The organism is Serratia sp. ME47, from assembly GCF_903970925.1.
Taxonomy (GTDB): Bacteria; Pseudomonadota; Gammaproteobacteria; order Enterobacterales; family Enterobacteriaceae; genus Serratia; species Serratia ureilytica.
This window is the reverse complement of sequence record NZ_CAJCKE010000009.1, coordinates 57,672-160,021: the sequence shown is the minus strand read 5'-3', so window position 1 is coordinate 160,021 and position 102,350 is coordinate 57,672. Positions and strand designations below refer to the sequence as shown.

The window sequence follows — 102,350 nt, the reverse complement described above, 5'->3', positions numbered from 1 at the left end:
TAGTGACGAGTCGGGGTGTCATACTCAACGTGAGAGGTGTTGATGGTGATACCACGAGCTTTTTCTTCTGGCGCGTTATCGATCTGGTCGAAAGCACGTGCAGAACCGCCGTAGGTTTTAGCCAGAACGGTGGTGATCGCTGCAGTCAGGGTAGTTTTACCGTGGTCAACGTGGCCGATAGTACCAACGTTAACGTGCGGTTTTGTACGTTCAAATTTTTCTTTAGACACGGCTATATTCCTTACTATAGCGCTCTCCCCTTCTGGAGAGAGCACGGGACTTTGGTTTTAACCCTGCGGCTTATTTGCCACGGGCTTCGATTACGGCCTGAGCGACGTTGTTCGGTGCATCATCATACTTCAGGAATTCCATGGTGTATGATGCACGACCTTTAGTCAGAGAACGCAGCTGAGTTGCGTAGCCGAACATTTCGGACAACGGTACTTCAGCGTGGATCTTAACGCCAGTCACTTCAGATTCCTGACCGCGCAGCATGCCGCGACGACGGCTCAAGTCACCGATAACGTCACCGGTGTTCTCTTCTGGAGTCTCAACTTCAACCTTCATGATAGGCTCAAGCAGAACTGGTTTCGCTTTCTTAAAGCCTTCTTTAAAGGCGATAGATGCGGCCAGTTTAAACGCCAGTTCAGAGGAGTCAACGTCGTGGTAAGAACCGAAGTGCAGACGAATACCCATATCTACTACCGGGTAACCAGCCAACGGACCAGACTTCAGCTGCTCCTGGATGCCTTTATCAACGGCAGGGATGTATTCGCCAGGAATTACGCCGCCTTTGATGTCGTTGATGAACTCGTAACCTTTCGGGTTAGAGCCCGGCTCCAGTGGGTACATGTCGATCACAACGTGACCGTACTGACCGCGACCACCAGACTGCTTGGCGTGCTTACCTTCAACATCGGTAATCTTCGCGCGAATCGCTTCGCGGTAAGCTACCTGAGGTTTGCCCACGTTAGCTTCAACGTTGAATTCACGCTTCATGCGGTCAACGATGATGTCGAGGTGCAGTTCACCCATACCGGCGATGATGGTCTGGTTAGACTCTTCGTCAGTCCATACGCGGAATGACGGGTCTTCTTTAGCCAGACGGCCCAGAGCCAGACCCATTTTCTCTTGGTCAGCTTTGGTTTTTGGTTCAACGGCGATAGAGATTACCGGCTCAGGGAATTCCATACGCTCCAGGATGATTGGAGAGTCTGGATCACACAGGGTGTCCCCGGTGGTCACGTCTTTCAGACCGATCGCAGCGGCGATGTCGCCTGCGCGAACTTCTTTGATCTCTTCACGCTTGTTGGCGTGCATCTGAACGATACGGCCGAAACGCTCGCGCGCAGCCTTAACGGAGTTCAGCACGGTGTCGCCGGAGTTAACAACGCCGGAGTACACGCGGAAGAAGGTCAGGTTACCTACGAACGGGTCGGTAGCGATTTTGAACGCCAGAGCAGAGAACGGCTCATCATCACTTGCGTGACGCTCAGCCGGGGTGTCTTTACCGTCGTCCAGGATACCGTTGATCGCAGGAACGTCAGTTGGCGCCGGCAGGTATTCGATTACCGCATCCAGCATCGCCTGTACGCCCTTGTTCTTGAACGCAGAACCACAGGTAACCAGGATGATTTCGTTGTTCAGCACGCGCTGACGCAGAGCGGATTTGATTTCTGCCTCGGTCAGCTCTTCGCCGCCCAGGTATTTTTCCATCAGCTCTTCGGAAGCTTCCGCAGCGGATTCGATCAGGTTCTGGCGCCATTCTTCAGCCAGTTCCATCATGTCAGCCGGGACGTCTTCGTATTCGAAGGTAACGCCTGCGTCTTCTTCGTTCCAGTTGATCGCCTTCATCTTCACCAGGTCGATAACGCCGGTGAATTTGTCTTCTGCGCCGATAGCCAGCTGCAGAGGAACAGGGTTAGCGCCCAGACGAGTTTTGATCTGGCCAACAACTTTCAGGAAGTTAGCGCCCATACGGTCCATTTTGTTAACGAACGCGATACGTGGCACTTTGTATTTGTTAGCCTGACGCCATACGGTTTCAGACTGTGGCTGAACACCACCAACAGCACAGTAAACCATTACCGCGCCATCCAGCACACGCATGGAACGTTCTACTTCGATGGTGAAGTCAACGTGCCCTGGGGTGTCGATGATGTTTACGCGATGCGGTTCGAACTGCTTGGCCATACCAGACCAGAAGGCAGTCGTCGCTGCAGAAGTGATGGTAATACCACGCTCCTGCTCCTGTTCCATCCAGTCCATGGTGGCAGCGCCGTCATGAACTTCACCGATTTTGTGGTTTACACCGGTGTAGAACAGAATACGTTCGGTAGTGGTGGTTTTACCGGCGTCGATGTGAGCACTGATACCGATGTTACGGTAGCGTGCAATGGGTGTTGTACGAGCCATTTGATTCCTCTATTCCTAGGGCGTTCAAGTTCAGTTAACCCAAGCGGGCCGATTTGACGCGCCCGCTTGGTTAGCATGACTACAGCCAGATGATTACCAGCGGTAGTGGGCGAACGCCTTGTTGGCTTCGGCCATACGGTGAACGTCTTCACGCTTCTTAACAGCAGAACCTTTGTTCTCTGCTGCGTCAGACAGCTCGTTCGCCAGGCGCAGAGCCATGGATTTATCACCGCGTTTACGTGCAGCATCAACGATCCAACGCATTGCCAGAGCATTACGACGAACCGGGCGGACTTCAACTGGTACCTGATAAGTAGAACCGCCAACGCGACGCGACTTAACTTCTACAGTCGGGCGAACGTTGTCGAGAGCGACTTCGAAAGCTTCCAGGTGATCTTTACCAGAACGCTGAGCCAGGGTCTCCAGCGCGGTATAGACGATTGCTTCTGCAGTAGATTTTTTACCGTCTACCATCAGGATATTTACAAATTTGGCCAGCAGCTCAGATCCGAACTTAGGATCTGGCAGGATTTTACGTTGGCCGATTACGCGACGACGTGGCATGGAAATACTCCGTTGTTAATTCAGGATTGTCCAAAACTCTACGAGTTTATTTTGACATTAAAGTTAAAACGTTTGGCCTTACTTAACGGAGAACCATTAAGCCTTTGGCTTCTTCACGCCGTACTTGGAACGAGCTTGCTTACGGTCTTTAACACCGGAGCAGTCAAGTGCACCACGGACGGTGTGGTAACGCACACCTGGCAGGTCTTTTACACGACCGCCACGGATCAGGATTACGGAGTGTTCCTGCAGGTTGTGGCCTTCGCCACCGATGTAGGAAGTCACTTCGAAACCGTTGGTCAAACGCACACGGCAAACTTTACGCAGTGCGGAGTTTGGTTTTTTCGGGGTAGTGGTATATACGCGGGTGCATACGCCACGTTTCTGCGGGCAGGCTTCCAGCGCTGGAACGTTGCTTTTAGCAGCCTTCACAGAGCGTGGTTTGCGAACCAGCTGGTTAATTGTTGCCATTAAAAAAGCTCCTGGTTTTTGCTTCGTACTAGCTTCGTAAACATGTGATAAATCCCCTCGTATGCACTACTGGCAAAGTACGAGGACGCAGAATTTTAGGGCTGACCAGTATGGGTGTCAAGAAATATACAACATCACTCTCATTACCAGGCCATTTGGCTGCGGTGTTGTTCGGTTAATTCAACGAAGTGATTATAGCCGACGACAGTGATTTTGTGCGAAAAATGACCAATCAACCCCCTGGCTTCCAGGTCGTCCTGCAGCGCATAAAGGGATATGGGGGCGGCGAGCAGCGATTCAAGATGGGCGCTGCCAACAAGGCCTGCGAGCACGCCATCCTGCAGCAGCAGCAGCGCGTCGCCCTCCGCGGTCAAGCGCAACAGCGCGGGCAGGTCACATTGGTTTGGCGAATGGCTCAGGGTATACAACATCAGAAGTTCCTAAAACGTCATTACGGCGTCGTAGCCGGCCAATTCACGGCGCAGTTCGTCCGGCGCCAGCACCTCGGCATCCAGCACCCAATCGGTCACCTGACTCAGCCCGCGTTCCTGCAGCGAAGCCTGGCACAGATAACACCGCTCCACGTCATACAGCGGCAGTACGCCGAAAGTGGCGATATAATTGCGCGCCAAAATCTTTTCCGGTTGCTGGCCCGGCAACAGCTGCAACACGCCATCACCGATAAAAAACACCCCCAAATCTTCACTGAGCGCCGACGTGGCGAGCAGCGCATCCAGCCCTTCCCTGCCGCCGGCGCCGCCATGCGGCCCGTGGGTGAAAACAAAAGCGACTCGTTTCATCATTTCCTCAGAACTGCACCAGACGGTCGCAACTCAGCGACGCTTCGGCCAGGGAACCCAGCCCGCTCAGGGTAAAACCGGGCTGCAGGTTGGCACCGGCCAGCCCCTGCTGCTGCGCCTCGTGTTCGTCGGTGACGCCCCGACGCAGCGCGGCGGCCACGCAGACGTTGAGCGCTACGCCGTGTTGCTGCGCGAGCTGCGTCCAGCCGCGCACCAGATCGAATTCGTCGCTGGCGGGCGCGGTTAACCGGTTGGCGTTCAACACCCCTTCACGGTAGAAAAAGACGCTGGAAAGACGATGCCCTTTCGCCAGTAAAGCCTGAGCGAATTGATAGGCGCTGCTGGCCTGCTGCGTGCCATAAGCCGGGCCGGTAACCAACAGACAATAGTCGAGCATCAGCGGTCGCTTCCCACCAGGTCGCCGCTTTTAAACTGGCGAATGTACAGATAGACGGTGTGTTTGGAGATATTCAGACGATCCGCCACCTGATTGATCGCATCCTTGATGTCGAAGATGCCTTTCTCATAGAGATTGAGCACCACCTGTCGATTCTTGGCGTTATTGGACACCGAGCGGTCGGCGTTCACCTCTTCGATGGTGAACTCCAGCGTCTGCGCCACCAGATCGTCGACGGAAGAGGCGAAGTTCACCGACGACGGCACGTCCTGCGCTGTCGGCGGCATAAAGGTTTGCATGATCTGCGAGAACGGCACGTCGAGGTTCATGTTGATGCACAACAAACCAATCACCCGCTGCTCGCGATTGCGAATGGCGATAGTCACCGATTTCATCAATACGCCGCTCTTGGCGCGGGTAAAGTAGGCTTTCGACACGCTGCTGTCGTCGCCGGCCATGTCGTGCAGCATGCGCAGCGCCAGGTCGGTAATCGGCGAGCCGATTTTGCGCCCGGTGTGTTCCCCGTTGGCGATGCGCACCGCCGAGCTGTTCAGGTCTTCCAGCGCGTGCAATACGATTTCGCAGTGGCCGCCGATCAACATCGCCAGCCCGTCGACCACCGCTTCATAGGATTTCAGGATTTCATGATCCGTTTGAGTAAACGGACGTTCATTCAGCAAATCAAGTTCGCTGGCTTCGCTGGATAAAAGCGAATTCGACATCGAAGATACCACCCTCATAGATCGCCTGTGCCAGGGGGCGCAGCTAAAACCGCTCGGGCCGGATCGCTGCCGTCGTCGGCGCGCTGCAGCGCGGCTGGCTGAGAGCGGCATAAAACGGCGCGATGACATCCGCGGGCGAGGCGGCCGGGAACAATTTTAGGTACACGCCCTAAGGGGCAGACGCATGACTGATAAGTCAGAATTATTAGTCTAGCAAAGCGGCCGGAGCAAAGTCCTTGCGTTTGCGCGTGGTATTGACGTTAAGCCCGATGCCCGGCAGGCGTCAAGCGTTCAATGGAGAGAGCGGTAGCGGCTGCCGAAATGAAAACCGCCGCGGAGGGCATCCGCGGCGGTGGCAAACAGAGCGACGAGATTATTTCGCTTTGGCGTCGGCTTTGGCGTCGGCCGGTTTTTCGGCTTTAGCGTCAGCTTTCGGCGCCGCTTTCACATCCAGCAGCTCGACGTCGAAGACCAGCGTGGAGTTAGCCGGGATGCCCGGAACGCCGGTTTTACCGTAGGCCAGCGCCGGTGGAATCACCAGCTTGATTTTGCCGCCTTTCTTGATGTGCTTCAGGCCTTCGGTCCAGCCAGGGATCACACCGTCCAGACGGAATGACAGCGGCTCACCGCGGGTGTAGGAGTTATCGAACTCGGTACCGTCGGTCAGGGTGCCTTTGTAGTTCACTACCACGGTGTCGCTGTCTTTCGGCGCTTCACCCGCGCCCGGTTTCTCTACCTGATACAGCAGGCCGGATTCGGTTTTCTTCACGCCTTTTTCTTTAGCGAAGCTGTCGCGATACTTGGCGCCTTTGGTTTCGTTGTCCTTGGCGTCCTGCTCCATCTTCGCCTGTGCGGAAGCCTTCACGCGCGCTTCAAAGCCCTGCAGAGTCTTTTCGATATCGGCGTCGTTCAGCTTGCTCTTGTTAGCGAAAGCGTCCTGAACGCCGGCGATCAGCTGATCTTTGTCCAGCTTGATGCCCAGCTTCTCTTGCTCTTTCAGAGAGTTGTCCATGTAACGGCCAAGAGAGGCGCCCAGTGCGTAAGCCGCTTGCTCGTCGTCGTTTTTGAACTTGCCGGTGCTTGGCGCTGCTGCCGCGTCTGCCGCCGGTTTAGCGGCATCGGCTGCCATGACCTGGGTCGCATTCAGAGCAAAAGCCATGGTGGTTGCCAGAAGCGTGACTTTAAACAAAGATTTCATCCATTTCTCCAGTGTCTGAAGCAATGCCCCAAACAATCATTAGGTAAGATAACCGGGCTACTATAGCTGCCTGAAACAAAACAAAACAGTCGCACAGGTAACCAATCGAGTCAAAGTGTGACTCCCGCTTTGCCAAGAAGTTTCCCGCTGCGTGCTACTCACATGATAAATCAGATTTTTCTTGCAGAATATTCGGCGAGGTTAGCAAAAAACGGCGAATCAGGCGTGCAGCTTTTCAGCACTTTACACTGCCGATCGCAACGTTGCGCGCCGCCCAAAGAAATAGCGCGGGCAAACCCGACGCCAGCTGTTACCATAGCGCCGAATCAGGATTTTATCGCGTCAGAGGTAGCCTCATGCACAACGCCGACATTCAAAGCCTGCTACAGCGGCTTGAAGAACTGGAAAGCCGTCAGGCTTTTCAAGAGCTCACTATCGAAGAGCTCAACCAGACCGTCACCCAGCATCAGATGGAAATGCTGAAGATGCGCGAGCACCTGCGCATGTTGACCGACAAACTGCGCTCGACCCAAACCTCGATGATCGCCTCGCAATCGGAAGAAACCCCTCCGCCGCACTATTGAGGGGCGCCGCGCATAAAAAAGGGCAGCCAATGGCTGCCCTCTCGTCTCGGGATTGCGTTCTGCTTAGTGGCAGCCGCAACCGCCGTTGCCGCAACCGCCTTTACCGTGGTCGTGACCATGGTCGTGATCGTGGCTATGGCCGTGACCGCCGCAGCAGCCTTCACCGTGCTCGTGGTGATGATCGTGCTCGCCGTGTACGTGACCGTGCGCCAGTTCTTCTGCGGTCGCTTCGCGGATCGCGACAACTTCCACGTTGAAGTTCAGGTTTTGGCCGGCCAGCATGTGGTTGCCGTCAACCACAACGTGGTCGCCGTCAACTTCGGTGATTTCAACCGGTACCGGGCCCTGATCGGTGTCAGCCAGGAAACGCATGCCGACCTGCAGTTCGTCAACGCCCATGAAGACGTCTTTCGGTACGCGCTGCACCAGGTTTTCGTCGTAGTTGCCGTACGCGTCGTTCGCGCCGACGTGAACGTCAAAACGATCGCCAACGTCGTGGCCTTCGAGCGCTTTTTCCAGACCTGCGATCAGAGAACCATGCCCGTGCAGATAGTCCAGCGGTGCGCTCACCGGAGACTCATCAACCAAAACACCGTCTTCTGTACGTACTTGGTAAGCCAGGCTGACCACCAAGTCTTTTGCTACTTTCATGATATCTCCTACCGTTGGCTACTAGGACGCGCACCGTTATCGGGATGCGCGCCTTTTCCGGACAGATTGTAACGGAAATCTGCCTCGCTGTACCCTTCGGGATAAAAAAACGCTACTTCGGCTGAAAAATGCCGATCACCTGCTCTTGCGGTCGAACGTGTTTTTCCACCTGTTGTTCGGTCTGGCGCTGGTGATGGCCGCACTTGACGCACTCCACCACTTCCACCTGATCCTCCCGCCATACCGCCAGCGTATCCATGGCGCTACAGCTCGGGCACACCGCTCCGGCGATAAATCTCTTACGTGTTGCAGACATCGTTATGCTCCCGCTTATTCGTATTCATCCCAGCCGTCAAACTGGCGACTTTCTTTTTGCATTTCGCGATGGAAGAGCTCTTCCAGCTCGCGCCGCGCCTCTTTCACGCGAGAAATTTGCGCCACGTCGCCCTGATGCGGCGGCATCAGCTCACGCAGCATGCGCATATCCAGACGACGGAAATGCTGCTGGGCGCGAAAGGCCTGATGCGGGTGCATGCCCAATTCCATCAGCGCCTTGCGCCCCAGTTCCAGCGCGCTGGAGAAGGTCTCGCGGCTGAACTGTTTTACGCCCGCCTGCAGCAGCTCATGCGCCTCCACGCGGCCGCGCGCGCGCGCCAGGATGCTCAGGTTCGGGAAGTGCTGCTGGCACAGCCGCACGATCGCCATGGTGTCTTCCGGCTCATTGCTGGTGATCACGATCGACTTGGCCTTCTCTGCGCCTGCCGCGCGCAGTAGCTCCAACTCGGTGGCGTCGCCGTAATAGACCTTGTAACCGTAGCGACGCAGCACGCCGACGGCGCTGACGTCGCGTTCCAGTACGGTAATGCGCATTTTGTTGGCCATCAGCAGGCGGCCGATCACCTGGCCAAAACGCCCGAAGCCGACGATGATCACCTGCGGATCGTCATCTTCCACGTACGGCGTCTCCTCGTCTTCGTCTTTGGCGTTATAGCGGCGCGCCAAAATGCGATCGATGGCCTGCATCAACAGCGGCGTGGTCATCATCGACAGCGTCACCACCACCAGCAGCAAAGAGAGTTGATCCGGCTGCAGCACCTTTTGGGCGCCCGCCGCCGAAAACAGCACGAAGGCGAACTCACCGCCCTGGCTGAGCACGCCGGCGAACTGCAGGCGTACCGAACTGCGCAGGCCGAACAGGCGCGATACGCCGTAGAGCACGCCGGATTTCACCGCCACCAACGCCAACACGCCGATCAACACCTCGGCCAGATGGGTGTAGAGCACGCCGATATTCAACACCATGCCCACCGAGATAAAGAACAGCCCCAGCAGCAGCCCTTTAAACGGCTCGATGGAGATCTCCAGTTCGTGGCGGTATTCGCTCTCCGCCAGCAGCACGCCGGCGATGAAGGTGCCGAGCGCCATCGACAGGCCGAGCGTCTCCATAAACAGCGCCGAGCCGAGCACCAGCAGCAGCGCCGCGGCGGTAAAGATCTCGCGCACGCCGGAAGCGGCGATATAGCGGAACAGCGGCCGCAGCAGGAAGCGGCCGCCGATCAGCATGCCGCCGAACGCCGCCACCTTGAGCGCGATCTTCTCCCAGTCGTCGCTGGTGCCGCCGGCGCCGGCCAGAATGGGGATCAACGCCAGCGCCGGGATCACCGCCATATCCTGGAACAGCAGCACCGAGAAACCCAGCTGCCCGCCTTCGTTGCGGTTCATGCCCTTTTCGCGCATCAGCTGCAGCGCCATGGCGGTGGAAGACATCGCCAGGCCAACGCCGCCGATCACCGCCGCCTGCCAGGCGAAGTGCGTCAGGTACAGCAATGCGCCCAGCACCGCCGCGGTGATCAGCACCTGGCCGGCGCCGGCGCCGAAAATCGAGCGCCGCAGCTCCCACAGCTTGCTGGGGTTCAGCTCCAGGCCGATGATGAACATCAGGAACACCACGCCCAGCTCGGAGAAGTGCAGGATCTCGTCAACGTCGCGAATAAAACCCAATCCCCACGGACCGATGGCGATGCCGGCGATCAGATAACCCAGCACCGCGCCGATCCCCAGGCGACGGGCGATCGGCACCGTCACCACCGCGGCGAACAGGAACAGTAAAATGGCGGTCAGTAAGGTCGATCCTTCCATGATCACCGCCCCCCGTGCGGCAGCGGGTGGCTCAGCCACTCCCCGTAGGCGTCTGCGTGGCTGCGCAGCACCTCCGGCTTTTGCCGCCGCGCCCAATAGACCACGAACGGCGTCAACCAATGCATATGGCACATCCCGGCGGTCAACTCGAACGGCCGCAGGATATCTTCCATCGGATAATGGTTATAACCGCCGGTGCGGTAGGCGCCTTCCGGCTCGCCGGTGGTGATCACCGAACGCCAGTATTTGCCCGCCAGCGCATTGCCGCCCACGCCGCTGGCGAAGCCGCGCGCCAGCACGCGATCCAGCCATTCCTTCAGCAGCGCCGGGCAGCTGTAGGTATACAGCGGGTGCTGAAACACGATGACCTGATGCTCACGCAGCAGCTGTTGTTCGTGATGAATATCGATAAAAAAATCAGGGTAGTGCGCGTAGAGATCGTGCACGGTGACATGTTCCAATTGCTGCGCCGGTCGAAGCAAAACCCGGTTCGCCACCGAGTCATGGGATTCCGGATGGGCATACAGCAGCAAGACCTTGGGCGGCTGCGACATCATTCCCCTCCAAAGCGTCGTCAGGGTAGCGGTTTTCCGTTACCATGCATCGCAAAGACAAAAACAGCGCGCGGTGCGCGTTCTGTTACCTTAATGATAATTTAACATACTCTGAACATACGGCGCTTTATGATTGTATTCTCCTCGCTACAAATCCGACGCGGCATCCGCGTCCTGCTGGACAACGCCACGGCGACGGTTAATCCAGGTCAGAAGGTCGGCCTGGTCGGCAAAAACGGCTGCGGCAAATCCACGCTGTTGTCGCTGCTGAAGGGCGAGATCGCGGCGGACGGCGGCAGCTTCACCTTCCCCGGCAACTGGGCGCTGGCCTGGGTCAACCAGGAGACGCCGGCGCTGGACGTGCCGGCGATCGAGTATGTTATCGACGGCGACCGCGAGTTTCGCCAGCTCGAAGCCGAACTGCAGGCCGCCAACGACCGCAACGACGGCCACGCCATCGCCACCCTGCACGGCAAGCTGGACGCCATCGACGCCTGGACCATTCGTTCCCGCGCCGCCAGCCTGCTGCACGGTCTCGGCTTCTCCAACGAACAACTGCAAAGCCCGGTGCGCGACTTTTCCGGCGGCTGGCGCATGCGTCTTAACCTGGCGCAGGCGTTGGTGTGCCGTTCCGATCTGCTGCTGCTCGACGAACCGACCAACCACCTGGATCTCGATGCGGTGATCTGGCTGGAGCGCTGGCTGAAAAGCTATCCCGGCACGCTGGTGCTTATCTCGCACGACCGCGACTTCCTCGATCCGATCGTCGACAAGATCCTGCATATCGAACAGCAGACGATGAACGAGTACACCGGCAACTACTCGTCGTTCGAACGCCAACGCGCCACCAAACTGGCGCAGCAGCAGTCGCTGTATCAGCACCAACAAGAAAAAGTGGCGCACCTGCAAAGCTATATCGACCGTTTCCGCGCGCAGGCGACCAAGGCCAAGCAGGCGCAGAGCCGCATCAAGATGCTGGAGCGCATGGAGCTGATCGCCCCGGCGCACGTCGACAATCCGTTCACCTTCAGCTTCCGGCCGCCGGAAAGCCTGCCGAACCCGCTGCTGCGCATGGAAAAAGTCAGCGCCGGATACGGCGACAAGGTGATCCTGAAGTCCATCAAACTGAACCTGGTGCCCGGCTCACGCATTGGCCTGCTCGGCCGCAACGGCGCCGGTAAATCGACGCTGATCAAACTGCTGGCCGGCACCCTGGAGCCGCTGAGCGGCGAGATCGGCCTGGCGAAAGGCATCAAGCTGGGTTACTTCGCTCAGCACCAGCTGGAATTCCTGCGCGCCGACGAATCGCCGCTGCAGCACCTGAGCCGCATCGCGCCACGGGTGCTGGAGCAGCAGCTGCGCGATTATCTGGGCGGTTTCGGCTTCCAGGGCGACAAGGTCAGTGAAATCACCGAACGCTTCTCCGGCGGCGAGAAGGCGCGGCTGGTGCTGGCGCTGATCGTCTGGCAGCGCCCGAACCTGCTGCTGCTCGATGAACCGACCAACCACCTGGATCTCGACATGCGCCAGGCGCTGACCGAGGCGCTGATCGATTTCGAAGGCGCATTGGTGGTGGTCTCGCACGACCGTCACCTGCTGCGCTCCACCACCGACGATCTGTACCTGGTGCACGATGGCCAGGTCGAGCCTTTCGAAGGCGATCTCGACGATTATCAGCAGTGGCTGATCGATCTGCAGCGCCAGGAAAGCCAACAGGACGCGCCGGAAAAAGAGAGCGGCGGCAACAGCGCGCAGGCGCGCAAGGATCAAAAACGCCGCGAGGCGGAGTTCCGTACGCAAACCCAACCGCTGCGCAAGCAGATCGCCAAGCTGGAACAGCAGATGGAAAAACTGGGCGCCGAACTGGCGGCGGTGGAAGAGCAGTTGGCGGATTCCGCACTGTACGACATCAGCCGCAAGGCCGAACTGACCGACTGCCTGCAAAAGCAAAGCCAGGCCAAATCCGCGCTCGAAGAGACGGAAATGACCTGGCTGGATGCGCAGGAACAGCTGGAGCAGTTAACGCAGGCGTTCGACGCCTAACCGTTGTTACGCCTTGTAAAAGGGCTTGTCCCCCAGAATGGTCGCGCGGTGCATGATGCGCCGCTGCGGCAGATAATCCGCGTTGGCGTAGTGCTGCGTCACGCGGTTATCCCAGATCGCCACGTCATTCTCCTGCCAACGCCAGCGCACCTGAAACTCCGGTTTGGTGATGTGAGCAAACAGGAAATTCAGTAAAGCGTCGCTCTCCTTCGGCGCCACATCCACGATCCGCGTGGTGAACCCTTCATTGACGAACAGCGCCTGCCGGCCGCTGACCGGATGGGTACGCACCACCGGATGCAACAGCGGCGGGTTTTTCTGCACCGCCAGTTGCCAGCGCTGATGCTCTTCTTCACTGCCGCGATGCTTGTGCTCCGGGAACGACTTGGTGAAGTCATGTTCCGCGCGCAGCCCCGCGAGCAGCGTTCTGAACGGCACCGACAGCGCCTCATAGGCGGCGATGCCGCTGGCCCACAGCGTATCGCCGCCGGTGGCAGGCAGCGTCTTGGCCGCCAGGATCGCCCCCAGCGGCGGGTTTTCGATAAAGGTCACGTCGGTGTGCCAGTTGTCGTTGTCCGGCGGGTTGTCGTCGTGGGTATCGAGCACGATGATCTCTTCCACGTCGGTGGCGTGCGGATAGACCGGGTGGATGTGCAGATCGCCGAAGCGGCCGGCCAGATCGCGCTGCTGCAGCGGCGTGATCGGCTGGTTGCGGAAGAACAGCACCTGATGCTTGAGCAGCGCATGATAAAGCTGTTCAAACTGGCCGTCGCCCAGCGGCCGGGCCAACTCGACGTTTTCCACCAGCGCCCCGATGTAAGGCCCCAGCGGGGTGATATTCAGACGTTCGTTCATTGCTGTACTCCATGCCACGGGGTCAATCGGCGCTGCAGGGCGCGCAGCCCCAGCTCCAACCCAAATGCAATCACCGCAATCACGCCGATGCCGGCCAGCACCACGTCGGTCGCCAGAAACTCACCGGCGGATTGCACCATAAATCCCAGGCCGCGCGTGGCGGCGATCAGTTCGGCGGCCACCAGCGTCGACCAGCCGACGCCCAGCCCGATGCGGATGCCGGTCAGGATCTCCGGCAGCGCGCTCGGCAGCACCACGAAACGCAGCACCTGCCAACGCGTGGCGCCCAGCGCGCGGGCGGCGCGCACCCGCACCTGCGCCACGCTGCGCACGCCGGCCACGGCGGACAGCGTCACCGGCGCGAAAATCGCCAGATAAATCAGCAAGATCTTCGAGGTTTCGCCGATGCCGAACCAAATCACCATCAGCGGTAAATACGCCAACGGCGGCACCGGACGATAGATCTCAATCAGCGGATCGAGGATGCCGCGCACCGTGTCGTTCAGCCCCATGGCGATGCCCACCGGAATGCCGACGATCACCGCCGCCAGCAGCGCCACCAAAATGCGCCCCAGGCTGGCCGCCAGATGCTGCCACAGCGTGGCGTCCATAAAGCCTTGCGGGCTGGCGATGGTGATCAGCTGATGCAATACCTGCTGCGGCGCCGGCAGGAACAGCGGGCTGATCAGCTGCAGCGCCGTCACGCCCCACCAGACGATCAACACCGTCAACAGCGTGGCGCCGCTCAGCCAAACGTTGCGCGGCACGCTGAAACGGCGCGTCGCTTTGCCCTGCGGCTGCGCCGCGGCCTTTAACGTGGAATGCAGGCTCATAACAAGGCCTCGCGCTGTTGGAAAACTTTGCCCAGCACGTATTCGCGCTGCGCGATAAATTCAGGATCGGACTTAATTGAGCGGCAGGCTTCGCCGTCGGCATAGCGTTGGCCGAAGTTCAGCGACAGCCGCTCCACCACCTGCCCCGGCCCCGGCGACAGCAGCAACAGTTCGCTGGCGAGGAACACCGCCTCTTCAATATCGTGAGTGATCAGCAGCACCTGCTTGCCGGTATCGCGCCAGATGGTCAGCAGCAGCTCCTGCATCTGCTCGCGAGTGAACGCGTCCAGCGCGCCGAACGGTTCATCCAGCAACAGCAGACGCGGATCGGCGGCCAGGGCGCGGGCGATGCCGACGCGTTGGCGCATGCCGCCGGAAAGCTGCCAGATGAAATGCCGCTCGTAACCGGCCAGACCGACGCGCTGCAACATCTGCTCCGCCACCTGGCGGCGCTGCGCCTTGCCGACGCCGGCCAGCTGCAGGCCGAACTCGACGTTGTCCACCACGTTACGCCACGGCAGTAAACCCTCATGCTGGAACACCACGCCCCGTTCGGCGCTTGGGCCATGAACGGACGTTCCATCCAGCGTGATGCTGCCAGCTGAAGGCTCGATAAACCCGGCGATTAAATTCAGCAGCGTGGTTTTGCCGCAGCCCGACGGGCCGAGCACCACCACCAGTTGCCCGGCGGCGATCTGGAACGACACGTCACGCAGCGCGGGCCGCCCCTGATACTCTGCTGAAAGATGGCTGACGTTTAGCATCCTGCTTCCTTACGACTGCGGCGCAGCCTGCACCTGTTTCACAAAACGGTCGGTCACATAAGCGCTGTAATCGCTGTCGACCTGCGGGATCTTGCCCTGCTGCTTGAGGAATTCGGCGGTATCGCGAATCGCCTTGTCCACCGGCTGGCCGAGTTGGGCGACCTGATCCGCCACCGGCAGATAACGGTTCCCTTTCACCAGCTCCGGCACCTGCGCTTCCGGCACACCGCTCAAGCGCGCCAAGGTGCTGAGATGGCTCGGGTCTTTCAGCCACTGTTCCGGCGCTGCCAGGTAGGCCTTCTGCGCCTGCAGAGCGCTGGCAGCAAAGGCGGTCACCACGTCGGGATGTTTCTCGGCGAAGTCTTTGCGCACCACCCACACGTCCAGGGTTGGCGCCCCCCATTCGCCCACCTGCTCGGAGTCGGTCAACACCTTGCCCTGTTTGGCCAGTTCGTTGACCACCGGCGCCCAGACGTAGGCGCCGTCGATGTCGCCGCGCTGCCAGGCGGCGGCGATGGCCGGCGGCTGCAGATTGAGGATCTTCACCTGTTCAGGCTTGATGCCCCAATGTTTGAGCGAGGCCAGCAGGCTGTAATGAGTCGTAGAAATAAACGGCACCGCGATGCGCTTGCCGATCAGATCCTGCGGGCTTTTGATGTCATTCTTCACCACCAGCGCTTCGGAACTGCCGAGCTGCGAGGCGATGAGGAACACTTCGATGGGGAGTTTTTGGCTGGCGGCCACCGCCAGCGGGCTGGAGCCGATATTGCCGATCTGCACGTCGCCGGAGGCCAGCGCGCGCAACACGCTGGAGCCGCTGTCGAACTTACGCCAGTCGACGGTCGCACCGGACTGTTTGGCGAAGCTGTTTTCCGCCTGCGCCACCTTGGCCGGCTCCGCCGACGTCTGGTACGCCACGGTGACGTCCACCGCATAGGCGCTGGCCGCGCTGAGCGACAGCGCCAGCAGCGCCGCGTTGCGTAAAGAAAAGAGTTTGCCCGCCATGTTCCGCTCCGTTGATAAAAATCTGTTCAGTTGCTGACAGTTTTATCTGAGCGATGACGGGCGATAAAAGAATAAAAAAGTCTTCTTTATTACCTTAGGTAATATTAAAGGGAATCACAGCACGATCGTCCCGCGCAAGAACACGTGAGCGTAGCCGCCGAGCAACGTGCGGTCCCCTTGCAGTTCGCAGAACAGCTCGCCGCCGCGCGCCGAAATCTGCCGGGCGTGCAGCCGATGGCGGCCGAGACGCGCCGTCCAGTAAGGCATCAACGTACAATGCGCGGAACCGGTCACCGGATCCTCGCCGCCGTCGAGCGTGAAATAGCGCGAAACGAAGTCCACGGTGTCACCCGGCGCGGTGACGATCACCGCGCGGCCGGCCAATGCGATCAGCGCCGGGATGTCCGGGCGCAGCGCGCGCACCTGCGCCTCATTTTCCACCACCGCCAGCAGCGCTTTCGCCTGCCACACTTCCTGCGGCTGCACGCCCAGCAGCGCCGCGAGGCCCGCCGGTTCGGCGACTTTCTGCGGCGGCCTGGCGGGGAAATCAAGCACCAGCCGCTCCCCATCCCGCTCATCGCGCTTGACGAACAGCTCGCCGCCGGCCGATCTGAAGCGAATATCCTTCAGCGCCGGGTTAACCGCGCTGAACATCACATGCGCCGCCGCCAGCGTGCCATGGCCGCAAAGATCGACCTCACGCTCCGGGGTAAACCAGCGAATGGCGGTCATGTCGCCGTCATCCCAGACAAAGCTGGTCTCCGGCAGGCCGATCTCGTTGGCGATCGCCTGCAGCCGCTCCGTCGGCAGCGGCTGCGTCAGCAGGCAGACCCCGGCCGGGTTGCCGCGCAGCCCCTCACCGGTAAAGGCGACCACGTGATAATAGTTTTCCGCCATCGTTCCGCTCCTTAATGCCAAATCAGTAATACACAGGCTGCAGTCAGCAGCCCCATGGAAACGTTGAAGATAATCCAGGCCTTTTTGCTGCGCAGCAGGCGGCCGATCACCGTGCCGAACGCCAGCCAGATAACGCCGGCGACGATGTTGACCGCCAAAATGCCCAGCGCGATCGCCGCAATAGAACCGTTGTACTTATCGCCCGCCAGACTGAAGCTCGCCACCGCGCCCAGCGCCATCAGCCAGGCTTTCGGGTTGAGGAACTGCAACAGCCAGCCCTGATACAGCCGCACCGGCTGCGGCGGCGCCACGTCGGTTTCCAGCTTTTCATAGGCGGCGGTGGCGACTTTCCACGCCAGCCACAGCAGGTACAAACTGCCGAGGATTTTCAGGATCAGGTGCAGCGACGGGTAAACCAGGATCAGGCTGCCGACGCCGAAGGCCACCAGCAGCAAAATGCTTTGCATGCCGAGCATGATGCCGATCATCAGCCACAGCGAACGCATAAAGCCGAAATGAGCGCCGGAGGTGGTCAGCAGCAGGTTATTGGGGCCAGGCGTGATGGCGGCGACCCACAGGAAGCCCAGCATCGAAAGGAATAAACTCGGTTCCATGGCACGGGTGCTCCTCACCCAAGGCGCTTTTTTGCAGTATCATTGTCAGTTATTGGTATTGAAGCTAACAGTGCGCCTGGGATCTCACAATAGTCGCCAACAACATTTTTACTCCGCCTATGCATGACGTCTTTCGCCCCCTGACCGGGGCCAGTAACCCGCACCTGCAAACGCTGTTGCCGCGGCTGGTGCGCCGCCGCGTGTTATTGAAACCGCATTGGCAACGGCTGGAATTGCCCGACGGCGATTTCGTCGATCTCGCCTGGAGCGAGGATCCGGCGCAGGCGCGCGACAAACCGCGCGCGGTGCTGTTCCACGGTCTGGAGGGCAGCTTCTACAGCCCCTACGCGCATGGCCTGCTCAACGCCTGGCGCGAACGTGGCTGGCTCGGGGTGGTGATGCACTTTCGCGGCTGCAGCGGCGTGCCCAACCGCAAACAGCGCATCTACCACTCCGGCGAAACCGAAGACGCGCGTTTCTTCCTGCGCTGGCTGCGCGACAGCTACGGCGAGGTGCCAACCGCGGCGGTAGGCGTTTCGCTCGGCGGCAACATGCTGGCCTGTTATCTGGCGCAGCAAGGCGCCGACAGCCTGCTGCAGGCGGCGGTGGTGGTCTCGGCGCCGCTGATGCTGGAGCCCTGCGCCTATCGCATGGAGCAAGGTTTCTCCCGCGTCTATCAGCGCTACCTGTTGGGGCAGCTGAAACAAAACGCCACCCGCAAGCTGTTGCACTACCCGGACACCCTGCCGCTCAAGCTGTCACAGCTGAACGGGTTGCGGCGCATCCGCGAATTCGACGACGCCATCACCTCGCGCATTCACGGCTTCAGCGACGCCACCGATTATTATCGCCGCTGCAGCGCCCTGCCGCTGTTGCCGGCGATCCAAACGCCGCTGCTGATCATCCATGCGAAGGACGATCCCTTCATGACCCATGAGGTGATCCCCGACGTCGCCGGCCTGCCGCGCAATATCGAATATCAGCTGACCGAGTTCGGCGGCCACGTCGGCTTTGTCGGCGGCACGCTGAAAAAACCGCACATGTGGCTGGAGCATCGCATTCCGGCCTGGCTTTCCCCTTATCTGGACATCCCGACGTGATCATTCCCTGGCAAGAACTGGCAACCGACACCCTGAACAGCCTGATCGAATCCTTTGTGCTGCGTGAAGGCACCGATTACGGCGAGCACGAACGATCGCTGGAGCAGAAGGTGGAGGACGTGCGCCGCCAGCTGAAAAACGGCGAAGTGGTGCTGGTGTGGTCGGAACTGCATGAGAGCGTCAACATCATGCCGCGCGGTCAGTTCCGCGCCGGGCAGGAAGAAATTTAGTGGCGCCCGGTTCTATGACTGACGGAAAAAATCAGGTAACAATGGGACATTGCAAACCAGCGCGCGCCATTTTTTCCTGACATAGAGAGCGTCAACAAGAGCCACAATAATCCCCTGACGCCGGCGCATTCAACACGGAGTGACAACCACCATGTCTGCCAAACATCCCGTTATCGCGGTGACCGGTTCCAGCGGCGCCGGCACCACCACCACCAGCGTGGCGTTCCGCAAAATCTTCCAACAGCTCAACATTCGCGCCGCCGAGCTGGAGGGCGACAGCTTCCACCGCTACACCCGGCCGGAAATGGACGCGGCGATCCGCAAGGCGCGCGATCTAGGCAGACACATCAGCTATTTCGGCCCCGAGGCCAACGACTTCGGCCTGCTGCAGCAGAGCTTTATCGAGTACGGCAAAAACGGCACCGGCCGTTCGCGCAAGTACCTGCACACCTACGACGAAGCGGTGCCCTACAATCAGGTGCCGGGCACCTTCACCCCGTGGGAGCCGCTGCCGGCGCCGACCGACGTGCTGTTCTACGAGGGGCTGCACGGCGGTGTGGTCACCGAGCACCATGACGTGGCCAACCACGTCGATCTGCTGGTCGGCGTGGTGCCGATCGTCAACCTGGAGTGGATACAGAAGCTGATCCGCGATACCGGCGAACGCGGCCACTCCCGCGAGGCGGTGATGGATTCGGTGGTGCGTTCGATGGAAGACTACATCAACTACATCACGCCGCAGTTCTCGCGCACCCACATCAACTTCCAGCGCGTACCGACGGTGGATACTTCCAACCCGTTCGCCGCCAAAGCCATTCCCTCACTGGATGAAAGCTTCGTGGTGATCCACTTCCGCGGGCTGGATCAGATTGACTTCCCCTATTTGCTGGCGATGCTGCAGGGCTCGTTTATCTCGCACATCAATACGTTAGTGGTGCCGGGCGGCAAGATGGGGCTGGCGATGGAGCTGATCATGGCGCCGCTGGTGCAGCGGCTGCTGGAAGGCAAGAAGATCGAATAAACGCGTTGAGCGCGGCGGAGGGCCGCGCTCCGTCTCGATTACGCCGGCTGGCGGATCTCGAAGCTGTGGGTCACCGTGGCGGCCTTGTTGAGCATCAGCGCCACCGAGCAGTACTTCTCCGCCGACAGGTTCACCGCTCGCTCTACGATTTTGTCGGTCAGATCCTGGCCGGTGACGATGAAGTGCAGGTTGATATGGGTGAACAACCGCGGGGCTTCTGCACGGCGCTCGGAGGTCAGCTTCACCTCGCAGTCGCGCACGTCGTTGCGCCCTTTTTGCAGGATGGACACCACGTCGATCGCGCTGCAGCCGCCCACCGACATCAGCACCATCTCCATCGGGCTGGGCGCTTTATCGCCGGCGTTGCCGTCCATCAGCACCTGGTGGCCGGAGGCCGATTCACCCAAAAACGTTAACCCTTCCACCCACTTAACTCTTGCCTGCATTCTGGTCACTCCGGTTGATTTCTTAAAATCAGAGTACGCTTTCGCATAGAAACAGGCAACGTAACCTGATGCTAATCATGCTGAAGCGAGACAACACGAGACACCCGCCTTACTCTGTGCTACAAACAGAGCCGCAATAAATCTTTCCGGGACACTGAATTTCAGGGAAACGCCCAGAGAAAGGCTCCTTTACCGGTATGTTAACAGAATGTAGCTTGCAGCGCTTACGGCAAGTTAATATGCTAGAGCGACAGCGTATTTTTATGACACGCCTCAAAACTTGCCGGTAGCCCTCGCTCATAACTGCGGCTACAGGCGGGTTTTACAGGGAACTCTGACCCCTGTGACACAAGGCAGCGATAACAACAGAGGATAACAGCGAATGGTTCTCGGCAAACCGCAAACAGACCCTACTCTCGAATGGTTCCTGTCTCATTGCCATATCCACAAATATCCATCGAAGAGTACGCTGATTCACCAAGGTGAAAAGGCCGAAACGCTTTACTACATCGTGAAAGGCTCCGTCGCGGTGCTGATCAAGGATGAAGAAGGTAAAGAGATGATCCTGTCCTACCTCAACCAGGGGGATTTCATCGGCGAGCTCGGATTGTTCGAAGAAGGCCAGGAGCGCAGCGCCTGGGTTCGCGCCAAAACAGCCTGTGAAGTGGCCGAAATTTCCTACAAGAAATTCCGCCAGCTGATCCAGGTGAACCCGGACATCCTGATGCGTCTGTCCGCCCAAATGGCGAGCCGCCTGCAGGTTACCTCAGAAAAAGTGGGCAACCTCGCCTTCCTGGACGTCACCGGCCGCATCGCGCAAACCCTGCTGAATCTGGCGAAGCAACCCGACGCCATGACTCACCCGGACGGCATGCAGATCAAGATCACCCGCCAGGAAATCGGCCAGATCGTCGGCTGCTCGCGTGAAACCGTTGGCCGTATTCTGAAAATGCTGGAAGATCAAAACCTGATTTCCGCCCACGGCAAGACCATTGTCGTCTACGGCACCCGTTAATCCCTGAAGAAACGGCGCAATCTGCGCCGTTTTTTTGTCTGCTCTCTGCCATGTGGCGCCGCCTGATTTACCACCCGGAAGTCAACTACGCACTGCGACAAACGCTGGTGTTGTGCCTGCCGGTGCTGTTTGGCCTGCTGATTGGCCAGCTGCAGCTCGGCCTGATGTTCTCTCTGGTGCCCGCCTGCTGCAATATCGCCGGTCTGGACACGCCGCATAGGCGCTTCTTTAAACGGCTGATCGTCGGCGGTACGCTGTTTGCCCTCAGCAGCCTGCTGCTGCAACAAGCCCTGCTGTGGCACGTGCCGCTGCCGGCGCTGATGCTGGGCCTGGCGCTGCTGCTCGGCGTCACCGGCGAAATCAGCCCGCTGCACGCCCGGCTGTTGCCGGCGGCGTTGGTGGCCGCCATCTTCTCCCTCAGCATGGCCGGCACCGTGCCTCTCTGGCAGGCGCCGCTACTGTACGCGATCGGCACCGCCTGGTACGGCTTATTCACCTGGTTCTGGTTCCGGCTGTGGAAAGAGCAGCCGATGCGCGAGACGCTGAGCCAGCTCTATCTGGAACTGGCGGACTACTTCGAAGCCAAATACTCGCTGCTGACTCAGCACACCGATCCGCAGACCGCGCTGCCGCCGCTGCTGGTGCGCCAGCAAAAGGTGATGGATCTGATCAGCCTGCTGTACCAACAGCTTAATTTCCTGCCGCACGCCAACAACCTCGATCAAAAGCGTCTGCAACGCGCCTTTCAGGTGGCGATGGATCTGCAGGAGCACATCACCGTCAGCCTGCACTTGCCGGAGGAAGTACAAAAACTGATGGAGCAGAGCCAGGCCGAAGCGATCATTCGCCGCAACGCTCAGGTGATCGCCGGGCGGCTGCGCGTGGTGGCGCACGATATTCTCTACCATCAACATTCGAAGCGCTTTTCCATGACGCACGAACTGGCGGCGCTGGAAAAAATGGCGGCGCAGCATCCCGACAACCCGGTCGGCCAGTTTTGTTACTACCATTTCAGCCGCATTGCCCGCCTGCTGCGCACCCAGCATCCGCTGTACCGCCGCGATTTGATGCCCAGCCAGCATCGCCTGCCGTTTTGGCCGGCGTTGGCCAGCTACCTGTCGTTCAAATCCACGGCGCTGCGCAACGCCGCGCGGCTGGGGGTGACGCTGGCGGTCGGCAGCAGCCTGGGGGCGGTATTCAATCTGCCGAAGCCGTACTGGATACTGCTCACCATCATGCTGGTGAGCCAAAACGGCTATAACGCCACCCGGGTGCGTATTCAGCACCGTGCGCTCGGCACGATCGCCGGTTTGTTGCTGGCGGCCGGGCTGTTGCAGCTGCAATTACCGGAAGCAGAAACACTGAGCATCATGCTGATGATCACGCTGTTGGCCTACCTGGTTTCGCGCAAGAACTACGGGCTGTCGGTGATTGGCTTTACGGTCACGGCGGTTTACACCCTGCAGCTGCTGGCGCTGAACGGCTCGCATTTTTTGGTGCCGCGTCTGATCGATACGCTGATCGGCTGCGTGCTGGCGTTCGGCGGCACCATTTGGCTGTGGCCGCAGTGGCAAAGCGGGCTGCTGCGCAAGAATGCCCATCAGGCGCTGGAAAACGATCAAGCCACGCTGCGGCTGATGCTGAAGCAACCGGAGCCGGACGCCACCGCGTTGGCCTATGCCCGCATGCAGGTCAACCAGGCGCACAATGCGCTGTTCACTTCGCTCAATCAGGCGATGCAGGAACCGGGGTTCGCCTCGAACTATCTGGCGGACATGCGGCTGTGGGTCACTCACAGCCAGTTCATCGTCGAACACCTGAACGCCATGACCATCCTGGCGCGCGAGCACTACATGCTGACGCCAAAGCTGGCGGAAGCGTATCTGCAAACCTGTGAAATCGCGCTGCAAAGCTGCCAGCAGCGCTTGGAATACGACGGCCCGAGCAGCGGCAACAGCGGCATCATGCAGCCGCCGGATCTGCATCCGGACATGCCCGTTACCGAGATGGAGCGCCATCTGCGGCGCATTTTGTCGCACCTGAGCGTGATGCACACCATTTCGTCGCTGGCCTGGCGCCAGCGCCCGCACCACGGCATCTGGCTCAAGCGCAAACTGCGCGATCAATAAGGGCGCGGCATGCCGCGCCCCGTTATATGCCGCGCGGGCTTCAGGCGTTGATCACATCCTGCACCGCCAGCTCGAACAGCGCCATGCCGGCCTCGATATCCTGCAGCTCCACCACCAGCGCCGGCGCGAAGCGGATCACGTTCGGCCCGGCATTGAGGATCATCAGACCACGCGCGGCGGCGGCGGTGAGGAAATCGCGCGCTCTGCCGTGATAATGCGGCGTCAGCTCGGCGCCGATCAGCAACCCCATGCCGCGAATGGCGGTGAAAATACCGTATTTATCGCCGATATTCTGCAAAGCCTGCACATACAGCGCATGGCGCTGCTCGATGCCGCTCAGCACCTCCGGCGTATTGATCACGTCCAGCGCCGCCTCCGCCACCGCGCAGGCCAGCGGGTTGCCGCCGTAGGTGGTGCCGTGAGTGCCCACCTGCATCACCGACGCAATCTCTTCGGTAGTCAGCATGGCGCTCACCGGGAAACCGCCGCCCAGCGCCTTGGCGGTGGTGAGAATGTCCGGCGTCACGCCATAATGCATATAGGCGAACAGCTTGCCGCTGCGCCCCATGCCGCTTTGCACTTCATCGAACACCAGCAGCGCCTGATGTTGGTCGCACAGTTTGCGCACGCCTTTAAGGAAGTCGGCGTCGACCGGCATAATGCCGCCCTCGCCCTGAATCGGCTCCATCACCACCGCGCAGGTGTGGTCGTCCATCACCGCTTTCACCGCCGCCAGATCGTTGAACGGCACGTGCACGATGTCGGCCGGCTTCGGCCCGAACCCGTCGGAATATTTGGCCTGCCCGCCCACCGACACGGTGAACAGCGTGCGGCCATGAAACGCGTTATAGAAGGCGATGATTTTGGTTTTGTACGGGCTGTGACGGGTAATGGCGTAATGGCGCGCCAGTTTGAACGCCGCCTCGTTGGCCTCTGCGCCGGAGTTGGCGAAGAACACCCGATCGGCGAAGGTGGCGTCGATCAGTTTACTCGCCAGGCGCAGCGCCGGTTCATTGGTGAAGACGTTGCTGGTATGCCACAGGGTTTCCCCCTGACGTTTGAGCGCCTCGACCAGCGCCGGGTGGCAGTGTCCCAGCGCCGTCACCGCGATGCCGCCGGAAAAATCGATATACTCTTTTCCCTGCTGATCCCAGACCCGGCTGCCTTGGCCGCGCACCGGCACAAACTGGGCGGGTGCATAAACAGGCAGGATCACCTGGTCAAAGGTGCTGCGGCTCACTGCGGATTTGTCAGTCATTTTCGGCTCCACCCTGAAGGTTTTTCAGCGCTATTGCGATGTTATAATGAAAATATAATCACGAAATATGCATAAAAAAACACTAAAGCGCAAATGCAAAACGCCTGACGGGCGAAAAAAATGCGAAGGGATTAACGCCTGAGAAAATTGTCCAACAGCTGATGGCCCTGCTCGCTGAGCACGCTTTCCGGATGGAACTGCACCCCTTCCAGCGCCAGCGTGCGGTGGCGGATGCCCATGATCTCGTCGCGCACGCCGTCGCGTTCGCTCCAGGCGGTCACTTCAAAGCAATCCGGCAGCGTATCGGCTTTCAGCACCAGCGAATGGTAACGCGTCACGGTCAGCGGATCGCTCAGGCCGCGAAACACGCCGACGCCCAGATGGCGAATCGCCGAGGTTTTGCCGTGCATCACCGCGCGGGCGCGCACTACCTCGGCGCCGAACGCCTGCCCCAGCGCCTGGTGCCCCAGGCACACCCCGAGGATCGGCAGCTTGCCGGCGAAATGACGAATGGCGGCCAGCGAGATGCCCGCTTCGTTCGGGGTACAAGGGCCGGGGGAAATCACCAGATGCTGCGGCGCCAGCCGCTCGATATCGGCCAGCTGCAGCTCATCATTGCGCTTCACCACCACCTCGGCGCCCAACTCGCAGAAGTACTGGTAAAGGTTATAGGTAAAGGAGTCGTAGTTATCGATCAGCAGCAGCATGTTAGGTCCGGCAGAGAAAAACGCCGCCATAGTTTACTGATTTAACCCGCCGCTGCCGACGATAATTTCCGCTTACTTTTTACGGCCGCCGGTGATCGAGCCCAGTACGCCGCGTAGGATCTGCCGGCCGAGATCGCGCGCCATGCTCTTGGCGGCGGTCTGGACGATGCCGTCGCGTTTGCCGCCGCGCGGGCCGGTGGAACCGAACAGCAGCTCGTTCAATCCGTCCATCAGGCCGCCGCCCGTCTGTTGCTGCGCTTGCGCCTGCGGTTGCTGCCCCTGCTGCGCAGTGCCGACGGTGGCGAAGCCGCCCGACGACAGCTTCTCGTAAGCGGACTCGCGGTCAATCATGTCTTCATAGCGGCCATACAGCGGCGACTTGTTGATCGCGCTGTTCAGCCCTTCCGCGCCGAGCATGCCCATCTTGGATTCCGGCGCGATGACCATCGCCCGCTCCACCACGTTCGGCCGGCCCTTCTCGTCGAGGAATGACACCAGCGCTTCGCCCACGCCCAGCTCGGTGATCGCCGTTTCGGCATCGAAGGCTGGATTGGCGCGCAGGGTTTGCGCCGCCGTCTTCACCGCCTTCTGATCGCGCGGCGTGAAGGCGCGCAGCGCATGCTGTACGCGGTTGCCCAACTGGCCCAGCACGCTGTCCGGGATATCCAGCGGGTTCTGGGTGACGAAGTAAATGCCGACGCCTTTGGAGCGGATCAGGCGCACCACCTGTTCGATCTTGGTCAACAGCGCCGCCGGCGCGTCGTTGAACAGCAGGTGCGCTTCATCGAAGAAGAACACCAGCTTCGGCTGTTCAGGGTCGCCCACTTCCGGCAGATGTTCAAACAGCTCGGCCAGCAGCCACAGCAGGAACACTGAATACAGCTTCGGCTGATTGATCAGCTTGTCCGCCGCCAGCAGGTTGATCACGCCATGACCGTTGGCGTCGGTTTTCATCAGATCGTTGATGTCCAGCATCGGCTCGCCGAAGAACTGGTTGGCGCCCTGCTCTTCCAGCGTCAGCAACCCGCGCTGGATGGCGCCGATCGACGCGGCAGAGATATTGCCGTACTGAGTCTGGAATTGTTTGGCGTTATCGCCGACGAACTGCACCATGGCGCGCAGGTCTTTCATGTCCAACAGCAGCAGCGCATTGTCATCGGCGATTTTGAACACCAGCTGCAGCACGCCGCTTTGCACCTCGTTCAGATCCAACAGGCGCCCCAGCAGCAGCGGCCCGAGATCGGAAATCGTGGCGCGGATCGGATGCCCCTTTTCGCCGTAAATATCCCACGGGATAATGGTGCAGGCCTGCGGCTGCCAGTCGGTGACGCCGATCGCCGCCAGGCGCGCCTGCAGCTTCTCGGAAGGCACGCCCTCGGCGCCGATGCCGGACAGATCGCCCTTCACGTCCGACAGGAACACCGGCACGCCGATGCGCGAGAACTGTTCGGCCATTTTTTGCAGCGTCACCGTCTTGCCGGTGCCGGTTGCCCCGGTAATCAACCCGTGGCGGTTGGCCAACGCCGGCAAAATCACCAGATCCTGTTCCGGTTTTCCGTCTTTCATCGCCTTGGCGATAATCCGTGGTTCACTCATTTTCTGTTCCTTTGACGCTGACGCGGCGCGAAACGCGCCTGTTGATGCAATAAAGCTATAAGCGCCGCGTAACCCCGTCAAGGACAAACAAAAAGGGCGCCGTCGGAGCCTGATGAATTCAGATTGCGCTTAACGCCAGAGCCTCCGACCGTCCTTGCTTGAACAATAAAGCGGCGGTGTTATAGTGAATATTACGCTGTATATACGAGGTAAATACCATGCCTGAATCTACCGTGGTAATCCGCGTGGATGAAGAGTTAAAAACCGCTTTTGCCAGCGCAGCAAAGGCCGCCGACCGCACGGCTTCACAACTGCTGCGCGATTTCATGCGCGAGTTTGTCAGCCGCCAGGCTCAGCAGGAAGAATACGACCAGTGGCTGAGGGAAAAAGTCGAGGTGAGCCGCAAGGCGTTGCGTGAAGGCAAGTTAGCCGACGATGAAGAGGTCGCCGCTTATTTCGCCGAACGCAGAGCTAAATCAACGCGATAAACCACAAAAGGACTTTTGTGAAACTGATATGGACGGAACCCGCCATCGCCGATCGTCTGGCGATTTATGAATGGTTGGAACTTAAAAACCCGGCCGCTGCCGCGGAAAATGATGTAAAAATCGCTGACGCGGCGGCACGCCTCGTGCATCATCCCGCCAGCGGAAAAACGGGTCGGATAGCCGGCACGCGCGAGTTGGTCATCTCTTCGTCCTATCTGCTGGTCTATGAATGGGCGGCTCAACGCGTCATCATCTTGGCCATCGTGCATACCCGCCGCCGGTGGCCACCCGTATAGTCACCCCCGCAGCCCCAGTTGCTCCTTCAGCGCTTTCAAATAGCGCCGGCTGACCGGCACCGGATCGCCGGCGGACATGATCATCTCCGCCGCGCCGCCTTCTTCGAAGCGGATCTCGCGCACCTGCTCCAGGTTGACCAAATACTGCCGATGGCAGCGCACCAGCGGCGTACGACTTTCCAGCGTGCGCAGCGTCAATTCGGTGAAACACTCCATGCCGTCGCTGCGCACCACGAATACCCCGCTCAGTTTGGAACGGATCGCCAGCACCTCGTCAAACCGCAGCAGATAGATGCGGCTGTGGCCGGTGCAGGGAATGTATTTCAGGTAGCCGGCGCTCTCATCCAGCGCCGTCACGTCCTGCGGCGCACTGCGCTGCCGCAGGCGTTGCAGCGTCTTGCTCAGCCGCTTCGGCTCCGCCGGCTTCAGCAGATAGTCGAAGGCGTGCTCCTCGAACGCCTGCACCGCGTATTCGTCGTAGGCGGTCAGAAACACGATGTGCGGCATCCGATTGGGATCCAGCATGCCGACCATTTCCAGCCCGCTGATACGCGGCATTTGAATATCGAGAAACACCACGTCCGGCTGCAGCCGGTGGATCTGGCTGATGGCTTCGATGGCGTTGGCGCATTCGCCGATGATCGCGATCCCCGCTTCGGCCTCCAGCAGATGGCGCAGGTTGTCGCGCGCGGAAGGCTCATCGTCAACAATCAGTACGTTTAACATCAGGCGGCCCTCTCCATGGGAACATTGAGCGTAATGCGGGTATAGGCGTCCGGCCGGCAATCCACCTGCACACCATAGCCTTCGCCGTAGCGCACGCGAATGCGTTTATCCACCAGATTCATACCCAGCCCGCTGCAGTTCGGTTTCGGCTGGAACAGCCCGGCGTTGTCCGTCACCTGCAGCAGCAGATGATCGCCTTCGCAACAGGCGCCGATTTCGATGCGGCCCACGCCCAACAGATGCGAGGTGCCGTGCTTGATGGCGTTCTCGACGATCGGCTGCAGCGAAAACGCCGGCAGCCGCGCCGCCAGCAGCGCCTCGGGCAGCGATACCGCAATCTCCAGCCGATCGGCGAAACGCGCTTTCTCGATCTGCAGGTAGGCGTTCACATGTTCTATCTCGTCCGCCAGGCTGACTTCATCATCCGAGCGCTTGAGGTTTTTGCGAAAGAAGGTCGAAAGGGACTGCACCAACTCGCAGGCGCGCTCGCCATCACGGCGGATCACCGCCACCAGCGTATTCAACGCATTGAACAGGAAATGCGGGTTGACCTGCGCATGCAACAGCTTGATCTCCGACTGCGCCAACAACTGCTTGTGGCGCTCGTACTGTCCGGCCATGATCTGCGCCGAGAGCAGGCTGGCGATGCCTTCGCCCAGCGTGCGGTTGATGGTGCTGAACAGCTGGCTTTTCGGTTCGTACAGCTTGATGGTGCCGATGACCCGCTGGTTTTCGCCGCGCAGCGGGATCACCAGCGTCGATCCCAGCTTGCAGGCCGGATTGATCGAGCAGCAGTAAGAGAGCTGGTTGCCGTCGGCGTACACCACCTCGTTGTTGTCGATGGCGCGATGCGAATGCACCGAGGCGATCGGCGTCCCCGGCAGGTGGTGATCGTCGCCGATGCCGATAAACGCCAACAGCTTGTCGCGATCGGTGATCGCCACCGCGCCGATGCCCAGTTCCTGATAAATCACCCGGGCGACCTTCATGCTGTTTTCCTGATCGAAGCCCTGCCGCAGGATGCCCTCGGTACGCTCGGCGATTTTCAGCGCCTTGGAAGAGAAAGCGCTGGTGTATTTCTCGAACATCGCGCGCCGATCCAGCAGGATTTGCATAAACATCGCCGCGCCGACGGTATTGGCGATCATCATCGGCAGCGCGATGTGTTCCACCAGCTGCAACGCCTCGTTGTAAGGGCGCGCCACCGCCAGAATGATCGCCATCTGCAACACTTCCGCCACCAGCGCCACGCCGCCGACGAACAGCGGATTGAACAGCAGTTCGATGCGCCCGCGGCGCATGGCGATGCTGTGTACGATGCCGCCGACCAGGCCTTCCGACACCGTGGAGATCGCGCAGGCGACGTCGGTCATGCCGCCGAGCGTATACCGGTGCAGGCCGCCAGTCAGCCCGACCAGAAAGCCTACCGACGGCCCGCCCAGCAGGCCGCCCAGGACCGCGCCTATCGCGCGGGTATTGGCGATCGAATCCTGAATGTGCAGCCCGAAATAGGTGCCCATGATGCAGAACACCGAGAAGATCACGTAACACAGCAGCTTGTGCGGCAGGCGAATGGTCACCTGCATCAGCGGGATAAACAGCGGGGTTTTGCTCAGCAGATAGGCGATGACGAGATAGACGCACATCTGCTGCAGCAGCAACAGCACCTGGTTAAATTCATACATGGCAGCAACTCATCCAGAGACAACAAAGGGCGAACGCCGGATTTCCGGTCTGATTATTGTCTGCCGATTAGAGCATGGGGCGCAGGAGAAAACAGTGATGAAGGCAAGGCTTCGGGAGGAAGGAGCGGCCGACCCCCGCGGGATCGGCCAAAAAACTTACGGCAGTACCTTGGCCGACAGAATCACCACCGGTTTGGTCGGCACATTCTGGTAAGGGCCGACGTTGCCGGTCGGCACCTGGGCAATTTTGTCCACCACGTCCATGCCTTTCACCACTTTGCCGAATACCGCGTAGCCGAAGTCACGCTGGCCGTGATCCAGGAAGGCGTTATCGGCCACGTTCAGGAAGAACTGGCTGGTGGCGCTGTCCTTGTCGGCGGTGCGCGCCATCGAGATGGTGCCGCGCAGGTTGCGCAAGCCGTTGTCGGCTTCGTTCTTGATTGGCGCCTTGGTGGATTTCTGCTGCATGTCAGCGGTGAAACCGCCGCCCTGGATCATAAAGCCCGGGATCACGCGGTGGAAGATGGTGTTGTTGTAGTACCCGCTGTTCACGTAATCGACGAAATTCTGGGTGGAAACCGGTGCCTTCTGACTGTCGAGCGCCAACTCGATATTCCCTGCCGAGGTGGTCAGCATGACATGGGTTTCACCGGTGGCGAGCGCCGCTGGCGCCATCGCTGTCAGGGAACACAGCGCGACGAAGGTCACTAAAGTACGTTTGAACATTAACGGGTCCTTTCTCTGAGAGACAAACAACGGAAAAGCGCTTTGATTCTAAAGAGCTGTATCGGCAAGTGCCAGCCATTTACCTATATTTACCCAATTACGGGACATATCCTAGGTGGCCCTGAATTTTGCTGCGGAAAGTATGGGCGCAGAAGGCTTTTTTGCCAACCGCGTCACGCATTTTTTGCCCAGCGCCTCCCCGGGGCGTTTTTTGCGATCTACCTCCCAGTTTGCACACCCGTTGCCGTTACCCTATATAAATGAGAGCGCTCTCATTATAAAAAGAACGGATACTGAGGTATCCCACGGCGGCGTCGCCGCGCAACCCCTGGAGAAATGACGTGAGTGAATTGATGACTGAAGTCAGCCCCGAGTTTGAAAGCACCATCATGGAACTGCTGGTGTTCTCCGGCAGCGCGCGCAGTAATGCGTTGATGGCGTTGCGGCAAGCGCGCGCCGGTGACTTCGCCGCCGCGGCCAAACACATGGTCGAATCCAAAGAGTGGGTGAAGAAGGCGCACCTGATCCAGACCGAGCTGATCGGCCTGGACGAAGGCTGCGGCAAGCTGGCGATCAACCTGATCACGGTACATGCGCAGGATCATCTGATGAACGCCATGGTGATCCAGGATCTGGCCGACGACATGATCGAGCTCTATCGCCGTCAGTCGCAAACGGAGGGCCGCTCATGAGCACGCTCAAAATCGCGGTGATTGGCGGTGGCAGCAGCTACACTCCCGAACTGGTCGATGGGCTGATCCAACGCATCGATGAGCTGCCGGTCACCGAACTGGCGCTGGTGGACGTCGAGCCAGGCCGCCAAAAAGTGGAAACCATCGCCGCCCTGACCCGCCGCATGCTGGCGCGCCACGGGCTGGAACAGGTGAAGGTCAGCGTGCACTTCGCGCTGGACGAAGCGATTCGCGGCGCCGCTTTCGTGCTGACCCAGTTCCGCGTCGGGCAACTGCCGGCGCGCGCCGCCGACGAACGGCTGGGCCTCAAATATCAGCTGCTCGGCCAGGAGACCACCGGCGTCGGCGGCTTCGCCAAAGCGCTGCGCACCATTCCGGTAATGCTGGATATCGCCCGTCGGGTGGAAAAGCTGGCGCCGGACGCCTGGATCATCAACTTCACCAACCCGGCCGGCATCGTCACCGAGGCGGTATCCCGCTTTACCAAAGCGAAGATCATCGGCCTGTGCAACGTACCGATCAGCATGCATCACATGATCGCCAACATGCTGCAGGCGCCTTACGCCGACGTGCAGCTGCGGTTCGCCGGTTTGAACCACATGGTCTGGGTGCATCAGGTCACGCACCTGGGGCGCGACGTCACCGGCAACGTGATCGACATGCTGTGCGACGGCGCGGCGCTGACCATGAACAACATCAAGGAAGAGCCCTGGCAGCCGGACTTCCTGCGCGCGCTCGGCGCCATCCCCTGCCCGTACCACCGCTATTTTTACCAGACCCGCGAGATGCTGGCGGAAGAGATGGCCGCCGCCGGCGAGCGCGGCACCCGCGCCGAGCAGGTGATGCAGGTAGAAAAAGAGCTGTTCGAGCTGTATGCCGATCCGCAGTTGAACAGTAAGCCGGAGCAGCTCAGCTTCCGCGGCGGTTCTTTCTATTCCGAAGTTGCGCTGGAGCTGATCCGTGCTATCCATAATAATCTCGGCACGCAATTAGTGGTCAACACCGCAAACCGCGGCGCAATCCATGGCCTGCCGGACGATGCTGTGATAGAAATCAACTGTATCGTCGATGCTCAGGGCGCGCATCCGCTGACCTTCGGCCCGCTGTCGGAACCGATGCAGGCGCTGACGCAGCAGGTGAAAGCCTACGAACGCCTGACCATCGAGGCCGCGGTGCACGGCGATCGCCGCAGCGGCTTGCTGGCGCTGATCGCCAACCCGCTGGTGGGCAACGCCAATCTGGCGCAGCCGTTGCTGGACGAGGTGTTGACGATAAACGCGCCGTATTTGCCGCAGTTCAGGTAAGCGCCTGCGCGCGGTATGACAGGGGTTCGGCGCGCCGAACCCATTTTTTTAGCCGTAATCAGGAGTTGGACGATGGTGACACTGGAAGATGTCGCGGCGCTGGCGGGCGTATCGCGCGCCACCGTATCGCGGGTAGTGAACGGCGACAGCAACGTCAAAGCGCCGACCCGCGAGAAGGTTGAGCGCGCCGTCGCCCAGCTCGGTTACACCCCCAACCCGGCGGCCCGCGCGCTCGCCTCCAGCCATAGCAATACCCTCGGGTTGGTCACCACGTCGTATCGCGGCGGCTTCTTCGGCGCGCTGATGGACTTCGTGCAAACCGAGGCCGAATCCCACGGCAAGCAGCTGCTGGTGACCCAGGGCCGCAACAGCGCCGAAAACGAATGGCAGGCGGTGCAGCGGCTGTTCAGCCTGCGCTGCGACGGCGTGATCCTGCACGTGCGTTTTCTCAGCGACGATCGGCTGCGCCAGCTGGCGGCGGAGCAACGTCATTTCGTGTTGCTCGATCGTCTGGTGCCGGGGCTGGAAGACCGCTGCGTCACCTTCGATCATCCGCTCGCCAGCCGCATGGCGACCCAGCAACTGCTCGACGCCGGCCACCGGCGCATCGCCTGCATCAGCGGGCCGCGCGAGCGGCCGTCGAGCCGCCTGCGGCTGCAAGGGTTTGAAGAAGCGATGCAGGCGGCGAATATCGAGCCGGTGGCCTGTCTGGAGGGCGTTTACGATCTGGAAAGCGGTTACCGCTGCGCCGATCGCCTGTTGCGGCAGGCCGCGCCGCCCAGCGCCATCTACTGCTGCAACGAAGAGATGGCGATCGGCGCCCTGCTGGCGATCAACGAGCACCGCCTGCGGGTGCCGCAGGATATCTCCTTGATCTGCTACGACAGCGGCGAACGCGCGCCCTTCGTCCGCCCGGCGTTGAGCAGCGTACACTTTCCCATCAGCGAGATGGCGCAATACGCGGCGCGCAGGTTGATCGATCCCGCCACCCCGACGCACCGTTTTGAGCCGACGATCATCAACCGCGATTCCATTGTGACGGTACGCAAATAGATCACAATAATGCGTATCACCCCTTCATGGGTTGCATCAAAAAATCGACAGCCATCACAAAAAATCCCGTTGTCTGTGCTAGGATCCGCCCCCTGGTGGCCTGAACGGGACTTTTTTCTGCGTTTGCCAGGAAAAGCCAGCGGCCTTATGCCAGTTTTAAAACCTCTAACAGACATATTCAGGCCTATATAATGAATGACAGTAACCGCATACGGCTTACCTGGATCAGCTTCTTTTCGTACGCGCTGACCGGTGCTTTAGTGATCGTCACAGGGATGGTGATGGGAAACATTGCAGAGTACTTTAATCTGCCGGTTTCCAGCATGAGTAACACCTTTACTTTCCTCAACGCCGGCATTTTGATTTCGATCTTCCTCAATGCCTGGCTGATGGAAATCATCCCGCTGAAGCGTCAGCTGATCTTCGGCTTTGTCCTGATGGTGCTGGCGGTGGCAGGGCTGATGCTCGGCAAGAGCCTGACCATGTTCTCGCTGTGCATGTTTATCCTTGGCGTGGTTAGCGGCATCACCATGTCGATCGGCACCTTCCTGATCACCCACATGTATGCCGGCCGCCAGCGCGGTTCACGCCTGTTGTTCACCGATTCCTTCTTCAGCATGGCCGGGATGATTTTCCCAATCGTCGCCGCCATGCTGCTGGCTCGCCATATCGGCTGGTACTGGGTTTATGCCTGCATCGGCCTGCTGTACGTGGGGATCTTCGTGCTGACCCTGTGCTCCGACTTCCCGGTGCTGGGCAAGAAAGGCGCCGACGCCGGTCAACCGGTCGAGAAAGAAAAATGGGGCATCGGCGTGCTGTTCCTGTCGATCGCCGCGCTGTGCTACATCCTTGGCCAGCTGGGCTTCATTCAGTGGGTGCCTGAGTACGCCACCAAGTCGTTCAACATGGACATCGGCCAGGCCGGTAAGCTGGTGAGCGACTTCTGGACCTCATACATGGTCGGCATGTGGGTGTTCAGCTTCATCCTGCGCTTCTTCGATCTGCAGCGCATCGTTACCGTGCTGGCCGCGCTGGCCACCGGCGCGATGTACCTGTTCGTCAGCACCGACAATCCGGAGCACCTGGGCTACTACATCATGGCCCTGGGCTTCGTTTCCAGCGCCATCTACACCACGCTGATCACCCTCGGCTCGCTGCAGACCAAGGTCTCCTCGCCGAAGCTGGTCAACTTTATCCTGACCTGCGGCACCATCGGCACCATGCTGACCTTCGTGGTCACCGGCCCGATCGTAGCGAAAGGCGGGGCGCACGCGGCGCTGACCACCGCCAACGGCCTGTACCTGGCGGTGTTCGTGATGTGTCTGCTGCTGGGCTTCGTGACCAAGCACCGCAGCCACGGTCACGTAACGCACTGATTTCTTCGCATCAAATACATCAAGGGCGCCCGCAAGGCGCCCTTTTTTTGCGCCTTAGCGCCGAAAATCCACCGTCTCATCCTGCTGCAGATGCAGCGTGGTTTCCGCCGGCCGCGTTTCGGCGATCACCGCGCCCTGGCGAATCGAATAACGCACCGGCGTCTGGCGGCGCACCGCGTCGAAACCGCTTTCCGCCGGCAGGATCACCAGGTTGGCGCTGTTGCCGGCCGCCAGGCCGTAGTCGCTCAGGTTAAGCGTGCGCGCGCTGTGGCTGGTGATCAGCTTCAGCCCGTCGTCGATTTGACCATAGCCCATCAGCTGGCACACGTGCAACCCCATATGCAGCACCTGCAGCATGTTGGCGGTGCCGAGCGGATACCAGGGATCGAACACATCGTCGTGGCCGAAGCAGACGTTGATCTCCGCTTCCAGCATCTCCTTCACCCGCGTCACGCCGCGCCGTTTTGGGTAGCTGTCGAAACGCCCCTGCAGGTGAATGTTCACCAGCGGGTTGGCGACGAAGTTGATGCCGGACATTTTCAGCAGGCGGAACAGCCGCGAGGCGTAAGCGCCGTTGTAAGAGTGCATCGCCGTGGTGTGGCTGGCGGTGACTTTCTCCCCCATCTCCAGCTTCAGCGCCAGCGCCGCCACGGTCTCGACGAAACGCGATTGCTCATCGTCAATTTCATCGCAGTGCACGTCCACCAGCCGATCGTATTTTTGCGCCAGCGCGAATGCCTTGTGCAGCGACTCCACGCCGTACTCGCGGGTGAACTCGAAATGCGGAATGGCGCCCACCACGTCGGCTCCCAGCCGCAGCGCTTCTTCCAGCAATGCTTCGCCGTTGGGATAGGAAAGGATCCCCTCCTGCGGGAAGGCGACGATCTGCAGCGTTACCCAGGGCGCCACCTCCTGCTTAACTTCCAGCATGGCGCGCAGTGCGGTCAGCGTGGGATCGGAAACGTCGACGTGGGTGCGCACATACTGCACGCCGTTGGCGATCTGCCACTTGAGCGTTTGCCAGGCGCGTTGCTTGACGTCTTCATGGGTCAACAAGGCTTTGCGTTCTGCCCAGCGCTCAATCCCCTCAAACAGCGTGCCGGACTGGTTCCAGGCCGGCTGGCCGGCGGTTTGGGTGGTATCCAGATGAATATGGGGTTCGACGAATGCCGGCAGCGCCAGCCCGCCCTGCGCATCCAGCACGTCGCTGCGCCACTCCTGCCCTTCCGGCTGCGGCACCAGGTGCGCAATGCGCCCCTGTTCTATCGCCAGTTGCCACAATCCTTCATGCCCGCTTAAACGCAGGTTGTCGATAAACTTCAATGGACGTTTCACCACCCTTCACCTCTGCCGTTGCGCTGGTTTTCTTCATCATACTGGCAGCGGATCGCGCTGACAAAGTCGCCGTTGCATGCCGGCCTGCGCGTCTACTCCCAGCGGGGTAGTTGGTGCGCGACCTGACTCGCTTCAGCTAAAGGTGAATAAAATCCGCAACTTATCAAAAAACGTGGAAAATCATTCATATACCACGTTGTGGGTATATAAAGGCGCGATTGATTTGCATCAATAAATTGCCCCTCGGGAGGGATAAGGTAAGCCTAGGAAACCCGAATTTTGAGGCAATAATGAGCAGAGTCAAACTTGCCGTGATCGGCAATGGCATGGTCGGCCACCGGTTCATCGAAGATCTGTTGGATAAAGCAGACAAAGACCTATTCGACATCACCGTGTTTTGCGAAGAGCCGCGCATCGCTTACGATCGCGTGCATCTCTCTTCCTATTTCTCGCACCATACCGCCGAAGAGCTGTCGCTGGTGCGCGAAGGCTTTTACGAAAAGCACGGCGTGAAGGTGCTGATCGGCGAACGCGCCATCACCATCAATCGCGACGAGAAAGTCATCCACTCCAATACCGGACGCACCGTCTATTACGACAAGCTGATCATGGCCACCGGCTCCTATCCGTGGATCCCGCCGATTAAAGGCTCGGATAGCCAGGACTGCTTCGTTTACCGCACCATCGAAGACCTGAACGCCATTGAAGCCTGCGCGCGCCGCAGCAAACGCGGCGCGGTGGTCGGCGGCGGGCTGTTGGGGCTGGAAGCCGCCGGCGCGCTGAAAAGCCTGGGGGTGGAAACGCACGTGATCGAGTTCGCTCCGGTGCTGATGGCCGAACAGCTCGACCCGATGGGCGGTGACCAGCTGCGCCGCAAGATCGAGCGCATGGGCGTCAAGGTACACACCGGGAAAAACACCCAGGAGATCGTCAACGGCGGCGGCACGGCGCGCAAAACCCTGCATTTCGCCGACGGCAGCCTGCTGGAAGTGGATTTCATCGTTTTCTCCACCGGCATCCGCGCCCAGGACAAGCTGGCGCGTCAATGCGGACTGGAGATCGGCCGCCGCGGCGGCATCGCCATCAACGACTGCTGCCAGACATCGGATCCGGACGTGTACGCCATCGGTGAGTGCGCCGCCTGGCGCGATCGCACCTTCGGCCTGGTGGCGCCGGGTTACAAAATGGCGCAGGTGGCCGCCGATCACCTGCTGGGCCGCGAAAACGGCTTCCAGGGTGCCGATATGAGCGCCAAACTGAAACTGCTGGGCGTAGACGTCGGCGGCATCGGCGATGCCCACGGCCGTACCGAGGGCGCCCGCAGCTACGTTTATCTGGATGAGAGCAAAGAGGTCTACAAACGCATCGTGGTCAGCGCCGACAACAAAACCCTGCTCGGCGCAGTGTTGGTCGGCGATACCAGCGATTACGGCAACCTGCTGCAGCTGGCGCTGAACGGCATCGCGCTGCCGGAAAACCCGGACGGCCTGATCCTGCCGGCCCATGCGGGCAGCAAGCCGGCCATCGGCGTGGATTCGCTGCCGGAAAGCGCGCAGATTTGCTCCTGCTTCGACGTCAGCAAAGGCGACATCATCCGGGCAGTCAACCAAGGCTGTCACACCGTGGCGGCGCTGAAAGCCGAAACCAAGGCCGGCACCGGCTGCGGCGGCTGCATCCCGCTGCTCACCCAGGTGTTGAACGCCGAGCTGAGCAAGCAAGGCATCGAGGTCAACCACCACCTGTGCGAACACTTCGCCTATTCACGCCAGGAGCTGTTCCACCTGATCCGCGTCGAAGGCATCAAGTCGTTCGAGGCGTTATTGGCCAAATACGGCAAAGGCTACGGCTGCGAAGTCTGCAAACCGACCGTCGGCTCGCTGCTGGCCTCGTGCTGGAACGAATACATCCTCAAACCGCAGCACACGCCGTTGCAGGATACCAACGACAACTTCCTCGGCAATATCCAGAAAGACGGCACTTACTCGGTGATACCGCGCTCCGCCGGCGGCGAAATCACCCCGGACGGCCTGCTGGCCATCGGACAGATCGCCAAGGAGTACAATCTTTACACCAAAATGACCGGCTCGCAGCGCATCGGCATGTTCGGCGCGCAGAAAGACGACCTGCCGGCCATCTGGCGCAAGCTGCTCGCCGCCGGCTTTGAAACCGGGCACGCATACGCCAAGGCGCTGCGCATGGCGAAAACCTGCGTCGGCAGCACCTGGTGCCGCTATGGCGTCGGCGACAGCGTCGGTTTCGGCGTCACGCTGGAACATCGCTACAAAGGCATCCGCACCCCGCACAAAATGAAATTCGGCGTCTCGGGCTGTACCCGGGAATGCGCCGAAGCGCAGGGCAAGGACGTCGGCATCATCGCCACCGAAAAAGGCTGGAACCTGTATGTTTGCGGCAACGGCGGCATGAAACCGCGCCACGCCGACCTGCTGGCCGCCGATCTCGATAGCGAGACCCTGGTGCGCTACCTTGACCGTTTCATGATGTTCTATATCCGCACCGCCGATAAGCTGCAGCGCACCTCGGTATGGCTGGAGAGCCTGGAAGGCGGCATCGATTACCTGCGCAAGGTGATCGTCGACGACAAACTCGGCATCAACGAGCAGCTGGAAGCGGATATCGCCCGCCTGCGCGAGGCGGTGATCTGCGAGTGGAAAGAAACCGTCGAGCACCCGGAAACGCAGCTGCGCTTCGCCCACTTCATCAACAGCCCGCTGCGCGATCCGAACGTGCAGGTGGTGGCCGAACGTGACCAACACCGCCCGGCGCGCCCTGACGAGCGCATTGCCGTCACCCTGATCGACACCGAGGAGAGCCAAGCATGAGTCAGTGGATTACCGTTTGCCCCATCGCCGACATCCTGCCCGGCACCGGCGTGTGCGCCCTGATCGGCGATCGGCAGGTGGCGGTGTTCCGCCCCTATGCCGACGAACAGGTGTTCGCCATCAGCAATATCGACCCGTTCGCCCAGGCCAGCGTGCTGTCGCGCGGGCTGATCGCCGAGCATCAGGGGGAGTTGTGGGTCGCCAGCCCGCTGAAGAAACAGCGTTTCCGCCTGTACGATGGCCACTGCCTGGAAGATGACAGCCGCTCCGTCGCCAGCTTCACCAGCCGGGTGGTCGACGGCATCGTGCAAGTCGCGGCATAACCTTTCGGGGGCGCATCCCGCCCCCACGCCGATAACCCCGAGGAATGCCGATGGACTACCTGCCGATTTTCTGCCAACTGCAACACAAAGCCTGCCTGCTGGTCGGCGGCGGCGAAATCGCCGAACGCAAGGCGCGCCTGCTGCTGGACGCCGGCGCGGCGCTGACCGTCAACGCCCTGGCCTTCAGCCCGCAGTTCCACCAGTGGGCGGCAGAAGGCCTGTTGACGCTGGCCGAGGGCGAATTCAGCCCGGCCCTGCTGACGGAAAAATGGTTGGTGATCGCCGCCACTGACCGGCTGGAGGTCAACGCGCGGGTGTACCAGTGCGCCAACCAGCAGCGGGTGTTCTGCAACGTGGTCGATGACCCAAAACGCGCCAGCTTTATCATGCCGTCGATCATCGATCGTTCGCCGATCGTGGTGGCGGTGTCCTCCGGCGGCAAAGCGCCGGTGTTGGCGCGGTTGCTGCGCGAGAAGCTGGAAGCGCTGCTGCCGCAACACCTCGGCAAGCTGGCGCAGCTCGGCGGATCGCTGCGTCAACGGGTGAAACAGCGCTTCAGCAGCCTCGGCGCGCGCCGTCGCTTCTGGGAGCGGCTGTTCGCTCACGATCGGCTGGCGCAATCGCTGGCCAATGACGACGCGGCTCTGGCCGAACGCCAGCTCGAACAGCTGTTCAGCGAACGGCCGGAGGATCGCGGTGAAGTGGTGCTGGTAGGCGCCGGGCCGGGCGATGCCGGCCTGCTGACGCTGAAAGGGCTGCAACAGATCCAGCAGGCCGACGTGGTGGTTTACGACCGGCTGGTCTCCGAAGCGATCATGACGCTGGTGCGTCGCGACGCCGAGCGCATCTTCGTTGGCAAACGCGCCAGCCATCACTGCGTGCCGCAGGAGCAGATCAACCACATCCTGCTGCAGCAAGCGCGGCAAGGCAAGCGCGTGGTGCGCCTGAAAGGCGGCGATCCCTTTATCTTCGGCCGCGGCGGCGAAGAGCTGGAAACGCTGGCGGACGCCGACGTGCCGTTCTCAGTGGTGCCGGGCATCACCGCCGCCTCCGGCTGTTCCGCCTACAGCGGCATCCCGCTCACCCACCGCGACCACGCGCAGAGCGTGCGTCTGGTGACTGGCCACGCCAAGGCCGACGGTGGATTGGACTGGGCGACGCTGGCCGCCGGGCAACAGACGCTGGTGTTCTATATGGGGCTGTCGCAGGCGGCGGAGATCCAGCGCCGGCTGATCGCGAACGGACTGCCGGCCGCCACGCCGGTGGCGCTGGTGGAAAACGGTACTTCCTGTCGCCAGCGGGTGATCGAAGGCGAGCTTGGCCAACTGGGCGCCTTGTCCCTGCAGGCCGCCAGCCCCAGCCTGATCATCGTCGGCAGCGTGGTCAGCCTGCGCAGCAAGCTCAATTGGTTCGCCAGCGAGGCCCCGCCCGCCGGCCTGGCGCAAATGGCGTGATACCGACGTAAAAAAAGCGGCCCAAGGCCGCTTTTTTATTTGCGCCGGCGTTACGCCTGCGGCGGTACGAAACCGACGGCCTGATAAACCTTCGCCAGGGTTTCCTGCGCGCGTGCGCGAGCCTTGGCGGCGCCGTCGCGCATCACCTGCTGCAGGTAGGCTTCGTCGTTGCGGAAGCGGTGGTAACGCTCCTGCAGCTCAGCCAGCATACCGGAGACGGCTTCCGCCACCGCGCCTTTCAGGTGGCCGTACATTTGGCCTTCGAACTCGGCTTCCAGCTGCGCGATGCTCTTGCCGGTGACGCCGGCGAGGATGTCCAACAGGTTGGAGACGCCCGCCTTGTTGACCACGTCGTAACGCACGACAGGCGGCTCTTCCGAGTCGGTCATTGCGCGTTTGATCTTTTTGGTCACCGCTTTCGGATCTTCCAGCAGGCCGATCACATTGTTGCGGTTATCGTCCGACTTGGACATCTTCTTGGTCGGTTCCTGCAGCGACATCACGCGTGCGCCGGATTTAGGAATAAACGGCTCCGGCACTTTGAACACGTCGCCGTACAGCGCGTTGAAACGCTGGCCCACGTCGCGGCTCAGTTCCAGGTGTTGTTTCTGGTCTTCGCCCACCGGCACCTGATTGGTTTGATACAGCAGGATGTCCGCCGCCATCAGCACCGGATAGCTGAACAGCCCGGCGTTGATGTTCTCCGCGTAGCGTGCGGATTTGTCTTTGAACTGCGTCATGCGGCTCAGTTCGCCGAAATAGGTGTAGCAGTTCAGCACCCAGCTCAGCTGCGTGTGCTCAGGCACGTGCGACTGCACGAAGATGGTACTTTTTTCCGGATCGATACCGCAGGCCAGATACAGCGCCAGCGTATCCAGCGTGGCTTTGCGCAGCTTTTCGGCGTCTTGGCGCACGGTGATGGCATGCAGATCGACGATGCAGTAGATGCAGTCGTAGTCGTCCTGCATCTGCACCCACTGACGCAGCGCACCCATGTAGTTGCCGATGGTCAGTTCGCCGGACGGCTGCGCGCCGCTAAATACGATGGGCTTACTCATGTTTAAATTTCCTGATTCTCTAAAGATGACAGCCCAAGAGCGGGCAACAAATCGGCGAAGCGCTCCAACACCCGATCGGGGTGGCTCAGGGCGATCGATTCGCCGTAGTTATAACCGTAGGTAAAACCGACGCTCGGGCAACCGGCGCCCTGAGCGGCTTGAATATCGTTGCGCGAATCGCCGACGAACAGCAGTTCATGCGCTCGCAACCCAAGCTTGCCGAGCACCAGATACAACGGCGCCGGGTGAGGTTTCTTTTCCGTCACGTCGTCGCCGCCGATCACCAACGAAAAATACTCGCCAATGCCCAGCGATGCCAGCAGCGGCGCCACGAACGGCGTCGGCTTGTTGGTCACCAATGCCATCGGGTAACCGTGCGCGGCCAGGCGGGCCAGCGTCTCTTGCACCTGCGGGAACAGGCGGCTGCCGCTGTCGACGGTCTGCGCGTAGAAATGATCGAAGCGCTCACGCAGCCGGCTGCACTGCTCCGGCGTGTCTTCCGCTTCCGCCCAGCGCAGCGCGCGCTGCACCAGCACGTCGGCGCCGTTGCCGATCCAGGTGCCAACTCGCTCTTCACCCGCTTGCGGCAGCCCCCTCTCTTCCAGCGCCATATCGATGGCGGCCGCGAGGCCAGGCGCGCTGTCGACCAGCGTACCGTCAAGATCGAAGGCCAGTGCGCGGATCGCGCCGAAATCAGCCATGGGAAACCTTCGCCAGCTCGCTGCGCATTTCGTCGATCACCTTGCGGTAGTCCGGCTGGCCAAAAATGGCGGAACCGGCGACAAACATATCGGCGCCCGCGGCGGCGATTTCGGCGATGTTGTCCACCTTCACCCCGCCGTCGACTTCGAGACGGATATCGCGGCCGCTGTCGTCGATCAGCTTGCGCACCTGGCGCAACTTGTCGAGCGTGCCGTGGATGAACGACTGGCCGCCGAAGCCCGGGTTGACCGACATCAGCAGGATCACGTCGATTTTATCCATCACGTAATCAAGATAGCTCAGCGGGGTCGCCGGGTTGAACACCAGGCCGGCCTTACAGCCGTGCTCTTTGATCAGCTGAATGGTGCGATCGACATGTTCGGAGGCTTCAGGGTGGAAAGAGATATAAGACGCGCCGGCCTTGGCGAAGTCAGGCACGATGCGGTCCACCGGCTTGACCATCAGATGCACGTCAATCGGCGCGGTAATGCCGTAGTTGCGCAGCGCTTCGCACACCATCGGACCGATGGTCAGATTGGGCACGTAGTGGTTGTCCATGACGTCGAAGTGCACCACGTCGCCGCCTGCGGCCAGCACGTTAGCGGTATCTTCACCTAACCGGGCAAAATCTGCCGACAGAATGGACGGGGCAATCAAAAACTTTTTCATCCGCTTCTCCAAACGTAGGGTCGAGTTGTTATGCGCCGGGGTGCCCCCGGCTTAGCGATACAGCGCCAAAAGCTCGTTCACTTTGCTGCGGCCGAGAATATTGCGGCTGATCGTGCGGCGCGCTTTCACCACATACAGCGCAGCATGCTGGTACCAGTCGCGCGTCAGCTCGGTATCGTGATTGGAAATCAATACCGGCACCCGGCTCTCTACCGAGAGCTGATGCGCCAGATGCGCCAGGCTCTGCTGATCGGCGATGCTGAAGCTGTTGGTGTGGTAAGCGGTGAAATTCGCCGTCGCCGACAGCGGCGCATAAGGCGGATCGCAATACACCACGGCGCCGGCTGCAGCCTTCGCCATGGTATCGCGGTAATGCTCACAGACAAAAGTGGCATTGCGCGATTTTTCAGCAAACCAGTAGAGTTCTTCTTCCGGGAAGTATGGTTTCTTGTACCGGCCAAACGGCACATTGAACTCGCCGCGCAGGTTATAGCGGCACAGGCCGTTATAGCAGTGACGGTTCAGGTACAGGAACAGCAGCGCCCGGCGGTAAGGCTCGGTGCTAGTATTGAACTCTTCTCGCAGCAGGTAAAACTGATCCGAGTTATTGAATTCATCGGCGAAAAGCGTGCGGGCATCGCGCACGAAGTCATCCGTGCGCAGCTTAACGATGTTATACAGGTTGATAAGATCGCTATTGATGTCGGCGAGAATGTAGGCGTCGTAATCCGTATTCAGAAAGACGGATCCCGCACCCACGAAGGGCTCGATTAAGCAGTCTCCCGCCGGCAGATGGCGACGAATCTCATCTACCAGCGGGTATTTTCCACCAGCCCATTTTAAAAAAGCGCGGTTTTTCTTCATGCCGTCAATTAGCTACTTATACAATTCAGAGCGGCGGATTGTACTCTGTTTCAGACAGCACATCAGCGCACAAATTTAAATGATTTATTTTTTAAGATCTTGCTGCACTTGGTGTACAGGTCGAACCCATGGTTTTTTCGCCTGCACATCGGCCGGCAACGAAGCAATGGCGCGCTTCGCTTCAGCAGAAGACGCATAGTTGCCGCTCACCAGCACGTACCACGGCTTGCCGTCACGCTTGGTGGCGTACACCAGGTAATTCTGCAGCTTCTGCTGTTTGGCGTAGGCGTTCAGCGTATCGGAACGCGAAGCGCTGCTCAGTTGCAAGGTATAGTGGCTGCCCGGCGCAGACTGCACAGAACTGCCGCTGCTGGCGACCGCTCCCGCTTTCGCGGTGGAAGACGGCTTGGCCGGCGGCGTATACACCGTAGTCGGTGATTTATGCTGCGTTGCGGTCGGTTTGGCGGCGGCGGTTTTCGCCGGCGTTTTATGCTGTTGCGGGGCAGTGCCCTGCACAGGACGCGTCGCTTCGCGCGCTGCGGCGCCGCTCATCACCGTGGCCGGAGCGGTCGGCAACGTCGACGCTGCGCCGGTCATGCCCTGCGTAGCGGCGTCAACCTGCCCCTGCTGCTGCGACAGCGCATCCGCCATGTTGCCCGGCAAATCGACGCGCTGCTGCGCACCGCCTTGCTGAGGCTGCGTTTGCGCTTCGGTCGGCGTGCCGGAGATCGGCGGAACGCTGACGTTCTGCGGTTGCTGCGGCTGAGTCGCGCTCACGCCGTTATTATCGTGGGTATCCGTCGTGCCGCCCGGCACGCCGTTATTGGCGGTGGTCAGCGACGAAGAACCGGACAGGTTGATATCGCGGGCCGCGCCGTTTTGCGCGCCGCTCTCCTGAGCCGCTTCATGTTTGGTCGGCGCCTTCAGGGCTGAACCGATGCCGATAATCAGCAGCAGCAGCACCAAAATGCCGATGCCAATCATCAAATGCTGGCGCGAAACGGCGAAGCGCGGCGCGGCGGCCGGCTTGCGCGAACGCGTAGGACGACGATCGCTGCTATCAGGTCTGAGATCGTCTTCCGGTTTAAACTCGTCCATCTGAAACCCTCCAACTAGAGGCAAAAGCCCACCACCGTAGACCTACCGTGGCACGGGCGGATTAACCCGATGATGGCAAAGCGACACCCGTCGTGCTCTGCTCACTGTATTAATATAGATGCTAATGGCGGCTAAGCCACTGTTACTTAGTCCGATTTAATTACGCTTCCGCTCAGGCAAGCAGGCGGCGATCGACGCCAGCACCAGCTCATGCCCTACGCCGCCGCGCACTTCCGCCGCACCGATCGCGGTCGGCAACACCAAACGCAGTTCCCCCGCCAGCACTTTCTTGTCGCGCAACATGTGCGGCAAGTAGGATTCCGGCGTCATTTCCTGCGGCCCGCAGACCGGCAAGCCGGCGCGCAGCAGCAGCGCTTTGATGCGCTCGATGTCTTCAACGGAGAACTGGCCGAGACGGTGCGCGGTTTCCGCCGCCATCACCATGCCCGCAGCCACCGCCTCACCGTGCAGCCACACGCCGTAGCCCATCTCGGCTTCGATAGCATGGCCGTAAGTATGGCCCAGATTCAGCAGGGCGCGCAGACCGCTTTCGCGTTCGTCTGCGGCCACCACCTCGGCCTTCAGCTCGCAGCAGCGGCGAATACAGTAGGCCAACGCCTGCATATCCAACGCCATCAGCGCATCGATGTTATGTTCCAACCAGACGAAAAACTCGCGATCGAGAATGATCCCGTATTTGATGACTTCGGCCAGGCCGGAAGAGAGTTCACGCGTCGGCAGCGTTTTCAGGCAATCCAGATCAACCACCACCGAAGCGGGTTGATAGAAAGCGCCGATCATGTTTTTGCCGAGCGGGTGGTTGACGGCGGTCTTGCCGCCCACGGAGGAGTCCACCTGCGACAGCAGCGTGGTGGGAACCTGAATGAAGCGCACGCCGCGTTGGTAGCACGCGGCGGCGAAGCCGGTCAGATCGCCGACAACGCCGCCACCGAGCGCGATCAGCGTGGTATCGCGCCCGTGCGGTTTTTCGAGCAGCGCCGAAAACACCTGCTCCAACACCGCCAGAGATTTGTACTGCTCACCATCGGGAAGAATCACCTGATCCACCACGACGCCGCTCTGCTCCAGCACCTGCCGGACACGCTCCAGATAGAGCGGCGCCAGGGTCTGGTTGGTGACCAACATCGCTTGTTCACCCGCCTTTAACGGCATAAAAGAAGCCGGATCGTCAAACAATCCGGCGGCGATGGTAATCGGGTAGCTGCGCTCCCCAAGCGTTACAGTAATTCTCTCCATGTCGCGCTTAGTTCTCTGTATGGTACGGCGGTGGTTGATCCCCGCAACGGCGGGGAACACAAATCAGTATTCCGCATTAGCCGACGGCGAACGCGAAAATCGGCAATCAGTTGCTTTCCAGCATGTTGATGATCTGGTTGGCAACCACTTTAGCGCTCTGATCGTCGGTGCGAATGGTGACATCGGCAATCTCTTCATACAACGGATTGCGTTCTTTCGCCAAAGCTTCCAGCACTTCACGCGGCGGAGAATCAACCTGCAGCAGCGGGCGTTTTTTATCACGCTGGGTACGAGCCAACTGCTTTTCGATCGTGGTTTCGAGATAAACCACCACGCCGCGCGCGGACAGACGGTTGCGCGTTTCGCGCGACTTCACCGAACCGCCGCCGGTCGCCAACACAATCCCTTGTTTTTCCGTCAGTTCATTAATGACTTTTTCTTCACGATCGCGGAAACCTTCTTCCCCTTCCACGTCGAATACCCAGCCCACGTCAGCTCCGGTACGTCGCTCAATTTCTTGATCGGAGTCGAAGAACTCCATATTGAGTTGCTGAGCTAACTGACGGCCAATAGTGCTTTTGCCGGCACCCATAGGCCCAACCAGAAAGATATTGCGTTTCTCTGCCATGTTTTTCGGTATTACTAAGACAATTCGTTAATGTTAACCCGCCCCGCCAATCAAATCAGCGGCGGGACCTAAACTGAAACCTCATGAGCGATAGTGCGAGATCAGACGAAAAATTATCTCAACACTCTTGGTAGTTTGGCAACCGAATAAATCGCAATCCACGCCGCGGGAGGGAAACCATATGTTTTTAACGGCGTCTTGGCGCTAACAAAAAACCTCGGTGCTCAATTCGGTAACCCTTGTAAGCTAAATCGGCCGCAGCGTCAAACGCAGATCCCCCCAAGGGGATAAAAAAGTGTATCTGCTCATCAACTTTAGGCGATTTGCCGCCCGGCCGACAGGCCGCCGCTTATCCCTTAATCAGGGTCGGCGTAATAAAGATCACCAGCTCGCGTTTTTTCTGTTGTGCGCCGCTCTGCCGGAACAAGCCCCCCAGCAGCGGCGCATCCCCCAATCCCGGCACCTTGTCCGCCGTCTTGCCGCGATGCCGTTGAAAAATGCCGCCGAGCACCAGGGTTTCGCCGTTTTTCACCGTGATCTGCGTCTTAATCTCCTGTTTATCGATGGTCAACGCCTCTCCGGCCCCTCGGCTGATGGCGCGCCCCGGCATATTTTGGCTGATCTGCAGCGTCAGCGTGATGCGCCCGTCCGGCAACACCTTCGGCGTCACCTCCATGCCCAGCACCGCCTCTTTAAACTCGATGGCGGTCGCACCGCTGGCGCCGCTGGACACTTCATAAGGGATCTCCGTCCCTTGCTTGATGCTGGCGGTTTGCAGATGCGCCGTCAGGAGACGCGGGCTGGCGATGATCTCCACCTGATTTTCCTGCTCCAGCGCCGTCAGCTCCAGGCTCAGCAAACGCCCGCTGATGCGCGCTAGATGGAAACCGGCGCTCACCGCGCTGCGCTCCAACGGCAGGTTAACGCCGATATTGCCCGGCCGCAGCGGCCGCGCCGGCCTGTCGTCGGGCGCCAATCCCCAACGCACGCCGAGCTCACGCAGGCTTTCGCTGTTGATGGTCACGATATGCGCCGCCAGTTGCACCTGTGCCAGCGGCGCATCCATTTCCGTTATCCGCTTTTTCAACTGCGCCACAATCGGCGCGGTGTCGCGCAGCAGCAGCGTATTGGTGCGTTTATCCGCCAACACGCTGCCACGCTCGCTCAGCAACGCGCCACGTTGGGCGTTGAGGCTTTCGGCAATTTCCGCCGCATCGCCGTTTTGCACGGTCAGCGTCAGGCTGTGCAAGGGTTGCCGCTGCGCCAGCGCCTCTTGCTGCTGTCTTTTTTCCCGCGCATCCGGCTCCGGGGAGATCAGCATCACGTTACCCTCCCGCGTCATCGTCAGTTTGCCCATACGCAGGGTCAGCGCCAGCGCCTGCGGCCAGGGCACATCCTCCAGCCGCAGCGTCAGGTTGCCGCTCACGCCCGGCGCGGCGATCAGGTTCATCTGCCGATAATCCGCCAAGGCCTGCAGGATGACCGTGACCGGCGCATCCTGAAACTCCAATGAGATTATCTGTTTATCTTGAGCCTGCGCGGCGCCGAGCGCCAAACACCCTAGCGCCAAGCCCAGTCCAGCGCATCCTTTCATGATTTGTCATCCTTGTCGTCGATCATTAGCGATATGTCGTCGCGGCTCGCCGGGCACTCCGGTTCGGCCGTCAGCGCCTTCAACGTCAGGCTGCGCGCCTGCACCTGCATCACCTGCCAGCGCTCGGCAAGCACCCGTTGTTGCGGCCGCAGGCGCAACCATTGCCCCGCCGGCGTCACCACCCAGCCATAGCGCTGCATCGGTTGCCCGATGACGCCTTTCAATCGCCAGCCCGCCGGGGATATCTCTGTCTGGGCGCAAGCAGGCATCGGAGGCGGCGCAAACGGGTCGCGCGGTTCGGCGCATAGGGCCCACGGCCATAGCAGCCACCACCAACGGCCGGATCTTCTACTCATCGGCCAGCTCCTCGGCGGCATCCTGTAAAACCAACCGCGCCGTCATGCCCTGCGGCGGCGTCTCCACGTTCAATTGTTCGAGACGCAAATCGGCGGGCAGCGCCTCCAGCAGCGCCAACAAACCGGGGTAGTCAATGCGCAAGCTCAGCGTCTGCCGCGGTGGTTTTTCCTGCCGCTGCCAGCGCAATAAGGCGCCCCCCGCCCGTTGCAGCCCGTTCGTCAGATCGCCGGTGGCGGCCGGAGCGAGCGGCGTCGGCGGTATCAGGGCGACCGGCGCCTCGTCCAGTTGGCGCTGCGCCACGGCGATCTGTTGCAGCAGGCGCTGTTGCCGCTCTGTCGCACTTTCCCGCTGACGCCATTCGTCTTGCAGCATCCAGCCCCCACCCAACAACGCCAACGTGCCGATGCCCAGCCATTGCGCGGCCAGCAATCGCCGGCCCGACAGGCCCAGCAAGAAGCGCAGCCCAGATGGCAAACGGTTATCCATCACGCCCCCATTGCGCCACCAGATGAAAGGCGTACAGGCCGTCGTCGCGTTGCGCCACCTCCGCCAAACGCAGCCGCGGTAACGCGGGCATCCCCGCCAGCCGCCGTTCGAACTGCGAAATGGCGGAAGGAGAACGGCTCAATCCACGCAGCCGCAGGCCGTTCGCCGCATCGCTGTCCAACGCCGTGAGCCACAGCGGTGGGGGGAGGCAGGAGGAGAGTTGCTGCAGCAGTTGCAAATAACGCCGGTTATGTTGGGCATTGCGCGCCTGCCGTTCAGCGAGGGCGCTGTATCGCGCCCGTTGCGCCCGTTCCTGCTGCTGCTGACGGACGAGCAGCGTCACTGCCGCCAGCTCTTCTTCCAACAGCGCCAGCCGCTCCTGACGCTGCGCCTGTTGATGACGCAGTTGGCCGGCGACGAGGCCCCCTGCCAGCAACAGCACCGTTACCTGCAACAGCAACACGCCCAGCCAGAAGCAGCCGCGCCGCCGATCGCGACGTTGCCGCCAGGGCAAAAAGTTGACCTGGTACATCAGCGGTCCTCCTCGCGCAGCGCCAGACCGCCGGCCAACGCGAACGCTGAGGGATGCACGGGCAACGGCGGACGCAGCTGCGTGAAGGCGCTGAGCGGCGACCAGGAAAGGCAGCCGACGGGCAAGGCTCCTGCCAGCACGCTGCCGGCATAGACCGGTCGATCATCGTCCGCCGGCATCTGGGCTTGCAGCGCCCGCAGCGCCTGCGCGTCATCGTCGCCCGGCGTCAGCCCGAACGCGAACGCGCCGTCGGCCGGCGCCACCCACAGCCATTCTCGCTCGAGACGATGCATCAGCCCCGCGGTGTGCGGCACGCCCGCCGCCGTCGCCATCACCCGCAGCGCGCAGGGCGTAATATCGACCGCTTGCGGATGCAGGCCCGCCTGGCGCAGACAGTGCAGCCACTGCTGCAGCTCCTGCCGCCGCGCGGCGGTCAACAGCAGCGCCGCCCCCTCCGCCGGCGCAGCGCGATAGTCGAGCGCTAGCGTCTGGCCGTCGAGTGGGAACTGCTTCACGCCGTGGCCAACGATATAGTCGCTGCGTTCCGGCTCGCGCAGCCGCGCGTCCGGCTGCGCCATGCACTGTTGCAACACCCGCTGCGCCGGCAGGGCAATGCGTAAGGAAATATGTCGCGGCAGTTGGACGCGCCATTGCCGCAGCGCCCGGATCAGGGCTTCGGAAGGTGCCAGGCAGCCGTCGCGTAAAACCGCCTGCGGCAGCGTCTGTTGCCACCAGTGACGCAGTTGCCAGCCGTTGCGGCGGCGTTGGACCGCCAGCGCCCGCACGCAGTCGATTTGTATATCCAGCCCCACCTGCCATGCTTGAGGGAACATGTTTCACAAGCCTCCATAACATCCGATGATAAAAGAACATATCCATGTCGCAGGCTTGCCTTTATACTACCGCGCGGTTGTTTATAAACTGCCCAAATGACTTAGAAATGGGAAATCTCAGGTGAAGTTCGTAAAGTATTTACTAATCCTTGCAGTATGTTGCATCGTGCTGGGAGCAGCCTCGATTTTCGGCTTGTACAAATATGTCGAGCCGCAGCTGCCCGACGTCGCAACGCTGAAAGACGTGCGGCTGCAGATACCGATGCAGGTTTACAGCGCCGATGGCGAACTGATCGCCCAGTACGGCGAGAAGCGCCGCATTCCGCTGAAGTTGGATCAAATTCCGCCGGTGATGGTGCACGCATTTATCGCCACCGAAGACAGCCGCTTCTATGATCACCACGGTGTCGATCCGGTCGGCATCTTCCGCGCGGCCTCCATCGCGTTGGTCTCCGGCCACGCTTCCCAGGGGGCCAGCACCATTACCCAACAGCTGGCGCGTAACTTCTTCTTAAGCCCGGAACGCACCCTGATGCGTAAAATCAAGGAAGCCTTCCTGGCGGTACGCATCGAGCAGATGCTGACCAAAGATGAAATCCTTGAGCTGTATCTGAACAAGATCTACCTGGGTTACCGCGCTTACGGCGTGGGCGCCGCCGCGCAGGTCTATTTCGGCAAGGACGTCAGCCAGCTCACCCTGAGCGAGATGGCGACCATCGCCGGCCTGCCGAAAGCGCCGTCCACCTTCAACCCGCTCTATTCGCACGATCGCGCCGTTGCCCGCCGTAACGTAGTGCTGTCGCGCATGCTGGACGAACACTACATCACGCAGGCGCAGTACGATCAGGCGCGTTCTGAAGATTTGGTCGCCAACTACCATGCGCCGGAAATCAGCTTCTCCGCCCCGTATCTCTCCGAGATGGTGCGTCAGGAGATGATCAAGCGCTACGGTGAAAACGCCTATACCGACGGTTATAAGGTTTACACCACCGTGACCAAACGGCTGCAGCTGGCGGCGCAGGAATCGGTGCGCAATAACGTGTTGGCCTATGACATGCGCCACGGCTATCGCGGCCCGTCAAACGTGCTGTGGAAAGTCGGCGAAGCGGCCTGGGATCGCAAACAGATTGTCGACTCGCTGAAAAACCTGCCGAACTATGGCCCGCTGGCGCCGGCGGTCATCACCGCCGCCAACCCGCAGGAAGCGACGGCGATGCTGGCCGACGGCAGCAGCATTGCCCTGCCGATGGCCACCATGCGCTGGGCGCGCCCATACCGTTCAGACACTCAGCAAGGCCCAACGCCGAAACGCGTCACCGACGTGGTGCAGCCAGGCCAGCAGGTCTGGGTGCGTAAAGTGAACGAGGCCTGGTGGCTGTCGCAGGTGCCGGACGTCAACTCGGCGCTGGTTTCCATCAACCCGAACGACGGCGCGGTGAAAGCGCTGGTCGGCGGCTTCGATTTCAACCAGAGCAAGTTCAACCGCGTCACGCAGGCCCTGCGTCAGGTGGGCTCGAACATCAAACCGTTCCTGTATACCGCCGCGATGGATAAAGGCCTGACGCTGGCCACCATCCTGAACGACTTGCCGATCACCCGTTGGGATGCCGGCGCCGGCACCGACTGGCGGCCGAAGAACTCGCCGCCGACCTACGATGGCCCGATTCGTCTGCGTCAAGGGCTGGGGCAGTCGAAGAACGTGGTGATGGTGCGCGCGATGCGTGCGATGGGCGTCGACTACGCGGCGGAATATCTGCAGCGCTTCGGCTTCCCGGCACAGAACATCGTGCATACCGAATCGCTGGCACTGGGCTCCGCTTCCTTCACCCCGATGCAGCTGGTGCGCGGTTACGCGGTGCTGGCGAACGGCGGTTATCTGGTCGATCCGTACTTCATCACCAAAATTGAAGACGACAACGGCAATACGGTGTTCGAAGCCAAACCTAAAGTGGTTTGCAGCAGCTGCAACCTGCCGGTCATCTACGGTGATACTCACCGTTCGGCCGTGCTGTCCGATGACAACATCGAAAACGTCGCCACCTCGCAGGAAGGCAGCAACAGCACGGTGCCGATGCCGCAGCTGGAGCAGGTGACCCCGGCTCAGGTGCAGCAGGACGGCGACCAACAGTATGCGCCACACGTGATCAGCACGCCGCTGGCCTTCCTGATCCACGACGCGCTGAACAGCAACATCTTCGGTGAACCGGGTTGGATGGGCACCGCCTGGCGCGCCGGGCGCGATCTGAAACGTCATGATATCGGCGGTAAAACCGGTACCACCAACAGTTCCAAAGACGCCTGGTTCTCCGGCTATGGCCCGGATACCGTGACGTCGGTGTGGATCGGCTTCGACGATCACCGCCGCGATCTGGGCCGTTCGACGGTGTCCGGCGCCATCCCGGATCAGATTTCCGGCGGCGAAGGCGGTGCCAAAAGCGCCCAGCCGGCGTGGGACGACTTCATGAAGATCGCGCTGGAAGGCATTCCGGAGCAGAAAGTCACGCCGCCGCCGGGCATCATCAGCGTCACCATCGACAAGAGCAGCGGCAAGCTCTCTGGCGGTGGCGGCGGCAGCCGTTCCGAGTACTTTATCGAAGGAACGCAGCCGACGGACTACCCATCGCGCGATACCGGCACCACGCTGACCGATCCGGGCGGCGAAAGCCACGAGCTGTTCTGATCGAAAAGGGCCAGAGAAATCTGGCCCTTTTTTTATGCGGCGTGAAGCGTCTCAGCGCGAAGCGCGCAGAAACGCCTCGGAGAGGAACAGCGCGCTGACGTTGCGCGCCTCACGGAAATCCGGTTCCGCCAGCAGCGCCATCATGTTGGCGATCGGCCAGCGCACCTGCGGCAGGGGTTCCGGTTCGTCCCCCTCCAGGCTCTGCGGGTAGAGATCGTGCGCCAGCACGATATTCATTTTGCTGGAAAAGTAGGATGGCGCCATCGTCAGCTTGCTGAGGAAATCAAAGCGTCTGGCGCCGAATCCCACCTCTTCCATCAGCTCGCGGTTGGCCGCCTCCAGCACCCCCTCGCCGGGATCGATCAACCCTTTCGGGAAGCCGAGCTCATAGGATTCAGTGCCCACCGCATATTCGCGGATCAGCAGCAGGTCATCGCCAATCACCGGCACAATCATCACCGCTTCGCGATCCGAAGGCCGCATGCGCTCATACACCCGCCGCACACCGTTGCTGAATTCCAAATCGACCGACTCGACGTTGAACAAACGCGAACGCGCGACCGTTTCCACTTTCAGAATTTTAGGTTTTTGCAGGTGTTTATCCATGATTGCCTCAAAGAGGTTGCCCAGGCGCGGACAGGGCAACCGAAAAAATGATTGGCGTAACGCACGGCTCGTTGGCGCTCAAACGCTGACCAAATTCGATCTTGATCACATTGTGCGTTAAGGGCAAGCTCGGCCGCAACGCGCATGAACAGTAATTTACTTTCTTTTAACAAGCGTCGCCAGCCGCGGGCGATTTTCTGCACTGATTCAGCAAACAGCGCGCATGAAAATAGGATAATGCCGATATCGACGGCAGGGGCCGGTTGCTAGTATCACGCAGGCAAGAATCAGTGATAAAATGACCTTGCTTCATGAAGGAATGAGATCCAAAGCGAAAATCTGTTTGTTCCCTCATTAGTTCTGGGTGCCTCCTGGCGGTTTACTCCGTATAATATTCAGCTTTTCATCAGGTTGGCGAAATTCACGGGTGTGAGATGGGGATTGCATGAGCACAATAGTGTTGATATTGGCCTTAGTGCTTGTCTGCCTGATTGCCGCCGGCCTGTACCTGTGGTTCAAGGCCCGCCACCCGACGGCGCTGGCGCGCACGCTGCCGTTTATCAAACCCGCCCACCGCAAGCTGACCGACGAAGAACGCGCGGCGGTCGAGTTCTACCTCAATCAACAAAACAAACTGAGCAACAAACTGTTGCCCGGCGGCGGCGCTACGCTGCCCGCAGCCAAACTGGCGCTCACCCCGCAAAGCGATAACGTTTATCCCGTGACGCACGCCATCACCCGTTACGGGCTGGCCAGCGACGATCCCAATAAATGGCGCTATTACCTCGACGCTGAAGAGGTGCACCTCCCCCCGTTTTGGGAACCCTACATCACCGCCGACAACCATGTGGAAGTGATCCGAACCCAGACGCTGCCGCTGGTGATTTCGCTCAATGGGCACTCGCTGAAAGATCATATCCACGACCGGCCGCAGCCGCCGGTCGTGACCGCCGCGCCGACCAAAAACGCCTCCATCCGCAAGGAAGAGAGCGAGCATGTCGAGCTGGTGAACATTCGCAAGGAAACGCCGGAAGAGCATGCGCTGAACCGGCCGAACGGCATCCGTGAAGCCGTCATCATCTCCGCCGCGCTGCTGCTGCTGTTCTTCAGCCTGATCAGCCCGGTGCTGGTGATCCCCTGGATGATTTTCGTGGCGGTGCTGATGATCGCCTGGGGAGGGTGGAACCTGTTCCGCCGCCCGGCGTCGCGCGAGTTGAAAGAGATCCACTGCCTGCGCGGCACGCCAAAGCGCTGGGGCCTGTTCGGCGAATCCGGCCAGGGGCAGATCAGCAATATTTCGCTCGGCATTATCGATCTGATCTATCCGCCGCACTGGCAACCGTACCTGACGCAGGATCTGGGCAAAACCACCGATGTGGACGTCTATCTCAACCGTCAGGTGGTGCGGCAGGGGCGCTTCCTGTCGCTGCATGACGAAGTGAAGAATTTCCCGTTGCAGCAGTGGGGCCGCAATGCGGTGCTGGTCGCCAGCTCGGCGCTGGTTCTGCTGCTGCTGCTGATCTATATCCCGCTCAACCTGCCGTTGACCCTCAGCATGGCCTGGCTGCAAGGCGCGCAAAAAGTGGAAGTGACCAGCGTACAGGCGCTGGAGGCCACGCCGCTGCGCATCGGCGACACGCTGAAAGTGCGCGGCAGCGGCATGTGCTATGTCCCGCCGCCGGCCAACGGCGGCGGCGCCGTCAATTTTGCGCCGTTCGACTGCTCCGGCATCTATTGGAACACCGCCGCCCCGCTGCCGCAGCCGGAATCGGAAGTCATAGACAAAGCGACAGCCCTGCTGGCGACGGTCAGCGGTCAGCTGCATCCGAGCGGCGCCGATCAGAAGGTCAACCCGCAGCTGGCCAGCGCCATCGAGAAATCCGGCATGATCCTGCTGGACGATTTCTCCGATATCGTGCTGAAAACACAGGATCTGTGCCAGACGGAAAACGACTGCGTACGGCTGAAAAACGCGCTGGTTAACCTGGGCAACGCGAAAAACTGGAGCAGCCTGGTGAAACGCGCCAAATCCGGCGCGCTGCAAGGCGTCAACGTCCTGCTTCGTCCGGTCAGCGCCGAATCGCTGGAAAGCCTGACCAAAGTGGCCACCTCGTCGTTCATCTTCAATGAGACGCGACTGGCCGCCGCTGCGCTCAACAGCCCGCCGCCAGGCGGTTTCCTGATCCGCAGCGACGAAGGCCGCCAGTGGGTCAGTCACCCCCAGCCGCAGACGCCGCAAAGCGAATACAACGCGCTCGACCAGTGGAATGAGCTGCAGCGCCAGTCCAACCTGCTGCTGCATACCCCATTCCAGGCGCAGGGCGTGATCACCAGCCTCAGCGTTGACGCCAACGGCACTCGCCACGTGGCGTTGCACAGCGAACCGGACATGATCACCCTGTGGCGCTATCTCGGCACCAGCCTGTTGTTGCTGGCCGTAGTGGTCAGCCTGGGTTATAACGCCTGGCGGCTGGTGCAGCGTCGGCGCATCAATCAGCACCGCGTCGCCGATATCCAGCGTTACTACGACAGCTGCTTCAACCCGCAGCTTAATCCGATGTCGATGCGGCCGATGGCCTGAACCTGACGCCGGGGCTTCGGCCCTGTCATCCGCTTATGCTACGCTAACGCTATTATTCTCATCTGCGGACTGCCCGTCGGTCCGCCCGTGGAGTTTTTATGGTTCCCGAGTTTGATTGGCCGCAGATCGATACCGTGCTGCTGGACATGGACGGCACATTGCTGGATCTGGAGTTCGACAGCCACTTTTGGCTCAGCCTGGTGCCGCAGGCGCTGAGCGAAAGGCGCGCCATTCCGTTCGACGAAGCCCGCCACATCATCGAGCGGGAATACCAGGCGGTGCAGCACACCATGAACTGGTATTGCTTCGATTACTGGAGCGAGCGGCTGGATCTGGACATTTACCGCATGACCAGCGAAGTGGGCAGCCGCGCCCGGCTGCGCGAAGACACCGAGCCTTTTTTACGGGCGCTGCGCGACGCCGGCCTGCAAACCATTTTGCTGACCAACGCCCATCCGCACAGCCTGGCGGTGAAAATCGAGCATACCGGCCTCGATCGGCACCTTGATTTATTGTTTTCCACCCACACATTTGGTTATCCGAAAGAAGATCAGCGTCTGTGGCAGGCAGTGCAACAGCACACCGGATTCAACCCGCAGCGCACGCTGTTTGTCGACGACGGCGAGCCGATCCTCGACGCGGCGCGCACTTTCGGCATTCGTTACTGCCTGGGCGTGCAAAACCCGGACTCCAGCACGGCGGAGAAAAGCTTCCAGCGCCATCCGTCGATGCGCGACTACCGCCTGCTGATACCGGCGCTGGCCAAGGGGGAAGCATGAAGGAAAAAGCGACGCGCGACGACGCGGTCCGACTGGATAAGTGGCTGTGGGCCGCACGCTTCTACAAGACCCGCGCGCTGGCGCGCGAAATGATCGACGGCGGCAAGGTGCATTACAACGGCCAGCGCGGCAAGCCGAGCAAGATTGTCGAGCTCAACGCCGAGCTCAAACTGCGGCAGGGCAACGAAGAACGTACGGTGATCGTGCTGGCGCTGACCAGCCAACGCCGCGGCGCCAACGAGGCGCAGCAAATGTATCAGGAAACCGAAGCCAGCATCGCCAACCGCGAAAAAATGGCGCTGGCGCGCAAGATGAACGCGTTGACCATGCCGCATCCGGACCGACGTCCGGACAAAAAGGAGCGGCGCGACCTGATGAAATTTAAATTTGGTGAGCAGGAATAACCCCTCACCGCAATGAGAGAAGATTATGTCCAACCATGACCAATTGCACCGTTACCTGTTTGAAAACTACGCGGTGCGCGGCGAGCTGGTTACCGTCAGCGAAACCTATCAGCAGATCCTGAACAACCACGACTACCCGGCGCCGGTGCAAAAACTGCTGGGCGAGCTGCTGGTCGCCACCAGTCTGCTGACCGCAACCCTGAAGTTCGACGGCGACATCACCGTTCAGCTGCAAGGCGACGGCCCGCTGAAGCTGGCGGTGATCAACGGCAACAACCGCCAGGAGATGCGCGGCGTTGCGCGCACCCAGGCGCCTATCGCCGACGACAGCACCCTGCATCAGATGATCGGCAACGGCGTCATGGTCATCACCATTTCCCCAACGGAAGGCGAGCGCTATCAGGGCGTGGTCGGTCTGGAAGGGGAAACGCTGGCCGAATGCCTGGAAGCCTACTTCCGCCAGTCTGAACAGTTGCCGACCCGCCTGTTCATCCGCACCGGCGAAGCGGAAGGCAATGCCGCGGCGGCCGGCATGCTGCTGCAGGTGCTGCCGGCGCAAGACGGCAACCTCGATGATTTCGATCACCTGGTGCAACTGACCAACACGGTCAAAAGCGAAGAGCTGTTCGGCCTGCCGGCCAACGAGGTGCTGTACCGTCTGTATCATCAGGAAGAAGTCACGCTGTATGAACCGCAGGACGTGCAATTCCGTTGTACCTGTTCACGCCAGCGTTGCGCCGACGCGCTGCTGACGCTGCCGACCGACGAAGTGGCGGACATGCTGGAGCAGGACGGCAATATCGACATGCACTGCGACTACTGCGGCAGCCACTATGTCTTTGACCCGGTTGATGTTGCCGCGTTGTATGCGGGCAACGCCGGCGAAAGCGACCGGTTGCACTAAGTCACACCCTCTCGGCGGGCGCGCCCGGCGCCCGCCAAGCCCCGCCGTTTGCACGTTTGCTTTTTTCCGTGTGCTATCTCTCAGATCGTAACGAAATACCGCCTAAAACGTTAAATATTTGATACCCATCGCGGTTACGCACCGTTAGATCCCTACAATTGCCGCCAGAAATTCTGTGACCAAGGAGTAGTAACATGCGCGTTAAAGGTATAACCCCTCAGGATCTGGCCGCTTACGGCATTCACGACGTCAGCGAAATCGTTCACAACCCGAGCTATGAACTGCTGTTTAAGGAAGAAACAGACCCATCTCTGGAAGGTTTTGAGCGTGGGGTAGTCACCAAGCTGGGTGCCGTCTCCGTCGATACCGGCATCTTCACCGGCCGTTCGCCGAAAGACAAATACATCGTCCGCGACGACATCACCCGCGATACCGTGTGGTGGGCCGATCAGGGCAAAGGCAAAAACGACAACAAACCTCTCAGCCCGGAAGTCTGGGCCGATCTGAAACACCTGGTCACCGAGCAACTGTCCGGCAAGCGCCTGTTCGTGGTGGATACCTTCTGCGGCGCCAACGCCGACTCGCGCCTGAAAGTGCGTTTCATCACCGAGGTGGCCTGGCAGGCGCACTTCGTGAAAAACATGTTCATCCGCCCGAGCGACGAAGAGCTGGCTGACTTCGAGCCGGACTTCGTGGTGATGAACGGCGCCAAATGCACCAACCCGAACTGGCAGCAGCAAGGCCTGAACTCGGAGAACTTCGTCGCCTTCAACCTGACCGAGCGCATGCAGCTGATCGGCGGTACCTGGTACGGCGGCGAAATGAAGAAAGGCATGTTCTCGATGATGAACTACCTGCTGCCGCTGAAAGGCATCGCCTCGATGCACTGCTCGGCCAACGTGGGCGAGAAAGGCGACGTGGCGGTGTTCTTCGGCCTGTCCGGCACCGGCAAGACCACCCTCTCCACCGATCCTAAGCGTCAGCTGATCGGCGATGACGAGCACGGCTGGGACGACGACGGCGTGTTCAACTTCGAAGGCGGTTGCTACGCCAAGACCATCAAGCTGTCTGAAGAAGCCGAGCCGGACATCTACCACGCCATCAAACGCGATGCGCTGCTGGAAAACGTCACCGTGTTGGCCGACGGCAGCATCGACTTCAACGACGGTTCGAAAACCGAGAATACCCGCGTTTCTTACCCGATCTACCATATCCAGAACATCGTCAAGCCGGTGTCCAAGGCGGGTCACGCCACCAAGGTGATCTTCCTGACCGCCGACGCCTTCGGCGTGCTGCCGCCGGTATCGCGCCTGACCGCCAACCAGACTCAGTACCACTTCCTGTCCGGCTTCACCGCCAAGCTGGCCGGCACCGAGCGCGGCGTGACCGAGCCAACCCCAACCTTCTCCGCCTGCTTCGGCGCCGCTTTCCTGTCGCTGCACCCGACGCAGTACGCCGAAGTGCTGGTGAAACGCATGCAGGCCGCCGGCGCCCAGGCTTACCTGGTCAACACCGGCTGGAACGGCACCGGCAAACGCATCTCGATCAAAGATACGCGCGGCATCATCGACGCCATCCTGAGCGGTGAAATCGACAAGGCGGAAACCGTTACCCTGCCTATCTTCGATCTGGCGATGCCGACCGCGCTGCCTGGCGTGAACCCGGAGATCCTCGATCCGCGCAACACCTACGCCAGCCTCGAGCAGTGGCAGGAAAAAGCGCAGGATCTGGCCGAGCGCTTCATCACCAACTTCGACAAATACACCGACACGCCTGCGGGCGCCGCGCTGGTCAGCGCCGGCCCGAAGCTGTAATTCGGTAGCGTTACCTCTTCAGCTAAGGCGCGGATCCCGCGCCTTTTTTTATTTCAATTGATTGCTTTTTAACCGGCAAGACGAGAAAATAAGTCAATGCAATCATTGATAGCAAAGGAGGTTTCAATGGCTACTATCACCGTCAGAAATCTGGACGACGAAATCAAAGAGCTGCTGCGTATCTCAGCGGCGAAAAACGGCCATTCCATGGAAGAGGAAGCGCGCATGATCCTGAAACAGGCGCTGGTGAAAAAGCCGCCGCGCTATGGATTGGGTACCTGGATGCATCAGCACTTCGCCGAATTCGGCGGCGTTGAGCTGGAGATCCCACCGCGTGACGCCGTGCCGCCACGCATCGTCACCTTTGATGATGAAGATGACAACGCATGATCATTATCGACACCGACGTCATTTCAGAAACGCTGCGTCCCAGCCCGTACTACAACGTCATTAACTGGTTAAATGAAAAGGACAATGACGAGCTCTATCTCAGCGCCATTGTCCTCGCCGAACTGTTCAGCGGCGTGGCCTGCATGCCTGACGGCAAACGCCAGCGGGATCTCAAGCTGAAATTGGCGGACGCCATTGAATTGAAGTTCGAGGGGCAGATATTGCCGTTTGATGGGCTGTGCGCGATGCAATACGCGGAATTGACGGCAAGGAATCGGCTGTTGGGTAAAGCGATGAGCGTGCCCGATACCCAAATCGCCGCCACCTGCCTGCATTACGGCGCCGCCCTGGCCACCCGCAATACCAAAGACTTCCTCCACTGCGGCATCGAATTAATCGATCCGTGGCAGGCGCCGACCGGCCGCCGGTTGCATGAGGATGCGGCGGAATACTACGTGATGAGCAGAAAGTCCTGACGGGGCCGCAGCGGCGCGGCCCACATCAGAGGTCAGGCGGTTTCCCTGGCCGTTTGATGGCCGTTGGTCGACTCTTTTTTCTCCATCGGCAACGGAATATAAGCGCGGATCAATAGCCCGCCGCGCTCGCTGGTGCCGATATCCAGTTCGCCATCATGCGCGTCGATAATACGCTGCACGATCGCCAGCCCCAGGCCGGTGCCGCTGGTGCTGCGCGCGCTGTCACCGCGCACGAACGGCTGCAGCAGGTGCTTCAACTCGTCCGGCTTGATGCCCGGGCCGTCATCTTCCACCTGGAACCAGCCGCGCTGCAGCTCACGGCCGCTGCTGACCTTGATCCAGCCGTTGCCGTAACGCGCCGCGTTCACCACCATATTCACCGCCGCCCGTTTAATCGACAGCGGATGCACGTTCATCATCAGCTCACCCGGCGACAGCGCGGTTTCAATCACCCGCTCATAGCCGCTCTCGGCCGCGACCACTTCGCCTAAAATGGCGTTCAGATCGCTGCTTTCGGTCGGCATTTCCTGCCCGGTGCGCAGATAATCGATGAACTGCTCGATGATGGCGTTGCACTCTTCGATGTCTTTATTGATCGACTCGGCCAGATAGCCGTCTTCGGCGCTCATCATCTCCGTCGCCAGGCGGATGCGCGTCAACGGCGTGCGCAGGTCGTGGCTGACTCCGGCCATCAGCAAAGTGCGATCATCCGCCAGCTGTTTGACGCCCGACGCCATCTGATTGAATGCGCGAGTCACCGACCGCACTTCGGAAGCGCCATACTCGCGCAGCGGCGGCGGAATAATGCCCTTGCCCACCTGCAGCGCCGCATGTTCCAGCTCCACCAGCGGGCGGTTTTGAATACGAATAAACAGCCAGGCGCCGCCGATCGCGAGCAGCATAATCGCCAGCGTATAGCGGAACAGCGGCGAGAAATCGCCCTGGTGGATTTCCGTCAGCGGCACGCGCACCCAGATATCGGGCTGCAGCCAGGTTTTCAGCCACACCACCGGGGAGTTCTTGTTCACCTCCACCCGCACATCGGTCGGCCCGCCGAGCTGCTGCGCCATCTGCTGGCTGAGGAACTGGTAGTGCTGCGCCCAGCGCAGGCCGCTCTCCTCCGCCGCCGAGTTGGTGTAGAGAGAGATGCCCAGTTCGCGGTAGATCTCACGGCGGAACGCCGGCGGCACCTCCAGCAGCGTGCCGTCCTCCAGCTGTAGCCGATCGGTCATCAGCATACGCACTTCGTAGGCCAATACCTTGTTGAACTGCTGCAGGCTGGGCAGGATGGCGAAGTTCAGCACCACCAGATAGGTCGTCACCAGGCTGACGAACAGCAAGGTGACGATCAACAACAGGGTTCGGGCAAACGAGCTACGCGGTGAAAAGCGCAATCGCCTCATGCCTTACTGCCGTCCGGGACGAAGACGTAGCCGAGACCCCACACGGTCTGGATATAACGCGGATGCGCCGGATCTTCTTCAACCATACGGCGCAGACGAGAGATCTGCACGTCGATGGAGCGTTCCATGGCGCTGTATTCGCGGCCACGCGCCAGGTTCATCAGCTTATCGCGCGACAGCGGTTCACGCGGGTGGCTGACCAGCGCCTTCAGTACCGCGAACTCGCCGCTGGTCAACGGCATCGGCTCGTCTTCGCGGAACATCTCGCGGGTGCCGAGGTTCAGTTTGAATTTGCCGAAAGCGATCACCGCTTCTTCCTGCGAAGGCGCGCCCGGCAGTTCGTTCGCCTGACGGCGCAGCACCGCGCGGATACGAGCCAACAGCTCACGCGGGTTGAACGGTTTAGGAATGTAGTCGTCGGCGCCGATTTCCAGGCCCACGATGCGATCGACCTCTTCGCCTTTCGCGGTGACCATAATGATCGGCATCGGGTTGCTCTGGCTGCGCAGGCGGCGGCAGATGGACAGGCCGTCTTCGCCCGGCAACATCAGATCGAGCACCATCAAATGGAAGGATTCACGAGTCAGCAAGCGATCCATTTGCTCAGCGTTGGCAACGCTGCGAACCTGGAAGCCCTGCTCGGTTAAATAACGTTCTAAAAGCGCGCGCAGGCGCATGTCATCATCGACAACCAGGATCTTATGATTCTCTTGCATGGTATTACTCCCAAAGGCTTTATTGCCTGACTCGAATATTGTTAGAAAACCTTGCCATTTGAGACAGCGTTTAATGGTATGTATTCTAGACGAAATTGTTACAAAGCTTATTCTTTTCCCCATTTATCAACAATTTTCAGTGAATGTCGACGGGGGTTCGTCAAAATTTCGCCCTTTATCGGCGCAATGTGGGGCGACGGCCCAATTTTGTGCAATTTCGCCACCGGGAAGCGCCCGGTGGCGTTCAGCTCTCGGGTCAGGAAGTTTGCAGGAAACGCGCCAGCTGCCTGCGCAGCTGCCGGTTCTCTTGCTGTAGCGCATCAACCCGGTCGAGCAGCGTCAGCGCCATGGCGATCCCCGGCCAGTCCAGATCCAGCTCCGCCCGCAGCCTGCGTGCGCGCTGCAGATGGCTCAGCGCCGGATAATCAAACTCCCAGCGCGGCTGCGCCGGCTCCAGCGGCACGATAACGCCCAGGCCAACGATCTCGACCAGCTCGTCCTCTGAAATCTCCACCCTCTGACACAATTCCACCACGGTGAAAGTGATCTCTTTTTTCATCATCTGCTTTACTCCCATTCCGCGCGCGGGTTGAACGCCGCCTGTTCAGCCAGTTCCCGCCACAGGGCGCTGGCCTTCTCGTTCGGCTTCGGCGGCATCACCACCTTGAGAATAACGTACAGGTCACCGGGCTCTTTCTTGCCCGCCAGCCCTTTGCCTTTGACCCGCAGCCGTTTGCCGCTCTGGCTGCCGGCCGGCACGGTCAGCGCGATTTTGCCGGTCAGCGTCGGCACCTCAATGCTGGCGCCGAGCGCCGCCTCCCACGGAGCGAGCGGCGCCACGATGCTCAGGTTGTGGCCGTCTATCTCAAACAGCGGGTGCGGCGCGAGGCGGATAACCAGATACAGGTCGCCGTTCTGGCCGCCGCCCACGCCGGCAACGCCCTGCCCCTTGAGGCGAATGCGCTCGCCGTCGCCCACGCCGGCCGGAATTTTCACGTTCAGCGTCTTGCTGGCTTCGCTTACCTGCCGCCCCAGTTCGTCGTACACCGGCAGCTTGTAGGAAATCTCGCGGCTTTGACCATGCAGCGTTTCCTCGAGGAACAGCGGCACCTCCATCTCCAGATCCTGGCCGCGGAAGCCATGCCCGCCGTGCGAATGCGAAGCGGAACGGTGCCCGCCCGCCGCTCGCCCGCCGAACATGCTCTCGAAGAAGTCGGAGAAGTCTTGCGCGTCGGCGCCGCCGCCGTGCCATGAGGCGCTCTGCTGATAGCCGCCGTGATCGCCGCGCGCCTGGCGGCCAAAGTTCGGATCGTTGCGATGCAGCCGGATCTGATCGTACTCGGCGCGGCGCTCGTCGTCCTTCAGTACCTCATAGGCTTCGGCCAGTTCCTTGAACTTGCTCTCGGCGTCGTCTTCGGTGCTCACGTCAGGGTGATATTTACGCGCCAGCCGGCGGTAAGCCGTTTTGATGGTTTTCAGATCGGCGTTGGGCTCAACGCCCATCGTGGCGTAGTAATCTTTAAATTCCATGCGGTAATACCTTCAATGTGTTGGGTTGTGCGCCAAAATTCCTTGTCTCTCTCGCCAGATATCCTCCTTTCGTCACATTCTTTTTCCGCTATCGCTAAGCATACTCCCGATTGTTAAAAGCTGCGCAAACTGAATAAAAACCGTGCGACAAGGCGCAGGCCCGCGCGCCATTTTTAAAGCCCTCCGCATTCACGTACACTGTGGCGGTGGCCCCATAAAGATAAATCACGATGAGAACTCAACTGATAACCCGTGAAGGGTATGACAAGCTCAAACAAGAGCTGGATTACCTCTGGCGCGAAGAACGCCCCGAGGTGACCAAGAAAGTGACCTGGGCCGCCAGCCTGGGCGACAGAAGCGAAAACGCCGATTACCAATACAACAAGAAGCGGCTGCGCGAGATCGATCGCCGCGTCCGCTATCTGACCAAATGCCTGGAGCAGTTGAAGATCGTCGATTACTCCCCGCAGCAGGAAGGCAAAGTGTTCTTCGGGGCCTGGGTGGAGGTGGAGAATGACGACGGCGAGATCAAACGTTTTCGCATCGTCGGCTACGATGAGATTTTCGGCCGCAAGGATTACATCTCCATCGATGCGCCGATGGCGCGCGCCCTGCTGAAAAAAGAGGTCGGGGACGTCGCCACCGTCAATACCCCGCTGGGCGAGGCGCAGTGGTACGTTAACGAGATAAACTACCCGAAGTAAGCTTTCAGCTTTTTCCGAACCGCCGCCAACGCCGCCGCCTGAGCTGTTCTCCACGCCGCGGCCGCGCGGCGGCGGCCCGCTCCGCTGGCATTTTCCGCGATCAATCCGTATAACTGTCCCCTGTTTATTCACCGTTCTCAATACAGATACCAGACCTATGAATGACCCACTGAGCCGCATTATTGCAACAGAACTGCAGGCCCGGCCGGAGCAAGTCGACTCCGCCATCCGTCTGCTGGATGAAGGTAATACCGTGCCCTTTATTGCACGCTATCGTAAGGAAGTCACCGGGGGCCTGGACGACACCCAACTGCGCCAGCTGGAAACCCGCCTGGGTTATCTGCGTGAACTGGAAGATCGTCGTCAGACCATCCTGAAGTCGATCGATGAACAGGGCAAACTGACCGAACAACTGGCGGGGGCGATCAACGCCACGCTGAGCAAGACCGAACTCGAAGACCTCTACCTGCCGTACAAACCCAAGCGCCGCACCCGTGGCCAGATCGCCATCGAAGCCGGTCTGGAACCGCTGGCGGACACGCTGTGGCAGGATCCGCAACAGCAGCCGGAACAGCTGGCTGAACGCTACGTCGACGCCGAGAAGGGCGTGGCGGACGTGAAAGCCGCCCTCGACGGCGCGCGCTATATCCTGATGGAGCGCTTCGCCGAAGACGCCGCGCTGCTGGCCAAGGTGCGCGACTACCTGTGGAAAAACGCCCATCTGGTCTCCAAAGTGGTCGAGGGCAAGGAAGACGAAGGCGCCAAGTTCCGCGACTACTTCGATCACCACGAACCGATTTCCCAGGTGCCTTCGCACCGCGCGCTGGCGATGTTCCGCGGCCGCAACGAAGGCGTGCTGCAGCTGGCGCTGAACGCCGATCCGCAGTTTGAGGAAGCGCCGCGCGAAAGCCAGGCGGAGCTGATCATCATCAATCACCTCAATCTGCGCCTGAACAACGCTCCGGCCGACGCCTGGCGCAAGGCGGTGGTCAACTGGACCTGGCGCATCAAGGTGTTGCTGCACCTGGAAACCGAACTGATGGGCACGGTGCGCGAACGCGCGGAGGATGAAGCGATCAACGTCTTCGCCCGCAACATGCATGATCTGTTGATGGCCGCGCCGGCCGGCATGCGCGCCACCATGGGCCTCGATCCGGGCCTGCGCACCGGGGTGAAAGTCGCCGTGGTCGACGCGACCGGCAAACTGGTGGCCACCGACACCGTCTATCCGCACACCGGGCAAGCGGCCAAAGCCGCCGCCATCGTCGCGGCGCTGTGCATCAAACACAACGTGGAGCTGGTGGCGATCGGCAACGGCACCGCTTCGCGTGAAACCGAGCGTTTCTATCTCGACCTGCAAAAGCAGTTCAGCGACGTCCGGGCGCAAAAAGTGATCGTCAGCGAAGCGGGCGCGTCGGTGTACTCCGCGTCCGAACTGGCGGCGCAGGAGTTCCCGGATCTCGACGTGTCGCTGCGCGGCGCGGTGTCCATCGCCCGTCGTCTGCAGGATCCGCTGGCGGAGCTGGTGAAGATCGACCCGAAATCCATCGGCGTCGGCCAGTATCAGCACGACGTCAGCCAGAGCCTGCTGGCGAAAAAGCTGGACTCGGTGGTGGAAGACTGCGTGAACGCCGTCGGCGTCGATCTGAACACCGCTTCGGTGCCGTTGCTGACCCGCGTGGCCGGCCTGACGCGCATGATGGCGCAGAATATCGTCAACTGGCGCGACGAGAACGGCCGCTTCAGCAACCGTGAACAGTTGCTGAAAGTCAGCCGTCTGGGGCCGAAAGCGTTCGAACAGTGCGCCGGCTTCCTGCGCATCAACCACGGCGACAACCCGCTGGATGCCTCTACCGTCCACCCGGAAGCCTACCCGGTGGTGCAGCGCATTCTGGCCGCCACCGAGCAGGCGCTGCAGGATCTGATGGGCAACGCCTCGGCGGTACGCAGCCTGAAAGCGGTCGATTTCACCGACGACAAGTTCGGCGTGCCGACGGTCACCGACATCCTGAAAGAGCTGGAGAAGCCGGGCCGCGACCCGCGTCCTGAGTTCAAAACCGCCACCTTTGCCGAAGGCGTAGAAACCCTCAACGATCTGCAGCCGGGCATGATCCTGGAAGGGTCGGTGACCAACGTCACCAATTTCGGCGCCTTCGTGGATATCGGCGTGCATCAGGATGGCCTGGTGCACATCTCCTCGCTGGCGGACAAGTTCGTCGAAGATCCGCACACCGTGGTGAAGGCCGGCGACATCGTCAAAGTGAAGGTGATGGAAGTCGATCTGCAACGCAAACGCATCGCGCTGAGCATGCGTCTGGATGAGCAACCGGGCGAAGGCTCGCCGCGCCGCGGCGGCAACGCGCCGGCACAGGCGCGCGACAACGCCAACCGTTCGGCGCCCGCCAACAAGGCTAAACCGCGCAATGCGGCGCCGGCCGGCAACAGCGCCATGGGCGACGCGCTGGCGGCGGCGTTCGGCAAGAAACGCTAAGCCAGAGCCAACAGGGCGGAGCCTGCTCCGCCCTTTCTGATGAATAAAACTTGCGGCATTTCTTGACCCGTCTCAATAAACCATCATCTTTTTATTTCCCGTTCTTGTGTGACCGTCCTCCCATTATTCAGGCAACAAAATGCCTTCTGCAGCCATTTATTAACAACTTCGTTAACACGTATTTTTCATTTTGCGAATTGTGAGCGAAACACAAATGGTTACCGCTCGCATTACGGCGGAATAATGTTATTGAATTGCCTTTCACCAGAAATAAAAAAGGAAAAAACGCCATCGCCATTTGCAAACGAGATAACCTGGCTACAAATACGTAACTGATTTAACTCGCCATTCTCATTTGTTCCCAAGTGCAAGCAGTGATAAAACATCGTTAATCAAGACAACGCCATTAAAAACTGCCGTCACCATAATAATTGGTTACAATACCCTTACTTTTTGTATTGAATGCGATAATGATAATTACTATTATTTTCGCTCACTTTATTGCATAACCTTATGGATGAATACCGCCGACGGCGTGGCATTTTCGCCGGCAACGTCCAATTATCATCAGCCCGATGCTCATCGGCACCCGGAAGGTTAATGACATGCAGCTTCAACCTAAACGCACATATAAGATTGTCGGCTTTTCCAGCGAGATTGCGCCGGCCTACCGCCAAAAATTGTTATCGCTCGGCATGCTGCCCGGCTCTTCGTTCGACGTGGTGCGCGTCGCGCCGCTGGGCGATCCGATAGAAATTAAAACCCGCCGCGTCAGCCTGGTGCTGCGCAGGAAGGATTTGGCGCTGCTGCAGCTCGACGGCCAGCCCTGAGCCGGCGCGCCCTCCGTTTGCCGGTGCGCCTTTGCGCCGGCGCTGTTCTCCTTGAAGACGACACGCAGAACTATGAAAAAACTCACCATCGGCTTAATCGGCAACCCGAACTCCGGCAAAACCACGCTGTTCAACCAACTGACCGGCGCGCGCCAGCGGGTCGGCAACTGGGCGGGCGTGACGGTCGAACGCAAGGAAGGCCATTTCACCACCCCGCAGTCCGACGTGCGGCTGGTCGATTTGCCCGGCACCTACTCCCTGACCACCATTTCGGAGCAGACGTCGCTCGATGAGCAGATCGCCTGCCACTACATTTTGAGCGGCGACGCCGATCTGCTGATCAACGTGGTGGATGCCTCCAACCTGGAACGCAACCTCTACCTGACGCTGCAGCTGCTGGAGCTGGGCATTCCCTGCATCGTGGCGCTCAACATGCTCGACATCGCCAAAAGCCAGCATATCGATATCGACGTCGCCGCGCTGTCGGCGCGCCTCGGTTGCCCGGTAGTGCCGATGGTCTCCACCCGCGCCGACGGCATCGGCGTGCTGAAACAAATGATCGACAATCATCGCATCAACGAACAGCAGGCGCTGGTGAACTACCCGCCGCTGCTGCTGAAAGAGGTCGCCACGCTGAGCGACGCCATGCCGCAAACGCTGCCGGCGGCGCAGCGCCGCTGGCTGGCGCTGCAGATGCTGGAGGGCGACATCTACAGCCATCGCCTGGCCGGCCCCGCCGTGGCGCGGCTGCCAGCGGCCATTCAGGCGCTGCAACAGCAGCAGCAGGAGGACCCGGCGCTGGTGATCGCCGACGCGCGCTACCAGTCCATCGCCGCCCTGTGCGACGCGGTCAGCAACTCGCAGCAGGCGATGCCCAACCGCCTGACCGACATACTGGATAAAGTGATCCTCAACCGCTGGCTGGGCGTACCGATCTTCCTGCTGGTGATGTACCTGATGTTCCTGCTGGCGATCAATATCGGCGGCGCGCTGCAGCCGATCTTCGATATCGGCTCGGCGGCGATCTTCATTCAGGGCATTCAGTGGCTGGGTTACACCCTGCACTTCCCCGACTGGCTGACCGTCTTCCTGGCGCAGGGCGTCGGCGGCGGCATCAACACCGTGCTGCCGCTGGTGCCGCAGATCGGCATGATGTACCTGTTCCTGTCGTTCCTGGAAGACTCCGGCTACATGGCGCGCGCGGCGTTCGTGATGGACCGCCTGATGCAGGCGCTCGGGCTGCCGGGCAAATCCTTCGTGCCGCTGATCGTCGGCTTCGGCTGCAACGTGCCGTCCATCATGGGCGCCCGTACGCTGGACGCCCAACGCGAACGCCTGATCACCATCATGATGGCGCCGTTCATGTCCTGCGGCGCCCGTCTGGCAATCTTCGCGGTATTCGCCGCCGCGTTCTTCGGCCAGGACGGCGCCGGCGTGGTGTTCTCGCTGTATATGCTCGGCATCGCGGTGGCGATCCTAACCGGCCTGGTGCTGAAATACACCCTCATGCGCGGCGAAGCCTCGCCGTTCGTGATGGAGCTGCCGGTCTACCACGTGCCACACCTGAAAAGCCTGTTGCTGCAAACCTGGCAGCGGCTGAAAGGCTTCGTGTTGCGCGCCGGCAAGGTGATCGTGGTGGCCAGCATGTTCATCGGCGGCCTGAACAGCTTCTCGTTCAGCGGCAAGACGGTCGACAACATCAACGACTCCGCGCTGGCCTCGGTCTCCAAGGTGCTGACGCCGCTGCTGCAGCCGATGGGCGTCCACAGCGATAACTGGCAGGCCACCGTCGGGCTGGTGACCGGCGCGATGGCGAAAGAAGTGGTGGTCGGCACGCTGAACACGCTGTATACCGCCGAGCACATCAACAAAGAGGCGTTCGACGCCGCCAACTTCAACTTGCTCGATGAACTGGGCGGGGCGCTGCAGGAAACCTGGGACGGGCTGAAAAACACCTTCAGCCTGAGCGTGCTCTCCAACCCGATCGAAGCCAGCAAGGGCGACGGCGAGATGGGCGTCGGCTCGATGGGCGTGATGAGCAGCAAATTCGGCTCCGGCATTTCCGCCTACAGCTACCTGATCTTCGTGTTGCTGTACGTGCCTTGCGTCTCGGTGATGGGCGCCATCGCCCGTGAATCGAGCCGCGGCTGGATGACCTTCTCAATCCTGTGGGGGCTGAACGTCGCCTACTCGCTGGCAACGCTGTTCTATCAGGCGGCCACCTTCAACCAACATCCGCAGTACAGCCTGACGGCGATCCTGGCGGTGGTGCTGGTAAACCTGCTGGTGCTGTTCGGCCTGCGCCGGGCGCGCAGCCGCGTCACGGTTCGCCTGGGCAACGCCACGCCGGCGGCCTGCTGTCAGGGCGCCAAAGGGAGCTGCCACTGATGGCCGGGCTGCTGCAGGTGCGCGATGCGTTGGCGCTGCGCGGCAGCGCCCAGGCGCAGCAGCTCAGCCAATCGCTGGCGACGCCGCTGCCGCTGGTGCAGGCGATGCTGGACCGTTTGACGACGATGGGGAAAGTGGAACGCATCGAACAGGATGACGGCGCCTGTCTGAGCGGCGGCTGCAAAAGCTGCCCGCAGGGCCAGGGGTGCAGCACGGTGTTCTACCGGCTGAAGGCCTGACGATCAGGGGCGCCGCTGCGGGCGCCCCTTTGCCGTTCAAGGCTTATTGCTTGTCTTTGTAAACTTCGGCGATGGCGCTGAATTTACCGTGTTCGCGGCCCGCCAGGATCACGTAGTATTGACCGCCCTTTTCGTCCGCCAGTTTGGACAGCTCTTCCTTGGCATCCATCGGCGACGTGGTTTCCGCCGTGGTGGTCACGGTGCCGATCTTCTCGTATTTACCCGGATTCTTATCCAGATCTTCCTTGGTCAGCAGGGTTGCCGCCATGGAGCCGAAAGACACCGAACCCAGCACTGCCGCTGCAATAATCATCTTCAATGATTTCATGACACTAACCTCTCAATGGATAATTTATCTGTTATGAAAGCCGTCCAGGATCCATGCGTAGTACTGCAGGCTGCCGCGACATCCTCAGGCCTCGCTGCTTTCCCTGACGGGGCCTGTTTCCCAGAGACGAAACGCCAAAATGAAAATCGCCGCACGCGGTCTTTTCATTTTGCAGCCAACGCATTGACTCACTAAGTATTGAACAGCTTTGTCTTTTATCCACCCGGCAGCGTTTTTTTTCGCGCTCTATCGTGCGTTTTCACGCTGCATTCAATGTGCTGCAATAAACGCTTCGATCATCGTCACAAATTCATCGGGATGAGAGATAAACGGCGCATGGGCGGCTTTAGCCACGATCTGCGACGTGGAGTTCGGCCAGGCGGCGTCGAGCAGCTCGGCGACCTTGCGCGGCACCAGCCCGTCCAGATAGCCGTAAATCCGCAGCAGCGGCAGATTCAACTCCGCCAGCGGCGCGCGCAGATCGGCGGTGCGCAGGATCTCCAACCCGCCGTTCAGTACTTCGACGCTCGGCGTCGGTTGGTTGAGCACCACCGCTTTCAGCTGGCGCGCATCCTGACGCGCGCTCTCGGTGCCCAGCGTCTGCAGCGCCAGAAAACGCTCGACGGTGCGCTGGAAATCCAGGCTTAGCTGGTGCTGGAAACCGCTCAGCACGTCCGGACGGATCCCCGGCCACTCATCGCGGGCGGCAAAGCACGGCGAGGAGGCCACGGTGATAAGCCCGCTGACCCGCTGCGGCTGCATCAGCGCCGCCTGGCTGGCCACCAGCCCGCCGAGCGACCAGCCGAGCCACCAGGCCTGCGACGGGGCGGCCGCCAGCACGATTTCCGTCATCTGCGCCAGCGACAGGGGGCCGAACCCCTGGCTGCGGCCGTACCCCGGCAGATCGACCAGGTGCAGACGAAAATGCGGCGTCAGCCGCGCCTGAATGCAACTCCACACTTCGGCGTTCAATCCCCAGCCGTGCAGCAGCACAAGATCGCGTTCACCTTCACCTATTGTTTGCCAGTACAGCGCTGTCATTGGTTATTGTCCTTTCATGCTTACCCGTCTCGGAGACACTATGCTATCAATCCGCAGCCGCTGTTGGCTATGCCGACAGCCATTGAGCCTGATGCGTCATGGCCTCTGCAGCTGCTGCCTGCATCACCTGCCGGCCAGACCGCCGTGTTGCCCGCGCTGCGGGCTGCCCGCCGGGGAGACGCGCACGCCCTGCGGCCGCTGCCTGCAACGGCCACCGCCCTGGCAACGGCTGGTGTTCGTCGGCGACTACGTGACGCCGCTCAGCGGCTTGGTAAAAAGGTTCAAGTTCCACCGCGCGCCCGAGCTGGCGCCGGCGCTGGCGCGCCTGATGCTGTTGCGCTGGCAGCAGGCGCGCAGAGAGCAGTATCTGAACAGACCTGACCTGATTTTGGCGGTACCCTTGCATGCAACACGCTGCTGGCGCCGTGGCTATAACCAGAGCGATCTGCTGGCCCGGCCGCTGGCGCGCTGGCTGGGCTGCGCCTACCGGCCCGCCGCCTTGCGCCGGGTGCGCAAAACCGCTCTGCAACAGCGGCTGAGCGCCTCTGCCCGCAGACGCAATCTGCAGCGCGCGTTCGCCTGTACCGTGCCGGTCGCCGGCCGGCATATCGCCCTGGTGGATGACGTGGTGACCACCGGCAGCACCGTCTCGGAGATCGCGGCGCTGCTGCGGCGGCAAGGCGCCGCCTCGGTGCAGATATGGTGCGTTTGCCGCACGTTGTAGTGCCACGGCAATGGGCGTATTATAACCGACTATAGAAGTCAACTATTGAGCTAATGCTATGATCCGTATAACAGATGCTGCACAGGAACACTTTGCCAAACTGCTGGCAAATCAAGAAGAAGGCACCCAAATCCGCGTATTCGTGATCAACCCGGGCACGCCGACGGCCGAATGCGGTGTCTCTTATTGCCCGCCGGACGCGGTAGAAGCGACGGATACCGAACTGAAGTTCGACAAACTGTCCGCCTATGTCGATGAGCTGAGCGCGCCGTATCTGGAAGACGCCGAAATCGACTTCGTGACCGACCAGTTGGGTTCTCAGCTGACGCTGAAGGCGCCGAACGCCAAGATGCGCAAGGTCGATGACGACGCGCCGCTGATGGAACGCGTGGAATACGTGCTGCAGTCGCAGATCAACCCACAGCTGGCGGGCCACGGCGGCCGCGTAACGCTGATGGAGATCACCGACGACAACATGGCTATTCTGCAGTTCGGCGGCGGTTGCAACGGCTGTTCGATGGTCGACGTCACGCTGAAAGAAGGCATCGAGAAAGAGCTGCTGCAGAAGTTCCCGGAGCTGAAGGGCGTGCGTGATTTGACCGAGCACCAGCGCGGCGAGCACTCCTACTACTGATACCCTTCTTACTTGAAGTTGCAGCGTTGTTGGCCGCATGCGCGCACCCCAGTCACTTACTTAAGTAAGCTCCTGGGGTTTTACGCACTTGCCGCCTAGCTGCAACGCCAATTAATTCGGGTATCCGTCATTTGGATGGGACTAAAGTTCTCGTCCTTTGACCTAATACAACGACACCTCATCGTCACCCCACCGACACCTTGCGTCGGCGCTTGTCCAAATCCTTCAGCAGCCGGTTTATCCGCGGGTCGGCGAACATCTCCTCCAACGTCCGGGTCAGCTTGCGCCGCCAGTTAGGGTACTGGTCACTGGTGCCGGGAATATTGACCGGCTCGGCCATGTCCAGCCAGTCTTCCGGCTGCAGGCCAAGCAAGGCGCTGGCGCTGTCAGCGACATAACGCTGCAGGCCGCGGTTGAGCAGCGGGCTCATGCCGAGCAGCGCCGCCTTCTTGCCCACCTTCTGCGGCACGCAGCCATAACGATGCAATCCATCCAGCAGCCCCTGCTTGGCGCGTTCTCGATCGGCGAACAGCGCCCGCAGGATTTCCGCGTCCGGGTAGAGACCCAACCGGTTGCCGAGCGTCAGATCGTCGCTTTGCCAGTAGCCGCGCAGCGTCGGCAGATCGTGGGTAGTGATGGTCGCCATCGCCTGCACCGGATAGGCCTGCGGCGCGCGGAAATGGTGTTCGCCGTCGCTTTCGAAATAGAGCACTTTGTAGGAATAGACGCCGCTGTCGCGCAGCTTGCCGACGATTTCCACCGGCACCGTACCGAGATCCTCGCCGATCACCATGCAGCGATGGCGCTGGCTTTCCAGCGCCAGCACCGCCAGCAGATCGTCCACCGGATATTTGACGTAGGCGCCGCGATCGGCGGTTTCGCCATACGGGATCCACCACAGCCGCAGCAGCGCCATGACGTGATCGATACGCAGCGCGCCGCAGCTGGTCATGTTGGCGCGCAAAAGATCAATGAACGGCTGATACCCGCGCGCCGCCATCACGTGCGGATCCATCGGCGGCAGGCCCCAGTTTTGCCCCAGCGGGCCCAGAATATCCGGCGGCGCCCCGACCGACGCTTTCAGGCAGTACAGCTCGCGGTCACACCAGGTTTCCGCCCCGCCTTCCGCCACCCCGACCGCCAGATCGCGATACAGGCCGATCGGCATCTGCTGCTGCCTGCTCTGGTCAAAACACTGCGCGAACTGGGTGGCCGCCAGCCACTGCAGCCACAGGTAAAAACGAACCGTTTCCTGGTGTTCAGCGCAGAACTGCCGCACCGCTTCGCTATCCCCCTGCCGATAACGTTCGGGCCAGGCCGGCCAGCCCCACTGGCTGATGTCATCCGCCGCCAAATGGGCATGCAGCGCGTCGAAGGCCGCTTGCCGATACAGGCTGTCGCCGCCGTCCGTCACGAATTGCTCGAACGCCTGACGCTGCGCGTCGTTTGGCTTGCGCGCCTGAAATACCGGAAACGCCAGCTTCAGCGCCGCCAGTTTCAGCTGCATCACGGCGGTGTAATCCACCCACTCCGCAGCGCGCGCTTTGGCGAGCTGTTTCTGCGTCGCCGGCTTCTGCCACCAGCGCTGCGCCGCGTCGCTGCGCTGGAAATCCTCCACCGCGTTGACGTCGATATACGCCAGGTTCAGCCAGCGGCGTGACGAGGGGCTGTAAGGGCTGGCGCTCTCCGGGTTGGCGGGGTACAGCGCATGGATCGGGTTGAGGCCGACGAAAGCGCCGCCGCGTTCCCCCACCTCTTCCACCATCAGGCGCAGATCGCCGAAATCGCCGATGCCCCAGTTGCGATCGGAGCGCAGCGTGTACAGCTGAACGCAGGCGCCCCACAGCTTTTTGCCGGTCAACAAGGCGTCCGGCTCGAAGCAGCGCCTCGGCGCGACGATCACTCGGCATGACCACTGCCGTGCGCCCTGTCTCAACGTCAATTGGTGGTAACCCGCCGGCAGCTCGCCGGGCAGCGTCAGGGTCTTGCGCGCGCCGACGCGCCCCTGCAGGCATTCGCCGTCTTCACGCTGCAGCGCCCACAGGTATTCGCCTTCGCCCGTCGGCGTCAGCGCCAACGGCGCGCCCTGATAGAACACCTTGACCGCCGGTAACGGCGGCGGCGCGGTATCCTGCACCGCATCATCGGTCCACTTCATGGCCGCCAGCAGCTTGCGCTTGGTCTGCGGCTCAGTCGCCTGCCGTTTGCCGTGAGCATTGATGAAATCAGCAGCGATCCCCGCCTGCGCTGCCGCCTGATCGATACGCTTGCGATCCATTCGCTCTCCTTAACGTTTGGCTTGCCAGATGCGCTGCTGGTAATCGCGGATCGAGCGATCCGAGCTGAACATGCCGACGCGCGCGGTGTTAAGGATAGTCCGCCGCGTCCACTCATCCCGATCGCGATACAGCTCATCGACCCGGCGCTGCGCCTGGCAGTACGAGGCAAAGTCCGCCAGCACCAGATAGGGATCGCCGCCTTCCAGCAGGCTGTGCAGCATCATGTCGAACGCGTGCTTGTCGCCGTGACTGAACGCGCCGCTCGCCAGTTCATCCAAAATCGCCTTCAGGTGCTTGTCCTTCTTACGGTAGCTGAGCGGATCGTAGCCCTTCGCCACTATCGCCTTCACCTGCTCCACGGTATTGCCGAAGATAAAGATGTTGTCTTCGCCCACCTGCTCGGCGATTTCGACGTTGGCGCCGTCCAGCGTGCCGACCGTCAGCGCGCCGTTCAGCGCCAGTTTCATGTTGCCGGTGCCGGAGGCCTCTTTACCGGCGGTGGAGATCTGCTCGGAGATATCCGCCGCCGGGATCATCAGTTCGGCCACCGACACGCGGTAGTCCGGGATAAACGCCACTTTCAGGCGATCTTTCACCAACGGATCGTGATTGATCTTCTCGGCCGCCTGATTGATGGCGTAGATGATGTTCTTCGCCAGGTAGTAGCCCGGCGCCGCCTTGGCGCCGAACAGGAACACGCGCGGCACGATGTCCAGATTCGGGTTGTCGCGCAGCTGGCGATACAGCGACAGGATGTGCAGCAGATTCAGGTGCTGGCGTTTGTACTCGTGCAAGCGTTTGATCTGCACGTCGAAGATTGCGTCCGGATCGAGCGTCAGCCCCATCACGCCGTGCACGTAATGGGCCAGCGCCACCTTGTTGTCGCGTTTGATCTGCTGATAACGCTGGCGGAACGCCGCGTCGTCGGCGAATTTCTCCAGCCCGCGCAGCGCGTCGAGATCGCCCGCCCACTCCACCTCCAGCGTCTCGTCGATCAGGCCTGACAGCGCCGGGTTGCACTGTTTCAGCCAGCGCCGCGGCGTGATGCCGTTGGTGACGTTATGGAATTTGTTCGGCCACAGCTGGTGATATTCCGGGAACAAATCCTTCACCACCAGATCCGAATGCAGCTGCGCCACGCCGTTAACCGCAAAGCCGCTGACCACGCACAGGTTGGCCATGCGCACCTGCTTGTCGTGGTGCACCGCCAGCTTGGCCCACACCGCCTCGTCGCCCGGCCAGTGCTTATCCACCAATTTTTTAAACCTGGCGTTGATCTGTTTGATGATGGAGAAATGGCGCGGCAGCAGGCTGCGCACCAATTTTTCATCCCAGCATTCCAGCGCTTCCGGCATCAGGGTGTGGTTGGTATAGGCGAAGGTGTTGCTGGTGATCGCCCAGGCCGCCTCCCACTCCAGCTGATGCTCGTCCAGCAGAATGCGCAGCATTTCCGGAATGGCGATGGTCGGGTGGGTGTCGTTCAGCTGGATCACTTCATACTTCGGCAGTTCTTCAATCTTGCGGCCGGCCTGATGGTGCTTGCGCAAAATGTCCGCCACCGAGCAGGCGCACTGGAAATACTGCTGCATCAGGCGCAGGCGTTTGCCGGCCTGATGGTTGTCGTTCGGGTAAAGCACCTTGGTCAGCTTGTCGGCTTCTACGCCCTGCTTCTCAGCCTGCAGGAATTTGCCGTCGTTGAAATCGCCCAGGTTGAACGGATGCTGATGGGTCGCCTGCCACAGACGCAGCGGCTGCGCCACGCCGTTGCGATACCCCAGCACCGGCAGATCCCAGGCTTCGCCGCGCAGGGTGAAGGCCGGGCGCCACAGCTCGCGGCCGTCGGCCTGCTTCTCCAGCTTGCCGCCGATGCCCACGTCCACCGCCAACGCGGCGTTGTGGCGGAACCACGGATAGCTCTCGCGTTGCCAGTTATCCGGCGCCTCTTGCTGTTGCCCACCCTGGAACGACTGGCGGAACAGCCCGTACTGGTAGTTCAGCCCATAGCCGGTGGCCGGTTGTTCCACCGTCGCCATCGAGTCGAGGAAACAGGCCGCCAAACGCCCCAGCCCGCCGTTGCCCAACGCCGGATCGGTTTCCTGCTCCAGCAGATCCGCCAGCTTGACGTTCTGCTCGGCCAGTGCCTGCTCGACGGTGTCGTACCAGCCCAGGTTGATCAGGTTGTTCGCCGTCAACCGGCCAATCAAAAACTCCATCGAGATGTAGTTCACGTGACGCAGCGGTTTGGCGCTTTTGCGCGGTGCCGGCTGTGCGGCCAGTTGCTCGGCCAGCGCCGCACTGACGGCTTCCCACCATTGATGTTGCGTCATTTGCTGCGCGGAACTGAGGCCGAACCGTTGCCACTGACGGGCGAGCGCCGCCAGAAAAGCATCCTTCTTGAGCGTAGGCTGTGACATAAGGAAAACTCTCTATCCAGTAAGTGGGTCAAATTGCCGCTATCGTGCCGGTGAGAAAGCCTGACGGCATCATCCCGCCTGGGGATTAGCTGGGGAGGAGGATTGGGGCGTAGCTGGAATTGTGATCTCAGGCACTTTTTGACTCCCTTGCAACGATGCAAAAAAGCCCGCCAACGCGTGCGGCGAGCACTGAGAACGTTAACCATGACGTTAGCACAAGTATTCGCGCTGCTGAAGTTTTGTCCATGGCCGGAAATGCGATCCGCAACCGCATCGCCGTACTCCGACACCAAACGTAAAAAAGTGTGATCGATAGCAACTTAACTCCAAGCCGATGCGGAAGCTTGTTGCAATACGTTTAGGGTTGGCAGAAGTTAGGGGGAGCTATTAATTACGAACCATAAAATAATTAGCGCCACTCCAATCCCGGCGGGAACCGCGATTTATATCCTGGAATACTATGCTGATCCCATCAAAACTGAGCCGCCCGGTACGGCTGCAAAATACCGTGATCCGCGATCGCCTGCTGGCCAAACTGGCCAGCGCGGGCAACTATCGTCTGACACTGGTCAATTGCCCGGCGGGATACGGGAAAACCACGCTGATCGCCCAATGGGCGGCCGGCAAGGCCGATCTGGGCTGGTATTCCCTGGATGAGAGCGACAACCAGCCGGAGCGTTTCGCCAGTTACCTGATCGCGGCGCTGCAGCAGGCCAGCGGCGGCCGCTGCGTCAAGAGCGAGGCGCTGAGCCAGAAGCACCAGTACGCCAGCCTGTCGGCGCTGTTCGCCCAGCTGTTTATCGAGCTGGCCGACTGGCATCAGCCGCTGTACCTGGTGATCGACGACTATCACCTGATCACCAACGACGCCATTCACGAAGCCATGCGCTTTTTCCTGCGCCATCAGCCGGAAAACCTGACGCTGATCCTGCTCTCGCGCACCCTGCCGCCGCTCGGCATCGCCAACCTGCGGGTGCGCGATCAGCTGCTGGAAATGGGCACGCAGCAGCTGGCGTTCACCCATCAGGAAGCCAAACAGTTCTTCGATTGCCGCCTGGCGGCGCCGATGGAACAGCAGGACAGCAGCCGTCTGTGCGACGAAGTCGAAGGCTGGGCCACCGCGCTGCAGCTGATCGCGCTGTCGGCCCGCCAATCCGCCTCCTCGGCCCAACTGTCGGCCAAGCGGCTGGCGGGGTTGAACGCCAGTCACCTGTCCGACTATCTGGTGGACGAAGTGCTGGATCACGTCGATGCCGATGCGCGCGCCTTCCTGCTGCGCTGTTCGGTGCTGCGCTCAATGAACGATGCGCTGATCGTGCGGCTGACCGGCGAAGACAACGGCCAGCAGCGGCTGGAGGAGCTGGAACGCCAGGGGCTGTTTATCCACCGCATGGACGACACCGGCGAATGGTTCAACTTCCATCCGCTGTTTGCCTCTTTCCTGCGCCAGCGTTGCCAGTGGGAGCTGGCGCTGGAGCTGCCGGGGCTGCACCACGCCGCCGCCGAAGGCTGGCTGGCGCTGGGGTATCCGGCGGAGGCCATTCACCACGCGCTGGCGGCCAGCGACGTCAGCATGCTGCGCGATATCCTGCTGCAACACGCCTGGTCGCTGTTCCACCACAGCGAACTGGCCTTGCTGGAGGAGTGCCTCAACGCGCTGCCGTATGAGCGCCTGATCCAAAACCCCAAGCTGGCGCTGCTGCAGGCCTGGCTGGCGCAGAGCCAGCACCGCTACAGCGAGGTCAACACCCTGCTGGAGCGCGCCGAGCGCACCATGCGCGAACAGAAAATCGAGATAGACCAAACGCTGCACGCCGAGTTCGACGCCTTGCGCGCCCAGGTGGCGATCAACGCCGGCAAACCGGAAGAAGCCGAGCGGCTGGCGACCGAAGCGTTGAAATTCCTGCCGCTGTCCAGCTACTACAGCCGCATCGTCGCCACCTCGGTGACCGGCGAAGTGCACCACTGCAAGGGCGAACTGGCGCGCGCGCTGCCGATGATGCAGCAGACCGAGCAGATGGCGCGTCGTCATCAGGCCAACCATTACGCGCTCTGGGCGCTGCTGCAGCAGAGCGAAATCCTTATCGCCCAAGGCTTCCTGCAGGCCGCTTACGAAACCCAGGACAAGGCGTTCGAACTGATCCGCGAGCAGCACCTGGAACAGCTGCCGATGCACGAATTTCTGCTGCGCATCCGCGCCCAGATCCTGTGGTCGTGGTCGCGGTTGGACGAAGCGGAAGACGCGGCGCGCGCCGGGCTGAAAATTCTGGCCAACTACCAACCGCAGCAGCAGCTGCAGTGCATCGCCATGTTGGCCAAATGCTCGCTGGCGCGCGGCGATCTGGACAACGCCAATACCCATCTGCAGCGCTGCGAAACCCTGCTGCACGGCGCCCACTATCATCGCGACTGGCTGACCAACACCGACAAGTCGCGGGTGATCCACTGGCAGATGACCGGCGACACCGCCGCCGCCGCCCAGTGGCTGCGCCACACCGAAAAGCCCGGCATGGCGGACAACCACTTCACGCAGGGCCAATGGCGCAACATCGCGCGAGTGCAGATCCTGCTCGGCCAGTATGAAGAGGCCGGCGTGGTGCTGGATGAACTGAACGAAAATGCCCGCCGCCTGCGGCTGGTGAGCGATCTCAACCGCAATCTGCTGCTCAGCAACCAGCTCTACTGGCTGCAAGAGCGCAAGGGCGAAGCGCAGCAGGCGCTGATCGAAGCGCTGTCGCTGGCCAACCGCACCGGCTTTATCAGCCACTTCGTCATCGAAGGCGAAGCGATGGCGCAGCAGCTGCGCCAGCTGATCCAGCTCAACACGCTGCCGGAGCTGGAACAGCATCGCGCCCAGCGCATCCTGCGCGACATCAACCAGCATCATCGGCACAAATTCGCGCATTTCGACGAGAACTTCGTCGATAAGCTGCTGACCCATCCGCAGGTGCCGGAACTGATCCGCACCAGTCCGTTGACCCAACGCGAATGGCAGGTGCTGGGGTTGATCTATTCCGGTTACAGCAACGACCAGATCGCCGGTGAGTTGGATGTAGCGGCCACCACCATCAAGACCCATATCCGCAATCTATACCAGAAGCTGGGCGTGGCCCATCGCCAGGAAGCGGTGCAGCAAGCGCAGCAGCTGCTGAAGATGATGGGGTACGGCGCCTGATAGTCAGCGCTGGCCGTAATAAGCGCCGGCGCCATGTTTGCGGCTGAAATGTTTCGCCGACAGGTGTTCATCGATCCGGCGCAGGCCGGGGTTAATGCCCCGGCTGATCCACGCCATCTTAGCCACCTCCTCGAGCACCACCGCGTTATGCACCGCCTCATCCGGCGAGCAGCCCCAACTAAACGGGCCATGCTGATACGCCAGAATGCCGGGAATGTGCAACGGCTCGCGCCCGCACAGGGTTTCGATAATCACCCGGCCGGTGTTCAATTCATATTCCCCCGCCACCTCTTCCGCCGTCAGCGCGCGGGTGCAAGGAATGTCGCCGGAAAAATAGTCGGCATGGGTGGTGCCAAACGCCGGTATCGCCTCACCCGCCTGGGCCCAGGCGGTGGCGTGAGTGGAGTGCGTATGCACGACGCCGCCGAGTTGTGGGAATGCCCGGTACAGCGCCAGATGCGTCGGCGTATCGGATGAAGGCCGCAGTTGCCCCTCAACAACCTCCCCTCGCGCATTCACCACCACCATATCTTCCGCCCGCATCGTTTCATAAGGCACGCCGCTGGGTTTTATCACCATCAGATCGCTGGCCCGATCGATGCCGCTGACATTGCCCCAGGTATAGGTCACCAGCCCGTGCTCAGGCAACGCCATATTGGCTTTGTAGACCTGCCATTTCAGTTGTTCCAGCATGTTAGCTCCCTATTTCCAACCCGGCTTCTGCCATGCGTTCAACCACCCAGGCACGCGCCTCCCGCACCGCCTGCAGCGGGTCGGGCGCCTTCTCGCTCCACATTTCGAGCAGATAGGGGCCGCGATAGCCGCTCGCAAGCAGCGTTTCGAAGCAGCGGGTGAAATCGACCACGCCCTCGCCGAACGGCACGTTCTTAAACTCTCCCGGCCGCGTATCCTTAACGTGCACCGCTACGATATGCCCGCGTCCGGCTACGAGCTCCATCTGCACATCGTTGTCCCAGGCAGACAAATTGCCGATGTCCGGGTACAGCTGAAACCATGGGTTATTCAGATAGTGGACATAACCCAGCGCCTTGCTGATCGAATTCATCAGCGCATAATCCATGATTTCCATCGCCAGCATGACCTGCGCACGGCTGGCCATCTCCACCGCCTGCGCCAAGCCGGCGCGGAACCGGGCGCGGGTCTGCGCAGTAGCCTGTTGGTAATAAACGTCATATCCGGCCAGTTGGATCACCCGTATGCCGGTATCCTGCGCCAGCCGGATGGCCTTGCGCATGATCTCCAGCCCCCGCTCGCGCGTCCTGTCGTCTTCACTGCCCAACGGAAAACGCCGATGGGCGCTAAGGCACAAAGAAGGGACGCGCACACCGCTGGCCGCAACGGCGCCGATCAGCGCCAGTCGCTGCTCGCTGTTCCAATCCAACCGCGCCAGACGGCCGTCGCTTTCATCGATCGACATTTCAACGAAATCGAATCCCAACTCCCCCGCCAGTTGCAAGCGCGTCAGCCAGTCCTCGCCCGGCGGCAACGCCTTCTCGTAGATGCCCAACGGTACGGATTTTTGCAACATAACCGCTCCTCAGCCCCACAGTTGGGCGATGACGCGTTTAAATTCCCGCGCCGCCGCGACCGGATCGGCGGCATCGCGAATGCTGCGCCCGGCGATAAAAACATGGATGGGAATGCCCCGGAACAGAGGCAAATCCGCCAATGACAATCCGCCGGTAACCGTCACCTTGAAACCCATCTCGCTCAGGCGATGAACCGCGCGGATATCGTCATCGCTCCAGGCGACGCCCGCCGCCTGCGCGTCACGGCTGCGGTGATACACCACCTGACCAATACCCGCCTCACGCCACGCCTGCGCCTGTTCCCAGGTCCAAAACCCCGTCAGTTCGATCTGCACGTCGCCACCGAACTCATGCGCCACCTGCAGCGCGCCCTTGGCCGTATTGATGTCAGCGCAGCAGATCACCGTGATCCAGTCGGCGTGTGCCTCGAAGCACATCCGCGCCAAAATTTGCCCCGCATCGGCGATTTTCGCGTCCGCCAACACGATGCGATCCGGATACAGCGCTTTCAGATCGCGCACGGCCCGTACGCCTTCCGCCACGCACAAAATAGTGCCGACCTCAATGATGTCGACTTCGGCCGCGATCAGGCGCGTCGTATTGTAAGCCGCGGCCATGGACAGGTTATCCAGCGCCACTTGCAGCATCGGTAAATGCGTTTTCATTGCATGTCTCCTTCAATTCGCCGCCGCCGCGGACGTTTTGTCGATTAACGCCAGTACCTCGCTCGCCCGGCGACAGGCCCGCAAGCGATCGAAGTTCGCCTCATCTTCGAACAGGTTAACCACTTGCATGATGCCCACCTCCTGATGCGTTTTGGCGTCCACCGCCGCCATGGTGATCAAGATATCTATCGGATCGTTGTCCTCATCGCCGAAGCACACCGGCGTTTTCAAGGTGACCAAGGCGAAGCCGGTTTTCAGCACCCCTTCCTCCGGCCGACCATGCGGCATCGCCAGGCCGGGCGCCAACACGAAGTAAGGGCCGTGCCGTTCGACGCCGGCCAGAATGGCGTCGAAATAGCGAGGCTCCACCACGCCGGCGGCCACCAGCAGATCGACCCCCAGCCGCACCGCCTGACGCCAGTCGGCAGCCTCCGCCTGCAGGTGAATAGCGTTGTTCTGCGCCAACGAATCGCTCAGCTTCATGACTCGCTCCTCACTGCTTCAAATCTTGCGGAAAATGCGCGCCGATGACTTCCATCAGCTTCGGACCGAAGTCGGCCGCCGAGAGCATATTGCGCACCCCGACCACGTATTTGTTGCCGCTGACGACGATCTCATCCGCGACATGGGTGGAAGCGATGATGATGTCAGCCCCGCTCAACTCGGATTTGTATTCCCCCACCGCACAGCTGTTGACCGAATGATCCACGCCTTGCTGCGTTAAAAATTGGTCGACTTTCATTTTCATGATCATGGAACTGCCTTGTCCGCAACCGCACACCGCCAGGATTCGTACCGTCATAATCTGCACTCCTATTAACGTGACGCTGGTTCAACCGATTGTTTTTCAGCATCTTCCTCCGCGCGCAGGGTGCGCCCGGCGAAGAACATGTACAGCAGCGCGATGGCGATCACCACGCCCATAAACCACAGGCCGAAGCTCAGCCCTTGCATCAGCGGCGGCGCCAGAATCGACCAGTCCGCCATTCCCATCCAGGCGCTCAGCCCGGTCAGCTTGATGGCCCACACGCAGCCCAAGATCTCTATCATCCCCATCACCAGGCAGATCTTCATCGCCGCGCGCCAGCCGCCAAAGTGGTTAGCGAACACGCCGATGGTGGCGTTAGAGAAGAACATGGGAATGAAACCGGGGATGATCATGATGGAAGCGCCGCACGCCAGGAGGATGCCGACGGCGATCAATTGGCCGATGGTGCCCCACATAAAGCCCCACACCACGGCGTTGGGCGCGAAGCTATAGATGGCGGCGCAGTCGATGGCCAGTACCGCACCGGGGATTAGGCGTTGGGAAATCCCATTGAAGGCCTCGGTCAATTCGGCGACGAACATGCGCACGCCCTGCACGATGATGAAAATCGCCACCGCGAACATCAGCCCGGTTTGCAGGATATAAATGCTCCAGTGGGTTTTACCGGCCATCGCCTGCAAGGTATCCAAGCCGAACGAGCAAAGAATGATGCCGAAGAACAGCGTCATCACGATGGCGGTGGAAACGATGTTGTCATGGAAAATGTTCAGCCACCCAGGCAGCTTCAGATCTTCCACGCTGTCCTCTTTTTTACCGAGATACGGCGCTGCCTTATACGCCAGCCACGAAGCGAACTGCTGTTGGTGCCCAATGGAGAAACCGCTGTTTTCCGTCACCGCCTGCGTCGGTTTGAACATCATGTTGGACGTGATGCCCCAATACAGTGAAGCCAACAGCGCGCTGCACAATACCGTTGTCCACATGCCGTAGCCCAGAATGTAGAAAAATACCGCGATCAACCCCACCTGCTGAAACATGATATGGCCGGTAAGCATGATGGTGCGGATGCCGGTAATGCGCCTCAACAACACGTAGAGTATGTTCAGCGCCAGCGCCAGCAAGACCGCGTAGCCGACCCAGCTATAGGCCTCCCCCATCCGATCGATGGTGGCCATCATCGAGGCATAGGTATCTGAAATCGCCCCGTTGATGCCGTACACCTCGGACAGCTTCGCCACCACCGGTTTGAACGTGCCGGTCAGGATGCCGGAACCGGCTTGCAGCAACATGAAACCGATAATGGTTTTGATCGTGCCTTTGATAATGACCGCCGCGCTTTTGCGCAGCAACGTGTAACCCAGCAGCGTAACCAGCCCCAACAGCAGCGGCGCATTGGTCATCACCTGGTTAAAAAAGACGGTGAAGATGGTGTAAAGAGTTTCCATACGGCTCTCCCGAAAAGGTTGGCATGCAGGTAACGCCTTCACCATACCAATCACAAGAAATCACAAAAAGATCATAAATGATTATTTGTGAACAACCTCGCAAGTTAAAAATCAATTCCACTAACATTCAATGAATTAGACGGCTTACATTTTATTACTCATTGAATTTAATAGCAGTTAATCAAACAAAAAGGAGATAAAAGGACGGCGCAGCACGTAAATCCGGCGGTGTTAACGTGTATTTCGATCGTTGTCAGTTGAAAAAAACGGTGCTAGATTCGATCAAAACAAATCACATAAAATCTTTAAATGATTATTTGTGATTGCATTATCACCGCCAACGAGGAACGACCCATGAGTAAAGTCAACGACATCACCCGCGAATCCTGGATATTGAACACCTTTCCCGAATGGGGCACCTGGCTGAACGAAGAGATAGAGCAGGAGAAAGTTGCGCCCGGCACCTTCGCCATGTGGTGGCTGGGCTGTACCGGTATCTGGCTCAAATCCGAAGAAAGCGCCAATCTGTGCGTCGACTTTTGGTGCGGTACCGGTAAGCAGAGCCACGGCAACCCGCTGATGAAAACCGGCCACCAAATGCAGCGAATGGCGGGAGTGCGCAAGCTGCAGCCTAACCTGCGCACTACCCCATTCGTACTGGATCCCTTCGCGATTACCCAGCTCGACGCCGTCTTGGCCACGCACGACCACAACGATCACATCGATGTGAACGTCGCCGCGGCGGTGTTGCAAAATTGCGCCGCCACCGTTCCGTTTATCGGGCCGCAAAGCTGCGTGGATATCTGGATTGGCTGGGGTGTGCCGCCTGAGCGCTGCATCACCGTCAAACCTGGCGACGTGATAAAAATCAAAGACATTGAAATTCATGCGCTGGACGCCTTCGATCGCACGGCGCTCATCACACTGCCGGTGGAACAAAAAGCGGCGGGCGTTCTGCCGGACGGCATGGACCTGCGGGCGGTCAACTACCTGTTCAAAACGCCGGGCGGCAACCTTTATCACAGCGGCGATTCCCACTACTCCAACTATTACGCCAAGCACGGCAACGATCATCAGATCGATGTCGCCCTCGGTTCCTACGGCGAGAACCCGCGCGGCATTACCGACAAGATGACCAGCGCCGACATCTTGCGCATGGCGGAATCGCTGAACGCCAAGGTCGTTATCCCCTTCCACCATGACATATGGTCGAATTTCCAGGCGGATCCGCAGGAAATTCGCGTGCTGTGGGAAATGAAGAAAGACCGGCTCAAATACGGTTTTAAACCGTTTATCTGGCAGGTTGGCGGCAAGTTCATCTGGCCGCAGGATAAAGACAATCTGGAGTACCACTACCCGCGCGGTTTCGATGATTGCTTCACCCTCGAACCCGATCTGCCCTTCAAGTCTTTCTTGTAATCAACCGGTGTTGCATACGGATGCGCGCTTTTGAACGGGAATGATTCAAATCGTCAAACGGCGCGCATATAATCATAGGCAACGACGTTTTCTCTCTCCGACGGAGCCCGCATGACAGAGTCCCAACGCCACAACGCCATTCTCGATCTCTTGCAGCGCAAGGGGCAAATCTCCGTGGCGGACGTCATCGCGGCGTTTGACATCTCTCCGGCCACCGCGCGCCGGGACATCAACAAACTGAATGAAATCGGCAAATTGCGCAAAGTGCGCAACGGCGCCGAAGCCACACAAACTCCGCGCCCGGCCTGGACGCCGCTCAATATCCACCAAACTCAGCACCTGGACGAAAAAATGCGTATTGCGGCGGCCGCGGCACAGCTCTGTCAGCCGGGTGAAAGCGTGGTGATCAATTGCGGCTCCACCGCATTTCTGTTGGGCCGTGAAATTTGCGGCAAGCCGGTTCAGGTGATCACCAATTATCTGCCGCTGGCCAATTACCTGATCGAGCAGGAACACGACAGCGTGGTGATCATGGGAGGCCAGTACAACAAAACCCAGTCGATTACTCTGGCGCCCCAGGACGGCGACGCCACCCTGTACGCCGGGCACTGGATGTTCACCAGCGGTATCGGCCTCACCGCTGACGGCCTGTATAAAACCGATATGCTGACCGCGATGGCGGAACAGAAGATGCTCAACTACGTCGGTAAACTGGTGGTGCTGGTCGACAGCAGCAAAGTCGGCCAACGCGCCGGCATGCTGTTCAGCCGCACCGAGCAAATCGCCATGGTGATCACCGGCCGCGCCGCCGATTCGGCGATCGTTGAGCAACTGCGTCAACAAGGGGTAGAAGTGCTGCTGGTGTGAGAAAACCACAAGCTTGCTCTGGTCTTAAACGCCGCAGAGTTGGTTACAATAGCGGCGTCCCCCAATAATGAGGCAGTCAGCAGTATGGAACAGTTCGAAGCGATCAACGTTGAACAGGCTTACACCCGCTGGAAAGAGGGCAGCGCCGCCCTGGTCGACATCCGCGATCCGCAAAGTTTTGAAGCCGGGCATACGCCGGGCGCCTTTCACCTCACCAACGCCACCCTGTCGGCCTTTATGCAGCAAAACGACTTCGAGCGGCCGGTGATGGTGATGTGCTACCACGGCAACAGCAGCCGCAGCGCGGCGCAGTACCTGCTGCACCAGGGGTTCGACGCGGTTTACAGCATCGACGGCGGCTTCGAGGCCTGGGCCCGTCAGTATCCGCAAGACGTGGAAACCTCTGCCTGATCCCCGCCGCCCGCCGTGCGTCGGCGGGCTTCCCCTTCGTTTTTATGCGCGTTTTCGCGGGTTTTTCGCAGATCCGTTTGCCAGCGCTCAGGATTTCGACGTTATAATCGGCCGTCAGGGTCGCCGGCGCGCAAGCGGCGGCCAAAATCATTCACTTACGACGGAAGAGCAATGGTTAGAGTAATCGCCGTATCCAACCCGCGCCTGGCGCTGGCCTTTGTCGACTATATGGCGACCCAGGGCATCCGGCTTGAGCTGCGCAACAGCGGCGAGGCGGCGGAAATCTGGCTGGCCGACGAAGGTCATCTCGAGCAGGTGCAACACGAGCTGCAGCAGTTTCTGGTCGATCCGCTCAACCGCCGTTATCAGGCCGCCAGCTGGCAGACCGGCCATACCGACGCCGGCCTGCACTATCAGAGCGAGTCCTACCTGCACACCCTGCGCAGCAAAGCCGGGCCGCTGACGCTCGGCGTGATGGTGCTGTGCATCGCAGTCTATATTCTGATGCAGGCGCTCGGCGACGATACCGTGATGTACTGGCTCTCCTGGCCGCAGGACAGCAGCCAATACACCCAGCTGTGGCGCTGGATCAGCCATGCGTTCCTGCATTTCTCCCTGCTGCATATCCTGTTTAACCTGATGTGGTGGTGGTATCTCGGCGGCCAGATGGAAAAACGCCTCGGCGCCGGCAAGCTGTTCGTGCTGGCGGTGGTGTCGGCGTTCTTCAGCGGCTGGGCGCAATCGCTGTTCAGCGGCGCGCTGTTCGGCGGGCTGTCAGGCGTGGTCTATGCGCTGATGGGCTATGTCTGGCTGTCGGGCGAACGGGCGCCGGAGCGCGGCCTGATGCTGCCGCGCGGCCTGATGGTGTTCTCGGTGCTGTGGCTGGTGGCCGGATATTTCGATATTTTAGGAATGTCGATCGCCAACGCGGCACACGTAGCCGGTTTAGTGTTAGGGTTATTGATGGCATTTTGGGATACGCGTCATCGCGCACACAACGAACAATAACAGCCGGGAGCTATGCCCAGCGGGCATAGCGGGCGTTTTAGGGGATTATCGTGAAGCAAACACAGCGTCATGACGCAATTATCGAGCTGGTGCGCCTGCAGGGTTACGTCAGCACGGAAGAGCTGGTCGAGCATTTTGACGTCAGCCCGCAAACGATTCGCCGCGATTTGAATGACCTGGCCGACCAGAACAAGATCCAGCGTCACCACGGCGGCGCGGCGCTGCCTTCCAGCTCGGTCAACGCTGCCTATAACGATCGCAAGGTGATGTGGTCGGAAGAGAAAGCCCGCATCGCGCAGCGCGTCGCCAGCCAGATCCCGGACGGCGCCACGCTGTTCATCGATATCGGCACCACGCCGGAGGCGGTGGCCCATGCGCTGATGAACCACAAGAACCTGCGCGTGGTCACCAACAACCTTAACGTCGCCACCCTGCTGACCGCCAAAGAAGACTTCCGCCTGATCCTGGCCGGCGGCGAAGTGCGCACCCGCGACGGCGGCATCATGGGCGAAGCCACCCTGGACTTCATCTCCCAATTCCGTCTCGATTACGGCATTCTCGGCATCAGCGGCATCGATATGGACGGCTCGCTGCTCGAATTCGACTATCACGAAGTGCGCACCAAACGCGCGATTATCGAAAATTCCCGCTGCGTGATGCTGGTGACCGACCACTCCAAATTCGGCCGCAACGCCATGGTCAACCTGGGCAACATGAACCTGATCGACTACCTGTTTACCGACCAGCTGCCGCCGCCGAGCGTGATGAAAATCATCGAACAGTACGACGTGCAGCTGGAGCTGTGCTGATTCGGCCTTAACCTGCGGGGCGCGCCGCCGCCCCGTTTCATCCCTTTAACCCCCTCACCGACAGCCGTTTGCGCGCCCGCGCCATATCCATGCTACTTGTGTGACTATCATCACCAAACTGTTACCTCTATCACGCCTAAATGTTTTTGTTTGGTTAAGTCTTGGCTTGCTTGTTGGTTTTTGATTACAATCATGAGCGAAAACGAACATGAAAGAGCTATTTCGAACATCTGGAGGAAGATGACGTGGAAACCAAAGACTTGATCGTTATCGGTGGCGGCATCAACGGTGCCGGCATCGCGGCGGATGCTGCCGGGCGCGGGCTGTCGGTACTGCTACTGGAAGCGCAAGACTTGGCCTGTGCTACGTCTTCCGCCAGTTCCAAACTGATCCACGGTGGCCTGCGCTACCTGGAACACTACGAATTCCGGCTGGTGAGCGAAGCGCTGGCCGAACGTGAAGTGCTGCTGAAACTGGCGCCGCACATCGCGTTCCCGATGCGTTTCCGCCTGCCGCACCAGCCGCATCTGCGTCCGGCCTGGATGATCCGTATCGGCCTGTTCCTGTACGATCACCTGGGCAAACGCACCAGCCTGCCGGGCAGCAAGGGGTTGCGCTTTGGACCAGAATCGGTGCTGAAGCCTGAGCTGAAGCGCGGTTTCGAATATTCCGACTGCTGGGTCGACGATGCTCGCCTGGTGGTGCTGAACGCGCAGGAAGTGGAAAAACGCGGCGGCGAAGTGCGCACCCGCACCAAAGTGACCCGCGCATGGCGCGAAAACGGCCTGTGGATGGTGGAAGCGGTCGATATCGACAGCGGCAAAACCTTCACCTGGCGCGCCAAAGGCTTGGTGAACGCCACCGGCCCATGGGTGAAAAACTTCTTCGACGACGGCCTGAAGCTGAAATCGCCTTACGGCATCCGTCTGATCAAAGGCAGCCACATCGTGGTGCCGCGCGTGCACGATCAGCCGCAGTCTTACATTCTGCAGAACGAAGACCACCGCATCGTGTTCGTGATCCCGTGGAATGACGAGTTCTCCATCATCGGCACCACCGACGTGGAGTACAAAGGCGATCCGAAAGACGTGAAGATCGACGAGAACGAAATCGCTTATCTGCTGAAAGTGTACAACGATCACTTCAAGAAGCAGCTGGGCCGCGACGACATCGTCTGGACTTACTCCGGCGTGCGTCCGCTGTGCGACGACGAATCCGATTCACCGCAGGCGATCACCCGCGATTACACGCTGGACGTGCACGACGAGCAAGGCAAAGCGCCGCTGCTGTCGGTCTTCGGTGGCAAGCTGACCACCTATCGCAAGCTGGCCGAACATGCGATGGAAAAACTGGCCCACTACTACCCAGGCTGCGGCCCGGCGTGGACCAAAAACGCCACGCTGCCGGGCGGTGACATCGACGGCGACCGCGACGGTTACGCGGCCAAACTGCGCCGTGCGCACGGCTGGCTGCCGGAAGCCCTGGCGCGCCGCTATGCCCGCACCTACGGCAGCCAGAGCGAGCTGATCCTGGCCGGCGCCAACGGCCTCGCCGATCTGGGCGAAGATTTCGGCCACGGTCTGTATGAAGCCGAACTGCGCTACCTGACCGAGAAAGAGTGGGTCGTGGAGCTGGACGACGCTATCTGGCGCCGCACCAAGCTGGGCATGTGGCTGGACGAAGCGCAGCAGGCGCGCGTGAAAGCCTGGCTGGCGGAACACGCGAAAACGAAAGCGCTGTCGCTGGCTTCCTGAGCCGCAGCGTAACGAAAAAGGGCCGGTTATCCGGCCCTTTGCTTTTTTTCTGTCCGCTTTACAGCTTCACCGGCTTAATGTGCCAAATTTCATCCGCATATTCCTGAATGGTGCGATCGGATGAGAAGTAACCCATATTGGCGATATTCAGCACCGCGCGCCGCGTCCACTCGTCCTGATTGAGATACACCTCGTCCACCTTGTCCTGCGTGTCCACATAGCTGCGGTAATCCGCCAACAGCTGATAGTGGTCCCCGAGGTTCACCAGCGAGTCGAACAAATTGCCATAGCGCTTCGGCTCCTCAGGGCTGAACATGCCGGTGGCGATCTGCGTCAGCGCCTGATGCAGTTCTGGGTCTTGCTCGTAGTACTGGCGCGGGTTGTAACCGTTGCGGCGCAGTTCCTCGACCTGCTCGGCGGTATTGCCGAAAATAAAGATGTTCTCCTCCCCCACGTGCTCGCGCATCTCGACGTTGGCGCCGTCCAGCGTGCCGATGGTCAGCGCGCCGTTCAGCGCGAACTTCATATTACTGGTGCCCGAGGCTTCGGTGCCCGCCAGCGAGATCTGTTCCGACAGATCCGCCGCCGGGATGATGATCTGCGCCAGGCTGACGCCGTAGTTCGGAATGAACACCACCTTCAACTGGGTATGCACGCGCGGATCGTTGTTGATCACTTTGGCCACGTCGTTGATCAGGCGGATGATCTGCTTGGCGGCATAGTAGGCCGAGGCCGCCTTGCCGGCGAAGATCACCACCCGCGGCACGCGCTCGATATCAGGGTCGGCCAGTAAACGGTTATACAGCGTGATGACGTGCAACACGTTGAGCAACTGCCGTTTGTACTCGTGGATGCGTTTGATCTGCACGTCGAACAGCGCATCCGGGTTAACCACCACGTTGAGCGTTTTGGCGATGTACAGCGCCAGCCGCTCCTTGTTCTGCCGCTTGGCGCGCTGCACCGCCTGCAGGAAGCTCGGGTAATCGATGTTGGCCTTGATCTCGCTCAGCTGGCTGAGATCGGTGCGCCAGGTTTGGCCGATGCAGTCGTCCAGCACCGCCGCCAACGGCGGGTTGGCCAGCGCCAGCCAACGACGCGGCGTCACCCCGTTGGTTTTGTTGCAGAAACGAGTCGGGAACAGCCGGGCGAAGTCGGCGAACAGCGACTGCACCATCAGTTCGGAATGCAGGGCGGAAACGCCGTTGACCTTGTGGCTGGCCACCACCGCCAGCCACGCCATGCGCACCCGACGGCCGTTGGTTTCGTCGATGATCGAGACCCGCGCCAGCAGATCGTTGTCGCCCGGCGCCACCTCCTGCACCATTTTGAGGAAGTGATCGTTGATCTCGAAAATCAGCTGCAGATGGCGCGGCAAGATGCGGCCAAGCATGTCCACCGGCCAGGTCTCCAGCGCCTCACTCATCAGCGTGTGGTTAGTGTAGGAGAATACCTGCTCCACCACTTCCCAGGCGTCGAGCCACTTGAACTTGTGCTCGTCGATCAGCCGGTGCATCAACTCCGGAATCGACAACACCGGGTGAGTGTCGTTGAGGTGAATGGCGATCTTGTCCGCCAGGTTGTCGAAGGTTTTGTGCATCAGCCAATGGCGATTGAGAATATCCTGCACCGTGGCCGACACCAGGAAATACTCTTGTCGCAAGCGCAATTCACGCCCGGAGGAGGTCGAATCGTCCGGATAGAGCACGCGCGACACGTTCTCCGAATGGTTTTTATCTTCCACCGCCGCGAAGTAATCGCCCTGATTGAACTTGCCGAGGTTGATCTCGTTACTGGCCTGCGCGCCCCACAACCGCAGCGTGTTGGTGGCGTCGGTGTCGAAACCGGGGATCACCTGATCGTAGGCGATGGCCACGATCTCTTCGGTCTCCAGCCAGCGGGCCTTGGCCCCCTCCTGCTGCACGCGGCCACCGAAGCGCACCTTGTAGCGGGTGTTATGGCGCGGAAACTCCCACGGATTGCCGTACTCCAGCCAGTAATCCGGCGATTCCATCTGTTGGCCGTTGACGATGTTCTGCTTGAACATGCCGTACTCATAGCGAATGCCGTAGCCGCGCCCCGGCAGCGCCAGCGTCGCCAGCGAGTCGAGGAAGCAGGCCGCCAGCCGGCCCAGACCGCCGTTGCCGAGCCCGGGGTCGTTCTCTTCCTCCAGCAACTCCGCCAGGTTCAGCCCCATCTCGTTCAACGCGTTGTCGATGTCCTGATAAATGCCCATCGACAGCAGCGCGTTCGACAACGTGCGGCCGATCAGAAACTCCATCGACAGGTAATACACCTGCCGCACGTCTTGAGACAGCTGGGCGCGGTTGGAGCGCAGCCAGCGCTCCACCATGCGATCGCGCACCGCGAACAGGACGGCGTTGAGCCAGTCGTGGCGGTTGGCGATCGCCGGATCCTTGCCGACGATAAACATCAGCTTATAGGCAATGGAATGTTTCAGCGCTTCCACACTGACCGTAGGTGAGGTGTAACTAAACGGTGAAGTCATGGCTTTTAATCCCTAATGGGGAGCCCAGCCATCCGCCGCGGAATAGCTGGCCCCGCTGAACATGGGCGCGGTACGCTGCGCCCCGACAATCTACCCTTACGGTTGCCCGCCGCGCGTCAACCCGCGACGCGAATCGCGGGCTACAAGCGTTGATAAAGCGATAAATACTCTTTCGCCGCCACCGGCCAGCCGAAGTCCACGCTCATGGCGTGGCGCTGAACGTGGCGCCAGTGTTTCGGCCGGCTCCACAGCACCATGGCGCGGCGGATGGCGTTGCCCAGCGCGACAGCGTCGCAATCGTCGAACACGAATCCGCTGGCGGTGCCGTCGGCCAGGTTCTCCAGCGCGCAGTCCACGACCGTGTCCGCCAGTCCGCCGGTGCGGCGCACCAGCGGCAGCGTGCCGTATTTCAGGCCGTAGAGCTGCGTCAGGCCGCAGGGCTCGAAGCGGCTCGGCACCAGAATGACGTCGGCGCCGCCGATGATGCGGTGGGAGAAGGATTCGTGATAACCGATCTGCACGCCGACCTGCTCAGGGTAGTCGGCGGCGGCGGCCAGAAACGCCTGCTGCAGCACCGCGTCGCCGGCGCCCAGCAGCGCCAACTGCCCGCCCTGCGCCAGCAATTCGGGCAGCGCCTGCAGCACCAGATCGAGGCCTTTCTGGCTGGTCAATCGGCTCACCACCGCGAACACCGGCAGCGATTCGTCCACCTTCAGCCCCATGGCCTTTTGCAGATGCAGCTTGTTTTTGACCTTGCTTTTCAGATCGTCGGCGTCGTAGCGGGCGCTCAGCCGCGGGTCGTGGGCCGGATCCCAAATCTTGTCGTCCACGCCGTTGAGGATGCCGCTCAACCTGCCTTGCCGCTGCCGCTCCTGCAGCAGCCCCTCCATGCCGTAGCCAAACTCCGGCCGGGTGATCTCGCGCGCATAGGTCGGGCTGACGGCGGTCACGTGGTCGGCATAAAACAGCCCGGCCTTGAGGAACGACATCTGGCCATAGAACTCCAGGCCATAGACATCGTAAAACGACGCCGGCAGCCACAGCTCGGTCACATGATGGGCGGAGAACAAGCCCTGATAGGCCAGGTTGTGCACGGTGAACACCGAACGCGCCGGGTGGCCGTTGGCGGCCAGATAGGCGCAGCTCAGGCCGGCATGCCAGTCGTGGGCGTGCACCAGCTGCGGACGCCAGTAGCGATCCAGCCCCTTGGCCAGCTCGCAGGCCATCCAGCCCAGCAGCGCAAAGCGCCGGTGGTTGTCGGGGTAGGCGTACATGGACTGATCGTGGTATGGGCTGCCCGGCCGGTCATACAGCCAGGGCGCATCGATCAGGTAAATGCCCACGCCATGGTAGGTGCCGTAACGCAGGCCGACACGGCCGGCGAACGAGTCTATCTCCGCCACCAGCACGGTGTCGGGTATGCCGTTGCGTACGTCAGGGAAAGCGGGCAATAGCACCCGAACATCGGCGCCTTCGGCGATTTGCGCCGCCGGCAGCGCGCCAACCACGTCTGCGAGTCCGCCCGTTTTCAGCAGGGGGAACATTTCAGAACATACGTGTAAGACCTGCATTATCACTCCTGAAAGTCGGCCGAAGGCCTCTGGATAAGAAATAAAGCAGGCTTGCCGCTGTTATGTGTGCCGCGTTGCGCAAGCCATCGAACCGTTCATCGGGCGGCAGGCTATCGTTCTGCCCCCCACGTTAACTCACAATTTTGACAACATTTCGCGCGTCACCAGCACGATGCCGCCTTCCGAGCGATAGAAACGCTTGCTGTCCTCATCGGCGTTTTCCCCGATCACCATGCCCTCCGGAATATGGCAGGCGCGGTCGATGATGCAGCGCCGCAGGCGGCAGGAACGGCCGACGTTCACGTCCGGCAACAATACGGTAGAGTCGATGGTGCAAAACGAGTTCACTCGCACGCGCGGGAACAGCACCGAATGCACCACCACCGAGCCCGAGACGATGCAACCGCCGGACACCAGCGAATTCATGGTCATGCCATGGCTACCGGAGCGATCCTGCACGAACTTGGCCGGCGGCAGCGGTTCCATGTGGGTGCGAATCGGCCAGGCGCGGTCGTACATGTCCAGCTCCGGCGTCACCGACGCCAGATCGAGATTGGCGCGCCAGTAAGCGTCCAGCGTGCCCACGTCGCGCCAGTAAGGCGGCAAGTCGGGGTTGGACGTCACGCAGGACAAGGTAAACGGATGCGCCCACGCCGCCTGCTGCGCGGTGATTTTCGGGATCAGATCCTTGCCGAAATCGTGGCTGGAGCCGGGGGTCGACATATCCTCTTCCAGCAGTTGGAACAGGTAGGCGGCATTAAAAATATAGATGCCCATGCTGGCCAGCGACATATCCGGGTTGCCCGGCATCGCCGGCGGATCGGCGGGCTTTTCCAGAAACTCGATGATGCGGTCGCTTTCATCCACCTTCATCACGCCGAATTCGCCGGCTTCGCTGCGCGGCACCGGCAGGCAAGCCACGGTGCACTGAGCGCCCTTCTCGACGTGGTCGATCAGCATGCGCGAATAATCCATCTTGTAGATGTGATCGCCCGCCAGGATCACCACGTATTCGGCCTCGTAGCGGCGGATGATATCCAGGTTCTGGTACACCGCGTCGGCGGTGCCCTTGTACCAATGCTCGGTGCTGAGGCGCTGCTGGGCCGGCAGCAGATCGACGAACTCATTCATCTCCTCGTTGAGGAACGACCAGCCGCGCTGAATGTGCTGCACCAGCGTGTGCGACTGGTATTGGGTGATCACGCCGATGCGGCGGATGCCGGAGTTCAGGCAGTTCGACAAGGCGAAGTCGATGATGCGGAATTTGCCGCCAAAGTGGACGGCGGGCTTGGCGCGGGTGGAGGTCAAATCTTTCAGACGTGAACCGCGGCCGCCGGCCAGGATCAGCGCTACGGATTTAATCGGCAGCTGGCGCGCCAACATCAGGGGGTCTTTATTTTCAAACCTAACCATAGCGGACTCCTTTTATTATTTCCGTACCAGTACGCAAAGCGAGCGCGCGGCCTGGTGCCAGGCGGGCAATACCGCCCGTGAGTCTTCCTGAGTGAACGGGGCGACAACCTGCCAATCGCCTTCCGGCAACCTCATCTCCGTCGTTTGCGGCGTGGCGTTGATCAGCAGCAGCCAGCGCTGCGACAGCAGGATCTGCATGAGCGGCTCGCCCTGCTCCCACTGCTGCGCGTCGAGCGCCTGCCCTTGCGCGTTCAGCCACTGCACGCTGCCGTCGTCCTGCTGCCACCAGCGGTCCTGCTGCAGCGCGGGGATCTGGCGGCGCAGCGCGATCAGCGCCGCGACGTAATCGGTCAGCGCGTCGTCCGCCGTGGCCCAATCGAGCCAGGTGGTGGCGTTGTCCTGACAATAGGCATTGTTGTTCCCCTGCTGGCTGTGTCCCTGTTCATCGCCGGCCAGCAGCATCGGCGTTCCCTGGGACAGCAACAGCGTGGCGAGCATCGCCCGCTGGCTGGCCCTGCGGCGTTGCACAATGGCGTCGTCGGCGACCAGGCCTTCGACGCCGTGGTTGTTGCTGAAATTGCGATCGCTGCCGTCGCGGTTGCCCTCGCCGTTGGGCTGATTGTGTTTCTCATTGAAGCTGACCACGTCCTGCAGGGTAAAACCGTCATGGGCGGTCAGCATATTGACGGTGGCGTAAGGCGCTCGCCCGCGCTGGTTATACAGATCGCTGGAAGCGGCAAAACGCCGGGCGAACTGGCCGAGCGATACGCCGCTCTGCAGCCAGAAACGACGCATGTCATCGCGGTAATGATCGTTCCATTCGGCGAAGCGGCCGGGAAACGCCCCCACCTGATAGCCGCCGGGGCCAATGTCCCAGGGTTCGGCGATCAGCTTGCAGCGCGACAGCACATCGTCCGCCAGCATCGCCTGGAACAGCGGCGCATCGCGATCGAACCCCGGCGTGCGGCCGAGCACGCTGCCCAGATCGAAACGGAAGCCGTCGACGTGGCACTCCCGCACCCAAAAACGCAGGCAATCCATCACCCAGGCCACGCCCTGCGGCTGATCCAACCGCAGCGTGTTGCCGCAGCCGGTGTCGTTGACATAGTCCCCTTCGGGCGTCAGCCAGTAGTAGCTCAGGTTATCGATGCCGCTCAGCGACAGCATCGGCCCGTCCATATCCAGCTCGGCGCTGTGGTTAAACACCACGTCGAGGATCACCTCGATGCCGGCTTTGTGCAGCGCCTTGACCGCATCGCGGAATTCGTTCAGCGGCGTGGCATCGGTGCTCAGGCTGGCGTAGCGGTTGTCCGGCGCATAGGGCGCCAGCACGTTATAGCCCCAATAGTTGATCAGCCCCAGCCGCTGCAGGCGCGGTTCGGAGGTATGTTGCTGCACCGGCAGCAGTTCCAGCGCGGTGATGCCGAGGCGTTTGAAGTGGGCGATCATCGCCGGGTGCCCCAATGCGGCGAAGCTGCCGCGCAGCGCCGGCGGGATCTGCGGGTGCAGCAGCGTCAGGCCGCGCACGTGCGCTTCGTAAATCACCGTCTGTCCCCAGGTCGTGGCAGGCGGGCGATCGTCCTGCCAGTCATACTGTTCGTCCACCACCACGCACTTCGGCATCAGCTCCGCGCTGTCGTGCGGGTCCGGCTGCTCGTAACCGCCGTGCAGGTGCGGGTGATCCGCCACCGGCCCTTCCACCGCGCGCGCGGCCGGATCGAGCGCCAGTTTGTTGGGGTTAAAACGCTGTCCGTTCGCCGGGTCAAACGGGCCGTAGACCCGGTAACCGTAACGTTGCCCCGGCCTGCCGCCCGGTAAGTAGCCATGCCAGATATCGCCGCTGCGCGCCGGCAACGGCAGGCGCACTTCGCGCTGCTGGCCGTCGAACAGGCACAGCTCCACCCGCTCGGCGTGCGCCGAGTACAGGGTAAAGTTGATGCCTTCGCCGTCGTAATGCGCGCCCAGCGGCGCGGCGAGGCCGGCCGTCAGCTCCGTCATGGCGCCTCCCGCAGCAGATAAATGGTCGCCAGCGGCGGCAGCGTTACGCAGATGGAGAAGTCGCGGCCGTGGCTGCCGACCGCTTCGGAAGAGACCCGCCCCTGATTGCCGGCGTTGCTGCCGTGATAGTGGTGCGAATCGGTATTGAGGATCTCGCGGTAGTCACCCGCGCGAGAGAGGCCGATGCGGTAGCGGTAGCGCGGCACCGGGGTAAAGTTGCTGATGGCGATCAGCTCATTGCCCTGCGAATCGTAGCGCGCGAACGCGAACACCGAGTTGTCGTGATCGTCGACCACCAGCCACTCGAAGCCGTCCGGCCGGTAGTCACGCTCGTACAGCGGCGCCTGCTGCCGGTAGCAGTGGTTCAGATCGCGCACCAGCCGCTGCACGCCGTTGTGCCAGTTATCCAACCCTTCCAATAAATGCCAATCGAGGCTGGTATCGAAATTCCACTCGCGCCCCTGCGCAAACTCGCAGCCCATAAACAGCAGCTTTTTACCCGGATGCGCCCACATAAAGCCGTAGTAGGCGCGCAGGTTGGCGAATTTCTGCCAGGCGTCGCCCGGCATACGGTCGAGGACCGATTTTTTGCCGTGCACCACTTCATCGTGCGAGATAGGCAACACGAAGTTCTCGGTATAGGCGTACAGCATGCCGAAGGTCATCTGGTTGTGGTGATACTTGCGGTGCACCGGATCGCACTTCATGTAATTGAGCGTGTCGTGCATCCAGCCGAGGTTCCATTTGTAGTGGAACCCAAGGCCGTTGGCGTCCGGCGGCAGGGTGACGCCGGGATAGTCGGTGGATTCCTCCGCCAGCGTCACCGCGCCCGGCTGCGCCTGGCCGATAGTCTGGTTGGTATAACGCAGGAAGGCGATGGCCTCCAGATTCTCGTTGCCGCCGTAGTAATTCGGCACCCACTCGCCGTCGGCGCGGCTGTAGTCGCGATAGATCATCGACGCCACCGCATCCACCCGCAGCGCGTCGATGCCGAAGCGCTCCAGCCAATACAGCGCGTTGCCCGCCAGGTAGTTGCGCACCTCGTGGCGACCGTAGTTGTAAATCAGCGTATTCCAGTCCTGATGGTAGCCCTCGCGCGGATCGGCGTATTCGTACAGCGCAGTGCCATCGAAATTCGCCAGGCCGTAGGCGTCGCTGGGGAAGTGCCCCGGCACCCAGTCGAGGATCACGTTGATGCCCGCCTCATGCGCCGCCGCCACAAACGCCCTGAAGTCGGCCGGCGTGCCGAAG

Annotated in this window: 97 protein-coding genes (1 of these 97 only partly in view); 38 read left to right on the top strand and 59 right to left on the bottom strand. The window is 60.6% G+C overall.

Annotation, left to right across the window (positions count from 1 at the left end; translation table 11 throughout):
* From H7A77_RS11930 to fkpA, 9 genes are all read right to left on the bottom strand, one after another.
* Positions 1 to 230, bottom strand: a 230-nt coding sequence (locus H7A77_RS11930; protein ID WP_032449286.1) for a GTP-binding protein, incomplete at its 3' end; no start/stop codon positions are given.
* Between the two features lie 70 nt (positions 231 to 300).
* Positions 301 to 2,415, bottom strand: coding sequence for an elongation factor G (fusA, locus tag H7A77_RS11925; protein ID WP_033645245.1), 2,115 nt, complete (start codon positions 2,413 to 2,415; stop codon positions 301 to 303).
* A 93-nt stretch (positions 2,416 to 2,508) separates the two neighbouring features.
* Positions 2,509 to 2,979, bottom strand: coding sequence for a 30S ribosomal protein S7 (gene rpsG, locus H7A77_RS11920; RefSeq protein WP_004956203.1), 471 nt, complete (start codon positions 2,977 to 2,979; stop codon positions 2,509 to 2,511).
* A 96-nt stretch (positions 2,980 to 3,075) separates the two neighbouring features.
* Positions 3,076 to 3,450: a 30S ribosomal protein S12 gene (gene rpsL / locus H7A77_RS11915; protein ID WP_004930426.1), complete on the bottom strand. Its 375-nt coding sequence runs from the start codon at positions 3,448 to 3,450 to the stop codon at positions 3,076 to 3,078.
* 143 nt (positions 3,451 to 3,593) lie between these two features.
* Complete coding sequence (gene tusB / locus H7A77_RS11910; protein ID WP_033645246.1) at positions 3,594 to 3,881, bottom strand: sulfurtransferase complex subunit TusB; 288 nt, start codon at positions 3,879 to 3,881, stop codon at positions 3,594 to 3,596.
* A gap of 9 nt (positions 3,882 to 3,890) precedes the next feature.
* On the bottom strand, positions 3,891 to 4,250 hold the full coding sequence (gene tusC, locus H7A77_RS11905; protein ID WP_033645384.1) for a sulfurtransferase complex subunit TusC: 360 nt from the start codon (positions 4,248 to 4,250) through the stop codon (positions 3,891 to 3,893).
* Positions 4,251 to 4,257: 7 nt separating this feature from the next.
* Positions 4,258 to 4,647 (bottom strand): sulfurtransferase complex subunit TusD, encoded by a 390-nt coding sequence (tusD, locus tag H7A77_RS11900; protein ID WP_108682119.1) that lies wholly within the window; start codon positions 4,645 to 4,647, stop codon positions 4,258 to 4,260.
* Positions 4,647 to 5,369 carry a transcriptional regulator gene (locus tag H7A77_RS11895; RefSeq protein ID WP_033645248.1) on the bottom strand — a complete coding sequence of 241 codons (723 nt, stop codon included), beginning with the start codon at positions 5,367 to 5,369 and terminating at the stop codon, positions 4,647 to 4,649. Before H7A77_RS11895 ends, tusD begins: the two co-directional genes overlap by 1 nt.
* A gap of 373 nt (positions 5,370 to 5,742) precedes the next feature.
* Entirely contained in the window at positions 5,743 to 6,567 is an 825-nt protein-coding gene (fkpA, locus tag H7A77_RS11890; protein ID WP_033645249.1) for an FKBP-type peptidyl-prolyl cis-trans isomerase, read from the bottom strand.
* 356 nt (positions 6,568 to 6,923) lie between these two features.
* On the opposite strand from fkpA, the gene H7A77_RS11885 reads away from it, so the two are divergent.
* Positions 6,924 to 7,151 carry a SlyX family protein gene (locus H7A77_RS11885; protein ID WP_033645250.1) on the top strand — a complete coding sequence of 76 codons (228 nt, stop codon included), beginning with the start codon at positions 6,924 to 6,926 and terminating at the stop codon, positions 7,149 to 7,151.
* Positions 7,152 to 7,214: 63 nt separating this feature from the next.
* Here the strand turns inward: H7A77_RS11885 and slyD are convergent, their stop codons facing one another.
* The 4 genes from slyD to kefG all read right to left on the bottom strand — a co-directional run bounded on the left by slyD (position 7,215) and on the right by kefG (position 10,495).
* Positions 7,215 to 7,802: a peptidylprolyl isomerase gene (gene slyD / locus H7A77_RS11880; RefSeq protein ID WP_004930407.1), complete on the bottom strand. Its 588-nt coding sequence runs from the start codon at positions 7,800 to 7,802 to the stop codon at positions 7,215 to 7,217.
* Between the two features lie 112 nt (positions 7,803 to 7,914).
* The gene (locus tag H7A77_RS11875; RefSeq protein WP_015379274.1) at positions 7,915 to 8,118 is read right to left on the bottom strand and encodes a YheV family putative zinc ribbon protein; all 204 of its coding nucleotides are present in this window, start codon (positions 8,116 to 8,118) and stop codon (positions 7,915 to 7,917) included.
* 14 nt (positions 8,119 to 8,132) lie between these two features.
* Positions 8,133 to 9,941, bottom strand: a complete 1,809-nt coding sequence (gene kefB, locus H7A77_RS11870) for a glutathione-regulated potassium-efflux system protein KefB (RefSeq protein ID WP_182074229.1) — start codon at positions 9,939 to 9,941, stop codon at positions 8,133 to 8,135.
* A gap of 2 nt (positions 9,942 to 9,943) precedes the next feature.
* Positions 9,944 to 10,495 carry a glutathione-regulated potassium-efflux system ancillary protein KefG gene (gene kefG / locus H7A77_RS11865; protein ID WP_028127618.1) on the bottom strand — a complete coding sequence of 184 codons (552 nt, stop codon included), beginning with the start codon at positions 10,493 to 10,495 and terminating at the stop codon, positions 9,944 to 9,946.
* Between the two features lie 129 nt (positions 10,496 to 10,624).
* On the opposite strand from kefG, the gene H7A77_RS11860 reads away from it, so the two are divergent.
* The gene (locus tag H7A77_RS11860) at positions 10,625 to 12,538 is read left to right on the top strand and encodes an ABC transporter ATP-binding protein (RefSeq protein WP_042785484.1); all 1,914 of its coding nucleotides are present in this window, start codon (positions 10,625 to 10,627) and stop codon (positions 12,536 to 12,538) included.
* A 6-nt stretch (positions 12,539 to 12,544) separates the two neighbouring features.
* On the opposite strand, the gene tauD is transcribed toward H7A77_RS11860, so the two are convergent.
* The 6 genes from tauD to H7A77_RS11830 all read right to left on the bottom strand — a co-directional run bounded on the left by tauD (position 12,545) and on the right by H7A77_RS11830 (position 17,506).
* A complete protein-coding gene (tauD, locus tag H7A77_RS11855) occupies positions 12,545 to 13,393 on the bottom strand; it encodes a taurine dioxygenase (RefSeq protein WP_072626835.1) in 849 nt (282 codons plus the stop codon).
* On the bottom strand, positions 13,390 to 14,226 hold the full coding sequence (tauC, locus tag H7A77_RS11850; RefSeq protein ID WP_033645254.1) for a taurine ABC transporter permease TauC: 837 nt from the start codon (positions 14,224 to 14,226) through the stop codon (positions 13,390 to 13,392). The genes tauD and tauC overlap by 4 nt, the downstream gene beginning before the upstream one ends.
* Positions 14,223 to 14,990: a taurine ABC transporter ATP-binding subunit gene (tauB, locus tag H7A77_RS11845; protein WP_033645255.1), complete on the bottom strand. Its 768-nt coding sequence runs from the start codon at positions 14,988 to 14,990 to the stop codon at positions 14,223 to 14,225. Before tauB ends, tauC begins: the two co-directional genes overlap by 4 nt.
* Positions 14,991 to 14,999: 9 nt before the next feature.
* On the bottom strand, positions 15,000 to 15,995 hold the full coding sequence (gene tauA, locus H7A77_RS11840) for a taurine ABC transporter substrate-binding protein (RefSeq protein WP_182074228.1): 996 nt from the start codon (positions 15,993 to 15,995) through the stop codon (positions 15,000 to 15,002).
* 114 nt (positions 15,996 to 16,109) lie between these two features.
* The gene (locus H7A77_RS11835) at positions 16,110 to 16,892 is read right to left on the bottom strand and encodes a PhzF family phenazine biosynthesis protein (protein ID WP_033645256.1); all 783 of its coding nucleotides are present in this window, start codon (positions 16,890 to 16,892) and stop codon (positions 16,110 to 16,112) included.
* A gap of 11 nt (positions 16,893 to 16,903) precedes the next feature.
* Entirely contained in the window at positions 16,904 to 17,506 is a 603-nt protein-coding gene (locus H7A77_RS11830; protein ID WP_033645257.1) for a LysE family translocator, read from the bottom strand.
* 119 nt (positions 17,507 to 17,625) lie between these two features.
* Between H7A77_RS11830 and H7A77_RS11825 the strand changes: the two genes are divergently transcribed.
* From H7A77_RS11825 to H7A77_RS11815, 3 genes are all read left to right on the top strand, one after another.
* Positions 17,626 to 18,606: a hydrolase gene (locus H7A77_RS11825; protein ID WP_033645258.1), complete on the top strand. Its 981-nt coding sequence runs from the start codon at positions 17,626 to 17,628 to the stop codon at positions 18,604 to 18,606.
* Positions 18,603 to 18,836, top strand: a complete 234-nt coding sequence (locus H7A77_RS11820; RefSeq protein ID WP_004930376.1) for a YheU family protein — start codon at positions 18,603 to 18,605, stop codon at positions 18,834 to 18,836. Before H7A77_RS11825 ends, H7A77_RS11820 begins: the two co-directional genes overlap by 4 nt.
* A 151-nt stretch (positions 18,837 to 18,987) precedes the next feature.
* Positions 18,988 to 19,857 (top strand): phosphoribulokinase, encoded by an 870-nt coding sequence (locus H7A77_RS11815; RefSeq protein WP_042785488.1) that lies wholly within the window; start codon positions 18,988 to 18,990, stop codon positions 19,855 to 19,857.
* Positions 19,858 to 19,895: 38 nt separating this feature from the next.
* Here H7A77_RS11815 and H7A77_RS11810 read toward each other — a convergent pair whose 3' ends face one another.
* Complete coding sequence (locus H7A77_RS11810) at positions 19,896 to 20,303, bottom strand: OsmC family protein (protein WP_025304517.1); 408 nt, start codon at positions 20,301 to 20,303, stop codon at positions 19,896 to 19,898.
* Positions 20,304 to 20,685: 382 nt separating this feature from the next.
* On the opposite strand from H7A77_RS11810, the gene crp reads away from it, so the two are divergent.
* Together crp and H7A77_RS11800 are read left to right on the top strand one after the other, a co-directional pair.
* The gene (gene crp / locus H7A77_RS11805; protein ID WP_004090925.1) at positions 20,686 to 21,318 is read left to right on the top strand and encodes a cAMP-activated global transcriptional regulator CRP; all 633 of its coding nucleotides are present in this window, start codon (positions 20,686 to 20,688) and stop codon (positions 21,316 to 21,318) included.
* A 50-nt stretch (positions 21,319 to 21,368) separates the two neighbouring features.
* Positions 21,369 to 23,447, top strand: a complete 2,079-nt coding sequence (locus H7A77_RS11800; protein WP_182074227.1) for a YccS/YhfK family putative transporter — start codon at positions 21,369 to 21,371, stop codon at positions 23,445 to 23,447.
* 40 nt (positions 23,448 to 23,487) lie between these two features.
* Here H7A77_RS11800 and H7A77_RS11795 read toward each other — a convergent pair whose 3' ends face one another.
* From H7A77_RS11795 to H7A77_RS11785, 3 genes are all read right to left on the bottom strand, one after another.
* Positions 23,488 to 24,705, bottom strand: coding sequence for an aspartate aminotransferase family protein (locus H7A77_RS11795; protein WP_182074226.1), 1,218 nt, complete (start codon positions 24,703 to 24,705; stop codon positions 23,488 to 23,490).
* 131 nt (positions 24,706 to 24,836) lie between these two features.
* Complete coding sequence (locus tag H7A77_RS11790) at positions 24,837 to 25,412, bottom strand: aminodeoxychorismate synthase component II (RefSeq protein WP_033645386.1); 576 nt, start codon at positions 25,410 to 25,412, stop codon at positions 24,837 to 24,839.
* A gap of 72 nt (positions 25,413 to 25,484) precedes the next feature.
* Positions 25,485 to 27,008 (bottom strand): helicase HerA-like domain-containing protein, encoded by a 1,524-nt coding sequence (locus H7A77_RS11785; RefSeq protein WP_033645261.1) that lies wholly within the window; start codon positions 27,006 to 27,008, stop codon positions 25,485 to 25,487.
* 218 nt (positions 27,009 to 27,226) lie between these two features.
* Here H7A77_RS11785 and H7A77_RS11780 point away from each other — a divergent pair, with 218 nt between their 5' ends.
* The gene (locus H7A77_RS11780; RefSeq protein WP_182074225.1) at positions 27,227 to 27,496 is read left to right on the top strand and encodes a hypothetical protein; all 270 of its coding nucleotides are present in this window, start codon (positions 27,227 to 27,229) and stop codon (positions 27,494 to 27,496) included.
* 17 nt (positions 27,497 to 27,513) lie between these two features.
* Positions 27,514 to 27,792 (top strand): type II toxin-antitoxin system RelE/ParE family toxin, encoded by a 279-nt coding sequence (locus tag H7A77_RS11775; protein ID WP_033645263.1) that lies wholly within the window; start codon positions 27,514 to 27,516, stop codon positions 27,790 to 27,792.
* On the opposite strand, the gene btsR is transcribed toward H7A77_RS11775, so the two are convergent.
* The 3 genes from btsR to ppiA form a co-directional block, all read right to left on the bottom strand.
* On the bottom strand, positions 27,793 to 28,518 hold the full coding sequence (btsR, locus tag H7A77_RS11770; RefSeq protein WP_042785493.1) for a two-component system response regulator BtsR: 726 nt from the start codon (positions 28,516 to 28,518) through the stop codon (positions 27,793 to 27,795).
* A complete protein-coding gene (locus tag H7A77_RS11765) occupies positions 28,518 to 30,203 on the bottom strand; it encodes a sensor histidine kinase (protein WP_033651731.1) in 1,686 nt (561 codons plus the stop codon). The genes btsR and H7A77_RS11765 overlap by 1 nt, the downstream gene beginning before the upstream one ends.
* A gap of 156 nt (positions 30,204 to 30,359) precedes the next feature.
* On the bottom strand, positions 30,360 to 30,929 hold the full coding sequence (gene ppiA / locus H7A77_RS11760; RefSeq protein WP_182074224.1) for a peptidylprolyl isomerase A: 570 nt from the start codon (positions 30,927 to 30,929) through the stop codon (positions 30,360 to 30,362).
* A 353-nt stretch (positions 30,930 to 31,282) separates the two neighbouring features.
* On the opposite strand from ppiA, the gene H7A77_RS11755 reads away from it, so the two are divergent.
* The 4 genes from H7A77_RS11755 (at position 31,283) to tsgA (ending at position 35,354) form a co-directional block, all read left to right on the top strand.
* Positions 31,283 to 31,621: a PTS lactose/cellobiose transporter subunit IIA gene (locus H7A77_RS11755; protein WP_025304525.1), complete on the top strand. Its 339-nt coding sequence runs from the start codon at positions 31,283 to 31,285 to the stop codon at positions 31,619 to 31,621.
* The gene (locus H7A77_RS11750) at positions 31,618 to 32,925 is read left to right on the top strand and encodes a 6-phospho-beta-glucosidase (protein ID WP_149542616.1); all 1,308 of its coding nucleotides are present in this window, start codon (positions 31,618 to 31,620) and stop codon (positions 32,923 to 32,925) included. The genes H7A77_RS11755 and H7A77_RS11750 overlap by 4 nt, the downstream gene beginning before the upstream one ends.
* A 72-nt stretch (positions 32,926 to 32,997) precedes the next feature.
* Entirely contained in the window at positions 32,998 to 33,978 is a 981-nt protein-coding gene (locus H7A77_RS11745; RefSeq protein WP_033645266.1) for a LacI family DNA-binding transcriptional regulator, read from the top strand.
* Between the two features lie 191 nt (positions 33,979 to 34,169).
* Positions 34,170 to 35,354 (top strand): MFS transporter TsgA, encoded by a 1,185-nt coding sequence (gene tsgA, locus H7A77_RS11740; RefSeq protein WP_025304528.1) that lies wholly within the window; start codon positions 34,170 to 34,172, stop codon positions 35,352 to 35,354.
* 54 nt (positions 35,355 to 35,408) lie between these two features.
* Here tsgA and H7A77_RS11735 read toward each other — a convergent pair whose 3' ends face one another.
* Complete coding sequence (locus H7A77_RS11735; protein WP_169539927.1) at positions 35,409 to 36,689, bottom strand: cytosine deaminase; 1,281 nt, start codon at positions 36,687 to 36,689, stop codon at positions 35,409 to 35,411.
* Between the two features lie 290 nt (positions 36,690 to 36,979).
* On the opposite strand from H7A77_RS11735, the gene nirB reads away from it, so the two are divergent.
* From nirB to cysG, 3 genes are read left to right on the top strand one after another with little or no spacing between them, the layout of a single operon-like run.
* On the top strand, positions 36,980 to 39,529 hold the full coding sequence (gene nirB, locus H7A77_RS11730; RefSeq protein WP_182074223.1) for a nitrite reductase large subunit NirB: 2,550 nt from the start codon (positions 36,980 to 36,982) through the stop codon (positions 39,527 to 39,529).
* Positions 39,526 to 39,852, top strand: a complete 327-nt coding sequence (nirD, locus tag H7A77_RS11725) for a nitrite reductase small subunit NirD (protein WP_033645269.1) — start codon at positions 39,526 to 39,528, stop codon at positions 39,850 to 39,852. The genes nirB and nirD overlap by 4 nt, the downstream gene beginning before the upstream one ends.
* 50 nt (positions 39,853 to 39,902) lie before the next feature.
* A complete protein-coding gene (gene cysG / locus H7A77_RS11720; protein WP_182074222.1) occupies positions 39,903 to 41,306 on the top strand; it encodes a siroheme synthase CysG in 1,404 nt (467 codons plus the stop codon).
* A gap of 50 nt (positions 41,307 to 41,356) precedes the next feature.
* On the opposite strand, the gene trpS is transcribed toward cysG, so the two are convergent.
* The 12 genes from trpS to pilM all read right to left on the bottom strand — a co-directional run bounded on the left by trpS (position 41,357) and on the right by pilM (position 51,384).
* Positions 41,357 to 42,364, bottom strand: a complete 1,008-nt coding sequence (gene trpS / locus H7A77_RS11715; protein ID WP_004930324.1) for a tryptophan--tRNA ligase — start codon at positions 42,362 to 42,364, stop codon at positions 41,357 to 41,359.
* Positions 42,365 to 42,366: 2 nt separating this feature from the next.
* Positions 42,367 to 43,065 carry a phosphoglycolate phosphatase gene (locus H7A77_RS11710; RefSeq protein WP_033645272.1) on the bottom strand — a complete coding sequence of 233 codons (699 nt, stop codon included), beginning with the start codon at positions 43,063 to 43,065 and terminating at the stop codon, positions 42,367 to 42,369.
* Positions 43,058 to 43,735: a ribulose-phosphate 3-epimerase gene (gene rpe / locus H7A77_RS11705; RefSeq protein ID WP_019456160.1), complete on the bottom strand. Its 678-nt coding sequence runs from the start codon at positions 43,733 to 43,735 to the stop codon at positions 43,058 to 43,060. Before rpe ends, H7A77_RS11710 begins: the two co-directional genes overlap by 8 nt.
* Before the next feature lie 51 nt (positions 43,736 to 43,786).
* Entirely contained in the window at positions 43,787 to 44,599 is an 813-nt protein-coding gene (dam, locus tag H7A77_RS11700; RefSeq protein WP_033651736.1) for an adenine-specific DNA-methyltransferase, read from the bottom strand.
* Positions 44,600 to 44,683: 84 nt separating this feature from the next.
* On the bottom strand, positions 44,684 to 45,697 hold the full coding sequence (locus H7A77_RS11695; RefSeq protein WP_033645274.1) for an SPOR domain-containing protein: 1,014 nt from the start codon (positions 45,695 to 45,697) through the stop codon (positions 44,684 to 44,686).
* A 156-nt stretch (positions 45,698 to 45,853) separates the two neighbouring features.
* Positions 45,854 to 46,954: a 3-dehydroquinate synthase gene (aroB, locus tag H7A77_RS11690; RefSeq protein WP_046687922.1), complete on the bottom strand. Its 1,101-nt coding sequence runs from the start codon at positions 46,952 to 46,954 to the stop codon at positions 45,854 to 45,856.
* A 106-nt stretch (positions 46,955 to 47,060) separates the two neighbouring features.
* Positions 47,061 to 47,582 (bottom strand): shikimate kinase AroK, encoded by a 522-nt coding sequence (gene aroK, locus H7A77_RS11685; RefSeq protein ID WP_004391482.1) that lies wholly within the window; start codon positions 47,580 to 47,582, stop codon positions 47,061 to 47,063.
* A gap of 349 nt (positions 47,583 to 47,931) precedes the next feature.
* Positions 47,932 to 49,176, bottom strand: a complete 1,245-nt coding sequence (gene hofQ / locus H7A77_RS11680; protein WP_182074221.1) for a DNA uptake porin HofQ — start codon at positions 49,174 to 49,176, stop codon at positions 47,932 to 47,934.
* A complete protein-coding gene (locus tag H7A77_RS11675; RefSeq protein WP_182074220.1) occupies positions 49,173 to 49,532 on the bottom strand; it encodes a HofP DNA utilization family protein in 360 nt (119 codons plus the stop codon). The genes hofQ and H7A77_RS11675 overlap by 4 nt, the downstream gene beginning before the upstream one ends.
* The gene (locus H7A77_RS11670) at positions 49,525 to 50,019 is read right to left on the bottom strand and encodes a hypothetical protein (protein ID WP_182074219.1); all 495 of its coding nucleotides are present in this window, start codon (positions 50,017 to 50,019) and stop codon (positions 49,525 to 49,527) included. The genes H7A77_RS11675 and H7A77_RS11670 overlap by 8 nt, the downstream gene beginning before the upstream one ends.
* Complete coding sequence (locus H7A77_RS11665; protein ID WP_182074218.1) at positions 50,012 to 50,551, bottom strand: PilN domain-containing protein; 540 nt, start codon at positions 50,549 to 50,551, stop codon at positions 50,012 to 50,014. The genes H7A77_RS11670 and H7A77_RS11665 overlap by 8 nt, the downstream gene beginning before the upstream one ends.
* A complete protein-coding gene (gene pilM / locus H7A77_RS11660; protein WP_182074217.1) occupies positions 50,551 to 51,384 on the bottom strand; it encodes a pilus assembly protein PilM in 834 nt (277 codons plus the stop codon). Before pilM ends, H7A77_RS11665 begins: the two co-directional genes overlap by 1 nt.
* Before the next feature lie 121 nt (positions 51,385 to 51,505).
* Here pilM and mrcA point away from each other — a divergent pair, with 121 nt between their 5' ends.
* On the top strand, positions 51,506 to 54,064 hold the full coding sequence (gene mrcA / locus H7A77_RS11655; protein WP_033645280.1) for a peptidoglycan glycosyltransferase/peptidoglycan DD-transpeptidase MrcA: 2,559 nt from the start codon (positions 51,506 to 51,508) through the stop codon (positions 54,062 to 54,064).
* A gap of 51 nt (positions 54,065 to 54,115) precedes the next feature.
* Here the strand turns inward: mrcA and nudE are convergent, their stop codons facing one another.
* Positions 54,116 to 54,670: an ADP compounds hydrolase NudE gene (gene nudE / locus H7A77_RS11650; RefSeq protein ID WP_033645281.1), complete on the bottom strand. Its 555-nt coding sequence runs from the start codon at positions 54,668 to 54,670 to the stop codon at positions 54,116 to 54,118.
* A 445-nt stretch (positions 54,671 to 55,115) separates the two neighbouring features.
* Here nudE and H7A77_RS11645 point away from each other — a divergent pair, with 445 nt between their 5' ends.
* The 7 genes from H7A77_RS11645 to H7A77_RS11615 all read left to right on the top strand — a co-directional run bounded on the left by H7A77_RS11645 (position 55,116) and on the right by H7A77_RS11615 (position 62,018).
* Entirely contained in the window at positions 55,116 to 57,251 is a 2,136-nt protein-coding gene (locus tag H7A77_RS11645; RefSeq protein ID WP_042785500.1) for an intracellular growth attenuator family protein, read from the top strand.
* A 98-nt stretch (positions 57,252 to 57,349) separates the two neighbouring features.
* Entirely contained in the window at positions 57,350 to 58,030 is a 681-nt protein-coding gene (gene yrfG / locus H7A77_RS11640; RefSeq protein ID WP_025304546.1) for a GMP/IMP nucleotidase, read from the top strand.
* Positions 58,027 to 58,434 (top strand): ribosome-associated heat shock protein Hsp15, encoded by a 408-nt coding sequence (gene hslR, locus H7A77_RS11635; RefSeq protein ID WP_033645283.1) that lies wholly within the window; start codon positions 58,027 to 58,029, stop codon positions 58,432 to 58,434. Before yrfG ends, hslR begins: the two co-directional genes overlap by 4 nt.
* 25 nt (positions 58,435 to 58,459) lie before the next feature.
* On the top strand, positions 58,460 to 59,338 hold the full coding sequence (gene hslO / locus H7A77_RS11630; RefSeq protein WP_033645284.1) for an Hsp33 family molecular chaperone HslO: 879 nt from the start codon (positions 58,460 to 58,462) through the stop codon (positions 59,336 to 59,338).
* A 194-nt stretch (positions 59,339 to 59,532) separates the two neighbouring features.
* A complete protein-coding gene (pckA, locus tag H7A77_RS11625; protein WP_015379308.1) occupies positions 59,533 to 61,152 on the top strand; it encodes a phosphoenolpyruvate carboxykinase (ATP) in 1,620 nt (539 codons plus the stop codon).
* Between the two features lie 126 nt (positions 61,153 to 61,278).
* Complete coding sequence (locus H7A77_RS11620) at positions 61,279 to 61,542, top strand: plasmid stability protein (protein ID WP_004930730.1); 264 nt, start codon at positions 61,279 to 61,281, stop codon at positions 61,540 to 61,542.
* Positions 61,539 to 62,018, top strand: a complete 480-nt coding sequence (locus H7A77_RS11615; protein WP_033645285.1) for a type II toxin-antitoxin system VapC family toxin — start codon at positions 61,539 to 61,541, stop codon at positions 62,016 to 62,018. Before H7A77_RS11620 ends, H7A77_RS11615 begins: the two co-directional genes overlap by 4 nt.
* Positions 62,019 to 62,050: 32 nt before the next feature.
* Here the strand turns inward: H7A77_RS11615 and envZ are convergent, their stop codons facing one another.
* The 4 genes from envZ to cbpA form a co-directional block, all read right to left on the bottom strand.
* Positions 62,051 to 63,421, bottom strand: a complete 1,371-nt coding sequence (envZ, locus tag H7A77_RS11610; RefSeq protein ID WP_033645286.1) for a two-component system sensor histidine kinase EnvZ — start codon at positions 63,419 to 63,421, stop codon at positions 62,051 to 62,053.
* Positions 63,418 to 64,137 carry a two-component system response regulator OmpR gene (gene ompR / locus H7A77_RS11605; RefSeq protein ID WP_004709363.1) on the bottom strand — a complete coding sequence of 240 codons (720 nt, stop codon included), beginning with the start codon at positions 64,135 to 64,137 and terminating at the stop codon, positions 63,418 to 63,420. The genes envZ and ompR overlap by 4 nt, the downstream gene beginning before the upstream one ends.
* Before the next feature lie 256 nt (positions 64,138 to 64,393).
* Entirely contained in the window at positions 64,394 to 64,699 is a 306-nt protein-coding gene (locus H7A77_RS11600) for a chaperone modulator CbpM (RefSeq protein ID WP_004930739.1), read from the bottom strand.
* A gap of 5 nt (positions 64,700 to 64,704) precedes the next feature.
* On the bottom strand, positions 64,705 to 65,667 hold the full coding sequence (gene cbpA, locus H7A77_RS11595) for a curved DNA-binding protein (RefSeq protein WP_033645288.1): 963 nt from the start codon (positions 65,665 to 65,667) through the stop codon (positions 64,705 to 64,707).
* 230 nt (positions 65,668 to 65,897) lie between these two features.
* On the opposite strand from cbpA, the gene greB reads away from it, so the two are divergent.
* From greB to H7A77_RS11570, 5 genes are all read left to right on the top strand, one after another.
* Positions 65,898 to 66,371 carry a transcription elongation factor GreB gene (greB, locus tag H7A77_RS11590; protein ID WP_033645289.1) on the top strand — a complete coding sequence of 158 codons (474 nt, stop codon included), beginning with the start codon at positions 65,898 to 65,900 and terminating at the stop codon, positions 66,369 to 66,371.
* A gap of 157 nt (positions 66,372 to 66,528) precedes the next feature.
* Complete coding sequence (locus tag H7A77_RS11585) at positions 66,529 to 68,862, top strand: Tex family protein (protein ID WP_182074216.1); 2,334 nt, start codon at positions 66,529 to 66,531, stop codon at positions 68,860 to 68,862.
* Between the two features lie 605 nt (positions 68,863 to 69,467).
* Entirely contained in the window at positions 69,468 to 69,692 is a 225-nt protein-coding gene (gene feoA, locus H7A77_RS11580; RefSeq protein WP_033645291.1) for a ferrous iron transporter A, read from the top strand.
* Between the two features lie 72 nt (positions 69,693 to 69,764).
* Positions 69,765 to 72,080 carry a Fe(2+) transporter permease subunit FeoB gene (feoB, locus tag H7A77_RS11575; protein WP_042785506.1) on the top strand — a complete coding sequence of 772 codons (2,316 nt, stop codon included), beginning with the start codon at positions 69,765 to 69,767 and terminating at the stop codon, positions 72,078 to 72,080.
* Positions 72,080 to 72,319, top strand: coding sequence for a FeoC-like transcriptional regulator (locus H7A77_RS11570; protein ID WP_182074215.1), 240 nt, complete (start codon positions 72,080 to 72,082; stop codon positions 72,317 to 72,319). Before feoB ends, H7A77_RS11570 begins: the two co-directional genes overlap by 1 nt.
* Before the next feature lie 43 nt (positions 72,320 to 72,362).
* Here the strand turns inward: H7A77_RS11570 and H7A77_RS11565 are convergent, their stop codons facing one another.
* Together H7A77_RS11565 and bioH are read right to left on the bottom strand one after the other, a co-directional pair.
* A complete protein-coding gene (locus H7A77_RS11565; RefSeq protein WP_004930765.1) occupies positions 72,363 to 72,647 on the bottom strand; it encodes a YdgH/BhsA/McbA-like domain containing protein in 285 nt (94 codons plus the stop codon).
* 270 nt (positions 72,648 to 72,917) lie between these two features.
* Positions 72,918 to 73,688 carry a pimeloyl-ACP methyl ester esterase BioH gene (bioH, locus tag H7A77_RS11560; protein ID WP_182074214.1) on the bottom strand — a complete coding sequence of 257 codons (771 nt, stop codon included), beginning with the start codon at positions 73,686 to 73,688 and terminating at the stop codon, positions 72,918 to 72,920.
* 40 nt (positions 73,689 to 73,728) lie between these two features.
* Between bioH and gntX the strand changes: the two genes are divergently transcribed.
* A complete protein-coding gene (gntX, locus tag H7A77_RS11555; protein WP_182074213.1) occupies positions 73,729 to 74,412 on the top strand; it encodes a DNA utilization protein GntX in 684 nt (227 codons plus the stop codon).
* A gap of 58 nt (positions 74,413 to 74,470) precedes the next feature.
* Positions 74,471 to 75,046 carry a Fe-S biogenesis protein NfuA gene (nfuA, locus tag H7A77_RS11550; RefSeq protein WP_004930777.1) on the top strand — a complete coding sequence of 192 codons (576 nt, stop codon included), beginning with the start codon at positions 74,471 to 74,473 and terminating at the stop codon, positions 75,044 to 75,046.
* Between the two features lie 184 nt (positions 75,047 to 75,230).
* Here nfuA and malQ read toward each other — a convergent pair whose 3' ends face one another.
* The gene (gene malQ, locus H7A77_RS11545; RefSeq protein ID WP_182074212.1) at positions 75,231 to 77,324 is read right to left on the bottom strand and encodes a 4-alpha-glucanotransferase; all 2,094 of its coding nucleotides are present in this window, start codon (positions 77,322 to 77,324) and stop codon (positions 75,231 to 75,233) included.
* A 9-nt stretch (positions 77,325 to 77,333) separates the two neighbouring features.
* Positions 77,334 to 79,739: a maltodextrin phosphorylase gene (gene malP / locus H7A77_RS11540; RefSeq protein WP_182074211.1), complete on the bottom strand. Its 2,406-nt coding sequence runs from the start codon at positions 79,737 to 79,739 to the stop codon at positions 77,334 to 77,336.
* Between the two features lie 460 nt (positions 79,740 to 80,199).
* On the opposite strand from malP, the gene malT reads away from it, so the two are divergent.
* Positions 80,200 to 82,914 carry an HTH-type transcriptional regulator MalT gene (gene malT, locus H7A77_RS11535; RefSeq protein ID WP_182074210.1) on the top strand — a complete coding sequence of 905 codons (2,715 nt, stop codon included), beginning with the start codon at positions 80,200 to 80,202 and terminating at the stop codon, positions 82,912 to 82,914.
* 3 nt (positions 82,915 to 82,917) lie between these two features.
* Here malT and H7A77_RS11530 read toward each other — a convergent pair whose 3' ends face one another.
* From H7A77_RS11530 to ulaA, 6 genes are read right to left on the bottom strand one after another with little or no spacing between them, the layout of a single operon-like run.
* Positions 82,918 to 83,604 (bottom strand): L-ribulose-5-phosphate 4-epimerase, encoded by a 687-nt coding sequence (locus H7A77_RS11530; RefSeq protein WP_089196560.1) that lies wholly within the window; start codon positions 83,602 to 83,604, stop codon positions 82,918 to 82,920.
* A gap of 4 nt (positions 83,605 to 83,608) precedes the next feature.
* On the bottom strand, positions 83,609 to 84,463 hold the full coding sequence (locus H7A77_RS11525) for an L-ribulose-5-phosphate 3-epimerase (protein WP_033645298.1): 855 nt from the start codon (positions 84,461 to 84,463) through the stop codon (positions 83,609 to 83,611).
* 9 nt (positions 84,464 to 84,472) lie between these two features.
* Positions 84,473 to 85,129 carry a 3-keto-L-gulonate-6-phosphate decarboxylase UlaD gene (locus H7A77_RS11520; RefSeq protein WP_033645299.1) on the bottom strand — a complete coding sequence of 219 codons (657 nt, stop codon included), beginning with the start codon at positions 85,127 to 85,129 and terminating at the stop codon, positions 84,473 to 84,475.
* Between the two features lie 12 nt (positions 85,130 to 85,141).
* The gene (gene ulaC / locus H7A77_RS11515) at positions 85,142 to 85,612 is read right to left on the bottom strand and encodes a PTS ascorbate transporter subunit IIA (RefSeq protein ID WP_033645300.1); all 471 of its coding nucleotides are present in this window, start codon (positions 85,610 to 85,612) and stop codon (positions 85,142 to 85,144) included.
* Between the two features lie 10 nt (positions 85,613 to 85,622).
* Positions 85,623 to 85,931: a PTS ascorbate transporter subunit IIB gene (gene ulaB, locus H7A77_RS11510; protein ID WP_033645301.1), complete on the bottom strand. Its 309-nt coding sequence runs from the start codon at positions 85,929 to 85,931 to the stop codon at positions 85,623 to 85,625.
* A 14-nt stretch (positions 85,932 to 85,945) separates the two neighbouring features.
* Positions 85,946 to 87,343 (bottom strand): PTS ascorbate transporter subunit IIC, encoded by a 1,398-nt coding sequence (ulaA, locus tag H7A77_RS11505; RefSeq protein ID WP_033645302.1) that lies wholly within the window; start codon positions 87,341 to 87,343, stop codon positions 85,946 to 85,948.
* Positions 87,344 to 87,697: 354 nt separating this feature from the next.
* On the opposite strand from ulaA, the gene ulaG reads away from it, so the two are divergent.
* The 6 genes from ulaG to glpD all read left to right on the top strand — a co-directional run bounded on the left by ulaG (position 87,698) and on the right by glpD (position 93,611).
* Complete coding sequence (gene ulaG, locus H7A77_RS11500; RefSeq protein WP_033645303.1) at positions 87,698 to 88,762, top strand: L-ascorbate 6-phosphate lactonase; 1,065 nt, start codon at positions 87,698 to 87,700, stop codon at positions 88,760 to 88,762.
* Between the two features lie 111 nt (positions 88,763 to 88,873).
* A complete protein-coding gene (gene ulaR, locus H7A77_RS11495) occupies positions 88,874 to 89,629 on the top strand; it encodes an HTH-type transcriptional regulator UlaR (RefSeq protein ID WP_033651753.1) in 756 nt (251 codons plus the stop codon).
* 84 nt (positions 89,630 to 89,713) lie between these two features.
* The gene (gene glpE / locus H7A77_RS11490; protein ID WP_004930790.1) at positions 89,714 to 90,040 is read left to right on the top strand and encodes a thiosulfate sulfurtransferase GlpE; all 327 of its coding nucleotides are present in this window, start codon (positions 89,714 to 89,716) and stop codon (positions 90,038 to 90,040) included.
* A 171-nt stretch (positions 90,041 to 90,211) separates the two neighbouring features.
* On the top strand, positions 90,212 to 91,048 hold the full coding sequence (glpG, locus tag H7A77_RS11485; RefSeq protein ID WP_033651754.1) for a rhomboid family intramembrane serine protease GlpG: 837 nt from the start codon (positions 90,212 to 90,214) through the stop codon (positions 91,046 to 91,048).
* A gap of 50 nt (positions 91,049 to 91,098) precedes the next feature.
* Positions 91,099 to 91,857 (top strand): DeoR/GlpR family transcriptional regulator, encoded by a 759-nt coding sequence (locus H7A77_RS11480; protein WP_004930797.1) that lies wholly within the window; start codon positions 91,099 to 91,101, stop codon positions 91,855 to 91,857.
* A gap of 245 nt (positions 91,858 to 92,102) precedes the next feature.
* The gene (gene glpD, locus H7A77_RS11475; protein ID WP_004930801.1) at positions 92,103 to 93,611 is read left to right on the top strand and encodes a glycerol-3-phosphate dehydrogenase; all 1,509 of its coding nucleotides are present in this window, start codon (positions 92,103 to 92,105) and stop codon (positions 93,609 to 93,611) included.
* Between the two features lie 58 nt (positions 93,612 to 93,669).
* Here the strand turns inward: glpD and glgP are convergent, their stop codons facing one another.
* The 5 genes from glgP to glgB all read right to left on the bottom strand — a co-directional run.
* On the bottom strand, positions 93,670 to 96,117 hold the full coding sequence (glgP, locus tag H7A77_RS11470; protein WP_033645307.1) for a glycogen phosphorylase: 2,448 nt from the start codon (positions 96,115 to 96,117) through the stop codon (positions 93,670 to 93,672).
* Between the two features lie 140 nt (positions 96,118 to 96,257).
* The gene (glgA, locus tag H7A77_RS11465; protein WP_033645308.1) at positions 96,258 to 97,688 is read right to left on the bottom strand and encodes a glycogen synthase GlgA; all 1,431 of its coding nucleotides are present in this window, start codon (positions 97,686 to 97,688) and stop codon (positions 96,258 to 96,260) included.
* Positions 97,689 to 97,823: 135 nt separating this feature from the next.
* The gene (gene glgC, locus H7A77_RS11460; protein ID WP_004930810.1) at positions 97,824 to 99,101 is read right to left on the bottom strand and encodes a glucose-1-phosphate adenylyltransferase; all 1,278 of its coding nucleotides are present in this window, start codon (positions 99,099 to 99,101) and stop codon (positions 97,824 to 97,826) included.
* Positions 99,102 to 99,116: 15 nt separating this feature from the next.
* Positions 99,117 to 101,099, bottom strand: coding sequence for a glycogen debranching protein GlgX (gene glgX, locus H7A77_RS11455; protein WP_182074209.1), 1,983 nt, complete (start codon positions 101,097 to 101,099; stop codon positions 99,117 to 99,119).
* A protein-coding gene (gene glgB / locus H7A77_RS11450; protein WP_042785516.1) for a 1,4-alpha-glucan branching enzyme crosses the window boundary here: on the bottom strand, positions 101,096 to 102,350 show its 3' portion. It continues 932 nt past the right edge of the window; the window shows 1,255 of its 2,187 coding nt (coding positions 933-2,187); the start codon falls outside the window, past its right edge — the gene reads right to left on this strand; the stop codon is at positions 101,096 to 101,098. The genes glgX and glgB overlap by 4 nt, the downstream gene beginning before the upstream one ends.

Excerpts from the sequence above, each read along its gene's own strand:
- fusA (WP_033645245.1), bottom strand. The coding sequence starts at position 2,415 with ATGGCTCGTACAACACCCATTGCACGCTACCGTAACATCGGTATCAGT.
- rpsG (WP_004956203.1), bottom strand. The coding sequence starts at position 2,979 with ATGCCACGTCGTCGCGTAATCGGCCAACGTAAAATCCTGCCAGATCCT.
- rpsL (WP_004930426.1), bottom strand. The coding sequence starts at position 3,450 with ATGGCAACAATTAACCAGCTGGTTCGCAAACCACGCTCTGTGAAGGCT.
- tusB (WP_033645246.1), bottom strand. The coding sequence starts at position 3,881 with ATGTTGTATACCCTGAGCCATTCGCCAAACCAATGTGACCTGCCCGCG.
- tusC (WP_033645384.1), bottom strand. The coding sequence starts at position 4,250 with ATGAAACGAGTCGCTTTTGTTTTCACCCACGGGCCGCATGGCGGCGCC.
- tusD (WP_108682119.1), bottom strand. The coding sequence starts at position 4,647 with ATGCTCGACTATTGTCTGTTGGTTACCGGCCCGGCTTATGGCACGCAG.
- H7A77_RS11895 (WP_033645248.1), bottom strand. The coding sequence starts at position 5,369 with ATGTCGAATTCGCTTTTATCCAGCGAAGCCAGCGAACTTGATTTGCTG.
- fkpA (WP_033645249.1), bottom strand. The coding sequence starts at position 6,567 with ATGAAATCTTTGTTTAAAGTCACGCTTCTGGCAACCACCATGGCTTTT.
- H7A77_RS11885 (WP_033645250.1), top strand. The coding sequence starts at position 6,924 with ATGCACAACGCCGACATTCAAAGCCTGCTACAGCGGCTTGAAGAACTG.
- slyD (WP_004930407.1), bottom strand. The coding sequence starts at position 7,802 with ATGAAAGTAGCAAAAGACTTGGTGGTCAGCCTGGCTTACCAAGTACGT.
- H7A77_RS11875 (WP_015379274.1), bottom strand. The coding sequence starts at position 8,118 with ATGTCTGCAACACGTAAGAGATTTATCGCCGGAGCGGTGTGCCCGAGC.
- kefB (WP_182074229.1), bottom strand. The coding sequence starts at position 9,941 with ATGGAAGGATCGACCTTACTGACCGCCATTTTACTGTTCCTGTTCGCC.
- kefG (WP_028127618.1), bottom strand. The coding sequence starts at position 10,495 with ATGTCGCAGCCGCCCAAGGTCTTGCTGCTGTATGCCCATCCGGAATCC.
- H7A77_RS11860 (WP_042785484.1), top strand. The coding sequence starts at position 10,625 with ATGATTGTATTCTCCTCGCTACAAATCCGACGCGGCATCCGCGTCCTG.
- tauD (WP_072626835.1), bottom strand. The coding sequence starts at position 13,393 with ATGAACGAACGTCTGAATATCACCCCGCTGGGGCCTTACATCGGGGCG.
- tauC (WP_033645254.1), bottom strand. The coding sequence starts at position 14,226 with ATGAGCCTGCATTCCACGTTAAAGGCCGCGGCGCAGCCGCAGGGCAAA.
- tauB (WP_033645255.1), bottom strand. The coding sequence starts at position 14,990 with ATGCTAAACGTCAGCCATCTTTCAGCAGAGTATCAGGGGCGGCCCGCG.
- tauA (WP_182074228.1), bottom strand. The coding sequence starts at position 15,995 with ATGGCGGGCAAACTCTTTTCTTTACGCAACGCGGCGCTGCTGGCGCTG.
- H7A77_RS11835 (WP_033645256.1), bottom strand. The coding sequence starts at position 16,892 with ATGGCGGAAAACTATTATCACGTGGTCGCCTTTACCGGTGAGGGGCTG.
- H7A77_RS11830 (WP_033645257.1), bottom strand. The coding sequence starts at position 17,506 with ATGGAACCGAGTTTATTCCTTTCGATGCTGGGCTTCCTGTGGGTCGCC.
- H7A77_RS11825 (WP_033645258.1), top strand. The coding sequence starts at position 17,626 with ATGCATGACGTCTTTCGCCCCCTGACCGGGGCCAGTAACCCGCACCTG.
- H7A77_RS11815 (WP_042785488.1), top strand. The coding sequence starts at position 18,988 with ATGTCTGCCAAACATCCCGTTATCGCGGTGACCGGTTCCAGCGGCGCC.
- H7A77_RS11810 (WP_025304517.1), bottom strand. The coding sequence starts at position 20,303 with ATGCAGGCAAGAGTTAAGTGGGTGGAAGGGTTAACGTTTTTGGGTGAA.
- crp (WP_004090925.1), top strand. The coding sequence starts at position 20,686 with ATGGTTCTCGGCAAACCGCAAACAGACCCTACTCTCGAATGGTTCCTG.
- H7A77_RS11800 (WP_182074227.1), top strand. The coding sequence starts at position 21,369 with ATGTGGCGCCGCCTGATTTACCACCCGGAAGTCAACTACGCACTGCGA.
- H7A77_RS11795 (WP_182074226.1), bottom strand. The coding sequence starts at position 24,705 with ATGACTGACAAATCCGCAGTGAGCCGCAGCACCTTTGACCAGGTGATC.
- H7A77_RS11790 (WP_033645386.1), bottom strand. The coding sequence starts at position 25,412 with ATGCTGCTGCTGATCGATAACTACGACTCCTTTACCTATAACCTTTAC.
- H7A77_RS11785 (WP_033645261.1), bottom strand. The coding sequence starts at position 27,008 with ATGAGTGAACCACGGATTATCGCCAAGGCGATGAAAGACGGAAAACCG.
- H7A77_RS11780 (WP_182074225.1), top strand. The coding sequence starts at position 27,227 with ATGCCTGAATCTACCGTGGTAATCCGCGTGGATGAAGAGTTAAAAACC.
- btsR (WP_042785493.1), bottom strand. The coding sequence starts at position 28,518 with ATGTTAAACGTACTGATTGTTGACGATGAGCCTTCCGCGCGCGACAAC.
- H7A77_RS11765 (WP_033651731.1), bottom strand. The coding sequence starts at position 30,203 with ATGTATGAATTTAACCAGGTGCTGTTGCTGCTGCAGCAGATGTGCGTC.
- ppiA (WP_182074224.1), bottom strand. The coding sequence starts at position 30,929 with ATGTTCAAACGTACTTTAGTGACCTTCGTCGCGCTGTGTTCCCTGACA.
- H7A77_RS11755 (WP_025304525.1), top strand. The coding sequence starts at position 31,283 with ATGACTGAAGTCAGCCCCGAGTTTGAAAGCACCATCATGGAACTGCTG.
- H7A77_RS11750 (WP_149542616.1), top strand. The coding sequence starts at position 31,618 with ATGAGCACGCTCAAAATCGCGGTGATTGGCGGTGGCAGCAGCTACACT.
- H7A77_RS11745 (WP_033645266.1), top strand. The coding sequence starts at position 32,998 with ATGGTGACACTGGAAGATGTCGCGGCGCTGGCGGGCGTATCGCGCGCC.
- tsgA (WP_025304528.1), top strand. The coding sequence starts at position 34,170 with ATGAATGACAGTAACCGCATACGGCTTACCTGGATCAGCTTCTTTTCG.
- nirB (WP_182074223.1), top strand. The coding sequence starts at position 36,980 with ATGAGCAGAGTCAAACTTGCCGTGATCGGCAATGGCATGGTCGGCCAC.
- nirD (WP_033645269.1), top strand. The coding sequence starts at position 39,526 with ATGAGTCAGTGGATTACCGTTTGCCCCATCGCCGACATCCTGCCCGGC.
- cysG (WP_182074222.1), top strand. The coding sequence starts at position 39,903 with ATGGACTACCTGCCGATTTTCTGCCAACTGCAACACAAAGCCTGCCTG.
- trpS (WP_004930324.1), bottom strand. The coding sequence starts at position 42,364 with ATGAGTAAGCCCATCGTATTTAGCGGCGCGCAGCCGTCCGGCGAACTG.
- H7A77_RS11710 (WP_033645272.1), bottom strand. The coding sequence starts at position 43,065 with ATGGCTGATTTCGGCGCGATCCGCGCACTGGCCTTCGATCTTGACGGT.
- rpe (WP_019456160.1), bottom strand. The coding sequence starts at position 43,735 with ATGAAAAAGTTTTTGATTGCCCCGTCCATTCTGTCGGCAGATTTTGCC.
- dam (WP_033651736.1), bottom strand. The coding sequence starts at position 44,599 with ATGAAGAAAAACCGCGCTTTTTTAAAATGGGCTGGTGGAAAATACCCG.
- H7A77_RS11695 (WP_033645274.1), bottom strand. The coding sequence starts at position 45,697 with ATGGACGAGTTTAAACCGGAAGACGATCTCAGACCTGATAGCAGCGAT.
- aroB (WP_046687922.1), bottom strand. The coding sequence starts at position 46,954 with ATGGAGAGAATTACTGTAACGCTTGGGGAGCGCAGCTACCCGATTACC.
- aroK (WP_004391482.1), bottom strand. The coding sequence starts at position 47,582 with ATGGCAGAGAAACGCAATATCTTTCTGGTTGGGCCTATGGGTGCCGGC.
- hofQ (WP_182074221.1), bottom strand. The coding sequence starts at position 49,176 with ATGAAAGGATGCGCTGGACTGGGCTTGGCGCTAGGGTGTTTGGCGCTC.
- H7A77_RS11675 (WP_182074220.1), bottom strand. The coding sequence starts at position 49,532 with ATGAGTAGAAGATCCGGCCGTTGGTGGTGGCTGCTATGGCCGTGGGCC.
- H7A77_RS11670 (WP_182074219.1), bottom strand. The coding sequence starts at position 50,019 with ATGGATAACCGTTTGCCATCTGGGCTGCGCTTCTTGCTGGGCCTGTCG.
- H7A77_RS11665 (WP_182074218.1), bottom strand. The coding sequence starts at position 50,551 with ATGTACCAGGTCAACTTTTTGCCCTGGCGGCAACGTCGCGATCGGCGG.
- pilM (WP_182074217.1), bottom strand. The coding sequence starts at position 51,384 with ATGTTCCCTCAAGCATGGCAGGTGGGGCTGGATATACAAATCGACTGC.
- nudE (WP_033645281.1), bottom strand. The coding sequence starts at position 54,670 with ATGGATAAACACCTGCAAAAACCTAAAATTCTGAAAGTGGAAACGGTC.
- H7A77_RS11645 (WP_042785500.1), top strand. The coding sequence starts at position 55,116 with ATGAGCACAATAGTGTTGATATTGGCCTTAGTGCTTGTCTGCCTGATT.
- yrfG (WP_025304546.1), top strand. The coding sequence starts at position 57,350 with ATGGTTCCCGAGTTTGATTGGCCGCAGATCGATACCGTGCTGCTGGAC.
- hslR (WP_033645283.1), top strand. The coding sequence starts at position 58,027 with ATGAAGGAAAAAGCGACGCGCGACGACGCGGTCCGACTGGATAAGTGG.
- hslO (WP_033645284.1), top strand. The coding sequence starts at position 58,460 with ATGTCCAACCATGACCAATTGCACCGTTACCTGTTTGAAAACTACGCG.
- pckA (WP_015379308.1), top strand. The coding sequence starts at position 59,533 with ATGCGCGTTAAAGGTATAACCCCTCAGGATCTGGCCGCTTACGGCATT.
- H7A77_RS11620 (WP_004930730.1), top strand. The coding sequence starts at position 61,279 with ATGGCTACTATCACCGTCAGAAATCTGGACGACGAAATCAAAGAGCTG.
- H7A77_RS11615 (WP_033645285.1), top strand. The coding sequence starts at position 61,539 with ATGATCATTATCGACACCGACGTCATTTCAGAAACGCTGCGTCCCAGC.
- envZ (WP_033645286.1), bottom strand. The coding sequence starts at position 63,421 with ATGAGGCGATTGCGCTTTTCACCGCGTAGCTCGTTTGCCCGAACCCTG.
- ompR (WP_004709363.1), bottom strand. The coding sequence starts at position 64,137 with ATGCAAGAGAATCATAAGATCCTGGTTGTCGATGATGACATGCGCCTG.
- H7A77_RS11600 (WP_004930739.1), bottom strand. The coding sequence starts at position 64,699 with ATGATGAAAAAAGAGATCACTTTCACCGTGGTGGAATTGTGTCAGAGG.
- cbpA (WP_033645288.1), bottom strand. The coding sequence starts at position 65,667 with ATGGAATTTAAAGATTACTACGCCACGATGGGCGTTGAGCCCAACGCC.
- greB (WP_033645289.1), top strand. The coding sequence starts at position 65,898 with ATGAGAACTCAACTGATAACCCGTGAAGGGTATGACAAGCTCAAACAA.
- H7A77_RS11585 (WP_182074216.1), top strand. The coding sequence starts at position 66,529 with ATGAATGACCCACTGAGCCGCATTATTGCAACAGAACTGCAGGCCCGG.
- feoA (WP_033645291.1), top strand. The coding sequence starts at position 69,468 with ATGCAGCTTCAACCTAAACGCACATATAAGATTGTCGGCTTTTCCAGC.
- feoB (WP_042785506.1), top strand. The coding sequence starts at position 69,765 with ATGAAAAAACTCACCATCGGCTTAATCGGCAACCCGAACTCCGGCAAA.
- H7A77_RS11570 (WP_182074215.1), top strand. The coding sequence starts at position 72,080 with ATGGCCGGGCTGCTGCAGGTGCGCGATGCGTTGGCGCTGCGCGGCAGC.
- H7A77_RS11565 (WP_004930765.1), bottom strand. The coding sequence starts at position 72,647 with ATGAAATCATTGAAGATGATTATTGCAGCGGCAGTGCTGGGTTCGGTG.
- bioH (WP_182074214.1), bottom strand. The coding sequence starts at position 73,688 with ATGACAGCGCTGTACTGGCAAACAATAGGTGAAGGTGAACGCGATCTT.
- gntX (WP_182074213.1), top strand. The coding sequence starts at position 73,729 with ATGCTATCAATCCGCAGCCGCTGTTGGCTATGCCGACAGCCATTGAGC.
- nfuA (WP_004930777.1), top strand. The coding sequence starts at position 74,471 with ATGATCCGTATAACAGATGCTGCACAGGAACACTTTGCCAAACTGCTG.
- malQ (WP_182074212.1), bottom strand. The coding sequence starts at position 77,324 with ATGGATCGCAAGCGTATCGATCAGGCGGCAGCGCAGGCGGGGATCGCT.
- malP (WP_182074211.1), bottom strand. The coding sequence starts at position 79,739 with ATGTCACAGCCTACGCTCAAGAAGGATGCTTTTCTGGCGGCGCTCGCC.
- malT (WP_182074210.1), top strand. The coding sequence starts at position 80,200 with ATGCTGATCCCATCAAAACTGAGCCGCCCGGTACGGCTGCAAAATACC.
- H7A77_RS11525 (WP_033645298.1), bottom strand. The coding sequence starts at position 84,463 with ATGTTGCAAAAATCCGTACCGTTGGGCATCTACGAGAAGGCGTTGCCG.
- H7A77_RS11520 (WP_033645299.1), bottom strand. The coding sequence starts at position 85,129 with ATGAAAACGCATTTACCGATGCTGCAAGTGGCGCTGGATAACCTGTCC.
- ulaC (WP_033645300.1), bottom strand. The coding sequence starts at position 85,612 with ATGAAGCTGAGCGATTCGTTGGCGCAGAACAACGCTATTCACCTGCAG.
- ulaB (WP_033645301.1), bottom strand. The coding sequence starts at position 85,931 with ATGACGGTACGAATCCTGGCGGTGTGCGGTTGCGGACAAGGCAGTTCC.
- ulaA (WP_033645302.1), bottom strand. The coding sequence starts at position 87,343 with ATGGAAACTCTTTACACCATCTTCACCGTCTTTTTTAACCAGGTGATG.
- ulaG (WP_033645303.1), top strand. The coding sequence starts at position 87,698 with ATGAGTAAAGTCAACGACATCACCCGCGAATCCTGGATATTGAACACC.
- ulaR (WP_033651753.1), top strand. The coding sequence starts at position 88,874 with ATGACAGAGTCCCAACGCCACAACGCCATTCTCGATCTCTTGCAGCGC.
- glpE (WP_004930790.1), top strand. The coding sequence starts at position 89,714 with ATGGAACAGTTCGAAGCGATCAACGTTGAACAGGCTTACACCCGCTGG.
- glpG (WP_033651754.1), top strand. The coding sequence starts at position 90,212 with ATGGTTAGAGTAATCGCCGTATCCAACCCGCGCCTGGCGCTGGCCTTT.
- glgP (WP_033645307.1), bottom strand. The coding sequence starts at position 96,117 with ATGACTTCACCGTTTAGTTACACCTCACCTACGGTCAGTGTGGAAGCG.
- glgA (WP_033645308.1), bottom strand. The coding sequence starts at position 97,688 with ATGCAGGTCTTACACGTATGTTCTGAAATGTTCCCCCTGCTGAAAACG.
- glgC (WP_004930810.1), bottom strand. The coding sequence starts at position 99,101 with ATGGTTAGGTTTGAAAATAAAGACCCCCTGATGTTGGCGCGCCAGCTG.
- glgX (WP_182074209.1), bottom strand. The coding sequence starts at position 101,099 with ATGACGGAGCTGACGGCCGGCCTCGCCGCGCCGCTGGGCGCGCATTAC.